This is a genomic window from Nonomuraea sp. NPDC003804 (assembly GCF_040610675.1).
In the GTDB taxonomy this organism is placed as follows: Bacteria; Actinomycetota; Actinomycetes; order Streptosporangiales; family Streptosporangiaceae; genus Nonomuraea.
This window is the reverse complement of sequence record NZ_JBEXMT010000009.1, coordinates 170,298-273,361: the sequence shown is the minus strand read 5'-3', so window position 1 is coordinate 273,361 and position 103,064 is coordinate 170,298. Positions and strand designations below refer to the sequence as shown.

94 protein-coding genes, 6 tRNA genes and 1 pseudogene are annotated in these 103,064 nt (G+C 70.1%); 53 read left to right on the top strand and 48 right to left on the bottom strand.

Annotated elements, in window-relative coordinates:
- Positions 1-88 precede the first annotated feature (88 nt).
- On the top strand, positions 89-1,300 hold the full coding sequence (locus tag ABZX22_RS15395; RefSeq protein WP_354908878.1) for a DUF6596 domain-containing protein: 1,212 nt from the start codon (positions 89-91) through the stop codon (positions 1,298-1,300).
- A 42-nt stretch (positions 1,301-1,342) separates the two neighbouring features.
- Here ABZX22_RS15395 and ABZX22_RS15390 read toward each other — a convergent pair whose 3' ends face one another.
- On the bottom strand, positions 1,343-1,627 hold the full coding sequence (locus ABZX22_RS15390) for a hypothetical protein (RefSeq protein ID WP_354908875.1): 285 nt from the start codon (positions 1,625-1,627) through the stop codon (positions 1,343-1,345).
- 124 nt (positions 1,628-1,751) lie between these two features.
- Entirely contained in the window at positions 1,752-2,174 is a 423-nt protein-coding gene (locus ABZX22_RS15385) for an isochorismatase family protein (protein ID WP_354908873.1), read from the bottom strand.
- Positions 2,175-2,232: 58 nt separating this feature from the next.
- Here ABZX22_RS15385 and ABZX22_RS15380 point away from each other — a divergent pair, with 58 nt between their 5' ends.
- From ABZX22_RS15380 to ABZX22_RS15355, 6 genes are all read left to right on the top strand, one after another.
- Positions 2,233-2,670, top strand: a complete 438-nt coding sequence (locus ABZX22_RS15380; RefSeq protein ID WP_354908870.1) for a MarR family transcriptional regulator — start codon at positions 2,233-2,235, stop codon at positions 2,668-2,670.
- Positions 2,667-3,332: a tetratricopeptide repeat protein gene (locus tag ABZX22_RS15375; RefSeq protein WP_354908868.1), complete on the top strand. Its 666-nt coding sequence runs from the start codon at positions 2,667-2,669 to the stop codon at positions 3,330-3,332. The genes ABZX22_RS15380 and ABZX22_RS15375 overlap by 4 nt, the downstream gene beginning before the upstream one ends.
- A 25-nt stretch (positions 3,333-3,357) precedes the next feature.
- Positions 3,358-3,528, top strand: coding sequence for a hypothetical protein (locus ABZX22_RS15370; protein WP_354908865.1), 171 nt, complete (start codon positions 3,358-3,360; stop codon positions 3,526-3,528).
- A gap of 73 nt (positions 3,529-3,601) precedes the next feature.
- Positions 3,602-4,249 (top strand): FMN-binding negative transcriptional regulator, encoded by a 648-nt coding sequence (locus ABZX22_RS15365; RefSeq protein ID WP_354908863.1) that lies wholly within the window; start codon positions 3,602-3,604, stop codon positions 4,247-4,249.
- Between the two features lie 43 nt (positions 4,250-4,292).
- Complete coding sequence (locus ABZX22_RS15360) at positions 4,293-4,583, top strand: hypothetical protein (RefSeq protein WP_354908861.1); 291 nt, start codon at positions 4,293-4,295, stop codon at positions 4,581-4,583.
- Positions 4,584-4,658: 75 nt separating this feature from the next.
- Positions 4,659-5,201 (top strand): GNAT family N-acetyltransferase, encoded by a 543-nt coding sequence (locus ABZX22_RS15355; RefSeq protein WP_354908858.1) that lies wholly within the window; start codon positions 4,659-4,661, stop codon positions 5,199-5,201.
- A gap of 155 nt (positions 5,202-5,356) precedes the next feature.
- On the opposite strand, the gene ABZX22_RS15350 is transcribed toward ABZX22_RS15355, so the two are convergent.
- Together ABZX22_RS15350 and ABZX22_RS15345 are read right to left on the bottom strand one after the other, a co-directional pair.
- Positions 5,357-6,403, bottom strand: coding sequence for a LacI family DNA-binding transcriptional regulator (locus tag ABZX22_RS15350; protein ID WP_354908856.1), 1,047 nt, complete (start codon positions 6,401-6,403; stop codon positions 5,357-5,359).
- Between the two features lie 154 nt (positions 6,404-6,557).
- A complete protein-coding gene (locus ABZX22_RS15345) occupies positions 6,558-7,724 on the bottom strand; it encodes an erythromycin esterase family protein (RefSeq protein ID WP_354908853.1) in 1,167 nt (388 codons plus the stop codon).
- Positions 7,725-7,814: 90 nt separating this feature from the next.
- Between ABZX22_RS15345 and ABZX22_RS15340 the strand changes: the two genes are divergently transcribed.
- Positions 7,815-8,498 carry a TioE family transcriptional regulator gene (locus ABZX22_RS15340; protein WP_354908850.1) on the top strand — a complete coding sequence of 228 codons (684 nt, stop codon included), beginning with the start codon at positions 7,815-7,817 and terminating at the stop codon, positions 8,496-8,498.
- 137 nt (positions 8,499-8,635) lie between these two features.
- Here ABZX22_RS15340 and ABZX22_RS15335 read toward each other — a convergent pair.
- The 4 genes from ABZX22_RS15335 to ABZX22_RS15320 form a co-directional block, all read right to left on the bottom strand.
- Positions 8,636-8,708, bottom strand: a tRNA-Cys gene (locus ABZX22_RS15335).
- 29 nt (positions 8,709-8,737) lie between these two features.
- Positions 8,738-8,818 (bottom strand) — tRNA-Tyr (locus tag ABZX22_RS15330).
- Between the two features lie 10 nt (positions 8,819-8,828).
- Positions 8,829-8,901, bottom strand: a tRNA-Leu gene (locus tag ABZX22_RS15325).
- Between the two features lie 5 nt (positions 8,902-8,906).
- A tRNA-Gly gene (locus ABZX22_RS15320) sits at positions 8,907-8,978 on the bottom strand.
- Between the two features lie 774 nt (positions 8,979-9,752).
- Here ABZX22_RS15320 and ABZX22_RS15315 point away from each other — a divergent pair.
- The 5 genes from ABZX22_RS15315 (at position 9,753) to ABZX22_RS15295 (ending at position 13,312) form a co-directional block, all read left to right on the top strand.
- On the top strand, positions 9,753-10,322 hold the full coding sequence (locus tag ABZX22_RS15315; RefSeq protein WP_354908848.1) for a TetR family transcriptional regulator: 570 nt from the start codon (positions 9,753-9,755) through the stop codon (positions 10,320-10,322).
- Between the two features lie 79 nt (positions 10,323-10,401).
- Entirely contained in the window at positions 10,402-11,556 is a 1,155-nt protein-coding gene (locus ABZX22_RS15310) for a ring-hydroxylating oxygenase subunit alpha (protein ID WP_354908846.1), read from the top strand.
- Positions 11,557-11,655: 99 nt separating this feature from the next.
- Positions 11,656-13,071, top strand: coding sequence for a hypothetical protein (locus tag ABZX22_RS15305; protein WP_354908844.1), 1,416 nt, complete (start codon positions 11,656-11,658; stop codon positions 13,069-13,071).
- An 84-nt stretch (positions 13,072-13,155) separates the two neighbouring features.
- Positions 13,156-13,228, top strand: a tRNA-OTHER gene (locus ABZX22_RS15300).
- A gap of 12 nt (positions 13,229-13,240) precedes the next feature.
- Positions 13,241-13,312 (top strand) — tRNA-Arg (locus tag ABZX22_RS15295).
- Positions 13,313-13,532: 220 nt separating this feature from the next.
- Here the strand turns inward: ABZX22_RS15295 and ABZX22_RS15290 are convergent.
- Both ABZX22_RS15290 and ABZX22_RS15285 read right to left on the bottom strand, forming a co-directional pair.
- Positions 13,533-15,134 carry a multicopper oxidase domain-containing protein gene (locus ABZX22_RS15290; RefSeq protein WP_354908842.1) on the bottom strand — a complete coding sequence of 534 codons (1,602 nt, stop codon included), beginning with the start codon at positions 15,132-15,134 and terminating at the stop codon, positions 13,533-13,535.
- Positions 15,127-15,534 carry a hypothetical protein gene (locus ABZX22_RS15285; protein WP_354908840.1) on the bottom strand — a complete coding sequence of 136 codons (408 nt, stop codon included), beginning with the start codon at positions 15,532-15,534 and terminating at the stop codon, positions 15,127-15,129. Before ABZX22_RS15285 ends, ABZX22_RS15290 begins: the two co-directional genes overlap by 8 nt.
- A 110-nt stretch (positions 15,535-15,644) precedes the next feature.
- Between ABZX22_RS15285 and ABZX22_RS15280 the strand changes: the two genes are divergently transcribed.
- The 12 genes from ABZX22_RS15280 (at position 15,645) to ABZX22_RS15225 (ending at position 26,556) form a co-directional block, all read left to right on the top strand.
- Positions 15,645-16,541: a LysR substrate-binding domain-containing protein gene (locus ABZX22_RS15280; RefSeq protein WP_354908837.1), complete on the top strand. Its 897-nt coding sequence runs from the start codon at positions 15,645-15,647 to the stop codon at positions 16,539-16,541.
- A gap of 167 nt (positions 16,542-16,708) precedes the next feature.
- The gene (locus tag ABZX22_RS15275) at positions 16,709-17,569 is read left to right on the top strand and encodes an SDR family NAD(P)-dependent oxidoreductase (RefSeq protein ID WP_354908835.1); all 861 of its coding nucleotides are present in this window, start codon (positions 16,709-16,711) and stop codon (positions 17,567-17,569) included.
- 10 nt (positions 17,570-17,579) lie between these two features.
- Positions 17,580-18,122: a MerR family transcriptional regulator gene (locus tag ABZX22_RS15270; RefSeq protein WP_354908833.1), complete on the top strand. Its 543-nt coding sequence runs from the start codon at positions 17,580-17,582 to the stop codon at positions 18,120-18,122.
- 142 nt (positions 18,123-18,264) lie between these two features.
- Positions 18,265-18,978 carry an ABC transporter ATP-binding protein gene (locus ABZX22_RS15265; protein ID WP_354908830.1) on the top strand — a complete coding sequence of 238 codons (714 nt, stop codon included), beginning with the start codon at positions 18,265-18,267 and terminating at the stop codon, positions 18,976-18,978.
- Positions 18,975-19,664, top strand: coding sequence for an ABC transporter permease (locus tag ABZX22_RS15260; RefSeq protein WP_354908828.1), 690 nt, complete (start codon positions 18,975-18,977; stop codon positions 19,662-19,664). Before ABZX22_RS15265 ends, ABZX22_RS15260 begins: the two co-directional genes overlap by 4 nt.
- Positions 19,665-19,668: 4 nt before the next feature.
- Positions 19,669-20,772 (top strand): sensor histidine kinase, encoded by a 1,104-nt coding sequence (locus tag ABZX22_RS15255; RefSeq protein ID WP_354908826.1) that lies wholly within the window; start codon positions 19,669-19,671, stop codon positions 20,770-20,772.
- Positions 20,772-21,368: a response regulator transcription factor gene (locus ABZX22_RS15250; RefSeq protein WP_354908825.1), complete on the top strand. Its 597-nt coding sequence runs from the start codon at positions 20,772-20,774 to the stop codon at positions 21,366-21,368. The genes ABZX22_RS15255 and ABZX22_RS15250 overlap by 1 nt, the downstream gene beginning before the upstream one ends.
- 350 nt (positions 21,369-21,718) lie before the next feature.
- On the top strand, positions 21,719-22,357 hold the full coding sequence (locus ABZX22_RS15245; protein WP_354908822.1) for an urease subunit gamma: 639 nt from the start codon (positions 21,719-21,721) through the stop codon (positions 22,355-22,357).
- On the top strand, positions 22,350-24,260 hold the full coding sequence (locus ABZX22_RS15240) for an urease subunit alpha (RefSeq protein ID WP_354908819.1): 1,911 nt from the start codon (positions 22,350-22,352) through the stop codon (positions 24,258-24,260). Before ABZX22_RS15245 ends, ABZX22_RS15240 begins: the two co-directional genes overlap by 8 nt.
- A gap of 76 nt (positions 24,261-24,336) precedes the next feature.
- Positions 24,337-25,011 carry an urease accessory UreF family protein gene (locus ABZX22_RS15235; protein ID WP_354908818.1) on the top strand — a complete coding sequence of 225 codons (675 nt, stop codon included), beginning with the start codon at positions 24,337-24,339 and terminating at the stop codon, positions 25,009-25,011.
- A gap of 25 nt (positions 25,012-25,036) precedes the next feature.
- On the top strand, positions 25,037-25,735 hold the full coding sequence (ureG, locus tag ABZX22_RS15230; protein WP_354908816.1) for an urease accessory protein UreG: 699 nt from the start codon (positions 25,037-25,039) through the stop codon (positions 25,733-25,735).
- A gap of 71 nt (positions 25,736-25,806) precedes the next feature.
- Positions 25,807-26,556, top strand: coding sequence for an urease accessory protein UreD (locus ABZX22_RS15225; RefSeq protein WP_354908813.1), 750 nt, complete (start codon positions 25,807-25,809; stop codon positions 26,554-26,556).
- Positions 26,557-26,613: 57 nt separating this feature from the next.
- On the opposite strand, the gene ABZX22_RS15220 is transcribed toward ABZX22_RS15225, so the two are convergent.
- Positions 26,614-27,378 (bottom strand): helix-turn-helix domain-containing protein, encoded by a 765-nt coding sequence (locus ABZX22_RS15220; RefSeq protein ID WP_354908811.1) that lies wholly within the window; start codon positions 27,376-27,378, stop codon positions 26,614-26,616.
- A gap of 346 nt (positions 27,379-27,724) precedes the next feature.
- Here ABZX22_RS15220 and ABZX22_RS15215 point away from each other — a divergent pair, with 346 nt between their 5' ends.
- Both ABZX22_RS15215 and ABZX22_RS15210 read left to right on the top strand, forming a co-directional pair.
- Positions 27,725-28,954 (top strand): serine hydrolase domain-containing protein, encoded by a 1,230-nt coding sequence (locus tag ABZX22_RS15215; protein ID WP_354908809.1) that lies wholly within the window; start codon positions 27,725-27,727, stop codon positions 28,952-28,954.
- Between the two features lie 97 nt (positions 28,955-29,051).
- Positions 29,052-29,459 carry a hypothetical protein gene (locus tag ABZX22_RS15210; protein WP_354908808.1) on the top strand — a complete coding sequence of 136 codons (408 nt, stop codon included), beginning with the start codon at positions 29,052-29,054 and terminating at the stop codon, positions 29,457-29,459.
- A 205-nt stretch (positions 29,460-29,664) separates the two neighbouring features.
- Here the strand turns inward: ABZX22_RS15210 and ABZX22_RS15205 are convergent, their stop codons facing one another.
- The 3 genes from ABZX22_RS15205 to ABZX22_RS15195 form a co-directional block, all read right to left on the bottom strand.
- Positions 29,665-30,939 (bottom strand): multicopper oxidase family protein, encoded by a 1,275-nt coding sequence (locus ABZX22_RS15205; RefSeq protein WP_354908806.1) that lies wholly within the window; start codon positions 30,937-30,939, stop codon positions 29,665-29,667.
- Between the two features lie 443 nt (positions 30,940-31,382).
- Positions 31,383-32,075, bottom strand: coding sequence for a TetR/AcrR family transcriptional regulator (locus tag ABZX22_RS15200; RefSeq protein WP_354908804.1), 693 nt, complete (start codon positions 32,073-32,075; stop codon positions 31,383-31,385).
- A 266-nt stretch (positions 32,076-32,341) separates the two neighbouring features.
- The gene (locus tag ABZX22_RS15195) at positions 32,342-32,947 is read right to left on the bottom strand and encodes an XRE family transcriptional regulator (protein ID WP_354908802.1); all 606 of its coding nucleotides are present in this window, start codon (positions 32,945-32,947) and stop codon (positions 32,342-32,344) included.
- A gap of 85 nt (positions 32,948-33,032) precedes the next feature.
- Here ABZX22_RS15195 and ABZX22_RS15190 point away from each other — a divergent pair, with 85 nt between their 5' ends.
- The 3 genes from ABZX22_RS15190 to ABZX22_RS15180 are packed head-to-tail and all read left to right on the top strand — an operon-like array spanning position 33,033 to position 35,263.
- Positions 33,033-33,659, top strand: coding sequence for a class I SAM-dependent methyltransferase (locus tag ABZX22_RS15190; protein ID WP_354908801.1), 627 nt, complete (start codon positions 33,033-33,035; stop codon positions 33,657-33,659).
- A 49-nt stretch (positions 33,660-33,708) separates the two neighbouring features.
- Positions 33,709-34,209 (top strand): DinB family protein, encoded by a 501-nt coding sequence (locus tag ABZX22_RS15185; RefSeq protein WP_354908799.1) that lies wholly within the window; start codon positions 33,709-33,711, stop codon positions 34,207-34,209.
- Between the two features lie 25 nt (positions 34,210-34,234).
- On the top strand, positions 34,235-35,263 hold the full coding sequence (locus ABZX22_RS15180; RefSeq protein WP_354908798.1) for an alpha/beta hydrolase: 1,029 nt from the start codon (positions 34,235-34,237) through the stop codon (positions 35,261-35,263).
- A gap of 635 nt (positions 35,264-35,898) precedes the next feature.
- On the opposite strand, the gene ABZX22_RS15175 is transcribed toward ABZX22_RS15180, so the two are convergent.
- Complete coding sequence (locus ABZX22_RS15175; protein ID WP_354908796.1) at positions 35,899-36,309, bottom strand: hypothetical protein; 411 nt, start codon at positions 36,307-36,309, stop codon at positions 35,899-35,901.
- Between the two features lie 64 nt (positions 36,310-36,373).
- Between ABZX22_RS15175 and ABZX22_RS15170 the strand changes: the two genes are divergently transcribed.
- Complete coding sequence (locus tag ABZX22_RS15170) at positions 36,374-36,988, top strand: TetR/AcrR family transcriptional regulator C-terminal domain-containing protein (RefSeq protein WP_354908794.1); 615 nt, start codon at positions 36,374-36,376, stop codon at positions 36,986-36,988.
- 435 nt (positions 36,989-37,423) lie between these two features.
- Here the strand turns inward: ABZX22_RS15170 and ABZX22_RS15165 are convergent, their stop codons facing one another.
- From ABZX22_RS15165 to ABZX22_RS15145, 5 genes are all read right to left on the bottom strand, one after another.
- On the bottom strand, positions 37,424-38,119 hold the full coding sequence (locus ABZX22_RS15165; protein ID WP_354908792.1) for an SRPBCC family protein: 696 nt from the start codon (positions 38,117-38,119) through the stop codon (positions 37,424-37,426).
- Positions 38,120-38,160: 41 nt separating this feature from the next.
- On the bottom strand, positions 38,161-38,505 hold the full coding sequence (locus ABZX22_RS15160) for a hypothetical protein (protein WP_354908791.1): 345 nt from the start codon (positions 38,503-38,505) through the stop codon (positions 38,161-38,163).
- A gap of 88 nt (positions 38,506-38,593) precedes the next feature.
- Entirely contained in the window at positions 38,594-39,793 is a 1,200-nt protein-coding gene (locus ABZX22_RS15155; protein WP_354908789.1) for an epoxide hydrolase, read from the bottom strand.
- Positions 39,794-39,853: 60 nt separating this feature from the next.
- Positions 39,854-40,744 (bottom strand): AraC family transcriptional regulator, encoded by an 891-nt coding sequence (locus ABZX22_RS15150; protein WP_354908786.1) that lies wholly within the window; start codon positions 40,742-40,744, stop codon positions 39,854-39,856.
- 74 nt (positions 40,745-40,818) lie between these two features.
- Positions 40,819-41,577, bottom strand: coding sequence for a DeoR/GlpR family DNA-binding transcription regulator (locus ABZX22_RS15145; RefSeq protein WP_354908784.1), 759 nt, complete (start codon positions 41,575-41,577; stop codon positions 40,819-40,821).
- 49 nt (positions 41,578-41,626) lie between these two features.
- Between ABZX22_RS15145 and ABZX22_RS15140 the strand changes: the two genes are divergently transcribed.
- Complete coding sequence (locus ABZX22_RS15140; protein WP_354908782.1) at positions 41,627-42,379, top strand: NUDIX domain-containing protein; 753 nt, start codon at positions 41,627-41,629, stop codon at positions 42,377-42,379.
- A 270-nt stretch (positions 42,380-42,649) separates the two neighbouring features.
- The gene (locus tag ABZX22_RS15135; RefSeq protein ID WP_354908780.1) at positions 42,650-43,762 is read left to right on the top strand and encodes an ABC transporter substrate-binding protein; all 1,113 of its coding nucleotides are present in this window, start codon (positions 42,650-42,652) and stop codon (positions 43,760-43,762) included.
- Between the two features lie 30 nt (positions 43,763-43,792).
- On the opposite strand, the gene ABZX22_RS15130 is transcribed toward ABZX22_RS15135, so the two are convergent.
- Positions 43,793-44,212, bottom strand: coding sequence for a hypothetical protein (locus tag ABZX22_RS15130; RefSeq protein ID WP_354908778.1), 420 nt, complete (start codon positions 44,210-44,212; stop codon positions 43,793-43,795).
- A gap of 73 nt (positions 44,213-44,285) precedes the next feature.
- On the opposite strand from ABZX22_RS15130, the gene ABZX22_RS15125 reads away from it, so the two are divergent.
- Positions 44,286-44,744 carry a MarR family transcriptional regulator gene (locus tag ABZX22_RS15125; protein WP_354908777.1) on the top strand — a complete coding sequence of 153 codons (459 nt, stop codon included), beginning with the start codon at positions 44,286-44,288 and terminating at the stop codon, positions 44,742-44,744.
- Positions 44,745-45,130: 386 nt separating this feature from the next.
- The gene (locus ABZX22_RS15120; protein WP_354908774.1) at positions 45,131-46,111 is read left to right on the top strand and encodes a hypothetical protein; all 981 of its coding nucleotides are present in this window, start codon (positions 45,131-45,133) and stop codon (positions 46,109-46,111) included.
- Between the two features lie 77 nt (positions 46,112-46,188).
- On the opposite strand, the gene ABZX22_RS15115 is transcribed toward ABZX22_RS15120, so the two are convergent.
- From ABZX22_RS15115 to ABZX22_RS15100, 4 genes are all read right to left on the bottom strand, one after another.
- Positions 46,189-46,368: a hypothetical protein gene (locus tag ABZX22_RS15115; protein ID WP_354908772.1), complete on the bottom strand. Its 180-nt coding sequence runs from the start codon at positions 46,366-46,368 to the stop codon at positions 46,189-46,191.
- Positions 46,369-46,409: 41 nt separating this feature from the next.
- The gene (locus ABZX22_RS15110) at positions 46,410-47,114 is read right to left on the bottom strand and encodes an alpha/beta hydrolase (RefSeq protein ID WP_354908769.1); all 705 of its coding nucleotides are present in this window, start codon (positions 47,112-47,114) and stop codon (positions 46,410-46,412) included.
- 157 nt (positions 47,115-47,271) lie between these two features.
- Complete coding sequence (locus tag ABZX22_RS15105; protein ID WP_354908768.1) at positions 47,272-47,910, bottom strand: response regulator transcription factor; 639 nt, start codon at positions 47,908-47,910, stop codon at positions 47,272-47,274.
- Positions 47,907-48,965, bottom strand: coding sequence for a histidine kinase (locus tag ABZX22_RS15100; protein ID WP_354908765.1), 1,059 nt, complete (start codon positions 48,963-48,965; stop codon positions 47,907-47,909). Before ABZX22_RS15100 ends, ABZX22_RS15105 begins: the two co-directional genes overlap by 4 nt.
- A 113-nt stretch (positions 48,966-49,078) precedes the next feature.
- Here ABZX22_RS15100 and ABZX22_RS15095 point away from each other — a divergent pair, with 113 nt between their 5' ends.
- From ABZX22_RS15095 to ABZX22_RS15085, 3 genes and pseudogenes are all read left to right on the top strand, one after another.
- Positions 49,079-50,446, top strand: coding sequence for an alpha/beta fold hydrolase (locus ABZX22_RS15095; RefSeq protein WP_354908762.1), 1,368 nt, complete (start codon positions 49,079-49,081; stop codon positions 50,444-50,446).
- Positions 50,437-51,189 (top strand): hypothetical protein, encoded by a 753-nt coding sequence (locus ABZX22_RS15090; protein WP_354908760.1) that lies wholly within the window; start codon positions 50,437-50,439, stop codon positions 51,187-51,189. Before ABZX22_RS15095 ends, ABZX22_RS15090 begins: the two co-directional genes overlap by 10 nt.
- A 64-nt stretch (positions 51,190-51,253) precedes the next feature.
- A pseudogene (locus ABZX22_RS15085) lies at positions 51,254-51,325 on the top strand (VOC family protein); the annotation flags it as partial.
- 387 nt (positions 51,326-51,712) lie between these two features.
- Here the strand turns inward: ABZX22_RS15085 and ABZX22_RS15080 are convergent.
- Positions 51,713-52,162 (bottom strand): hypothetical protein, encoded by a 450-nt coding sequence (locus tag ABZX22_RS15080; protein ID WP_354908757.1) that lies wholly within the window; start codon positions 52,160-52,162, stop codon positions 51,713-51,715.
- 526 nt (positions 52,163-52,688) lie between these two features.
- On the opposite strand from ABZX22_RS15080, the gene ABZX22_RS15075 reads away from it, so the two are divergent.
- Positions 52,689-53,843, top strand: coding sequence for a S8 family serine peptidase (locus tag ABZX22_RS15075; protein WP_354908754.1), 1,155 nt, complete (start codon positions 52,689-52,691; stop codon positions 53,841-53,843).
- A 62-nt stretch (positions 53,844-53,905) separates the two neighbouring features.
- The gene (locus ABZX22_RS15070) at positions 53,906-56,017 is read left to right on the top strand and encodes a hypothetical protein (RefSeq protein ID WP_354908751.1); all 2,112 of its coding nucleotides are present in this window, start codon (positions 53,906-53,908) and stop codon (positions 56,015-56,017) included.
- Positions 56,018-56,102: 85 nt separating this feature from the next.
- Here ABZX22_RS15070 and ABZX22_RS15065 read toward each other — a convergent pair whose 3' ends face one another.
- Genes ABZX22_RS15065 through eccCa form a run of 3 tightly spaced genes read right to left on the bottom strand, consistent with a single transcriptional unit; the run spans position 56,103 to position 61,582 of the window.
- Positions 56,103-57,317, bottom strand: a complete 1,215-nt coding sequence (locus ABZX22_RS15065; RefSeq protein WP_354908749.1) for a transglycosylase SLT domain-containing protein — start codon at positions 57,315-57,317, stop codon at positions 56,103-56,105.
- Positions 57,314-57,628 (bottom strand): hypothetical protein, encoded by a 315-nt coding sequence (locus tag ABZX22_RS15060; RefSeq protein WP_354908747.1) that lies wholly within the window; start codon positions 57,626-57,628, stop codon positions 57,314-57,316. The genes ABZX22_RS15065 and ABZX22_RS15060 overlap by 4 nt, the downstream gene beginning before the upstream one ends.
- Before the next feature lie 21 nt (positions 57,629-57,649).
- Entirely contained in the window at positions 57,650-61,582 is a 3,933-nt protein-coding gene (eccCa, locus tag ABZX22_RS15055) for a type VII secretion protein EccCa (protein ID WP_354908744.1), read from the bottom strand.
- A gap of 136 nt (positions 61,583-61,718) precedes the next feature.
- Between eccCa and eccD the strand changes: the two genes are divergently transcribed.
- The gene (gene eccD, locus ABZX22_RS15050) at positions 61,719-63,218 is read left to right on the top strand and encodes a type VII secretion integral membrane protein EccD (protein ID WP_354908741.1); all 1,500 of its coding nucleotides are present in this window, start codon (positions 61,719-61,721) and stop codon (positions 63,216-63,218) included.
- Positions 63,219-63,296: 78 nt separating this feature from the next.
- Here eccD and ABZX22_RS15045 read toward each other — a convergent pair whose 3' ends face one another.
- Positions 63,297-63,716 (bottom strand): hypothetical protein, encoded by a 420-nt coding sequence (locus ABZX22_RS15045; protein ID WP_354908739.1) that lies wholly within the window; start codon positions 63,714-63,716, stop codon positions 63,297-63,299.
- Positions 63,717-63,921: 205 nt separating this feature from the next.
- On the opposite strand from ABZX22_RS15045, the gene ABZX22_RS15040 reads away from it, so the two are divergent.
- The 6 genes from ABZX22_RS15040 (at position 63,922) to ABZX22_RS15015 (ending at position 68,359) form a co-directional block, all read left to right on the top strand.
- Positions 63,922-64,386 carry a WXG100 family type VII secretion target gene (locus ABZX22_RS15040; RefSeq protein ID WP_354908736.1) on the top strand — a complete coding sequence of 155 codons (465 nt, stop codon included), beginning with the start codon at positions 63,922-63,924 and terminating at the stop codon, positions 64,384-64,386.
- 20 nt (positions 64,387-64,406) lie between these two features.
- Positions 64,407-64,712 carry a WXG100 family type VII secretion target gene (locus ABZX22_RS15035; protein WP_354908732.1) on the top strand — a complete coding sequence of 102 codons (306 nt, stop codon included), beginning with the start codon at positions 64,407-64,409 and terminating at the stop codon, positions 64,710-64,712.
- A gap of 62 nt (positions 64,713-64,774) precedes the next feature.
- Positions 64,775-65,155: a hypothetical protein gene (locus ABZX22_RS15030; RefSeq protein ID WP_354908730.1), complete on the top strand. Its 381-nt coding sequence runs from the start codon at positions 64,775-64,777 to the stop codon at positions 65,153-65,155.
- Positions 65,156-65,157: 2 nt separating this feature from the next.
- On the top strand, positions 65,158-66,492 hold the full coding sequence (locus ABZX22_RS15025; RefSeq protein WP_354908728.1) for a hypothetical protein: 1,335 nt from the start codon (positions 65,158-65,160) through the stop codon (positions 66,490-66,492).
- Positions 66,493-66,620: 128 nt separating this feature from the next.
- The gene (locus ABZX22_RS15020) at positions 66,621-67,592 is read left to right on the top strand and encodes a hypothetical protein (RefSeq protein WP_354908726.1); all 972 of its coding nucleotides are present in this window, start codon (positions 66,621-66,623) and stop codon (positions 67,590-67,592) included.
- A complete protein-coding gene (locus tag ABZX22_RS15015) occupies positions 67,592-68,359 on the top strand; it encodes a WXG100 family type VII secretion target (protein WP_354908724.1) in 768 nt (255 codons plus the stop codon). Before ABZX22_RS15020 ends, ABZX22_RS15015 begins: the two co-directional genes overlap by 1 nt.
- Before the next feature lie 15 nt (positions 68,360-68,374).
- On the opposite strand, the gene eccB is transcribed toward ABZX22_RS15015, so the two are convergent.
- Complete coding sequence (gene eccB / locus ABZX22_RS15010; RefSeq protein ID WP_354908722.1) at positions 68,375-69,808, bottom strand: type VII secretion protein EccB; 1,434 nt, start codon at positions 69,806-69,808, stop codon at positions 68,375-68,377.
- Between the two features lie 113 nt (positions 69,809-69,921).
- Here eccB and ABZX22_RS15005 point away from each other — a divergent pair, with 113 nt between their 5' ends.
- Positions 69,922-70,338, top strand: coding sequence for a hypothetical protein (locus ABZX22_RS15005; RefSeq protein WP_354908720.1), 417 nt, complete (start codon positions 69,922-69,924; stop codon positions 70,336-70,338).
- 2 nt (positions 70,339-70,340) lie between these two features.
- Entirely contained in the window at positions 70,341-71,618 is a 1,278-nt protein-coding gene (locus tag ABZX22_RS15000) for a hypothetical protein (RefSeq protein WP_354908718.1), read from the top strand.
- Here the strand turns inward: ABZX22_RS15000 and ABZX22_RS14995 are convergent.
- The 7 genes from ABZX22_RS14995 to ABZX22_RS14965 form a co-directional block, all read right to left on the bottom strand.
- A complete protein-coding gene (locus ABZX22_RS14995; RefSeq protein WP_354908716.1) occupies positions 71,615-72,181 on the bottom strand; it encodes a hypothetical protein in 567 nt (188 codons plus the stop codon). The genes ABZX22_RS15000 and ABZX22_RS14995 overlap by 4 nt on opposite strands.
- Positions 72,178-72,639 (bottom strand): hypothetical protein, encoded by a 462-nt coding sequence (locus ABZX22_RS14990; protein WP_354908713.1) that lies wholly within the window; start codon positions 72,637-72,639, stop codon positions 72,178-72,180. The genes ABZX22_RS14995 and ABZX22_RS14990 overlap by 4 nt, the downstream gene beginning before the upstream one ends.
- 5 nt (positions 72,640-72,644) lie before the next feature.
- Positions 72,645-87,587: a hypothetical protein gene (locus tag ABZX22_RS14985; protein WP_354908711.1), complete on the bottom strand. Its 14,943-nt coding sequence runs from the start codon at positions 87,585-87,587 to the stop codon at positions 72,645-72,647.
- Positions 87,588-87,597: 10 nt separating this feature from the next.
- A complete protein-coding gene (locus ABZX22_RS14980; protein WP_354908709.1) occupies positions 87,598-87,942 on the bottom strand; it encodes a hypothetical protein in 345 nt (114 codons plus the stop codon).
- Complete coding sequence (locus ABZX22_RS14975) at positions 87,939-88,346, bottom strand: YbaB/EbfC family nucleoid-associated protein (protein WP_354908707.1); 408 nt, start codon at positions 88,344-88,346, stop codon at positions 87,939-87,941. The genes ABZX22_RS14980 and ABZX22_RS14975 overlap by 4 nt, the downstream gene beginning before the upstream one ends.
- 76 nt (positions 88,347-88,422) lie before the next feature.
- Positions 88,423-88,815: a hypothetical protein gene (locus ABZX22_RS14970; protein ID WP_354908704.1), complete on the bottom strand. Its 393-nt coding sequence runs from the start codon at positions 88,813-88,815 to the stop codon at positions 88,423-88,425.
- A complete protein-coding gene (locus ABZX22_RS14965) occupies positions 88,812-89,681 on the bottom strand; it encodes an SseB family protein (RefSeq protein ID WP_354908702.1) in 870 nt (289 codons plus the stop codon). The genes ABZX22_RS14970 and ABZX22_RS14965 overlap by 4 nt, the downstream gene beginning before the upstream one ends.
- 45 nt (positions 89,682-89,726) lie before the next feature.
- Here ABZX22_RS14965 and ABZX22_RS14960 point away from each other — a divergent pair, with 45 nt between their 5' ends.
- A complete protein-coding gene (locus ABZX22_RS14960; protein WP_354908699.1) occupies positions 89,727-90,245 on the top strand; it encodes a hypothetical protein in 519 nt (172 codons plus the stop codon).
- Positions 90,246-90,252: 7 nt separating this feature from the next.
- On the opposite strand, the gene ABZX22_RS14955 is transcribed toward ABZX22_RS14960, so the two are convergent.
- The 3 genes from ABZX22_RS14955 to ABZX22_RS14945 form a co-directional block, all read right to left on the bottom strand.
- A complete protein-coding gene (locus tag ABZX22_RS14955; protein ID WP_354908697.1) occupies positions 90,253-91,224 on the bottom strand; it encodes a helix-turn-helix domain-containing protein in 972 nt (323 codons plus the stop codon).
- A gap of 225 nt (positions 91,225-91,449) precedes the next feature.
- On the bottom strand, positions 91,450-92,010 hold the full coding sequence (locus ABZX22_RS14950) for a cysteine hydrolase (RefSeq protein WP_354908696.1): 561 nt from the start codon (positions 92,008-92,010) through the stop codon (positions 91,450-91,452).
- Positions 92,011-92,616: 606 nt separating this feature from the next.
- Complete coding sequence (locus ABZX22_RS14945) at positions 92,617-93,096, bottom strand: AAA family ATPase (protein ID WP_354908694.1); 480 nt, start codon at positions 93,094-93,096, stop codon at positions 92,617-92,619.
- Between the two features lie 142 nt (positions 93,097-93,238).
- Between ABZX22_RS14945 and ABZX22_RS14940 the strand changes: the two genes are divergently transcribed.
- Positions 93,239-93,631 carry a nuclear transport factor 2 family protein gene (locus ABZX22_RS14940; protein ID WP_354908692.1) on the top strand — a complete coding sequence of 131 codons (393 nt, stop codon included), beginning with the start codon at positions 93,239-93,241 and terminating at the stop codon, positions 93,629-93,631.
- Positions 93,632-94,149: 518 nt separating this feature from the next.
- Here the strand turns inward: ABZX22_RS14940 and ABZX22_RS14935 are convergent.
- The 3 genes from ABZX22_RS14935 to ABZX22_RS14925 all read right to left on the bottom strand — a co-directional run bounded on the left by ABZX22_RS14935 (position 94,150) and on the right by ABZX22_RS14925 (position 96,548).
- A complete protein-coding gene (locus tag ABZX22_RS14935) occupies positions 94,150-94,326 on the bottom strand; it encodes a hypothetical protein (RefSeq protein WP_354908689.1) in 177 nt (58 codons plus the stop codon).
- Positions 94,327-94,415: 89 nt separating this feature from the next.
- Positions 94,416-95,669, bottom strand: a complete 1,254-nt coding sequence (locus ABZX22_RS14930; protein WP_354908687.1) for an FAD-dependent monooxygenase — start codon at positions 95,667-95,669, stop codon at positions 94,416-94,418.
- A gap of 18 nt (positions 95,670-95,687) precedes the next feature.
- The gene (locus ABZX22_RS14925) at positions 95,688-96,548 is read right to left on the bottom strand and encodes an alpha/beta hydrolase (protein ID WP_354908685.1); all 861 of its coding nucleotides are present in this window, start codon (positions 96,546-96,548) and stop codon (positions 95,688-95,690) included.
- A 76-nt stretch (positions 96,549-96,624) separates the two neighbouring features.
- Here ABZX22_RS14925 and ABZX22_RS14920 point away from each other — a divergent pair, with 76 nt between their 5' ends.
- Entirely contained in the window at positions 96,625-97,512 is an 888-nt protein-coding gene (locus ABZX22_RS14920; protein ID WP_354908683.1) for a helix-turn-helix domain-containing protein, read from the top strand.
- 196 nt (positions 97,513-97,708) lie between these two features.
- Positions 97,709-98,026 (top strand): hypothetical protein, encoded by a 318-nt coding sequence (locus ABZX22_RS14915; RefSeq protein WP_354908682.1) that lies wholly within the window; start codon positions 97,709-97,711, stop codon positions 98,024-98,026.
- Between the two features lie 7 nt (positions 98,027-98,033).
- On the opposite strand, the gene ABZX22_RS14910 is transcribed toward ABZX22_RS14915, so the two are convergent.
- From ABZX22_RS14910 to ABZX22_RS14895, 4 genes are read right to left on the bottom strand one after another with little or no spacing between them, the layout of a single operon-like run.
- Entirely contained in the window at positions 98,034-98,663 is a 630-nt protein-coding gene (locus tag ABZX22_RS14910; RefSeq protein WP_354908680.1) for a hypothetical protein, read from the bottom strand.
- Complete coding sequence (locus tag ABZX22_RS14905) at positions 98,650-100,284, bottom strand: extracellular solute-binding protein (RefSeq protein ID WP_354908678.1); 1,635 nt, start codon at positions 100,282-100,284, stop codon at positions 98,650-98,652. The genes ABZX22_RS14910 and ABZX22_RS14905 overlap by 14 nt, the downstream gene beginning before the upstream one ends.
- A 38-nt stretch (positions 100,285-100,322) precedes the next feature.
- On the bottom strand, positions 100,323-101,489 hold the full coding sequence (locus ABZX22_RS14900) for a toxic anion resistance protein (protein WP_354908675.1): 1,167 nt from the start codon (positions 101,487-101,489) through the stop codon (positions 100,323-100,325).
- A 34-nt stretch (positions 101,490-101,523) separates the two neighbouring features.
- The gene (locus ABZX22_RS14895) at positions 101,524-102,642 is read right to left on the bottom strand and encodes a hypothetical protein (RefSeq protein ID WP_354908673.1); all 1,119 of its coding nucleotides are present in this window, start codon (positions 102,640-102,642) and stop codon (positions 101,524-101,526) included.
- Between the last annotated feature and the right edge of the window lie 422 nt (positions 102,643-103,064).

Below are 103,064 nucleotides of genomic sequence, written 5' to 3'. Positions count from 1 at the left end.
AGCTGGCGGCGCGGATCCCGGACGCCGCGATCGAGGGGCTGGGGATCGAGGTGCGCCAGGTGATGTTCGCTGACGGACACCTGGAGGCATGACGGCAGCAGCCGTCGAGGACCTGCTGCGTGAGCTCACGCCGCAGGTCCTCGACACGTTGGAACGCCGGCACGGCCAGTTCGAGGGGTGCGAGGACGCCGTGCAGGAGGCCGTCCTCGCCGCCACCGTGCAGTGGCCGGCCGGGGGAGTGCCGGACAACCCGCGCGGCTGGCTGGTGACCGTCGCCTCCCGGCGGCTCATCGACCAGATGCGCAGCGACCACGCGCGCCGCGAGCGGGAGTCGGCGACGGCCACCGAGGTGGTGCCCGAGGACGTACCGGACACCGACGACACGCTCGTCCTGCTGTTCCTGTGCTGCCATCCGACGCTGACCGCGGCCTCCCAGACCGCCCTGACGCTGCGGGCGGTCGGCGGCCTGACCACGGCCGAGATCGCCCGCGCGTTCCTGGTGCCGGAGGCCACGATGGCGGCCAGGATCAGCCGGGCCAAGCAGCGCATCAAGGCCGCCGGCAGCTCGTTCAGCCTGCCGGACGGCGCGGAGCGCGAGGAGCGGCTACGGGTCGTTCTGCACGTGCTCTACCTGATCTTCAACGAGGGCTACACCGCCTCCTCGGGCGGCGAGCTGCACCGCGCCGACCTCGCGCACGAGGCGATCCGGCTGGCCAGGATGGTGCACGCGCAGCTGCCCGAGGACGGCGAGGTGACCGGGCTGCTCGCGCTGATGTTGCTGACCCACGCCCGCCGGGAGGCACGGACGACGGCGGCCGGCGACCTGGTGCCGCTGGACGAGCAGGACCGTACGATGTGGGACCGCGGACTGATCGACGAGGGCATCGAGCTGGTCAAGGCGTCGCTGGCCGGCCCGGCGCTGGGGCCCTACCAGCTGCAGGCCGCCATCGCCGCCACGCACGCCGACGCGGCCACGGCCGAGGAGACCAACTGGCCGCAGGTGCACGCCCTGTACCTGATCCTGGAGCGGATCGCGCCCAACCCGATGGTGACCCTCAACCGGGCGATCGCGCTCGCCGAGACCGAGGGCCCGGCGGCCGGGCTGGCTCTGCTGTCCACATTGGACAGGGACGAGCGGATGGCCGGGCATCACCGGCTGCTGTCCGTTCGGGCGCATCTGCTGGAGAAGACCGGCGACACGGCCGGGGCGTACGAGCACTACCGGCGGGCCGCGAAGTCGACCGCCAGCATCGCCGAGCAACGCTACCTGGAGTCCCGGGCCGGCCGGGTGCGGCCGTAGATCATCCTCCCCGTCCGCGGCCCCGAAGGCCTGGAGTAGCCGCTACCCGGACGCCACGACCTCGCCGGCCGTGACCTGAGGAGCGTTCGGAAGCAGGGAGGCGAGATTCTCCCGCACGTAGTCCGCGGCCCTTCTGGTGGACTCTTCGGCTCCGGCTCGATCTTCGAAGACACTGGTGGAAAGCATCACCCCATCCCCGGCGTCGACCCAGTAGTAGGCCACGAACCCCGGGACCTGGCTGATGAGCGACACGAACTCCTCACTCACTCGGCGTCCCGCCTCGGCAGGATCGGTCACCCCTTCGTAGCGCCGTACCGTTGCGTACATGGCTTTCCTCCTCCCCGGGCACAAGATCGCCCCATGGGGGAGGACATACCCCCACCTTTCGTCCTGCGACGCCAAGGGTCCGTAAGGAAACGACACGATGTGGCGGAGGACGGCTGGGCCTGAGTCAACGCGGCGCGTCCTCGGTACGGCCGGCCAGCCCGCCACTCGCGTCGATCAGTACGCGCACTTCATAGCCGCCCGCCAGCGCGTCGAGTGCGGTGTGCAGGACGACGATCTCGGTGGTCACGCCGCACACGACCAGCGTCCTGCGGCCGCGGGCCTCGATCGCCGTGCGCCACGCCGGGTCGTCCCAGCAGCTGGGACCGGTGCGCACGAACGGCGGCGCTTCGGGCACCTCCGCGATGACGCCTGGACCGCCAGGCCTGGGCGCGACCGAGACGGTGAACGGGATGCCGAGCGCCGGCGCGACGCCGCCGACGACGCCCGCGGCCCGCCGGATGGCGGCGGGGCTGTTCGTGGCGCTGGCGTCCACGATGCCGTCCTGGAGGTCGGCGAACACGATCTGCACCTGACGATGATCCAGCATCGTTCCACTCCTTAATCGTTCACTTGCTGAATGATATCGGGACGCTAGCATAGCGATCGTGAACGATGTCAAGCTCACCTCCACCCTCGCCTTCCGGCTGGGCACGCTGGGGGCCATCGCCACCGACCGCTTCTCGGCGCGGCTGGCCCCGCACGATCTCAAGCCGAAACACGTCGGGCTGCTGTCCGTGCTGGCATCCGGCGCGGCCGCCTCCCAGCTCGACATCGCCAAGCTCATGGGAGTGGCGCCCAGCCTGGTGGTCTCCCTGGCCGACCACCTCGAGGCCATGGGCGCGGTGCGTCGCCTGCGCGACCCGGCCGACCGCCGCCGCCAGACGCTCACGCTCACGGACGAGGGGAGCGCGCTCCTGACCGAGTGCACCACGGCCGCCTGCGAGCTCGACACCGAGCTGACCGCCGGCCTGACCCCCACACAGCTGGATGCGCTGCACGAAGCGCTCGGCCACCTCGCCGCCGAACACGGCCTCCCCGCATGACCACCGACGACCGCATCGAGCGCGCCCGCTCGCTCTACGACCGGGCGGTGTTCGCCGGCGACACCCACGCCCTCGCGGCGGCCGAGCACGCGCTGAACGCCGTCGAGGCCGATCTCGCCCTGGCCCGCGGCCGCCTCGTCCACGCCCGGTTCCTGGACGGCGGTGCGGAAGACCCGCGCGAGCTGGAGCTGTTCGAGCGAGCCGCCGACCTCTACCGGACGCTCGGCGACACTCGCGGCGAAGCCGAGGCGCTGTTCTGGATCGGCGCCTTCCACCAGGTGGTCCGCGGCGACGACGGCGTCGCCGTACCGGCTCTCGAACGCTCGCGCGCCCTCGCCGCAGCGGCGGGCGACTCGCTCACGACGTCGTACGCGCTGCGCCACCTGGGCATCGCCGCGCACCACGCGGGACGCCTGGACACGGCCCGCACGCACCTCGAGGAGTCGGTACGGCTGCGCCGCGGGCTCGGCTTCCACGCCGGGGTCGCCGCCAACCTGGTCGGCCTGGCCTACATCACCGCGGCGGAAGGCGATCGCGACAAGGCGCTGGAACTGCTCGACGAGGCGACCTCACTGGCCCGCTCGGACGGCGCGCACAGCGTCATCGGCTGGATCGACGAGGCCCGCGCGCAACTGGCCACCGGGGGAGGGCCAGGCGGATGACGTCGTCGGCCGGGCGGTGTCCTCGGTGATCACGTTGACCGCGACCGTCCTGATGTTCCGCGGGCTCGGCTCCGAGAAGCCCGCCTACGCGCTGTCGGCCACCGCCGGGGTGCTGGACTCCATGGCGAACCTGCTGTTCCTGCTCGCCGGCCTGGGCGCCGCCGCCCTCGCGGTCAGCCTCCTCGCCCTCACCTGACCGGTCCCGCCGCCGTTCCGCCTTCCACTCCGCCGATCACGACCACTCCGCCGATCACGAAAGGGAGACCCGTATGTTCATCCAGCCCTGGGACGCGAGCCTGGACGAGGCCGAATGGCAGGCCTGGATCGCCGACGGCCACGACTTCGGGCAGCTGTGCGTCAACGGTCCGCCCGGCCGGCCGCCCGTCGTCGTCCCGACCCACTTCATCTGCGACGGGAACGACCTGCTGGTCCATCTCGCCCGGCCCAACCCGGTCTGGAAGGCGATCGAGCACGATCCGAACGTGACGTTCACCGTCATCGGCGACTACGCCTTCGTCCCCGGCCCCTGGCGCGCCACCCCGGGCACCCCACCCGAGGAAGGGGTTCCCACCAGCTACTACGCGGCCGTCCAGTTCACCTGCCGCGCCCACGTCATCGACGACCCCCACGGCAAGGCCGACCTGCTGACCCGCCAGCTCGCCCACTTCCAGCCCGACGGCGACCACGCCGAGGTCACCGTCGACCGGCCCCCGTACGGGCGGTTGCTGTCCGGCATCCGCGGCCTGCGTCTGGAGGTCACCGGCGTCCGCGGCAAGTTCAAATACGACGACCACAAGTCCGTCCAGCACCGCACCGCCGTCGCCGACCACCTCACCGCACGAGGCCGAGGCCTCGACGTCCCCGCGGCGGCCCAGCAGCGACGTCGCACCGACCGCATCGGTACCTGGAAGCCCTGATCCCACCAGCTTGCACCTGTCTACCAGCGAAGAAGTTCCTGTCATGACCGTCTTCCGTCTCAGCCCGGCCGTCGATGCCCTCGGCCGCCGCCTCGCCAAGAAGGGCGCCCTGCCACGCATCAACCCCACCGTGGACTCCTCCAACACCGTCTCGGTCACCCACGGCCTACAGTCGCTCGACCATGTCACCGGAGACGTCGACCGCCGGTACGCCGACGGCACCGAGACCTTGCTGAGGCTCGGCAGCACTCAGGTGGTCGCGGTGGGAGTATCCAGTGCTGTGATCGGAAACGTTCACCAGGTCGTAGGTCGAGCGAATGCACTGAGGTCGTGACGCGGGCCTGGGTGGACATCGACCACACCGAAAACCGTTGGACACGGCCCAGGGCGCTCCACGATCATCCGCGCTGTGACAGATGAGTTCGAACGCCGGCCCACCGCCGGCCTGAAGTCAGTGAGATTCGTTGATCTGACGAGCACGGCCATGACCGCCCTGCTGGACGACGACCTTGCCCGGGCCAGCGCCGAGGCAGGAGTCGAGCTGACGGAGTACTTCCTCAGCGATCAGGCGAAGTGGGTCTGGCGGTATCGGGTCGATCAGCTGGCTGCGGATCCGGATAGCGCGGGGTGGCTCACCCGAGCCGTGGTAGCCGAGCCCGAAGGCGTCGTGGTGGGGTATGCCGGGTTCCACGGGCCGCCGGACGAGGCGGGCATGGTGGAGATCGGTTATTCGGTGGCTCCCGGCTACCGTCGTCAGGGGTACGCCAGGACGATGCTGACCGAGCTGATGCGTCGGGCCGCGGCCGAATCCGGAGTCAGGACTGCGCGGGTGACGATCAGCCCTGATAACACCGCGTCCCTGGCCACGATTTCCGGATTCGGCTTCGTCGAGGTCGGAGAGCAGTGGGACGAGGTGGACGGCCTCGAGCTCATCTTTGAAGTCCCTGTCTGACTGAGCCGCTGCGCTGCAGGGTGTGGGCGGCCTGGCGCGGACCCGGCGTCGCGTCGTCGACGGTCAGGTCGGCTGCGCTTCGACAGCAGGCGCGGCAGGAACAACGACATCGACCGATGCACGTCTCAGCTCGGCCCGGTTCGCGGATGGCGTCGTCATGGGGGCGGGGCGGTGGTGGCGCGGACGACGAGTTCGTGCGGCAGCAGGGTGCGCTCGGGCGTGGGTTCCCCGGACAGCACCAGGCGGCCCGCCGTCCGTCCGGCGAGCCGGCTGTACTGGCGGATCGTGGTGAGCCCGGCCTCCTCGGCGCCGGCGTCGGAGAAGCCGACCACCGACAGCTCCTCCGGCACCTTCACCCCGGCCTCGGCCGCCGCGTCGAGCACACCGAGCGCCAGCACGTCGGTGTTGCACAGGATCGCCGTCGGCCGTGGTGAGCGCGCGAGCAGCGCCCGACCGGCCTCGCGACCGGACTCGCGTTCGTTGGCCGCCACCTCATAGACGGGCGTCCGCGCCCAGTCCAGCCCCTCGGCCTCCGCCGCGGCACGGTAGCCGAGCACGCGGTTGCGCATGGCGCGGAAGACCGCGGCTTCCTGCCGGTCGGGGTCGGCCCAGCCGTGCCGGCCCTCGTGTCCCAGGCCGACCACGGCCAGCCCGAGGCGCCGGTGCCCGAGGTCCAGCACGTGCCGGACGGCGGCGCCGGCGGCGGCCAGTTCGTCGATGCCGAGGTGCGGCACGCCCTCCACGATCGGCTCGTCGACCAGGAGCGTGGGCAGGCGCCGGGCGAGGACGGCGTCGAGCGCCGCGTGCCCGTCGGGCAGGCAGAAGACGACGAAGGCATCGACCACGGCGTTCCGCACGAGTTCGGGGCGTTCGACGCCACGCGGCTGCTGCAGGAGCAGCAGCCCGACGGCCGCCTCCTCGGCGGCCACGGCCAGCCCCTGCAGAAAGCCGATGGCGTAGGGGTCGCCGAGGGCATAGGGCAGCGTCTCGGTGAAGATCAGTCCGAGCACCCCGGCCCGCCCGAGGCGCAGGGAACGCGCGGTGGGGTTGGGGCCGGCGTAGCCGAGCTCGTCCGCCATGCGCAGGATGCGCGCGCGCAGTTCCGCGCTGAGCTGGTCGGGCCGGGAGAAGGCGTAGGAGACGGTGGCGCGAGAGACGCCGACGCGGTCCGCGATCGTCTGCAGGGTCACTCGCTCGGCCATCCCCCAACCCTAGCGCGCCGCTCCTTAATCACTTAAGCGCTCAAGCGGGGGACAGGGGTGCCTGCGTCACCTGCTCGGATCCGGGCTCGGACCCCGCTCGCCCATGGGCAGGCGAGGCGCGGGTGTCAGCACAGCCTGGCAGCGTACTCGCCTGTCAACCCAGCCTGACAGCCTGCTTGAGGAAGACGACGCCGTCGATCATGTCGAGCTGCTCCGGGTTCAGCGGGAAATAGGCGAAATCGTGGGAGGTGCGCGAGGTGGGCTTCGTGACGGCCTCGGCCATGCGGCGGGCGTCGATGAGAGAGTGGTCCCACGGGAGTGTGGACAGGATGCCCTCGACGGTGTCCGGGGGCGGAGTGTCGTCGCCGACCGTGCCGAGGGCTGAGGCCAGGAAGGCGTACCGGTCGCCGAGGTGCGTCGCGGTGATCGCTCCAGCGCTCCACCACTCCAGCACCTGGTCGCCGAACGCCATGAGGCTCTTGTTCCGCTGCAGGTGGAGGTTGCTGGCGAAGACCAGGGCCGGGCCGTGGTCGGCGACGGCACGCAGGTTGGCGGCCATCATCGCGTCTCGCAGGGCCGACAGCCGCGTCCACCGTGCCGGGGACGCGTCGGCCATCCAGTAGTGGTAGCGGAGCAGGCCGGTGGCGGTGCGCCCGTACAGTGCCGCCCGCTCCCTGTCGGCCGCGCTCAGCTGCGGCGCCTGCGTGTCGAGCAGCGCCACCAGGTCGTCGGTGATCAGCCGCAGCCGCTGGGCGTCGGCGGACTGGCCGATCGACTGGGACGGGTCCATGGCCGTCGCCTCGTTCGACCACCGGTCGTCCGGGCCCAGCAGCGTGTCGAGGGTCTCCCTGGTCACCACAGTGCAGAGGAGCGGGCCGTCGAGGAGGTCGTAGAGGGCGGTGAGCGCCTGGCGCGGGCTCGCCGCCCAATACTCCAGAGGGCCGTCGAACCCGAAGAACCGGAGCTTTTCGTCATGCTTCTCGTTGTACGCCCGCATCCAGCGTACGAGGTCGCGGTTGGCCGGTGCGGCGCCGAAGCCGTGGCTGAAGCCGCGTTCCATGACGTCGTCGAGCGTGCCCGCGCCTGTCGTGATGTAGTCGTCCACCAGGAGGCCCATGAGACAGTCGCTCTCGATGGCGAACGACCGGTAGCCCTCGTGGTCGACCAGATGCCGGAAGATCTCGTTGCGCAACTCGCCCAGCTCCCCGACGAAATGCCTGGCCTCGCCCAGGCCGAGAAGCAGGGGCTCGGCGGGAAGCGACCGCAGGAACGCCGAGATGCCCGCGCCGTCGAGCTGCCGGGCCGTGTCCTTGATATCCATACCTTCAACGGTATCGTTGAACCTTCGGTGTAAACTTTGACGTGGAAACCCCCGCGCTTATCGCGATGACCTTCAAACGGTGATGCATCCATGAGACCAGTGGACCTGGCGCGCGAGCACGGCCTGTCCACCCAGGCGATCAGGAACTACGAGGAGGCCGGCATCCTGCCCGCCGCCGAACGCACCGTCCACGGCTACCGCACCTACACGCCGCTGCACGCGCAAGCCCTGCGCGCGTTCCTCGCCCTCGTGCACGGGCACGGCCACCAGACGGCCACGTCGATCATGCAGGCGGTCAACGGGGACGCGACCGAGGACGCGCTGCGGCTCATCGACGAAAGCCACGCCCAGCTCCTCGACGACCGCCGCACCCTCCAGGCCGTCGAAGCCGCGCTCCGCGACCTGGCACCCGTACCGCAGGAACGCGGCGACGCCTTCATCGGCCCCCTGGCCAGAAGGCTCGGCATCCGCCCTGCCACCCTGCGCAAATGGGAGAACGCCGGACTGGTCCAGCCGCACCGCGACCCGCAGACGGGCTACCGGGTCTACAGCGCGGCCGATATACGCGACGCCCGGCTGGCCCACCAGCTCAGACGGGGTGGATACCTGCTGGAGCAGATCGCCCCGCTGATCGCCCAGGTCCGCTCCGCGGGAGGCGTCGCACCGCTGGAGCAGACCTTGCGCGACTGGCGGACCCGCCTGTCCGCCCGGGGCCGCGCCATGCTCAAGGGCGCCGCCGACCTGGACGTGTACCTCCGCGCCCGCGAACCTTGAGGTCGAGTCACATCCACCACAGGAACGGCATGGCCATGGAAGGACGGGGCCATTTCGCTTGATCAAGAGCAGCACGTTGCCCCGACCCCCCGCCGTATTCGGGAGGACCGTCAAGCCGCTCCGCGGCGGAACACACATGGAGACGCAGGCGAGAGTCGAACTCGCTCGTACGGGCTTTGCAGGCCCGTCTCCGCACCGGCGAACTGCGCCAAGGCCGCCCTTTTCGCCTGGGCGGATCGTGCGCAAGGACGGAGTCGAACCGCCACAGCCGAAGCGTCCGGTCTACCGCCGGGTGGGCTCCCCAGCTGCCCGGCTCGCGCATCAGCGGCGTACGTCCGGCGGGATTCGAACCCGCACCGTCCGGCTCCTAAGGCCGGCGCCTCTTCCATTGGGCTACGGACGCCAGAGAGCCGCAGCGGGGACTCGAACCCCGTCCTGCTGGGTGGAAGCCGGCTGCCTTACCAGTTCGGCCTCTGCGGCAATGTGGACTGACGGGATCTCGAAACCCTTACAGTCCTTGTGTTCCGCTGTGGAGTTGTCCAAATACCGGTCCCGGATTCCGGGCAGGGGAAAGAGAAAAGGCCGCCTGGTGTACACCTGGCGGCCTCCGAAAGTCCTTCGCGGATTATCCGGAAGCCTGCCTGAGCAGGGCGCAGCCGAGCGCCGCACAACGCCGACAGCGGCACCGTCCCGGTCCGTGCGCGGTGGCTGCGATGGTCATGGCCGGCCTTTCCTGATGTTTCCGTGGCGGCTCTCCGCCCGTGTTCCGTCGTGTCGACAGTAATGGCCGGCACGGCGGCCGTGCCACTTGTTTATTCAGACGCACGGCGGCGCAATATGATTTCAGCCATTGGATAGGCAAAACCTCTGCTCGCGGGCTCATGGGTCTTGGTCGTCAGCCTGCCGTGCGAGCGACCCAGCGCATGATCGGCCGGTTCGTCCGGCTGCTCGGGACCGCTCGGTCGGTCTCCGGCCAGTCCCAGCCGAGCTGGAGGAACATGCCGAGGCGGTCGCCGACCGCGCGGATCTCGGTGATCTTCTCGTCGGCCAGGGTGAAGATGCGGGCGGACCCAGGTGGTCGCCCAGTTCCACACAGACAGGCCTGCCTGTTCAGTGGAGGAGCGGCTCGTCGTCGGGGCGTTCTGGCGGCGTCGCGCCTTGAGGGCGTGAGGAAGGTGCTGACGCGGGAAGGCGGACGTGACCAGCCCATCCACTACTAAGGTTGTGGATGTGAGTCCGAGGTCCGTGGGCGCGATGGACGCCGATGAGAAAGTCGACCGGCAGGCGCGGATCCTCGAGGCGGTGCTTCGGCTCTTGTCCTTGCAGGGCATATCCGGCGTCAGCATGCGTGCCGTCGCGCGTGAGGCCGGGGTCTCGTTGGGGCTGGTGAACTACTACTACGAGGACAAGACGAGCCTGATCCGTGCGGCCCTGCACCGCATCGAGGAGCAGGACGTCGCGATCGTCGAGCCGGACCTCACCCTGGAGCCTGAAGAGCGGCTGCGCGCTGCGCTGAAGCGGGTGGCCGACCCGGAGTTCCTGACGACGGAATACCTGTCCCTGCGACTTCAGCTCTGGGCGCTCGCCCAGGCCCACGAGGACTTCGAGCGCATCAACACGGTGGCCCAGAAACGCTACCGCGCCGGGCTCGCCGCCCTCATCCGTGCCGCCCGCCCCGAGCTGTCGCGCGGCGAGTGCAGCAAGCGGGCCACCGACATCGACGTCATCCAGAACGGCTTGTGGCTCACGGCCCTGCTGGGGCTCGACCGCGCCTCGATCGGCAGGAGCGTCACTCGTTGCGAGGAAATCGCACTCGCCGACTGACTGGTCGCCCGACGGCAAATCTGAACGAACGTCCAGAAAGCGCATTGAACGATCGTTCAAACACTCGTATGCTCCCCCCATGACACCAGTGACCATGGGCGACGTACGCCGCGTCGGCACCGGGTTCCACCAGGACCCCGGACGATCGATGTCGCTGCGGTCGGAGGCGTACACGGACCCACTGTGGCTCGAGGTCGACGTCCGGGCGATCTTCGCGCGCACCTGGCAATGGATCTGCCACGCCGAGAAGCTCGAGTCGCCGGGCAGCTACGTATCGGCAACCGTGGCGGGCATGCCGATCGCGATCGTCCGCGATCGTGACGGGGCGCTGCGCGCGTTCTACAACGTCTGCAAGCACCGTGCCCATGAGCTGCTCACGGGCTCCGGCACCACGCGCAACATCGTCTGCCCCTACCACGCGTGGACCTACGGCCTCGACGGGCAGCTGAAGGCGGCTCGTCGCGCCGACAAGATGGCGACCTTCGACAAGCGCGAGATCCGTCTCGACCAGGTGCGGGTGGAGGAGTTCGGTGGATTCGTCTACGTGAACCTGGACCAGGGCGCCGCTCCGTTGGGCGAGCAGGCCGGGGATCTGGCGGCCGACATCGCCAGGTGGGCTCCCGACGTGGCAGGACTGACCCACGCGAAGCGGTTGACCTACGACGTCGCCAGCAACTGGAAGAACGTCATCGACAACTTCCTGGAGTGCTACCACTGTCACATCGCCCACAAGGAGTTCGTCGACCTCGTCGACATGGACACCTACGAGGTGAAGACCCACGGCATCTGGTCGAGCCACTTCGCCGAGGCCGGCAAGCACGAGAACGCCGCGTACGACGTGTCGGGTGCGTCAGTCACGCAGCACGCGGTGTGGTGGCTGTGGCCCAACACCTGTCTGCTGCGATACCCCGGTCGGGGTAACTTCATGGTCTTCCAGGTCGTACCGGCCGGACCGGACCGGACCCTGGAGACCTGGGACTTCTACTTCGAGACGGCCGAGCTCGAGGACGCCGAGGCGCAGTCGGTGCGGTACATCGACGAGGTGTTGCAGCAGCAGGACATCGCGCTGGTGGAGAGCGTCCAGCGGGGCATGCGCACCCCGGCCTTCGACCAGGGCCGCATCGTGTACGACCCCTCCGGCTCAGGGCTGTCCGAGCACGGCGTGCATCACTTCCACGGCCTCGTCCTCGACGCCTATCGGTCGTGGGTGGAAGGGGCCGCCGAACGCCGGTAGCCCTCGCCTTCCGAGCCGCGTCGCGGGGCAGAAGCTAAGCGAAGGAAACGGAAGAAATCCGGTCGCAGTCGCCGGCGATCGGCGGCGATGATGGCCGCCATGAAGTTCCGCAAGGACCGAGACCGCTCGCCCCGCGAGATCCTGCTCGAGCTGTACGACTCGCTGGACCGACGCCATCGGCCCGAGGATGTCGCCGATCTGGTGCTGCAGGCGCTGGAGGGGAGCCTGTCCAGGCGCGAGCGGGTGGTGCTCCAGCGCGCGGCCAAGCACTCCTCGCGCAACGCGGCATGGTTCTCCTCGATGTCCACGGACTACGCCCGGCCGGTCGGCGGCGCGCGGCAGGTCGCGGCGGCGACCCGGCTGTTCGAGCGTTCCGTGGAGGTCGACCCCGACGACCCAGAATCGCTGCTGGAGTTCGCGACGACCATGGGGAGCGACATCCGGTGGGCGCCGGACCGTACCGACTTCCTGGCCGACCGGCTCAACCGGGAGTCCCGGGACGCGGCCGGGATGGAGCTGTCCAAGCGACAGTACAACCGGCGCTTCCGCATGCTGCGCAGGCTCGCGGCCAAGGCGGGCACCCTGGGCGTCGAGCAGGACAAGCGGCGGCTGCTCATGCTGGGCACGACAGGGTTCGGCGCTGACATCCCGCGCGAGCGTTTCCTCGCCGACGTCGATGCCGCCTGCTTCGTCGCCTACTACACCGCGCGGCGCAAGCTGCGCCGGGAGTTCACCCTGTCGGGGCGGGACAACCCGTTCGACGAGATCGCCTCCGTCCTGCTCGATCGGTGCACGGACTCCAGCGACTGGTGGCTGATCGCCCAGGTGCGGGCGGCGCCAGACATCCTGGAGCGCCTGACCGAGGAGGAGCGGGGACGCCTTCTCGGCCAGTGGTCGGCGGTCATGCGGCACAGCGCAGGCATGCTCCGCGACCGCTGGAATCCCGGCACCGACCGCATCTCGATGATCGTGCGGCCGGGCGACGACTCCACCACGTGGAACAATCTGGCGGTCGCCTACAACGCCGCCCGAGCGGGGTGGCTGGCCTGCCTGGCCTCGCTGGACGCGCTGTGCCTGCTGGACGTGGCCTGCCCCGGCAAGGCCATGCGGCTGATGGCGGCCGACCTGGTGGCCTGGCACCGCGGCGCCGGGGGCGGCGTCGACCCCGACACCGCGGTGTGGGCCGCGTTGCCGCCGCCCTGGGAGGTCCTCGACGGGAGCAGCGCCTGCACCCGCGCCGACGTCGAGGCCGCCTGCCGTACGGCCGGGCTCGACCCGGAGGGCTCCGGTTGGACGGCGCCCGCCGTCCGGCGCGGTGTGGCCGTGTTCCGGCCGACGCCCGAGCTGGTGCACGGCGTGAGCATCGCCGACCCGGTCTGGGCGTCCCTGCTGCGGCGGGCGGGAGCGTTCAGCGGCAAGCACGTCAAACCCGAACTCGCCGCCGCCGCCGGTCACGGGCTGGCCTCCGGGGTCGTGGTGAGCGAACTGCCCACGGCAGGCCGTCCCGCGGAGTAGGGCAGTGGTGTCGCTCTCGCGGCGGGAAACGCCTACCGATAACCGGTGGCGCTGCCGGGGAGGGACCGAGCAGACTGGTCCAGGCCCGCTGTAGTTCAGTGGTAGAACGCCTGGCTCTTCTTCCAGGTGGTCGCCGGTTCGAGCCCGGTCGGCGGTGCCTGGAAGTGGTCTCGTTGTAGCTCAGAGGTAGAGCGCCCGGCTCCGGACCGGGTGGACGCCGGTTCGAGCCCGGCCGGCGAGGCCCTTCCAGATCTGCCGTGCGCGACGTCTGATCGTGAGGGCAGACGGCCGGTCCGCCCTCGTGTCCGGCCGGCCGCGCCATCGGCGCTCGCCCCCAGCCGCTCTTTCGGCAACCGCCGCATGGCGATCGTCAGGCCGGCGGGAGCGGCCGACCCTGCTCCTGCCGACGTCGGCCAAGCCCTCAGAGCCGTCGAAGCGCCCCCTGATCCGCCGGCTCGCGATCAGATGATCTCGAGGTTGGCCATCATCCCCATGTCCTCGTGCTCGGCGTTGTGGCAGTGGAAGAGGTAACGGCCGCGGTAGCCGTCGAAGCGGGTGATGATCTCCACGGCTTCGCCGGGTCGTAGCGAGACGGTGTCCTTGAGCCCCGTGTCGTGGGCCAGGGGCGCCCTGCCGCTGCGCGAGAGCACGCGGAAACCGACCAGGTGCAGGTGGACGGGATGGTGGACGTCGGCGACGAGCCGCCAGACCTCGACGTCGCCGAGCCGGGTCGTGACATCGGCGCGGGCGGGGTCGAACGGCAGGCCGTCGATGAGCCAGCCGTGACCTGTGTGCATCTGCCCGGCGCGGAAGGCGAACTCGCGCACCCTGACGGCGTCCGAACGCCGCCAGTCCGGCAGGTCGGTGGACAGCGTGCGGGGGACGCGGCTGTCGTCGGCGGCTCTGCGGGCGACGCGGAAGGCCATCACGTCGCGGGTACGGCCGGAGCCGAGCCGGTTGATCACCTTGACGAGGCTGCCGGTCGGGACGCCGGAGAAGTCGACGACCACGTCGTAGCGTTCGGCGGGTGCGATCGGCAGCAGCCGGTGGGTGACCGGGGCGGCGAGCAGTCCCTGGTCGGCCCCGATCTGGACGAGGTCGAGGCGGCGCCCGTCGTCGGTGACCGCTTCGAGTTCGTAGTGGCGGGCGTTGGAGGCGTTGAGGATGCGCAGCCGGTAGCGGGCCGCGTCGACCTCGTGCACGGGCCAGGGGGCGCCGTTGACCAGGATCACGTCGCCGAGGACCCCGGCGAGATACGGCTCGCGGACGCCGGGCCGTACGCGCAGGGTGGGGTCGAGGGAGGGGTAGGCCAGGCTGCCGTCAGCGGCGAAGGCCCGGTCGGCGATCATGAGGGGCAGTTCGCGTGGTCCGGCGGGCAGGCCGAGGGCGTCCTCGGCGTCGTCGCGGATGATGTGCAGCCCGGCCAGGCCCCGCCAGATCGCGGGGGCGGTGAAGTCCATCCGGTGGTCGTGGTACCACAGCAGCGTGGGCCGCTGGTCAAGCGGGAAGGCGTAGTCCCTGGTCAGCTCGGTCACCACGGCCCTCGGGTCGTGCATGCCGTGTTCGGAACCGTGCCCCGTCTGCAGGGAGTGCTCCTGCCAACCCTCGGGCAGGACGAGGTCGGTCGGATACCCGTCGGAAGCCGCCGGGGTCCGTCCGCCGTGCAGGTGCACGACGGTCGGCACGGGCAGCTCGTTGCGGTGCGACACGGTGATCGGCCGGCCGCGGCGCGACTCGATCGTCGGCCCAGGGAAGGTGCCCTCATACGTCCACAGCGGTGTCCTGACACCGGAAAGGATCTCCGCGCTCGCTTCGCGCTGGGTGATCTCGTAACGGTCGACTCCGCCCGAGGTGCTGACCGGCGCCAGCACGGAGGGAATCGGCAGTGGCACGCGGAAGGGCGGCGGTAGCGGTACGGCACTGCGCAACTCGGCGCCGGTGATCGACGGCCTGCGAGCCAGCGCCGCCGAGGCCGACAGCCCGGTGGCCGCCATCAGTCCGAGCGCCCCGCCGATGCCCAGCGCCCGCCGCCGGGTCAGGCCCCGGGGATCATGCTCACGCATGGTGAACCTCCCGCCGCGGCAAGGGCCGGCGCCAGACGGCGATGAACAGCACGACGAGCGCGGCGACGGTCATCACACCCAACGGGATGTGCAACCACAGCGCGCCGTCCAACCCGGCGAAGTACTGCACCGTCTCGGCCGCCACCACGGTCATCGTGGCCGCGAACGGCCAGATCTGACGCAGCCGGATCCACACCACGATCGCCACGATCACCTGCACGTAGCCCATGGAGGTGACCACGTCGGCGCCGATCGCGTGCCAGCGCAGGCTGTCGAAGTCACCGGTCAGATACACCCCGGCGAACACCGGCTGGCCGACGATCGCCACCACATGCGCGCTGACGACGGCCCGCAGTGTCCACCCCGTCGCTGTCGTCCGCTGCGCGGCCATGGTGAGCATGCGATATCCCTCCTCACTTCGTCGTCGCTTTCGCGGACGGCATCGACGCTATGGCTCACGGGTTATCTTGTCTAAGATCAATATTGCTATGGTGCTATGTAGTGGGAGGCATGATGGAGCTGAACACGCTCAGGCAGTTCCTGGTGGTGGCGCGGCTCGAACACCTCAGCCGTGCGGCCGACGAACTGCGCGTCGCCCAGCCTTCGCTGAGCCGTACCATCGCCCGCTTGGAGAACGAACTGGGCACACCGCTGTTCGAGCGCAGCGGCCGGCTCCGGCTGAACGACACGGGCAAGCTCTTCCGCGGTCACGTCGAACGCGCTCTCGGTGAGCTCGATGCGGGCCGGCGAGCCGTCGCCGAGGCCACCAGTGAGGGGGTGGGCACGGTTCGACTGGCGTCGGAGACGTTCCTCACCCTCACCGGGCCGCTGGCGGCCTACAAGCGCGCTCATCCCTCCATCGAGGTCGAACTCCGCTGGGCGGCGGCCGAGGACATGGCCCGCCACCTGCGGGCTCAAGAGGTCGACCTGTGTGTCGCCTCGCAGCCGATCCACGCCGAGGGCTTGGAGGCGGTTCAGCTGGTGGACGAGGCGGTGTGGGCGGCCACGTCACTCGATCATCCGCTGGCGGGCCGTACCTCGGTGAGCATCGACGAACTCGCCGATCAGCCCTTCGTCACCGCCCGCAAGGGGCACTGGCAGCGCAGGCTCCTCGACCGGCTCTTCGCCGCCAGAGGCCTCACACCGAAGATCGTCTGCGAAGTCGACGAGCTCAGCGCCATCGCCGACCTGATCGGCGCGGGGCTCGGCATCGGCCTCGTCCCTTCCATGGCCCGGCGGACCTCCATCCGTGCCCCCATCGCCGCGATCACCGTTGACAGCCCCGACTGCCGTCGCGCGCTCACGCTGTACTGGGGCGCCGACAGCCACCTGTCGACCGCCGCCCGCCTGATGCGCACGGCGATCACCACCTGGAACTGGGCCACCAGCGAACCAGGCGCGCGTTGACCGTACGCTCCAGGATCGCCACGCCGTGCCACTGCCGACCCCGGCGGACGCGAAGCCGGCGGAGCTGTGCAGCAGGACGACGGCCTGATCGACGATGTTCGCCCAGCAGGGGAGAGGAGCACGCAAGGTTTGCGTTTGAGCGCGCTCGAAGCCGTAGCGTCGCCGCCATGACGACACAGACCTGGATCATCACCGGCGCGTCCCGCGGTTTCGGGCGCGCATTGGCGGAGTCGGCGCTCGCGGCGGGAGACCGCGTGGTGGCGGCGGTGCGCCGGCCCGAGAGCATGGCCGACCTGGAGGCCGAGTACCCGGACAACTGCCTGATCGCGAAGTTCGACGCCCGAGACGTCGCTGCTGCCGCGGACCTCGTGCGGGACACCCTCGACCGCTTCGGTCAACTCGACGTGCTCGTCAACAACGCGGGCCGGGCCGTGGTCGGAGCGGTCGAGGAGGTCAGCGACGCGCACCTGCGTGAACTGATGGATCTGCACCTGTTCGGGCCTGCCGCGCTCGTCCGTGCGGCGCTGCCGGCGATGCGCGCGCGGGGCGCCGGGACGATCGTGCAGATGAGCAGCCAGGGTGGGCGGATGTCGTTCCCCGGCGTGTCGACGTACTCCGCGTCGAAGTTCGCCCTCGAAGGCTGGTCCGAGGCCCTGGCCGGGGAAGTCGCGCCGTTCGGGATCCGCGTGATGATCGTTGAGCCCAGCCGCTTCCGGACCGACTTCAACGCGGGGGACGTGCTCGAGTTCGCCGAGGCGTCCGATACCTACAGTGACGTGCTCGCCGCCGTCCGCGCGGACATGGCCGGAGCCGACGGTCTCCAGGAAGGCGACCCGGCGCGGGCGGCGGACATCATCGTGTCCCTCGCGCACAGTGACGAGGTGCCGCTGCGGCTGCCGCTCGGGCGCGAGGCGGTCGAGCGTATCTCGGGTGCGTACCGGCGTGGCCTGGACGAGGTCGACCGGTGGGCCGAGATCGCCCGCAGCGCCGACTTCGAGGACGTCCCGGCGTCGGTCCGGCCGATTTAGGCTGGCTGTCATGGCCACCGACGATCTGATGACCAGGGCGCTCGAAACGCTCGGGGACGACGGCCCGCTGTCGGTTGAGGCGATCCACCGCCTCACCGACCTGGCCGAGGTGCCCGAGTCGATGACAATCGCCGAGGTCGCCGACCTCCTCGACCTCTCTCCTCACACGCTGCGCTACTACGAGCGGGCCGGGCTGGTCGAGGTGGCCCGTGACAGCAACGGTCACCGGGTCTACGACGCAGAGGCGGTGCGGCGCCTGGTGTTCCTCACCAGGATGCGGCTGTCCGGCATGCCGATGCGCGACCTGCAGCACTACATCTCGCTTGTCGACGCCGGGGAGCACACCGTGCCCGAGCGGCTCGACATGCTGGTCGAACATCGCGACACCACCCGCCGCCGGATCCGTGAGCTGACCCTTTCCCTCATGGCGATCGAGTACAAGATCGCCACGTACGGAGGCTCGACCGGGCAGGACGTCGCGGCCCTCGACACCGCCACCGGCGCCGACCGCACGTTCCGAACCGCGCTTGTTCACGCCCGCTCCGCCTCGTGATGGTGTAGGCGAGGAGCGGCGGCAGCTGCGGGTTTGTGCTGGGCGCCAGGCGGAGAGCCTCGCCCGGCATCCCTCGTATGGAGGATGCCGGGCGACGAGATGGGCGATGCCGCCCGTCCCGACACGACGGGAACCTTGAGGCATGGAAGCCATCGAGGTGACAGACCTGCGCAAGACGTACGGGGGCACGAACGTCGTGGACGGCGTCACGTTCACGGTCCACGCCGGCGAGACCTTCGGCATCGCCGGCCACAACGGGGCGGGCAAGACCACCACCGTCGAATGCCTCATCGGGCTGCGGCGGGCCGACGGAGGCAGCGTGCGGGTCCTGGGGGAGGACCCGGCACGCCGGCGCCGGATCCTGGCCCAGCGCATCGGCGCCCAGCTCCAGGACAGCGCGCTACCGGAGCGGATGAAGGTCGCCGAGGCGCTGCACGCCTTCGCCTGCTTCTACCTCCGCCCCGCCGACTGGCGGGAGGTCATGGAGCGCTGGGGCCTGACCCCGCTGGCTCGCAAGGCGTACGGTGACCTGTCCGGCGGGCAGAAGCAGCGGCTGATGCTCGCCCTGGCCCTGGTCGGCGACCCCGAGGTGGTCGTGCTGGACGAACTGACCACCGGCCTGGACCCGATCGCCCGCCGGGAGACCTGGCGGCTGGTGCGCGAGCTGAAGACCTCCGGCACCACCGTGGTGCTGGTCAGCCACTACTTCGACGAGACCGAGGCCCTGTGCGACCGCCTGGCGGTCCTGGCCCGCGGCCGTATCCGGGCCATGGGCACCCCGGACGAGATCATCGCCCGGACCGGCACCGCGAGCCTGGAAGAGGCGTACTTCGCCCTGGAAGGAGCGGACCGATGAAGGCGTTCGCCGCTTTGACGGCCACCGAGCTGAGGCTGCTGCTGCGTGATCCTGCCTCGGTGTTCTTCATGCTGGCCTTCCCGCTGATGCTGCTGGTGCTCAAGCGCGGCGACACCGGCGCGGTCCCGGGGTACGTCGCGATGATCGCGGCCATCGGTGGCATGGGCGCGCTGCCCGGCATCGTGGCCGCCTACCGCGAGCGCAAGGTGCTCAAGCGGCTGGCGACCACGCCGATCTCTCCCGTGCTGCTGCTGGCCGCGCAGTTGGTGGCGCAGGTCGCCGCGGCCCTGGCGGGCTCGGTGCTGCTGATCGCCGCCGCGATCGTCGTGTTCGGCACGCGGCCGCCCGCGAACGTGCCCCTGCTGGCGGTGGCGTTCCTGCTGTGCTCGGTGGCGGTCTGCGCGATCGGCTTCGTGATCGCCGCGATCGTGCGCAACACCAGGGGCGCCGGCCTGATCGGCATGCTGGTCATGTTCCCGATGATCTTCCTGGCGGGGGCGGCCGTGCCCAGGAAGTCCCTGCCCGGCTCGCTGCGGCAGATCGGCGACTTCCTGCCCCTGACCCCGGGCGTGGACGCGCTGACCAGTGCCTGGAGCGGCACCGCCGCGCTCTTCCCGATGCTGATCCTGATCGGGATAATCGTTGCGGGCACGACCCTGGCCGGCGCGCTGTTCCGATGGGAGTGACGAGGTGAACGTCTGGGAGGCGCGCTGGCTGCGCGCCTTCCACATGCTGTTCTACGCCTGCCTGGCGCTCGGCCTGGTGCTGTCGTTCGGCGAGGACGCCGGGCCCGGCCCGGTGAGCCTGGGCCTGCTCGCGCTACTGGCCGGCTGGCACTGGTTCTTCGTCCTGCGCCGCCCGCACCTGCTCGGCCGGCTCCACCCCATGGCGTTCCACCTGGCCGTGCTGTGCGCACTGTACGTCGCGCTGGTGCTCACGGACCGCTCGTTCGATGTGGTGATCTTCGGGCTGATGCCCCAGCCGTACCTGATGCTCTCCACCCCCTGGTCGTACGCGGGGGCGGTGGCGACGATCCTGTGCACCTTCGCCGCCAGGGGCTACCTGGACGACCCCGACGCCCTGTGGCGGCTCGCCGGGAGCTGCGGCCTGGTGGTGGCGATCGGCCTGTTCGTGGCCTACGTGTTGCGGCAGAGCGCGCAGAACAAGACGGTCGGCGTGCTGGAGGAGCGGGCGAGGTTGGCCAGGGAGATCCACGACACCCTCGCCCAGGGCCTGAGCGGGATCATCACCCAGTTGGAGGCGGCCGAGCAGGCCATGCCCGACGAGCAGGGCAGGCCCGACCTGCCCGCCGTACGCAGGAGGATCGCGCTGGCCAAGGAACTGGCCCGCGACAACCTCCAGGAGGCCAGGCGCTCGGTGGACGCGCTGCGGCCTGGCCCGCTGCAGGAAGCGCACCTGGACGCGGCGCTCGCGCAGGTCGCCGAGCGGTGGTCGCGCACATCCGAGGTGAGCGCCACCGTGACGGTGGAGGGCACGTCCCGGCCGCTGACGGCCGAGGTGGGCGCCACGCTGCTGCGCGCGGCGCAGGAGGGGCTGTCCAACGCGGCCAAGCACGCGCGGGCGGACCGGGTGGCCATCACACTGACCTACATGGACGACGAGGTGACGCTGGACGTGTTCGACGACGGCACGGGCTTCGACCCGGGCGCGCAGGGTTCCGGTTACGGGCTGGCGGCCATGCGCGAGCGCGCCCGCGGCGTGGGCGGCACGCTGACGGTCGAGTCGGCGCCGGGAGAGGGGACGGCACTGTGCCTGCGCATCCCCTCAAACTGATGATCGTCGACGACCATCCGGTGGTCCGCGACGGGCTGCGCGGCATGTTCGACAACGTGGACGACATCGAGGTGGTGGCCGAGGCGTCCGACGGGTTCGAGGCGCTGGCCATGGCCAGGCGGGCGGGCCCGGACGTCGTGCTCATGGACCTGCGCATGCCCGGCCTCGACGGCGTCGGCGCGATCCAGCGGCTGCGGGTCGACCACCCGGAGATCAAGGTGATCGTGCTGACCACCTACGACACCGACGCCGACGTGACGCGGGCCATGGCGGCCGGGGTCGCGGGCTACCTGCTCAAGGACGCGCCCCGCGAGGAGTTGCACCGGGCCGTGCGAACGGCCGCGGCGGGCGGCGCCGTACTGGCCCCGTCGGTCGCCTCCGCGCTCATCGGCCGGCCCGCGGGCCAGGAGCCGAGCCTGCGCGAGCTGGAGGTGCTACGCCTGGTGGCCAGGGGGGCGGCCAACAAGGAGATCGCCAGGACCCTGCTGATCAGCGAGACGACCGTGAAGACGCACCTCAAGCACGTCTTCGCCAAGCTCGGCGTCGAGACCCGGGCCGCGGCGGTCGTCGTGGCCATGGAGCGCGGGCTCCTGTAGTGCCGGCGATCGGACAGATGCGGAACAGCGCAGGCGGAGCCGCTGAGCAGGGTCTCCAGCCGGGCGGCCGGTCTGGGCGGATGCGGTTCACAGCTCTGCCGGTGTGACAGGTCATCCTGCGTCACTGGTGACACACGCTTCACTCCTCCGTCATATCACTCAGAGCGTTCATCGGACTACTTTCGGTCGCAGCGGGTGGTGACCGCCGAAGCCCAGCGCAACGGCGAAGGGATCACCTCTCGGCTGAAGAGCGGACGGCGGCATGACCGAACACCGGTCATGCCCCGCGATCTGCACCGTTGGCCGCCCGGGGACGACGCCTCGGGGCAGAGCGAAGGCGAGGTGGCAGAGTGCATCTGACTCCGCACGAACAGGAACGCCTGATGATCCATGTGGCCGCGGACGTGGCCCGGAGGCGTAGAGAACGGGGGGTTCTCCTCAACTACCCGGAGGCGGTCGCGCTGATCACGGCACATGTGCTGGAGGCGGCGCGGGACGGCAAGTCCGTCCATGAGCTCATGTCCGCCGAGGAGAAGATCCTCTCCCGTGACGAAGTCATGGAGGGTGTCCCGGAGATGATCTCCGACATTCAGATCGAGGCGACGTTCCGCGACGGCACCAAGCTGGTCACCATCCGCGACGCCTTCGCCGAAACGGGAACGGAGGCGCTGGTTCATCCGGGGAAGATCGACCATCCTGAGGGCGCTGAGCCGGTGGCCTTCAACGAGGGCCGCGAGATCACGATCGTGTCCGTCACCAACAGTGACGACCGCCCCATCCAGGTGGGTTCTCACTACCACTTCTACGAGGCCAACCCCCGCCTCAGCTTCGACCGTTCCGCCGCCTACGGCAAGCGCCTGCACATTCCCGCCGGCAGTTCTGTCCGGTTCGAGCCTCGGTGCACCAGGACGGTCACGCTCGTGCCCATCGAGGGCAGGCGCATCGTCGCCGGCCTGCGCGGCGAGGTCGGGGGGCAGCTCGATGGATGAGCCCCTGACAGACGCGGCGGCGGACGCGCCCGACGAGCCGGCGGCAGGGGCGTCGTCGCGGGATGGCGTGCCAGGCCCGGAGATCCTGCCGATCGATCAGCCGCTGACCCGGGTCCAGTACGCCGACCGGTTCGGGCCGACGGTCGGCGACCGCATCCGGCTGGCCGACACCAACCTGCGGATCGAGATCAGCGAGGACTGGTCGGGTGGTCCGGGGCGCAGCGGCAACGAGGTCATCTTCGGCGGCGGCAAGGTGATCCGTGAATCGATGGGGCAGTCCTGCGCGCCGCGCGACTCGGCGAGATTCGGCGCCCCGCAGCCGCCCGACACGGTCATCACCGGCGCGGTCGTCCTGGACCATTGGGGCGTGATCAAGGCCGACGTGGCCATCCGTGACGGCCGGATCGTCGCGCTCGGCAAGGCCTACAACGACGAGACCATGGACCGGCTGCACGACGGGCACCAGCGGGCCACGGACTTCCTGATCGGTCCCGAGACCGAGGTCATCGCGGGCAACGGCAAGATCCTCACCGCGGGCGGCATCGACACCCACGTGCACTTCATCTGCCCCGAGCAGGTGACCGAGGCACTCGCCGCGGGCGTCACCACCCTGATCGGCGGCGGTACGGGGCCGGCCGAAGGCAGCACCGCCACCACCGTCACGCCCGGCGCCTGGCACATCGCCCGCCTGTTCGAGGCGCTGGACGCCTTCCCGGTCAACATCGGGCTGCTCGGCAAGGGCAACACCATGTCCACCGAGTCCCTCTACAACCAGGTGGAAGGGGGAATCCTCGGTTTCAAGATCCACGAGGACTGGGGTGCCACCCCGGCCGTCCTGCGCCGGTGCCTGGAGGTGTGCCGGGCGACCGGCGTCCAGCTGGCCCTGCACGCCGACTCGCTGAACGAGGCGGGCGCGGTCGCCGACACCATCGACGCCATCGGCGACCACCCCATCCACGTCTTCCACATCGAGGGCGCCGGCGGCGGCCACGCCCCCGACATGATCACGATGGCGAGCCTGCCGAACGTGCTGCCCGCCTCCACCAACCCCACCCGCCCCTTCACCGTCAACACGGTCAAGGAGCACATCGACATGGTGATGGTCTGCCACCACCTCAACCCGCTGGTGCCGGAGGACCTGGCCTTCGCCGAGTCGCGGATCCGGCCTTCCACGATGGCCGCCGAGGACATCCTGCACGACCTCGGCGCCATCTCGATCATGTCATCGGACGCCCAGGCGATGGGACGCATCGGCGAGATGATCATACGGACGTGGCAGACCGCGCACGTGATGAAGGCCCGGCGCGGCCCGTTGGACGGCGACCAGGCCGGCGACGACGGGGCCGACAACCACCGCGCCCGCCGCTACGTCGCCAAATACACCATCAACCCGGCCATCGCGCACGGCATCGATCACGAGGTCGGCTCGGTCGAGGTGGGCAAGATGGCCGACCTGGTGCTGTGGGAGCCGAAGTTCTTCGGCGTCAAGCCGCACCGGGTGATCAAGGGCGGCCAGATCGCCTACGCGCAGGTGGGTGACGCCAACGCCTCCATCACCACCCCGCAGCCGATCCTGCCCCGCCCCATGTGGGGGGCCAGCGGCCGGGCACCTGCCGCCAACGCGGTCAACTTCGTCACCGAACACGCCATCAAGTCCGGCCTGCCCGAACGGCTCACGGTGGGCAAGGAGTTCAAGGCCATCCGCGACACCCGCAAGGTGTTCAAGGCCGACATGCGGGAGAACAACGCCTGCCCCGACATCCGCATCGATCCCGACACCTTCGAGGTCGTGATCGGCGGAGCGGAGGCCAAGGACGTCAAGACGGAGATCGACGACCAGCTGGTCGACGGCACCCGGTTCGCCGACACGCTGCCCATGGCCCAGCGCTACTTCCTGTTCTGACCACCGCCCCGGAACGGCCCGCCGTGCGTGCAGCCCGAGGGCACGCTCCATGTCAGCGAAAGGTGAGTCACGCACCATGAACCGTGCCGCCCTGCTCGTCCTGGCCGACGGTCGATTCCCCGCCGGAGGGCATGCCCACTCCGGCGGGGCCGAGGCGGCGGTCACGGCGGGACGGGTGCGTGACGTGGCGAGCCTGCAGGAGTTCTGCCGCGGCCGGCTGTACACCAGTGGCCTGGCCGCGGCGGGCCTGGCCGCCGCGGCCGCCGCCGGGTACGACCCGCTGCTGCTGGAAGAGGCGGCCGACGCCCGCACCGCCGCCCCCGCCCTGCGGCACACCGCGCGCAGGCTCGGCCGGCAGCTGCTGCGGGCCGCCCGAGTCGCCTGGCCCTGCTCGGAGCTCGACTCCCTCGCCGCGGCGCTGCCTCGGGGCGCTCATCACCCTGTGGTGCTCGGCCTGGCCGCCCGCTCCGCCGGGCTGACCCCGCTGGACGCCGCGTACGTGGCGGCCTATGAGAGCGTCGGCGGCCCGGTCAGCGCGACCGTGCGCCTGCTCAGACTGGACCCCTTCGACGCCACCGCCGTCCTGGCCCGCCTGGCCGCCGACATCGACCACGTCGCGGCCCGGGCGGCCGAAGCCGCACAGCGCGTCCACACCGACGGACCGGCCGCGCTGCCGGCCGTCTCCGCGCCGCTGCTCGACATCACCGCCGAACAGCACGCCGCCCGCCCCACCCGCCTGTTCGCCTCCTGAGCACCCCTTCACCCCCGGAGCAGCCATGCACCTCCACCACAGCGACACCTTCCCCGAAGCCCACGCCCACGGCCCCGGCGGTTCCTCCTCCCGTCCTGACGGCCGTCGCCGCGCCCTGCGCATCGGCCTGGGCGGGCCGGTCGGCTCCGGCAAGACCGCCACCGTCGCCGCCCTGTGCCGCGCGCTGCGCGAGGAGCTGTCCATCGCCGTCGTGACCAACGACATCTACACCCGCGAGGACGCCGAGTTCCTGCTGCGCGAGGCCGTCCTGCCCGCTGAGCGCATCACCGCGGTCCAGACCGGCGCCTGCCCGCACACCGCCATCCGCGACGACATCTCCGCCAACCTCGAAGCCGTCGAAGACCTGGAAGAACACCTGGGCCCGCTCGATCTGATCCTCGTCGAATCAGGCGGTGACAACCTCACCGCGACCTTCTCCACAGGCCTGGCCGACGCGCAGATCTTCGTCATCGACGTCGCCGGCGGCGACGACATCCCCCGCAAGGGCGGCCCCGGCGTCACCTCCTCCGACCTGCTGGTCATCAACAAGACCGACCTCGCCCCCTACGTCGGTGCCGACCTGGAAGCCATGGCACGCGACGCCGAGACCCAGCGCGGCCACCGTCCCACCGTCTTGACCGCGGTCAAGACCGACGGCGGCATCACACCTGTGGCCGACTGGATCCGCCGGCGCCTGGCCGCCTGGACCGCGGGCCCCGCATGACACGCGCGCCCTCTGCACCCACACCAGCACCCACACCAGCACCCACACCGGCCGGGCGGTCCGCGCCGGGTGTGCATGCCACCGCCCGCATTCGGGCGACCCACGCCGGCGACACCACCGCCCTCCCGCTCCTCGCCGGTGACGGCCCTTTCGACCTGCGCCGCGGCCGCTCGCACGGCAACCAGGCGCGGGTGTGCGTCCTCGCCGCCATGAGCGCCCCCCTGGGCGGCGATCGGCTGCGCATCGAGGCCACCGCCGAGCACGACGCACACCTGCACATCACCTCCGCCGCCGCCACCATCGCCCTGCGCGGCCCCACCACCGAGCACGCCACCTACGACGTGCACCTGACCGTGGCCGAGCGGGCAAGCCTGCACTGGCTGCCCCAGCCGCTGATCTCCGCCGCCCGCAGCAACCTGCGGCAGAGCTGCACCATCGACCTCGCCCCGACCGCACGACTCCTCCTGCGTGAAGAAATCGTCCTCGGCCGCGCCGGCGAGCCGCCGGGCCGGCTGGCCACCCGCCTCACCGTCCGGCGCGACGGTCGCCCCCTGCTGGACCAGCAGGCGATGTACGGCCCCGGCGCACCCGGCTGGGACGGCCCCGCCGTCCTGGCCGGCCACCGCGCCGTCGGCCAGATCCTCATCATCGATCCGGTCCTGCAGCAGCAACCGCCCCACGTCCGGCTGCTCGGCGACGACCCGGAAGCCGGCCAGGCCGTGCTGGCCCCCCTGGCCGGCCCCGCCATCCTGATCACCGCCCTGGCCCCGGACACCCTGTACCTACGCCGCCTGCTGGATGCGGCGCACCCCACCACGTGAACACCTCACCGCATCGCCCCAACCTGGTGCCGCCGGCTGCCCACGTGTCTTTCCGGTTCAGTACGCGAGTTCGTCCTGTGTGGTCAGCGAGTCCGGGTCAGGGTGCTGGGCGCTCCGGGCCGCCAGGCTCTGCCGCCACTGCTCCATGGCCTTCCCGAGGGACTCGGTCACGAGGTGAAGGAATTCGGCGGAGGACTTGAAGCGGACGCCCGCCGGGGTTGCGACCCCGAGAATCTCGGCTCCGCGCTGCGACGCGGCCTCCAGGGCGTCGTTCGCCTGCACAGCCGCAAGGGTGGACCGGAGCCAGATCTCATCGTCGATGAGATAGCGTTCGCGGCGCCCGCCGGGAACCCGCTCCCGCGTGAGCAGTCCCTGCTGTTCGAGGAAGGTGACGGCGTGCGAGATCGACGCCGGGCTGACGCGAAGCCGCTGGACCAGCTCGGCGGCGGTGAGGGCGCCGGAGTCGGTGATGTACAGGCAGGCCAGCACCCTGGCCGTCATCTGGGGGAGCCCCTGCTGAACGAGGAGATCGGTGAAGGACTCGGTGAAGTCCTGAACCGCTCGGGGGTCACGCCCGTGGTCGCCGTGGGGGACCGGCGGCGCCGGAGGCTGAGCCTGCTTGCGTCGGCGCGCACGATGGCGTGTGGCCTCGTGCGCCCGGTCCGCCCCGTAGCCGTCGGGGCCGCCGTTGCGGGTGACCTCCCGCATGATGGTCGAGGCGGGCCGACCGAGAAGCCGACCGATCTCTGCGTATCCGAGTCCCTCGGCCAGCCCCGTAGCGATGCGCTGCCGGTCCTCATTGGTGAGTCTGCCTCCGGGCATCGGTGCTTGTTTCCTCTCGCTCGACATGCGCGAAGCTCGGCGCCCGCGCACCCCGCTGCACAGTATGCATTCACGCGCAGTCCATTGCAATCCTGACCCTGATCATCCATTGCGTTCAGCATCACAATCATTGCAATGCCGGCCTTTCAATCCGCAAGACCAGGGGCAATGCTCCTCTTTTCTTGTTGACTGATGTGTAAACGCAATGTAGTGTCGCAGACGTTCAGGGATTCCCGAACACATGCGGCGCCGGTGGCGCATGACCGAGCCCCAGCTCGCCGAGGCCATGGGTGCCACGCCGGGACGGGCTCGCAGAGATCGAACATTTGAGGCAGGGAGCTACGTGATGGACACAAGCAACAGCGGCTTCTCCGCGTCAGGGTTGCGCAGGCTGCGCGAGGTGCTGACGCGGCATGTCGAGTCCGGGAAGATTCCCGGGCTGGTCGCCCTGCTCAGCCGGGGCGGTGAGACGCACGTCGAGGCGATCGGGACGATGCGTCATGACGGTGGCCCGCCGATGAGCCGGGACACGATCTTCCGGATGGCCTCGACGTCGAAGCCGGTTTCGATGGCGGCCGCGATGGTGTTGCTGGATGAGTGCAGGCTGCGGCTGGATGACCCGGTCGATGCGTGGCTGCCGGAACTGGCCGACCGGCGGGTGCTGAAGCGGATCGACGGCCCGCTGGACGACACCGTGCCGGCGCGGCGGCCGATCACCGTGCGGGACGTGCTGACCTCCACGTTCGGGCTCGGCATGGACATGACGTCGCTGGGCTCCCCGATCATGAACGCGATCTTCGAGCAGGGGCTCACGCCCAATCTTCCGGTGCCGATGCCCGGGCCGGATGAGTGGATGCGCCGCCTGGGCACGCTCCCGCTGATGCACCAGCCCGGACACCGCTGGCAGTACCACATCAGCAACGATCTGCTCGGCGTGCTGGTGGCCAGGGTCACCGGCCAGTCGTTCGAGACGTTCCTGCGCGAACGCGTCTTCGATCCGCTGGGGATGAAGGACACCGGGTTCCACGTGCCCGCCGACAAGATCGACCGGCTGCCGACCCTGTACGCCCCCGACCCGCAGACCGGACAGTTCCTCGTGTGGGACGAGGCCAAGGGGGGACGCCACAGCCGGCCTCCGGCGTTCCAGGGCGGTGGCGGCGGGCTGGTCTCCACCGTCGACGACTACCACGCCTACTTCCGGATGCTGCTCAACGGCGGGATGCACGGCAGCGAGCGGATCCTGTCCAGGCCCGCCGTCGAGCTGATGACCACCAACCGCCTGACGCCCGAGCAGAACGCCGCCCGCAACGCCATGGCCCTCGACAACGTCCACATCTCGCACGGCCAGGGGCAGCACGGCGGCTGGGGCTTCGGGATGGCGGTGCGCACCTACCGCGGCGACTACGCCCCCGTCGGCCAGTTCGGCTGGGACGGTGGGAGCGGCACCGCGACCTACGCCGACCCGGCCAACCAGCTCACCGGAATCCTGCTCACGCAGGTCGGGGCGTCCACCCCGGATTCGACGCGGCTGATCCACGACTTCTGGACCACGCTCTACCAGGCGATCGACGACTGATCCCGCGCCCTCGCCCGGTAGGCCGGCCCCTCACCCCGCATTCCACCATCCGCCCGTTCCATCGAATTTCCTGACAGCTTTGAAGGAGCACACCACCATGTCCATCACCCTGACCGACCAGGACAAGTCCACCCTGCGCACCGCCGCCTACGGCGCCGTCTCGCTGCTGGCCGCCGCCGATGCCACCGGCAAGCCCCACAAGGTCGCCACCGAGGGCTCCGTCGCCCTGGTTTCCGCGACCGGCCTGGTCGGCCACGTGCTCGCCGAGAAGACCAGGGACATCACCCTGGACGGCAAGTCCGTGGCCGCGATCGCCGACCACGTACTGCCGGCCCTGACGGCCGCCATGGGCCTGCTCAAGAAGCAGGATCCGGCAGAGGCCGACAACTTCCGCAGCACCGTCCTGGTCGCCGTCGAAGCAGCTGCCCGCACCCACCAGGGCGAGCCCAGCCCCACCCTGGCCGAGATGATCCGCAAGATCACCGCGGCCCTCGACGCCGCTTGATGGGATGTCCAGGGGCCTCCGGCCACCTGGACGCGGCGGCGTGCCGGGGCAGGGAGGGGGCGAGCCCCGCCAAGGCGGCCACGCCGTCTCGCTCGCCCCTTGCCGACGCCCGCCGGCAGGGACGTTGCGGAGTCAGCTCGCCGTCCAGGAACACGGTGTCACCCGGCAGGGTGTCCGCCGCTGTGCGGGAATGCTCCCGCCGCGCCTAACGGGTGATCTCCATCTGGGCCATCATCCCCATCTGGGAGTGTTCGAGCAGGTGGCAGTGGTAGAGGAAGCGCCCGGTGTAGTCGCCGAAGGTGGCCTGCACCCGAACCGACTCCCCGGGCCGGATGTGCACGGTGTCCTTGCGGCCCGTCTCGCCCGGTAGCGGCGGGTTGCCGTCGCGGTCCAGCACCCGGAACTGCACCAGGTGGGTGTGGAAGTTGTGCGGCACCTGGTACTCGACGTCGCCGTTGGTGATGCGCCAGATCTCGGTGGTGCCCAGCTTGATCTTCGCGTCGATGCGGTCCGGGTCGAACGGCCGGCCGTTGATCAGGCCCATCGGCACGTCGCCGACGAACCCGAATCCGAGCACGACCTCGCGGGTGGCGGTCGCCTCCGGCAGGGGAGGCAGCTCGCGCAACCGGTCGGGTACGCGGCTGTTGTCGCGGGCCCGCCGTACGACGTCGAAGCGGAGCACCGGCCCGGTCGTGTCGGCCAGCACCAGCTGGGTGCCCAAGGGATGGCGGGAGAAGTCGACCACGATCTCGATGCGCTCGCCGGGGCTGAGCAGCAGCGTGCTCCGCGGCACCGGGGCGGGCAGCAGGCCGCCGTCGGTGGCGATCTGCGTCATCTCGGCTCCGCCCAGGCTGAGGGTGAAGTCGCGGTGGGTGGAGACGTTGAGCAGGCGCAGGCGGTACTTGCGTGCCGCGACCGGGAAGTACGGCGAGGGCTTGCCGTTGGCCAGGAGGGTGGTGCGGTACTCGGGCTCGGCGAAGACGAGGGCCCCGGACTCGTCGAAGGCGGCGTCGCGCAGCAGGATCGGGATGTCGTACTCGCCGCCGGGCAGCCCGAGATGCCGCTCGCTGTCATCTTCCAGCAGGTAGGCGCCGTGCAGGCCGCGGAAGACGTGCTCGGCCTCGGTGTGGTGGCTGTGATCGTGGTACCACAACGTCGCGCCCTGCTGCCGGTTGGGATAGTTGTAGAGCTTGGCGCCCCCGGGCTGGATGAGGTCCATGGGGTGGCCGTCGCTGACGGCCGGCACGTGCCCACCGTGCAGGTGCACGTTGGAGGGCGCCTCCAGGCGGTTGCGGAAGGTGATCAGGGTACGGCGCGCACTCTTGGCGCGGATGGTCGGACCGACGAACTGGTTGCCGTAGGAGAGCACGGGAGTCCGGACGCCGGGCAGGATCTCCGCCTCGATCTGGCGGATGGCCAGCTCATAGACATCGGCTTCGGGCAGCTGGGCGATCGGCCGCAGCACCTGCGGCACGGGCATGCGCGCAGAGAAGGGGGCGACCGGCGCCCGGGTGGAGACAACGGTTTTGGGGGAGGTCGAATGGTGCGTGTGGCCGGGGGCGGGCGGGGTTTCCTGGGTCACGGCCGATGATTCCAGCGCCTTGGGCAACAAGACCGCCGCCCCTGCGACTCCGCCGAGCGTGAATAACTTCCTGCGACTCAGCATTTCCACCTCAATCACTGCAGAAGCTGGAGAGCCATATCTTGCGCGCGGCGACCCCGCGTTTCGGCGATCTCGCAAGACCTCTTGCAGCATTCGTGGGTGTGGCGGCGGCAGCAGACGGGTGTCCGGCCGGCCGTTCTCTGGTCGAGCCCGCCAGGCCGGGAGTGACACGTCGCATGGGCTGCACCCGCCCGGCCGGGCGCCAACCTGCCCACCGAGGGGGCCGGTCAACACCTGGCGGGCCAGGTCGCAGGCGAGGCTCAGGCCGGTGAGGCGGACGGGCCCCCAGGCACCCCCAGCAGCGGCAGCCACACCTCGTCCACGATCTCGACGATCGACTCCTCCGATACCGCGCGCATGGTCATGAACATGTCGTGGCGCAACAGGTCCAGCGGCAGGTTCACCACACGGGACGAACGCGGCACGTCCGGCAGTTCGCCCCGCTCGACCGCGCGGGCGACGATCATCTCGAAGGCGGTCGGCCGGCCCGGCGGCAGGAGGGTGTCGCGAAGCTGGCCGAGGCTGCTGCCGGTGTCGCGGAAGTAGTCCGCCAGCTGCACGCTCATCAGCGTGATCATGCCTGCGCGGTCAGCGTCGGCGTTGCGCAGGAAGCCGATCGCGTCATCGCGGAGGCTGCCGGTGTCGGGCACCGCGATCGGCTGCCAGAACTTGGCGAGAGTGGCCAGTAGCAGGTCGTCGCGCTGCGGCCAGCGCCGGTAGAGCACAGGACGACTCGTGCCGGCGCGGGCGGCGACCGCTTCGTAGGTGAAGCCGTGATATCCGTGCTCGACCAGCACGTCCCACGCGGCGTCGAGGATCGCGTCCTGGAGTTTGGGGCCGCGTCGACGGGATGCGCCGCCGTCGCGGGTCGTGCCGGCGTCTGCACGACGTTCCGCCGTCTGCGCGCTGATCGCCTCATGCTCAGCCGCGGTCCGCTCCCGCTTACGGTCCACTTGCGCATCTTATCGCGGCGACTTACGGCGCCTGCCACAACCGTGGCCTCGTCGAACGCCGCGAGGACCGAGGAATACCGGCCCCCGCTCCCGGTTCTTCACTGCCACGCCACCCCCGACGGCCGGGTATGTGGCCGGGACCTCGCGACGGGGCGGGACGGATCAGCTTGCCGTGTCCACCGGCGTTCGACCTGGTCGGTCTCTGCGGGGCGCGAGGTTGTCGACCGCGGCTCGCTGCTGACGCGAACACCGAATGTGCGCCGAGTTCACCGCCGGCTCTCGCCGTGAGATGACCGATGAGGGGCGGCGCGTACGTGCAGACGCACCCCTTGCAGGCCGAACAGGATGAGAAGCTCGACCGCGCCGCCATCGGCGCTGCCCAGCCAGTGCGGCAAGGACGTGTCGAATTCGGCTGCCTCACCGGGCGGCAACGTCAGGTCGCGCTCACCGAGGACGAGCCGCAGGCGACCGCTGAGCACGTACAGCCATTCGAAGCCTTCATGGGTCTGCGGGGTCGGTTCGAGCGGTTTCGGCTGGGCAGGGATGATCATCTTGAACGCATGCACTCCGCCCGGTCGCCGCGACAGGGGCACGAAGGTCATCCCGAACCGTTTGATCGGCTTGAGGTGCATCCGGGGGTCGCCGGTGCGCGGGGCGCCGACGAGATCGTCCAGCGGAACGTCGTAGGTACGAGCCAGCGGCAGCAGCAACTCCAGGGTTGCCCGACGTTGCCCGCTCTCCAGCCGGGACAGGGTGCTCTCCGACACGCCGGTCGTCGCCGCGAGGGCAGCGAGGGTGATGCCGCGGTCACGACGCAGTGCGCGAAGTCGCGGCCCCACCGCGTCAAGGACGTCGTCCGTTTCGGGATCCATGAGGCCATCTTGCCGGAACCGCAAGTTTCTGTGCCAGATCGGGCCCGCCTGGCAAGACTGAGCGCTCCCGACAGAAGGAGCCCTGATGAGCACCACCGATGCGGTCACGTTCTGGGACGGCCTGCACGCGGCCCGACCGGCGGCCATTGACCCGCAGCCGAATGCGCGCCTCACCGAGACGATCACGAGCCTGCCGCCCGGCGACGCGTTGGACCTCGGATGCGGCGACGGCGGCGACGCGCTGTGGCTCGCCGGCCAGGGATGGCACGTCACCGCCGCCGACATCTCGGCCGTGGCGGTCGAGCGGCTCGCCGTCCTCGCCCGCTCACGCGGCCTGGGCGACCGTGTCATCACCGTGCGCCACGACTTGCACAAGTCGTTCCCGCAGGGTGGATTCGACCTGATCTGTGCCCACTACCTGCACACCCCCTTCGACCTGGACAGGGCAACCGTCCTGCGCTCAGCCGCGCGCGCACTGCGCCTGGGCGGGCGGCTGCTGGTCGTCGACCACGGCTCGGCCGCGCCATGGTCGTGGAACCAGGATCCCGACGTCCGGTACCCGAGCCCGCGGGAGGTCGCCGCGGGAATCGATCTGGACCCGGCGACTTGGACGGTCGAGCGGGCCGACACACCCCGCCGGATCGCGACCGGACCGGGCGGGCGCACCGCCGAGATCACCGACCACGTCCTACTCATCCGACGTACCGCCTGACACGGCACCAGAGCGCTCCCGGCGAAAGAGCGAAAGAAAGGAAGCCACTGTGCCCAGCACCACGCGCCGCGACCGCCGCGGCGACACCCCGCCGCCCCGGACCGGAAGCAGCGAGACCGAGATCCTGCGCGAATTCCTCGACTACCTCCGGACCTCGATCGCCGCGAAAGTCGAGGGTGCCCCCGAACCTCAGGCGCGAACAGCCGTGGTGCCGTCGGGCACGAACCTGCTCGGCCTGCTCAACCACCTGACTTTCGTCGAACGCTCGATGTTCCTCGGGGACGACGTCACCGACTGGCAGGCGACGTTCCAGGCTGCGCCGGCCGACAGCGTGGCCGACGTCGTCGCCCGCTACCGAGAAACGGTCAGGCGCGCGAACGAACTGCTCGACGGGTGCACCGATCTCGGCGCGCCGATTCCTCGACCGCGACCGGAACGTCCCGCTCCCAGCATCCGGTGGGCACTCACCCACATGATCGAGGAGACCGGCCGTCACGCGGGCCACGCGGACATCCTCCGCGAACTGATCGACGGCGCGACCGGGCGCTGATCCACCTTCTCCAGGACAGGACCACATGATCACCGCAACACGCCTGTTGTCGCGCCGCTTCTTCCGATCCGCGCGCACGGTGGCGACCGTCACGCTCACCCTCCTGCTCGCGATCGGCACCGCAGCCTGTTCCACGCCGACAGCCGGCGACGTTCCCCCCTACGCCGTCGCAACCCAGGACGACCCCCAGTTCAAGAACACCTTCCGACACGAGTTCTCCGACGTCGACGGCGTCCGTATGCACTACGTGACCGGCGGCAGCGGCACGCCGGTAGTGCTGATACACGGTTGGCCGCAGACCTGGTACGGCTGGTGGCCGATCATGCCGGCGCTCGCCAAGAACCACACCGTCTACGCTGTCGATCTTCCCGGACTGGGCGACAGCACCGGCTCACCGACCGGCTACGACAAGGCCACTCTGGCGCGGTACGTCCACACGCTGATCGCCGACCGGCTCGGGATACGTGACGCCCGCGTCGTCGGGCACGATTTCGGCGCCGCGGTAGCCTTCCAGTACGCCAGCCAATTCCCCGACGACACCGCCCGCCTCGGCTACTTCGACCTGCCGCTACCCGGGCCCAGGATCGATGCGTCCACGTACCGCTCACTGAGCTGGCACATCGCCTTTCACTCCCAGCGACGGGTCCCCGAGGCGGTCGTACGCGACGACGTCCGCGAGTACCTGGCACTGTTCTATCCCCAGGTCTCGTTCGGCGGCACGGCGTTCGGCGGCACCTCTGATCGGTCCCCGTTCTCCGACACCGAGATCAACGAGTACGCACGGACCTACAGCCGGCCAGAGGTCCTGTCGGGCGGCTTCGAGCTCTACCGCGCCCTCGACAAAGACGTCCGCGACACCGCGGCGGCGGCACCGGTACGTGTCCCGACCCTGCTCATGACCGCCCAGGGGCAGCTCGACGCGATCCGGGCCACAGTGGCCCCGCGCATGACCAAGATCGTGCGCGCGGTGGACGTGCCGCACGCGGGGCACTGGCTCGTCGAGGAGAACCCCCAGTTCGTCACGGCGGAGCTGGTGCGCTTCCTCGACGGATGAGCCCGGTTCCCGCTCGTGGTCGGCGGCCCCTATGGTAATCACCGACGCGAGGGATGCCCCGTGCGGAACGAACGTGGACCAGGCGTCGGCGCGGCTACGGGTCCGTGCCCGTGTACAAACTGATCCCCGGGCCCGCTGCGTGGGCGATGAATGGGCGAAATGGCGACGTAGCGCGAATCGTCGACGACGTGGAGCGACCTTCCGGTAGTAACAGCGGCTATCCAAGCCCCGTCACCAACCGGAAGGTCTGCCGCCGTCGTACGCCACCGCTCCTGCCGCTGTCCCCCTCAACGAAGAAACCGCCTGCTCATGTGTGGCCCGCCGCTATGGCCACGGAGCGCGGCGCCCGGCCCGGACGCGCTGCTACACCACCGACATGACCGACGCCGAACGGCAGGCCATCGAGCCTCTCATGCCTCAACCGGCCTGCTTACATGGCAACGGCGGGCGCCCCGAGAAGTGTGGAGGGGACGCTGTCGTGGATCTCCCGGCGCAGGCGCTGCGTCCGCGACTACGAGCGCTGATCCGAGCACCACGAAGCGATGGTGCTGTGGTCGTTGATCATCTGATGGGGCGTCGAGTCGTCCGTGCTGCCGGCCGACCGCCTCCCACAAGGGGCGCGCCCTTGGATACCGCTATGCGTCCTTCGCGGACCGCACCATCTTCAGCAGGTAGCTGATGTCCTTGTCGAAGGTGATCTCGCGCAGGATGGTGGTCGGCTGTCCCTCGTCCATCCGCCAGATGAAGGTATACAGTGCCGGCACGTCGTTTTCGACCCGCCGCATGATGATCGCCGCGTGGTCGCCGAAGTCGGTAGTGGCCGGGAAGGTGATGTCGTCTATGGACTCACCCACCGACTGGCCTTGTTCGCGCAGCGCGCGGAAGCGCGCCATGAACTGGGCCTTGGTCAGGGTGATCGTCTGGCCGGACTCATCCACCCGCACGTTTTCGAATTCCGGGTCATACAGCTGATCCAGTTGGTCCACGTCCATGGCCAGTCCGGCCTGGAGGTAGGTCCGCATGCTGTCCACGAGTGCCTGGTTCAAGATCTACACCTCGCGCTATAACGACGTTATAGAACCAATGTAACACAGTTATACAATGGGTGCCGTGGATGCCGAGACGATCGTGAAGCAAGCCCTGACGCTGCTGAAACAGGAAGGTCTGACCGGGGTGACCTTCCGCAGGCTCACCACCAGCCTGCAGGTCAAAGCCCCCGCCATCTACTGGCGCTTCAACGACAAGCAGGAACTCCTGGAGGCGATGGCCGAAGCCATCTTGCAAGAACAATTCGCCGAGCTCGCGCCACTGCCTTCAGGCCAGTCCTGGCGGCCATGGCTGGCCGCCATCTTCCACCGCCTGCGCCAGGCAATGCTGGCCTACCCCGACGGCGCCCGAGTCGTGGCCGGCGCCCGACCACCCGGCACACCCACCCTCGCCCGCATCGCCGAACACGCACTCCGCACACTCGAAGACCGCGACCTGCCCCTGGCTGAGGCGGCGAACATCGTCTTCACCGGCACCCACTACACCCTCGGCCACGTCATCGAAGAGCAGGACTCCGCAGGCGCCCACACCATGGACGCCCGGACCGCCGAACAGTTCGCGCAGACATTCCCCACCATCGCCCGTGCCCTGGCGGAAGGCCGCCGCGCCGGACTTACCCCCGACGACATCTTCAATGCGGGCGTATCCCTGATCATCGGAGACCGCGACATGCGGTAGCCCAGGATGTGTCCACCGTCCCTCGGTCCATGGCCAGAAGTTCGGAACAGGCACTCAACGATCAGTTTGTTCACGGAGCCTCAGGGATGCCCGCTGGCGGCCGACGATGTCGCGCGCCTGCCACCGTTCCAGCGCCAGCACGTCCATGTGATCGGAATACCCCTCCCGACCTCGCCCCGCTGGCATGCGCCGGCTACCCAATCCTGATGAACCCGACCGGGATTGATCGGGCCGGCGGCCTTGGCCGGGCTCGGCCCGTGACTTGGATGAGCAAACGCACTTCCTGGCGCCGGGAGTCGCTGCGGAGGCGCGGATTGAGGCGCGCCCCAGATGGTGATGCAGCTTGGCGAGGGCGCGGTCGATGGGGAGTTCGGGGTCGCGTAGCGCCAGCGCGCCAGCGGCGTCCCCCAGTTGTAGGAGCCTGCTGACAAAGGCTTAAGCGCTCGTGCGTGCTTCGGCGGTGTTCTTGAGGTCTTTCAGCCAGGACTCAAGACCTCTTCCGAGGAAGTCGGTGGCGAGTGGCACGTTGGTTTCGATCTGGTCGCCCGCATGGGTCTCCTCGGTGCGTACGAGGACGCCGCCCTTGACCTTGGTGAAGGTCCAGACGTGGACGCCCCGGTCGATGCGCAGTCCTTCGCCGATCGCCGGCCCGGTCCAGCGGATGCACGCATGGTGCCGAAGCTGGCGGACGGTGGAGGTGATGACCAGCGTGGTGGGCGCGCTGACGGGAGTGGCGGGCACCGGGGTGGTCCACCGGAAGCGCGAGTTCTTGCGGAGCGGGCCAGGGTCGAGGCGCTTCATGCTGGTCACGGGCTTCTGCCAGGCGGGCCAGCCTTCCACATCGGTCTGCAGTTTCCAGATGGTGCTCAGCGGCGCCTTGATCAAGGTCTCGGTGCGGTACCGGATCTTCGCGGTGGAGTCGACACCTTTCCCGCGGCACTGGAGTCCACCACCGTGGTGAGCGGCGGCGTGGTGGATGGCCGGGGGCTCCGCGGTGACGGCCTGCGCGGCGGAGATGTCGCCTGCGAATACGCCGGTCGCGGCGAGCGAGATCGTGAGCGCGGTGATGCGCGCGCGGGTCGGGAATCGCTGCTCGGAGGAGTTCGGCAGGTTGTTGCTGGACATGGTCATCGAGCTTCCTGATGAGTATTGAGGAAAGGGGGCACGCTGCTTCAGCGCCGGGCTCGACGGATGGCCACGATGAGTGCGGCGGAGGCGGCGACGATCAAAGCGACGAACGCGGGGTGAATGTCCTTGGACAGGCTCGGCGCGCCGTCGGGCCGCGTCCGCCAGACGACGAGCGGGATCGCGTACGTGACGGCGAGGAGCGCGGCCGCCCGGCGAACCGTCCGATCGCGGACGCGGCGGAGAGCGCCGACCAGCGCGATCGTGACCGGGACGCCCGCCAGCAGGGCGAACTGGCCGAGCACCATCACGGGGACCGCCCAGGAGGAGATGGTCACCGCCGGCGGGATGCGCCGGTCGGTGCGGGCGGGTGGCGTGGACACGGCCGTCATGATGTTTCCGTTCGGGTGGGAAAGCGGCGGGTCATCGCGGGGACCGAGGCGAACCTGGCCGCCGGTGGAAGGGAGGGGTGAGAAACCTTCACCGTGTGAGATCGCCGGGACGGTGACGTAGGTGATGGAATGCGGTCCTGAGTTCGGAGACCAGAAGATCTGGCTGTTCCAGACCGGGGAAGTGGCCGCCGCGGTCCAGCTCGTGCCATGACCGGAGGTCGTGGTAGCGGCGCTCGGCCCAGCGCCGGGCGGTCGGCCACGGCTCGGCGGGGAAGAGCGAACAGGCGGTGGGCACCGTCACCGGTTGTTCGTTCTCTTCTTCGGCGCTGCGTGGTACCCACCGCATGGCCTCCCAGTACCAGCGAGCGCTGGAGGCGCCGGTCCCGGTCAGCCAGTACAGGGCGATGTTGTCCACTTGTTGCGACGGGCTCACCCCGCCGCCGGCCTCCGGTCGGGTGTCGGAGTAGGCGGCGAACTTCTCACCGAGCCACGCCGCCAGGCCGGCAGGCGAGTCGAGCAGGGAGTAGCCGAGCGTCTGCGGGCGCGTGCTCATGATCATCCCGAAGCCGTATCCGTCCGCGAGATGAGTGTCGCGCCGCTCCAGCATGCGTTGTTCCGCCGGGTCCGGCGAGATCCTGTCGTCCGGCAGGGGAGAGGCGATCGGCATCGTCAGGTGCAGGCCGGCGACTCGCTCGGGCACCACGCGTGCCAGTTCGGTGCTGACGAACGCGCCCCAGTCTCCGCCGTGCGTGCCGAACCGCTCGTAGCCGAGCACGGTCATCAGTTCGGCCCACGCCCGCGCCGTGCGGGCGGGGTGCCAGCCGCGCTCGCGTGGACGATCGCTGAACCCGAACCCTGGCAGGGCCGGGACGACGACGTGGAAGGCGTCACTCGCGGAACCGCCATGGGCGACCGGATCGCTGAGCGGCCCGAGGACGTTCTCGAATTCGAGGACGGAGCCCGGCCAGCCGTGGGTCAGCAACAGGGGGAGCGCTGTGGGCTCGGGCGAGCGTACGTGCCAGAACGCGATCCGCAGGCCGTCGAGGCGCACGCGGTAATGCGGAATCGTGTTCCACTGCTCTTCCCTGGCCCGCCAGTCGTGCTGTCGCCAGGTGTCCAGCAGCGTGCTCAGCCGGTCCAACCCGATACCCTGCGTGGCGTCCGGCACCGTTTCCGGCTCGGGAAGCCGAACCCCGTCAAGACGAGCCCGCAGGTCCGCCAGGTCGCGGTCAGGAATGCGCATGGGGAAAGGCTCGATCTCCGGCGTTGTCGCCGCGTTTTCAGACATGGACGAAACCCTAGAAACCGGTCACCCCCGGGTCCATGCGTGAGATTGCCGGGAGAGCGGTCAGGAATTGCGATATGCCGAGGGACGGGTGCCGGTGTGCCGCAGGAAGGCCGTCGACAGAGCACCGGGACTGGCGAACCCGCAGAGCGGCGCGATCTGGGCGACCGCGAGGTCGGTATCCCGCAGCAGGCGTTGCGCCTTCTCGATCCGCAAGCGAATGAGGAACCGGTGGGGCGTTTCTCCTGTTGCTCGGTTGAACACGCGAACAAGGTGATAGACGCTGAGATACACCTCGTCCGCGATGTCCGCCAGGGTGAGCGGTTCGGCCAGCCGGTCACGCATGACGGCGATCGCCGCGCGGACGCGTGCGTCCTCCCGTACCGGCGTCCGTTGACCAGGTAACCGGGAATGGCGGGTGAGCAGGTGCGCGGCCAGGAAGGCGGCCGCGGACTCGGCGTACAGGTCACCGGTCTCGTCCGCGGAGCCGACGGCGCGGACAGCCTCCTCGATCAGCGGATCGCCGGCGGCCACGGACGCCGCCATGCTCGCGTAGTCCACCGCGCGGCCACCCAGCTGCTCGGCGGTCCGTTCGACGGTGCCGCGCGGGATATGGACCTGCACGCTGCGCAACGGGCCGTCCGCGCGATAGCGGCGGACGGCGGGCCGGTCCGGGATGCCCAGTTCGAGCCGCCCCGGTACCCAGGTGTGGCGGCTCCATCGACCATCGGTCCGCGTCTCCATCACGGTCCGGCCCCCTACGGGCAGTATCAGGTGCACGTCCGCCGCGGCCGGCAACTCCATGTCCTCGACCAGCGGGACGTGGTCGAACCGTTGCGCAAGCAAGGACTGCCAGCCGAGGTCCTCCCAGCTGCAGTGCGTCCGCCGAACGTATCGATCCATGTCGAAACCGGCATAGGACTGGAGATCGAAATGAACGGAGTCGAACACCATACGGCCGAGGCTAGTCAGTTCCTGTGGCCGGCTGAACCGCTACCTCCTGCGCTCCCATGTTCGGCGCGTGGCTTTCAGCCGGCTGCCAGAACCTCCACGCCGCGTGCCGTGAGCTGCTCGACGACTGCGTGGCCGGGATCGGCGTCGGTGATCAGTCCGCTGATCTCCTCCCAGGGCAGGACGCGGAACCGTGAAGCCGTGCCGATCTTCTCCGACGAGGCGAGGATGTAGGTGTCGGCGGCCCGTGCGGCCAGGGCGCGCTTCATCGCGGCCTCCTCGGCGTCGCCGGTGGTCAGTCCCGCCTCGGGATGGACGCCGGTGACGCCGAGCAGGCAGAGGTCAGCCGAGACGTTCTGGGCCGCCTCCACCGCGGCGGCACCGCAGGCGACCGCCGAGTGTTTGAAGATGCGGCCGCCGAGCAGGAAGACCTCGGCCTGCGGATGCTCCAGCAGCGCGGCGGCGATGGTCGGGCTGTGGGTGATCACGGTGCAGGCCAGGTCCGGTGGAAGCGTGTGGGCGACGGCCAGGGCGGTGGTGCCGCCGTCCAGGATCACGGCGCTGCCCGGCCGTACCAGCGCCGCGGCCGCCGCGGCGACCTTCCGTTTGCCGTCGGGGGTGACGGTCTTGCGGGCGGTGTAGTCCGCCACGGCAGGGGAGACGGGTAGCGCTCCGCCGTAGACGCGGTGGCAGAGGCCCTCGGCGGCCAGGTCGCGGAGGCCGCGCCGCACGCTGTCCTCGGAGATGCCCAGGTCCGCGGCGACGTCCTTGGCGACGATCTTGCCTTCGCGGGCGAGCAGGGCCAGCAGGTGGTCACGCCGTTCAGCAGCCAGCATGCACGTTCTCTCCAGTTCTTGCACGTTTCTGCATGTATCGTAGCGCGTCATGACCGACAAGCCGATGCTCATCCTGATCGCCGGGCCCTACCGCTCCGGCACCGACGGCGACCCGCAGGCCATGGCCGCCACCCGACCCGGCATCGACGTCCCCGACCACCGCGGCCGCACCGGCCTCGACCGCGTCGGGCGCGATCTGGACCGCAACTCCGACGTCGTGGTCCGCGACGTGGAGCTCACCTCCCAGGGCTGGCACGTCCTGCGCCGCACCACCTTCGACTACCGGCGCCGCGACGGACGCTGGGTCACCCAGCAGCGCGAGACCTATGACCGCGGCAACGGCGCGGTCATCCTGCCCTATGACACCGACCGCGGGCGCGTGCTGCTCACCCGCCAGTTCCGCTACCCGGCCTACGTCAACGACCACCCCGACGGCATGCTCATCGAAGCCGCGGCCGGACTGCTCGACGGCGACGACCCGATCGCCGCCATCCGGCGCGAGGCCGCCGAGGAACTCGGCATCACGCTCGGCCCGCTCACCCACGTCCTCGACGCCTACATGAGCCCAGGCTCGGTCACCGAGCGCCTGCACTTCTACGCCGCCCCCTACACGCCGGCCGACCGCACCGCACACGGCGGCGGGCTGGAGGAGGACGGCGAGGACATCGAAGTGCTCGAACTGCCCTTCACCGACGCCCTCGCCATGGTCCGCGACGCACGCATCACCGACGGCAAAACCATCCTGCTGCTGCAATGGGCCGCCCTGGACGGCCCCTTCGCCCCCGCCGTGAGCACCGACTGACACCACCGCACCCCGCCCAACCCTGCTCCAGAAAGAGGATCAAGAGGCGGATGAGGGGGTGCCTCAGGCCCGCCCGGATCGATCTGCTGGTCCAGCCCCTCCGGGTGTGAGTGGTTGAGGAACAGGCGAGGTGATGGGGCGGCCGGGGTCGGGCAACAGGTCGCGGGGGGCGCCCGCCACGGCGAGATGAGATGAACGCGTACTATCTGGCCTTGCCGCTCTGTGATCAGGGCAGACTGCGACCGAACCGTCACACGGGAGACGCCACGCATGAACACGCCACCATCACCGCCTGCAGTGGAGCGGACTGACGGATCATCCGTCCAGATCGGCGCTCTCGTTCCGTTGACTCGGCCTGGCTGGGTCGAGGCAGGCCAACATTTGCTCGCCGGACTCGAGCTGGCCGTTCGCGACGTCAATGACGCCGGCGGGATCGTCGGAAGACCGCTCGAACTGGTGGTCCGGGACACCGCGGCTGATCCGCAGCGGGCCGCGGCGGCCGTGGATGAATTGGCTCGCCTGGGCGTGGCCGCCTTGGCGGGGGAGTATCACAGCGTGGTCGCTCGCACCGCTGCGGCCAGGGCCGACGCCCTCGGCCTGCCGTACCTCTGCTCTTCAGCGGTTCTCGACACGCTCACCGAACAGCCGACGGAATGGGTCGCGCGCGTCGCCCCGGCGCAGTCCCACGGCTGGCAGATCTACGCGGACTTCCTCCTCGGCGCGGGCCACAGGCGGATCGCCGTAGCTGCCCAGCCGAGTGTCTACTGGGCATCCGGGGCCCGCATTCTGCGGGACTACCTCGCTCCGCACGGCGGCACCGTCATCGAACTCGACATGGGCGCGCTCGCCCCTACGGCCGTGTGCGACGAACTCGTCGGCAATCGCGCGACGGCCCTCCTTCTTCTGGTCGGCCACCCGGAGCCGGCCGTGTCGATCGTCAAATCTGTCCGCCGTGACCCGCGCCTGGCCGAGATCATGATCGGTGCTCCGGCCGGGCAGCCGGAGTTCGCCGAATGGGCGAGGTTGCTGAGCGACGACGGCGCCGCGATCCCGTTCTTGCGCTACCTGCCCGAGAGCCTCAGCCCACTCGGGGCGCGAGTCGAGAAGGTCCTGCGCGAACGGCTGGCCGCGGCGCCCTCCTTCGTCGCCTTCGAGGGCTACGACACGGTCACCGTCCTCGCTGATGTGCTGCGGTCTGGCGGCGTGGACCGGGCGAGCACTGCCGAAGCCTGGTCGCGCGTTGCAGTCGAAGGCACCCGCGGGAAGATCCAGTTCTCCCGCACGCCAGGCATCAGCGTTTGGCAGTGGGTTTGGGCGCCGGTCCAGGTGGTCGACCGAGATCCGGCGGCACCCGATCGCTTGCGGATCCTTCACACCGGCTGAGAGAGCACAGCCGTCCGACTGCCCAGAAAGTCAATGCGGGGCGTGTCGACCGCCTCTGACGCTGACCGAGGTGCTCCAGACGAGGTAGACCGACAGCGCGACGATGCAGGTCAGATCGACCACCGTGCTGAAGGGCGCGAGGTCGGCACGCAGGTCGGGGTTCGGCAGGATCAGCAGGAGGAAGGTCGACTTGCCCGCCACCGCGGCGATCGCGGCAGCCCGCCGCGCCGGCGGGAAGAAGGCCGCCCAGATCAGGGCCGCGCCCAGCAGCAGTTGGAGCATGCCCCGGTGCTGAAGCAGTGCCAGCGTCATCGGTTCGGGGGCGATCACCCCGTAGGTCCATTCCAGCGCGTACGAGGTGACCAGTGCGAGGGCGGGGAGGGTGGTGACCAGCCCCATCGCCACGAGGGCGACGCGAAGCGCGGTCTCACGAGTGGCAACTGAGCTCATGGCACACTCCGATCATCAGCGGTGCTGACGATCATAGTAACTGATGATCGGTGCTATGACGTATGTTGCCCTCATGAGAGAACCGACCCCGGCCGCGCAGCTGGTCACCTCGGCGACCAGCCACATGATGCTCCGTCTCGGCGACGCCGCCCGCGCAGTGATCGGTAACGCGCTGGACAGCTGGTCTCTCACCGGTCGTGACCTGCGCGTCCTGAGCGTCGCCCACGGTGAGGGGCTGTCCCAGCGCGAACTGGGCCGGCTCACCGGCATGGACCGGACGACCATGGTGGCGGTCGTGGACAAGCTGGAGCGGCTGGGTTACGCGCACCGTGAACGCGACCTCGCTGATCGAAGGAAGTACCTGGTCAGGCTGACCGATGCCGGCACGAAGGTGGTGGACGAGGCGCTCGATCAGTTGTCCAAGGCGGAGGCGGAGTTCCTGTCGCCGCTCAACGCAGCCGAACAACGGCAGCTCAATCGTCTGCTCGCCCGGCTCTATGAGAAACACGATCCCGCCTGCGATCCGTTGTGAGCGGCGGTGGGCTAAGACGCTGACCGCGATTTGCTGACGAACCAGGGCATCGAGCAGACTCGGCCAAGATCTGCCGGTGCGCTCTCCGCCGTGGTGCCTCCATCGATCCCAAGACTGCGGCGTCGAACACGTCAAGATCTGAGGGGAGGAAGCGGCCGATGGTCCATCGAGGCGGCTGGGTGCGGAAATCAGCGGTAGCGACCTGTGGCTTCTGCGCCTGTCAGTGGTCGGTGATGAGGATCTTCCGCTCGGCCCGGTACCGCGTTGACCGCGGTAGAGAGCTTGACGTTCCATTCCGGATGGCCCCTGTATCCCCCTCCTGAGTAGGGGCTACTCATGTGCCGGGGATCTTGGGTGGCCACACTCGGTGGGAACGGAGGTGGCTCATGCGGTATCGGCTTGACCCGGCGGCCGAGGCCGAGGCGGCGCGCGGCAACCTGCTCGGCGGCCTCTACACCGGCGGCATGGCCTCGCTCGTCTTCGCCTACATGAGCGGCCGGGTTCCTGCGGTGACCGTCGGCGTGCGGATCCCCCGCGACTTCGAGCTCTTCCCCTGGCTGGCCGGCGGCACCGGCCTGGCCTCCGCACTGTTCACCGTCGCGCTGGTCGTGCGCGTGGTCCGCTGGCAAATCGCGCTGTCGCAGCAACGGCGGGCGCGCGATCCGGCCAAGGCGCTGCTGCTGCCGCCCTCGGCCGAGCACGGCGCCGCCCTGCGGCAGTCGCGGCCCGGCCGTACCACGCTGGGCAACGTCTTGATTGACTTCGTCAAAGGGGCCTTTCGCCGCTGCGGGTACGTGCACCTGCTGCGCAGCGCCGCCTCCGTGCGCCACTCCGAGCTGGCGCGGATGCGGCGCGCCGGGACGCTCGGGGAGCTGTTCATCGCCTCCGACCGACGCATGCTCCGCGAGCTCGACGCGCGGCCCTTCGAGCCGCTGCCCAGCGGTTTCCGCACCATCAGGGGCACCGGCGGCAAAGGTGTGCGCGTCTGGGACCGCAAAGGCAGCTACCCCATGTCCGCCTACCTGTGCCACGGCGCCTACTGGAAACGCGCCGTCGACACCTTGCTGGGTCTCGCCGACCTCGTCGTCATCGACCTGTCGGGCTTCCAGAAGGAGAACATCGGCACCGGCTACGAACTTCAGCGCGTCATCGACCGCTACCCCGTCCACCGCGTCGTCGTTCTCGCCGACACCGGCAGCGACACCTGCTATCTGGCCACGCACATCAGGCACGCCTGGTCGAGGATGGCGCCCGACTCGCCCAACGCCGGCGACGGCACCAGAAGCCTGCTGGTCAGCCAGATCGCCGTCGGCGGACAGGCGGCCACCCACCACTTACTGGCCCACGCGCACAAACGACTGAGGTGATCGACGGTGTCCGCCCCGCGTGCCGAGCTGTCCACGCCGCCCGCCCCCGGCAACGACCTGGCTCCGGTGATCGAGCTCTACAAGATCGCGGTGGAGATGGCCGACCGGATCTCGGCCCGGCGCACCCTGGCCAACGCCTTCTTCCTGTCCATCCAGAGCACGCTGCTGTCGGTCGCAGCGCTGCCGCTGTTCACCAGCGCGCGATCGTGGCCGGTTTCGGTGGTGTTCGCGCTGGTCGGGGTGGTGCTGTCGGGCACGTGGTGGGTGCAGTTGCGCCAAAGCGGCCGCGGCGCCGGACCTACCCGCCTGCCACCGCGTCGAGCAGGATCCGCGCGAGCTCGCGTGGCTGGGAGAACATCGGCCAGTGGCCGGTGTCCATCTCGACCAGCCGCCAGTGCTCGCTGGTCAGCAGCTCGACCACGTCGTCGCTCGGCTTGTCGCCGTCGAGCAGGCATTTGACGTACGTCGCCGGAAGCCGGCCGAGCGGGCCCGCCAGTACGGCCGGCTCGGTCAGCGTGGCCCCCGGGTGTGGTGTCGAGCCGCGCACGATCCGGGCGATCTGCTCTCCGGTGAGGCCCTGACCGTCGTAGTCGCCCGCGACCAGCGGCGACCAGAAGCCCCCGTTCTCGGCGATCGAGGCCTCCACCATGGTCCGGCCGTGAACCGACCAGCGGGACACGAACGACTCGCCGTCGGCGGGAACGTTGGAGTCGACGAAGACCACGCGGGCCAGCCGGTCGCCGATCCGCTCGGCGGCCTGACCGACCGGGATGCCCGAGTAACTGTGCCCGACCAGGATGACGTCGCGCAGATCGTGGCGTCCGACCTCGTCGACGATGTCCTGGACGTGAGTCTGCTGCCCAGCTGGCAGGCCGCGCCTGTCGGCGAGGCCGGACAGCGTCAACGGGTGGGCGCCGTGGCCGGCCGCACGCAGCTCCGGCACCACCTCGTCCCACGCCCACGATCCGAACCACGCGCCCGCGACCAGTACGAATTCCGCCATGGTGGAAAGGTAGCGGAACGGTCCGACAACCTCGCTGCCGATCGCTGCGCCGGGCTTCACACAGGCGCATCGCAGCAGACCGATCCCACCGGCGCCGATGCCCTGTCCGTCCTCCTGCTGGTTTCCGAGCTTCCGGGGGCTTGGCAGCGTTTCTGCATCAGGTGGGGAATGGCGCATCACGTAGCAGCAGGGCCGCTTGCACCCGGTTGGTGCAGTTCAGTTTGGCGAGGATGCGGCTGACGTAGGTCTTGACGCTGGCCTCGGTCATGTGGACGCGCCGCGCCACCTGGGCGTTGGACAGGCCCTGTGCCACCAGGGCGAGGATGTCGGCTTCGCGCGCGGTGAGGGCGGCCAGCCGGCGGGCGGCGTCGCGTCCGCGCTCGTCGTCGCCCGGCGCCGCCATGTCGAGCACCTGGCGGGTCACAGCCGGCGACAGGTACGCCTGCCCGGCATGCGCGGCACGGACCGCGCGGATCAGCTCGTCCGGGGTACACGTCTTCAGGACGAACCCGGACACGCCTTGCCGCACCGCCCGCCGTACGTTGTCCTCGTCGCCGAAAGCGGTGAGCAGCACCACACGCGTCCCGACGAGTTCGGCGGCGGCGTCCGGGCCGTCCATCACTGGCATCGCGATATCCAGGAGCGCGACGTCAATCTGGTGCCGGCGGGCGGCCTGCACCGCTTCGCGTCCGTCGCGCGCGGTGGCCACCACCTCGATGTCCCCTGCCGATTCCAGGACAGTGCGGATGCCGGTGGCGATGAGGGGCTCGTCATCGGCGATCAGCGTCTTGATCATGAGGTGGCCCCCGCGAGGACCGGCACCAGAGGGAGCATCGCGACGAGCCGGAATTCGCGCGGTCCTGGGTGGACGCGCAGCAGGCCACCTGCCGCGGCGACGCGTTCGGTCAGCCCGTGCAGGCCGCTGCCGCCGCCGACGGAGGAGAGAGGACGGCGGGGCATCGGGTTGGCCACCGCGATCAGGAGCGCGTCGGGTTGCCAGTCGAGTGACACGGTGATCGACGTGCTGGACGCGTGCTTGACCGCGTTGGTCAGCCCTTCCTGGACGACCCGATAGGCGGCGTGGGACGCCCTCGGGTCGGTGAGCGGGACGGCCTCGCCGGACGTCTCGATCGTCACCGTGGCACCTGCGGCCCGGGACCGGGCGACGAGGTCGTCGATGTCGTCCAGGCCAGGGGCGTCATGGTCGCGCAGCGCGTTGACCACCTCGTGGAGTTCGGTCGCGGCGGCACGGGCGGTGTCCGCCAGGCCGCCCACTGCCCGCTGCTGGTCGGGGGGCAATGGGCCCACCTGCAGCGCGGCGGCCTGCACGGACACCAAGCTGAGCAGGTGGCCGAGCGAGTCGTGCATGTCGTGGGCGATGCGCAGCCGCTCGCGTAGCCGTTCCTGCTCGGCGATCAGAGCCCTTTCCCGGCGCATGTGCTCACGCTGCTGGGCCACGTACCGGCCGGCGAGCAGCGGCAGCGCGGTCAGGATGACAACGCGGGCCAAGCTGATCCACGGTTCCTCAGCGCCGGGGGATCGCTGCACGGCCAGCAGCAGGACGCACACATATGCACTGAGGGCGCATGCCGCCACCACCACATCTCTCCGTGCGGAGATGCGGTGCCCGGCCTGGAAGCCGGTGCAGACCAGCAGGGCCAGCGAACCGCCGGTGAGCACCGCCAGCGCCAGCGCCGAGAAGAAGGCCGCGAACGGCAGGCGGTTCATCGCCGCCATGGTGAGCGCCACCGCCACGGCGTACGCGGCGAGCGTCCAACCCTGCGTCCGGTCCAACCACAACAGCGCCGTGTCCGCGACCACGACCGCAGCGATGAGCGCATACCTGGACATAGGCCTCACCTTACTCATCGCACCTCGTGGCACTCATAGTCAACTTTGGTAAACAGTCATCGATGACCTTCGGGGGCAGACCCCCGCTGTCCGCGACTCCTAACGTTCTGCGCATGCTCAAGACACTCCTGGGGCTGGCCCTCCTCACGACACCGGTCAGCGCCCCGACGCCGCAGCCGTCCCTGCAGTGGAGCGCCTGCCCCATCGCGAACGCGCCCGAGCTCCAGTGCGCGGACCTGCCCGTCGCCCTGTCGCCCAACAGCGACCGGAAGATCACCCTGAAGGTCGCCCGCCTGCCCGCCACCGGCACCAAGAAAGGATCCGTGCTGGTCAACTTCGGCGGCCCGCAGGGATACCAGATCGCCTCGCTGGGCTCACGCACCCAGATCTTCGACAAGATCCGTACGTCGATGGACGTCGTGACGTGGGACCCTCGCGGCTATCCCGGGCTCAGCGGCGCGGTGCTGCAGTGCGACTGGGGTTTCGTGCGAACCCCGGCGTTCCCTGCCGACCAGGCCGAGTTCGACCGGCTCGCCGCGGCGAACAGGACCAGGGGCGACAAGTGCCGCAACACCGACCCTGAGCTCTTCGACCACATGGACTCGGCCTCCGACGCCCGCGACGCCGACGCCGTCCGCCAAGCGCTCGGCGAGGACAAGATGAACTTCCTGGGTCTGTCGTACGGCGGAACGATCGCACAGTCCTACGCCCGTCTGTTCCCCCACCGCGTGCGTACGATGTACATCGACGGCACCAGAAACCACAGCCTCCGCAACTGGGAACGGGAACTCGACACCGTGGCCCGTGAGACCGAGCGCTTCATGGACCGGTTCTTCGCCTGGGCCCCCGCCGGGACGGAGAAACGCTGGCGGGCACTGATCGCCAAGGCCGACCGTGAGCCGATCCCCGCCCCGAAAGCCGACGCCCGCTTCGACGGCACACAGTTGCAGGCGATCGCGTTCCTCAAGCTCCGACCTGGCCCCGCAAGCTGGGGCACCTTCATGGCAGCCATCACGGCCGCCGAGGCCGGCGACGCCTCGGGCTTCGCGCTGTCGAGCCGCCAGCCCTACCCGGGCGCCCCGGGCGGAGGCTACAAGGAGTGCCTGGACCTCCCCCGCCCCGCCGACCAGCGCGACGTCGCGCGCACGACCAAGCGGCTGCGCGCCATCGCGCCCAACACCGGCGCCTCTTTCGCTCTCGCCTGGCACCTGCCACTCAGCTGCGCCGGTTGGCCGACTCCGGTGACCAACCCACCCACGCCGATGCCTCGTACGCTGCCGCCGATGCTGGGCGCTGGCACCTGGCAGGACTATGAGTCCACCCGCCGAGTGGTTGAGCAGATCCCCGGCAGTCGCACGATCGAGCACGACGGCCCCGGACACAACCTCTTCGGCGCGATGGCCAACCCCTGTGTCATCGACCACGTCAGCAGATACGTCACCGAGCGTCGGCTGCCGGCCCGGGGGGCCACATGCCCGTGATCCGGCGGGAGCCAAGCCGCCGGAAATGCTGGTGGATCGCGGGCACGGTCACCGCGGTCCTCCTCACCACCGCGGTGGTGCTGACCGCGATCGCTTTCCCGTCTGTCGCGGCCACCATCTGCCCCGGTTGTTACGGCCTGGAGCGGCTCCAGCCTGGCGTGTACGCCGAACCCGGCCTGTCGCCGGCCGAGCGCCGGCAGGTGACCGAGGTCATCGGGCAGGCGAACAAGCGGGTACGTGACTTCTTCGGAGGACGGAAAAGCTCTCCGGACATCCTCGTGTGCCTGTCTGACGACTGCTACCGCAGGATCGGCGGCGGTCGCGAACGCGGCATCGCCGTGCTCAACCGGTCGGTGATGCTGTCCCCACGCGGCGTTGATCCTGTGATCGCCTCGCACGAACTGACCCACGTGGAACTTCACGCCCGTCTCAATGGAGCCGAAGTCCCACAGTGGTTCGACGAGGGCCTGGCCGTCCTGGTCAGCGACGACCCCCGATACCTCGCCCCGACCGGCGACCGCTGCCTGCTCGACTCCCGCCGGCCCCTGCCGGCCACGCTCGACGACTGGCTGCGCGCGGCATCAGCGGACCCCCAGTTGTACGCCAAAGCCGTCTGTCAGGTGAGTCGTTGGGCAGGGACGAACGGCGGGAAAGAGGAGGTACGAACCCTCATCGAACGGCTGTCAACCGGACAGGCCTTCCCGGACATCCAGCTGCCAGCCGCAGCCGCAACCACAGCGTGATCGCCAAGGCGGAGGAGATCGGCCCCCGTTGATCCCTCGCCCTCGTCGTCACCGGCCCACGCGGGTTGGGCCAGGTGACGTCCCGTGGACGGTCCTCGCCGACCCGGCGGGCAACGAGTTCTGCGTCCTCCCTCCGCCTCACTCCGCGCTGACGCGGAGCCTCTTCATCTGCGGGTCGTGCAACGGCTCCTCGGCGGCGTCGTCGCCACCGCCGTCGAAGGAGGTTCGCCCCAAGCGTCCGTGGACGGCCAGGCCGTCGCCGGGAGGCGGGACGGCACCACCGCATACGGCTACCAGTGGGCCGACGACCGGAGCGACATCGACCGCAAGCACCGTTCTCCGCGGGTTCGGGTGGTCTGCCGGCCCGGCGCGCGGAAGCTCACGGACCTGAAGAAGGTCGCGATCTCCCTGGAGACCCTCACGGGCAGTGTGGAGGCCGCGAAGATCGCCGGACGCGAGGTGCTCACCAAGGTCGGCGACGATGCCCTCGGTGCCGGGGTGTCTCGGTCCGCAAGAAGGTGTCTCAAGGCCCCTCCGCTGCTCTGGCCGTCGCGGCGGCGTGCTCATCAGCGGTCATGCCGCGGTCGGGGAAGCGCTGGTTGAGGTCGTACTGATCGTCAGCCCACTGCTGGTAGTCCCGCCGGACGGCGAGCTCGTCGGAGTCGGCGATGCGGGCGATATCGGCCCAGGTCACCCCAGCCAGCAGCGCGTGGTGGACGTTGGAGGGATGGCGCACGGTGCGCGCGATGCTCTCCGCCAATGCCAGCAGTTCGATGTGTTCGGCCACGGTGAGCGGAGGCCGGTCATCGGCTCCATGCCGGGCGGGGTCATAGATCCCTCGTTCCACCAGCTCAATCCGGGCACGAGCCGATGCGTTCCTGGCGGCTAGCTCGTTGTAGCGCTCCAGTTGCCGACTGACGGGCATGTCGTAGCGAGCGTCGTGCCAGGTCGTGCTGTGCTCGGGCATGGTCATTGACGACTTCTCCAGGGCGGTCGGGTGTTGGTTTCAAGGGGGTCCTGGTAGGTGGTCCGGCCGGGACTCGAGAGCGTTGTGTGAAGATCACGAGAGGGTACCGGAGCGCGTTGACGGGCCCACTGGTCGGCCCCGGCGGGGTCGCCTGGCCGGGGCCGGATGATCTGCGCTCTCGGCCAAGATATCTTGCGCTCTCCGCTAACGACACGGGATGACCGGCGTCGCAGGATTGCCTCTCGAACGAATGCGACTTGATCGGGGCAGGTGCGCGGGGGCGCGGATGCCAGGGCCAGGACGCCCGCGTTGCTCGTTGCCCTGCTGGTCGTGTTGACCGCCGGATCCGGCGGTCAGCCGCGGTTCGACCTGGATGGCTGAGATGACCCTGGTAGAGCGGTGGAGCGGCCGGTGTCGCACGAGCGCGAGCCGCGCCTCCGTGCCGGCGGGAAGCCGTGATGGTCCTGCGCAGTCGGGGCCGATCTCTCGGATATATCTAAACAAAGTGGGGCGTTCGGCCGTGATCGGTCGCGTGCTTCTGGCGACCGTGCCGGCTCTCGGCCTCGTCGTCGCTCCAGCGGTCGCGACCCCGGCGACCGCCACGTCGGCGCGTGAGGAGTGCAACCCCGCAGCGGGCGTGGTGAAGCTGCCCGGTGGAGAGCCCTGGGCGCAGAAGCGGCTGGACATCAAGACGGCGTGGCGGCTGAGCACCGGCGCCGGCGTACGGGTGGCGGTCATCGACAGCGGCCTCGACGTCAAGCACCCGCAACTGCCCTGGCTCTCCACCTTCGTCGACTTCACCGGAACCGGCTACACCGACTGCGTCGGTCACGGCACCGCCGTCACCGGAATCATCGCCGGCCGCGTCTATCCAGGCGTCGCCTTCCACGGCGTGGCTCCGCGGGCGACCGTCATAGAGCTCAAACAGAGCAACCAGGCCGAGGGCCACGTCGCCAACCTGGCGGCGGCCATCGACAAGGCGGTCCGGCTCAACGCCGACGTCATCAACATCTCGATCAAGGCGGCCGACAATCCCACACTCAAGGCGGCCGTCCAGAACGCCCTGGCCAGAGACGTCGTGATCGTCGCCGCCGCGGGCAACATCACCGACAAGAAGGAGGACCTGCCCGCCTACCCGGGCTCCTATGAGGGAGTGCTGGCCGTCGGCTCGGCCACTGCCGACGGGCGGCGCGCCGACTCCTCCAACACGGCCACACCCGTCGGCGTCCTGGGGCCGGGCGTCGGCATCATCGCCCCGTGGCCGCACGGCACGTACAAGCTGGATCTCGAGGGCTCCAGCTTCGGCGCCGCCTACGTGTCAGGGACCGCCGCGCTGGTGCGCGCCCGGTTCCCGCATCTCAACCAGGAGCAGGTACGGCGGCGCATCATCGCCACGGCCGACGGCTCCGTCGGCAAGGGCACCGGGGCGGGCATGGTCAATCCGGTGCAGGCGGTCAGCGCCGTCCTGCCCTTCGAGCCCGCGGGCCGGCCGCTGGTGGCCGCGCCTCCGCCCGCTCCCATCGCGGCGGACGCGATCGCCAAACTCCCACCGGAGGATGCCGGAGCCAGGAACATCTCGCTGGCCGTGACCGCGGGGGCGCTGATCCTCACCGCCGCGGCCGGCGCGCTCGCCCGGGTGCTGCCGCTCGGCAGAAGCCGTGGATGGCGGGCGGGCCCACCGACCTGATGACCCCATGTGACTGCTGATGCAGGCGCTGCGCCGCGGCGCTTGATGAAGGGAAACCTACGATGGACCCATTACAGCCGGACGATCCGATGAGGCTGGGCGACCACGACCTGTTGGAACGCCTGCCGGAGGGGCCGCGCGGGACGGCCTTCCTGGGCCGGGAGTCGGAGGACGCGCCTCTCCGGGTGATCAAGTTGTTCACCGGCAAGCCGGACCCGGAAGGCGTCGCACGCTTCGCCAGGGTCCGGCGCCTTTCCAGCTCGTCCATCGCGCGAACGGTGGACGTCGGTCTGCACGAGGGCCACCTCTACGTCGTGCGCGAACACGTCGAGGGGCGCAGTCTCGCCGAGCTTGTCGCAGCCGATGGGCCGCTCGACGCCGAGGCCGTGGAGCGGGTGGCCGTCGGCACGCTGACCGCGCTGACCGCCGCGCACCTGGCGGGCATCACCCACCGGGGACTGACCCCCAGCAACGTCATCATGGGCGCCGACGGCCTCCGGGTGACCGACCTGGACCTCGGCGAGCCAGCCGGTGAGATCGGCTACCGTTCGCCCGAGCAACTGAGAGGCGAGCCGTACGGTTCCTCCGCGGACCTGTTCGCCTGGGCGGCCACGGTGGTCTTCGCGGCCACCGGCAAGGCGCCGTTCGGTCAGGACGCCGACGCGGTGCTGACCGGGGTGCCCGCGCTGGGCACGCTGGCGGAGCCGCTGCTGGGCGTGGTGTCCGCGGCGCTGGCGAAGGACGCCGGGCAGCGGCCGACCACGTACACGGCCCTGTTGCGCCTGCTCGGCGGCCCGTCGGCGGAGCCGGAGGTCACGGCTGAGCCGCCGCCGGCGGGGGCGGTGACCCAGCCTCCGGCGCTCGGTCTCCCCGCCCTGCCGCCGGCGGCGGACGGCGCGCCGCTCGAAGGCGTGCCGGTCCAGCCCCCGCAGCAGGTGTGGGAGCAGCCCAAGCCGCAACAGGCGTGGGAGCCGCCCAAGCCGCAGCAGCCCATGTGGGAGTCGCCGCAGCGGCCCCAGGTGTTGCAGGCGTCGGTCGTGGAACCGTCTTCGCCACGCCGGAGGTTCCCGGTCGGCCTGGCCGCCTCGGTGGCCGCGCTCATGGTGCTGTCAGGCGTGGGCATCTGGGGAGCCAGTCGTTACACGGACACCCAGCGGATCAACTCGATCGGCGTCTCGGCCGACGGCAAGGTCGCCGGCGGAGCCACCGGATCGGCCGACGCGGGAGAGAAGGGGACGGCCGACTCCGGTGACGGGGCGGTCGCGCAGCCGGGCGAGCCGGGCGCCGACCAGCCGCAGCCCGAGGTGACCGTGCCGTGGGCCACGGCGTCCGAGGCCGACCCGTACGGCGTGGGCCCGCTCGTCCTGCCCACCGAGGAGCCGTCGGGCCTCCCGACCGCGCCCGCGTACAGCATGGTGCCGACGCCCTCGCCGCCGCCGACCCAGCCGGTTGCCACGGCTCAGCCGACGACCCCGCCGCCGACCAAGCAGCCGACCACGCAGCCGACGACGCAGCCGACGACCCCGCAGACGACGCCTGCACAGCCGAAGAGCCCGCGGGTGACCAAGACGGTCACGGCGACGCCGACGCCCAAGGACACGACGCCCAGGAACACCAGGACGCCGGAGCAGTCCCAGGAGCCGACCCCGACTCCTGAGAAGACGACCGAGCCCCCGACCCCGACGCCCAGGAAGAGCACCGAGCCTCCGTCCCCGACGCCGGCTCCTGTCAAGAGCACGCAACAGGCGCCGGCCCCGCCGCCTACGACAGAGGCCCCCGCGCCCCCGCCGGAGGCCAAGAGCGCGGCCCCGCCGCCCGCGCAGCCGCAGCCGCAGCCGCAGCCGGAGCCGAAGAACCCCTACACGCCGGTCCAGGTGTGCGGGTCCGGCTTCTACGTGCAGCGCTCGCAGGCGTTCAACGGTGGTGAGACCTTCCAGCTGTACAACAGCGGCACCAAGCAGAACTGCGTGGTGACGATGAAGTACGCGGGCGTGGGCAGGGAGAGCCCGGTCAGCGCGACGCTCGACGTCCAGGGCGGGGGCAGCGCGACCGACAGCGGCAACTACAAGTACTACGCCGGGCCGGTCAAGCTGGTCGCCCCGGGCAGGTGCGTGAAGTTCTCCGGCAGCGTCGATGCGGGAAGCACCGCCGCGGGCTGGGCGAACTGCGGCTGATCCAGCGACCGACGGCCCCCCGAGTTTTCCGGGTGGGGCCGTCGTCGTCGCCCGCGATCCGGACGAGCGGCGGCTGCCACGACCGTCAGTAGGGCTTGTAGCCGCCGCCTCGTTCGAGGGACTGGATGCCGGGGTGGCCGCCGAGGTTGCCGTAGCGGCTGTAGGTGTACAGGACTCCCGCGATGATGTTGTCGACCGGATCCAGGATCTTGCCGTGGCCGGGCAGGGCGTGCGCGTTGAACGTCGGCGGGATGGTCTGCATCAGTCCCTGGGACGGAATGCCGTTCTTGGCGTTGATGTCCCAGGTGTTGACGGCGCCGGGGTTGCCGCCGGACTCGTGGTAGATGATCGTCCAGATGCGCTGGACGTCCTGGGGGTCGTTCGGGTCCAGGTCATTGACGTCGATGCCGCGTTCGCGCATGACGTCCGCCATCTCGGGCGACTTGATGACGGTGAGCGCCTGCTTGATCCACTCGACGACCTCGGCCTTGGGCGCGGGTGTGGTGCCCGCCGGCGAGACCCCGCCGCCTGACCCGGAGCCGCCGCCTGCTCCCGCGCCGCCGCCGGACTTCGAGCCGTCACCGCCCGACAGCCGCGTGTCCCCCTGAGAGGATGTCGTCCGCTTCCAGATGACCTTCTTGTCGCCCGGGTCGAAGTCCGCCCCTCCGGGATACGGGATGTCGGAGAAGAAGCCGAACCGCGAGTTCTCCCCGGTCCCGCTCGCCTGGACGCGGCCGGCCAGCGTGTTCTTGGCGGCCGTGACGGCCTCCTCGGCGGCCTTGACATGTCCCTTGGCCAGCTCGATCTTGGTGTTCACCAGAGTGGTGAAGTCCCGGTCCTCGGGCAGCGCGCGCATGGCGTCGACCTGATCCTTGTCGCGGTGGCTGACAAGGTAATTCCCGATGAAATTTTGCGCACCGCCGACCGTTTCATCGCAAAGCTTGCGGATTTCCGCGGAAGCCTTCTCCAGTGCCGTGGCGGTTTGGTCGAGCGCTGTCGCGCAGGCGGTGACGGCGGTGTTGAATTCGCCGCCCGCTTTGGGATAGAGACGCATGTGGCGGTCGAAGGCGTCCGCGGAATCGCCTTCCCACTTCAGGTCGACCTCGTTGATGTTCCTGATGAGCGCGGAGGTGACGTCCGCGGCCTGGTGGGAGCATGATCGCCAGGTCGAGGCGAGGGACCTGATTCCCTGAGGATTGCCCGTCACCTTGTCGAGCATGGCCTGTAACTCTGCCCCGCGGGGGACCTCGGTGATGTCCGGCGCGGTGACGGTGATGATGATGGTGCTGTCGGTGCTCATGCGCCCGAGTCCTTCTCCGCCGCGCGAAGGTTGGCCTCCGCATCGTTGAGCGCCCGCTCGACGCTCTCCAGCTTGAGCTGCGCGCTGTCGAGTTCGACGCGGATTCCGGACCAGGCGGCGTCCATCTTGGCGGCCAGTTCGTGCGCGCCGTCCAGCTTGCCGAACAGCTTGGCGTCCGTCAGCTCGGCGGGAGGCTTCGACTTGGTTTTCTTGAGGATTTCGTCGAGATCGAACTCCTTGGCCGCGATGTTGATCCGCGTCCTGCACTCGTCGAATGCCTTGTAGGAAACATCAACGAAGCCTGCGCTCATGAAAGTCGAGCATAGTGGAGATCATTGAGGTTGGTGAGTCCCGTTTTCCTCCACTTCCACGGAAGCTGTCTGGATCAGCCGGTCTCCGAACCTTCTGTCCACATAAAAGGCCCGGCCGGGCGGGAGGGGCTGCGGTCGCACCTTGCCGAACAGCACACCTTCCTCCCGGTTGCCCGACATGATCAGCGCCGGGCTGGCCATCTCCTTGAGCCGCTGCACCGCCTGGTCGTACATGGCACGGTTGGCGCCGCCCATCTGACGGGCGAGGATCAGGTGCAGTCCGATGTCCCGCGCCTGCGGCAGCAGCTCGGCCAGCGGTTGCAGGGGATTGTTCGAGGTGGCCACCAGGTCGTAGTCGTCCACCACGACGTAGAGGTCCGAGCCCTTCCACCAGCTGCGCTCGCGAAGCTGGTCGGGCGTCAGGTCGACGGGCGGCAGGCGCTTGAGCAGGGCGAAGCGCACCTCCTGCACCAGCTCCGCCGCCGCCGCGCTGGACACCGCGTAACCGATGCGGTGCTCGGTGGCCGCGGTGTCGAGGAGCGACCGGCGGTAGTCGATCACGACCAGCCTGGCTTCCTTGGGCGTCTTGCGCGCGACCAGACCTTCCATGATCAGCTTCAGCACGTTCGACTTGCCGCACCCGGTGTCGCCGAAGACGACGACGTGCGGATCGGCCTCGAAGTCGAGGGCGACCGGCGAGAGCGTCGCCTCGTCGATGCCGATCGCGATGCGGTTCTTGCCGGTCTCCTCGGGGCCCGGCATGGCGGTCGCGGGGAGCAGGGACGGCAGCAGCCGCACGGGACGCGCGGCCGGGCCCTCCCACGAGTCTTTGACGATCTCCACGAGGGCGCGCAGCCCGTCGGCGAGGTCGTCGGTGCCGCGCAGCCCGTCGATGCGGGGAAGAGCGGTCAGGAAGTGCATGCCGTCCTTGGTGAGCCCGCGTCCCGGCGCGCCTTCGGGCACCGCCAGCGCCGCGCTGCGGCTGACCTCCGACTCGTAGGCGTCGCCGAGCTTGAGCTCGATCTTGGTGCCGAACAGGTCGCGGATGCCCGGCCGGAACTCCGACCACTTGTTGGTGGTCACCATGACGTGGATGCCGTAGCCGAGCCCGCGCGCGGCGAGGTCGGTGATCACCTGCTCCAGGCTCTCGTACTCCTGCCGGATCGTCAGCCAGCCGTCCACGACCAGGAACACGTCGCCCCAGCCGTCGCCCTCGATGCTGCCGTCGGCCAGCCGCCTGCGGTACGTGGCGATCGAATCGATGCCGTGCTCGGTGAAGTCCCGCTCGCGCTGCTGGAGGACGGTCGAGATCTCGGCGACCGTACGGCGGACCCTGTCGGCGTTCTGCCGGTTGGCCACGCCGCCCACGTGCGGGAGGCCCTCCAGCGCCGACAACGTGCCGCCGCCGAAGTCCAGGCAGTAGAACTGCACCTCCTGAGGCGTGTGCGTGAGCGCCATGCTGGCGATCAGCGCGCGCAGCACGGTGCTCTTGCCGCTCTGCGTGCCACCCGCGACGCCGACGTGCCCGGCCGCGCCGGACAGGTTCAGCCAGTACGGGTCGCGACGCTGGTCGAAGGGTCGGTCGATGATGCCGATGACGGCGTGCAGGCGTCCCCTGCCGTCCCAGCCCGGCGTGGACAGCCCGAGCTCCGGAGTCACCGACAACGAGGGGAGCAGGTGGGCCAGGGTCGGCGGCTCGGCCAGCGGCGGAAGCCAGATGCGGTGCGCCGCGGGGCCACGTCCCGCCAGCCGGCCGACCACGATGTCGAGCAGGCTCGACTGGGGGCCGCCCTCCTCCGCCTCGGCCGGCGCCTCCTTCGGCGGGGTCTCGACGACGGGCAGCGGCGCGAAGGCGCGGCCGTACTCGATGACCTCGCGGGCCGCGGGCTGCCCGCTGTCCGTCACGTGCCTGGGGTCGGGCTGGTAGGCGGCGGAGACGTAGGCGGCCTTGAACCTGGTCATGCCGGTGGTCTCGAACTTGAGGTAGCCGTTGCCCGGCGCCGAGGGCAGCTCGTACGCGTCGGCCACGCCCAGCACGGCCCGGCTCTCCATGGCCGAGAACGTGCGCAGACCGATCCGGTACGACAGGTGCGTGTCGAGCCCCCGTAGCCTGCCCTCGTCCAGGCGCTGGGAGGCCAGCAGCAGATGCACGCCGAGCGAGCGGCCGAGCCGGCCGATCATCACGAACAGGTCGATGAACTCGGGCTTCGTGGACAGCAGCTCGCTGAACTCGTCGAGCACGACGAAGAGCGTGGGCAGCGGCAACAGGTCGGCGCCCTGCTCGCGGGCCCGCTCGTAGTCGCGGAGCGAGGCGTAGTTGCCGGTCGCCCGCAGGAGCTCCTGCCTGCGCACCATCTCGCCGTGCAGGGCGTCGTGCATGCGGTCGACCAGCGGGAGCTCGTCCTCCAGGTTGGTGATGACGGCCGAGACGTGCGGGAGCGAGTCGAGGCCGAGGAAGGTCGCGCCGCCCTTGAAGTCGACCAGGACGAAGTTGAGGATCTCCGACGAGTGCGTGACCGCGAGCCCGAGCACCAGCGTGCGCAGCAGCTCCGACTTGCCGGAGCCGGTGGCTCCGATCAGCAGGCCGTGCGGGCCCATGCCGCCCTGCGCCGACTCCTTGATGTCGAGCTCCACCACGCGGCCGTCGGCGCCGAGCCCGATCGGCACGCGCAGCCTGTTACGGCCGGCCCGTGGCCGCCAGGTGACCGCCGGGTCCAGGCTGCGCGGGTCGCTGATCCCCAGCAGGTCGGTGAGCGTCGTGTTGATCGACAACATGTCCTCGCCGTCGCCGCCGCTCCTCGACGAGGCCCGAAGCGGGGACAGCTGTCTGGCCAGCCCTTCCATCCACACGAAGGAGAGCTTGTCCGGCGCGCCCAGCCGCGTCTTGCGTTCCTTGCCCGCGTGGTCGAGCTTCACCATGTGCAGGTTGTCCGGCTGGACTTCCATCCGCAGCGTGTTGCCCTCCTCGACGGCGCCGGTGGAGCCGGTCAGGTCGATGACGCTCACGCCCAGGATGGCGTCGCTGCCGAGCTGGGAGTCGTGCGGCACGTGCCCGCCGTCCACGATCACCACGTGGTACGGCAGCTCGTCGGCCGGTGCGCCCGGCTGGAACCTGGGCCGCTCCTTGAGGTCGCCGCCGACGAGCCGATCCAGCTCGCCGATGTTCTCGGCCATCAGGCGGACCGGCCCGGACGCGTCGACCACGTCGGGGTGGAGGGCGTGCGGGAGCCACTTGACCCACTCCCAGTGGGGCATGCGCTCCTGGTCGGCGCAGACCATGATCCGTATGTCGTCGGGGGAGTGGAAGACGACGATCTGGCCGATCACGGCGCGTACGAGATCCCGCATCGCCGCGAGGTCGCCGGTGAGCCGGATCCGGGCGAACGAGGCGAGGGCGACGGCCACGGGCAGCCGGGAGAGCGTGGAGTGCGCGCGCATGAATCTCCGCAGCGCGCCGGACGAGAGCGCGTCCAGGTCCTCCACGGGTTTGGAGTCCGGCGGGAAGAGCTGGATGGCCAGCTTCTGCACGCCGGTGCCGAGGCGGATCGTGCCGAAGTCCTCGTCGCGGGGGCGGCGCTCCCATAAGCGGGGTCCCATCGCGATCCACCACAACGAGTCAGGCTCGGGCCCGCTCCACTCCAGGGCCTCGCGCTGCTGCTTGGCGGCGCGCCTGGCCTTCCTGCGGATCTGACCGAGGTAGCGGAAGTAGTCGCGGCGGGCGCCGTTCAGCCGGTGCTTGCGCTCGCCCGCCTGGCGCCCCATCTGGCCGATGGTCATGCCGACCATGGAGACCGCGAACAGGCCGCTGGCCACGTACATGATCGGGTTGGAGTTGCCGCCCGCGGTGAACATCAGGGCCATCGCCGCGGCGCCCGCCACCATGGGCAGGTAGGCGAGCACCAGCATGAACCCCTGGCCCTGGACCTCGGGGATCTCCGGCGGGGACTCCAGCATGACTTCCCCGCGAGGTGGCTTGGGGCCGGGGCGGCGCTCAGGACGCCGGACAACCACTTTGCTCACGCGACGTTCTTACCAGAAGCGACCCGCTATGTTCTGTGCTGTCCGTGATGCTTCTGGGACGGAGTGCACCGTGGGATCGAAGGTTCAGAAGCCGCCGCCGCCGGAGTCTCAGCCTCCTGCGGAGGGAGCCGACAGGTCCACGCCGACGCAGTCGGGGCCGATCCAGCAGGGTGCCCTCGCGCAACTGCCGTTGCCGCTGCCGGTGTTGTGCAACGTCACGATCGTGGGGCCGAGCCGCAAGGCCGACCTGACGCTGCCCGCCGACATCCCGCTGCCGCACGTGCTGCCGGGGCTGCTGCGCATGCTCGGCGAGGTGGGCGGTGACGCCACGTCGTCGCCGGGATGGACGTTGCAGCGGCTCGGCGGCGCCCCGCTCGACCTGGAGCAGAGCCTCGGCACGCTCGGCGTGCTCGACGCCGAGGTCCTCTATCTCCGCCCGCGCGAGTCGATCATGCCTGCCGCGATCTTCGATGACGTGGCCGACGTCGTCGCCACCGGCGTGCGCAACGGACCGGGCAAGTGGACGGCGGCGCACAGCAGGGCCCTCGGCGCGGCCGGCGCCACGGGACTGCTGGTCCTCGGCGCCGTCGGCCTGGCCCTGGCGGGCCTGCCGCCGCTGGTCGGCACGGTCGTCTTCGGAGTGCTCGCGCTGCTGCTGATCGCCGCGGGGACCGTGCTGTCGCGGGCCATGGGCGACTCAACGGCCGGTGCGCTGATCGGCCACGCGGCGCTGCCGTACGGCTTCCTGGCCGGGCTGTTCACCCCCGCGGGCAGCGGGAGCATGGCCGAGGTCGGCGCTCCCCACGTGCTCGCCGCGTTCGCCTGTACGGCGCTCGCCGCCGCCGTCGCCGGGATGACGATCTCGCACGGCATTCCCGGCTTCCTCGGCACGGCCGTCGCCGCGACGTGCGGTGCGGTCTGCGCGGCGGTGGTCATGGTGTCGGGGGCCGCCCCCGCGGGAGTGGCGGCCGTGGCCATCGCCGTGTTGCTGGCGCTGAGCCCGCTGGTGCCGACGCTCTCGTTCCGGCTGGCGCGGGTGCCGCTGCCGGCCATGCCCACCACGGCAGAAGAGCTGCGCGCCGACAACCAGCGGCTCGACGCGGCGGCGATCCAGGAGCGCACCGTGATCGCCCAGCACTACGCCACGGGGCTGATCACCGCTGTCGGGCTGGCCGCGCTGGTCGCCGAGGCGCTGCTGGTACTGCACGACGGGTTGGTCGCCGACATCATGGCGGTCGCGCTCTCCCTGACGCTCGTCATGCGCGCCCGCGTGTTCTCCGGCGTCGGCCAGCGGATCTGGCTGGTCGGCTCCGGCCTGGCGGGGCTGGCCATGGTGGCCTTCGCGCTCAGCTCCAAGGGAGGGGTCATCGGCGCGCTGGCCGTGGCGGTCTGCGTGTTGTGGGTGGCCCTGCTGGCGGTGGGCATCGGGAGGACCCTGTCGTCGGGGAAGCCCTCGCCGTTCTGGGGGCGGGCCGGGGACATCCTGGACGTGTTGCTCGTCGTCGAACTCTTCCCGCTCGCGGCCGGCGTGCTCGAGATCTACACCTGGGTGCGCGGATTGTCAGGCTGACATTCTGCTGCGACCCAAGCGGAGCGAGGGCTGCGCAGGAGGGGGTCCCCGGGCGCCCGGCGCCCGGGGACGAGGTCGTCAGCTGATGCGCTCGTATCCGCCACCGGAGTCGGTGGCCTTGGTGCCGCCGGAGAACTTCACCCAGGAGCCGGTCGGCGCGGCGTGGTAGACGGGCACGGTGTGCAGAGGGGTGATCTCCTCGTTCTTCACCACGCCCGCTCCCTTCACGTCCACCGCGGACCAGACGAAGGTGCGCGTGCCCACGTCCTTGGTCTTGAACGTCACCGCGCAGGCGTTCTGCTTGCCGGCGTTGTAGAGCAGGTAGGCGACGCCGCCGGTGAACGAGGCCTGGCGCTCGACCGCGTAGCCGGGGCCGCAGACCGTGGCGGGCGTCTCGGTCGTCCGGCCGGAGGCCGAAGCGGTGGTGGCGGTGAAGACCGCCGTCGTGCCGAGCGCGGCCACGATGACCGCGCCGATCGTCCTCTTCTTCAACCTCAAGATCTTCATCTCCATATCGCGGGGTTTGACCGTCGGGCCGGCTGATCCGCCCGACGGTGGCGGTTCTGCGAGCGTTCAGGCCCCATCCGGGCCGCGCCGCATTCGCCGAGGGGCAATCTTGCGACGCCGCATTCTTCGCGTCGTTAGCGCAGAGCGCAGAAAAGGTTGGCGCTAAGCGCAGAGTTTTTCCCGTTTGCGAGACTTTGTGATCAGTGTGGCAAGTGGTGGTTACCATGCGAATCGATGTTGTTTCGCGGAGGTTGTCCGCCCTATTCGCGTCGACCAACCGCCGTACGAGACAAGGAAATGTCCACTTGGAGGTCCAGTGGCACTGTACGGAGCAAGTCCGACGCAGTTGACCAATGCTGCCGGGTATTGCCAGGACACCGCGCAGTACATCGAAGGCATGCGTCAGCGGGTTCAGACGATCAAGGGCGACCTGACCACCCAGGGTTGGCGGGGTGGCGCGGCCCAGAAGTTCAGCCACGCGCTCGACGAGTGGGACGTCGAGTTCAAGGCTGTGATCAAGATCCTCGAGGACATCCACGACCGGCTCAACATCGGTGCCGGCGTCTACCGGAACGCCGCCGACCAGAACATGGAGCTGTCCGGGTCGCTGACCAGGGACGGCTTCATGGGCCGGATCGACAACGTCGTCAACGACAACTAGCCGAGGCAACGGAGAGCCCAGTGACCGTCCCCGATGATCACACATTCGTCAAGTTCGGCAGCATGGAGCAGGCGTACGAGGAGCTCAAGAAGATCGTGACCGAGCTCGACAAGGCCACGGACGATCTGTTCTCCGACATCAAGAAGGAGCTCGCAGCCAGCTGGGAAGGCGAGGCCGAGCAGTTCTTCAACACCAAGAAGGACCAGTGGAACGCCCACGAGCAGGCGATGGCCAAGCAACTGTTCCAGGCGGCCGGCGCCGTCAACATCGCCAAGGGCAACTACGAGAGCGCCGAGCGGCGCAACATCGCCATCTGGACGGACTGACGCGCCTCCTCGGTCACCGTGGCGACGCGGTGACCGAGATCTCGCATCTGCAGGGGTAAGCGATGGGCAAGCAGGAACCCGAACCGCCAACCGATCCGCTCAGCGTCGAGCCGCACACGGCCGAGAAGTTCCAGGGCGACGGGAGGGTGCACGAGCCCTCCATGATGCGCTCGATCGCCGAGGCTCTGTCGAAGAACCTCGCGACCCTGGAGAGGCCGGGGATCAGCGGGAGGGCGCTGATCGACGTCCAGCCCGGCGCCACCCAGTTCGGGGAATGGGCGGACGCCAAGACCTTCGGCGCGACCGCGGGCAAGGACAGCGCGGGACAGAAGCTCGGCCAGGTCCACGCCGAGTTCATCAAGGCGTACAAGAACGTCATCGCGGCCATCGAGGCGAGCGCGGGCAACCACGCCGAGGCGGACACGCGGAACGAGAGCGCCTGACCATGGCCGACAGCGGTTCGAAGCGCGAGACGCTCGTCATCTGGAGCGACAGGGTGCCCACCGGTGAGGGCGAGCCCCATCCGAAGGCGGAGATCCTGCGCCTGCTGGGGACGTGCCAGCCGGATCAGGTCAAAGGGGCCGGATCCACCTACATCAGCGCGGCCGAGGCGGTCATCAACGCGGTCGTCGGGATCGAGGACCACGCCGGCAAGATCCTCACCATCTGGAAGGGGCCGGACGCCGACAGGGCCCGCACCGCGCTTGAACTCATGTACGCCACAGGGCAGGAACTGGCGAGGAAGCTCGCGGAGATGGGCCGGAGCCTGGAGGCCTACGCAGGGTACATCCCCGCGGCCATCGCCGAGGTCCAGGGCATCAAGGTGGACAAGACCGACCCGCAGGTCCAGGAGATGGTCAGGGTCCAGAAGTTGTTGCTCAAGGTCGACCTGGAGGGCGACGACGAGACCAACGCCATCGCCGCGGTCGAGGACCTCAGGGCGCAGGAGGCGCTGCAGAGGCTCAACGAGAAGATCCGCGACCTGCACCTCACCTCGGTCCCCTACAACATCACCTACGAGCTGCCCGCCGTGACGATCCCGGCCGGGCCCGGTGGTGACCTGACGAGCGTCCAATACGGGGGGACGAGCGGGAGCCAGGGGCCCACGTTCGGCGACGGCGATCCCGGCGCCGACGGTGCGAGCGTCAGCGGCTCGGGCGGCGAGACCGCCACGCGGGTCGCGGCGGACGGCCACCAGAACGACGTCCGCCCAGGTGGCGAGGACGGCGCCGTCCCGGGGACGCAACCCGCAGAGCAAACCGGCCAGGAGCAGCCCGGCGACGGGCAGCGACCAGGCGGTGGGGACGGATCCGGGCAACAGTCCGGCGGCCCGAGCACAAGCGCGGGCACGGAGGACGGCACCGCCCCCCCGGTCATCGGCGCCCAGGACAGGACCGACCTCGACGACGCCACTCCCGAGGCCGACCCCACCCGGACCGAGACCTCGGCCTACCAGCCCCCGACCACCACGCCGACCACGATCGGCAACCATCCTCCGCGTACGGCGATCCCCGCCACGACCCCGACGCCGACCGGCACGACCCCGGGCGTCCCGTCGGTGATCGGCTCCCCGAACAGCGCGTACACACCCGGCGGGCGCCTCGGGGCGATGCGCGGCGGGAGCCCGGCGGGCCTGTCCGGCACGCCGTTCCTACCCATGATGGGGACCGGAGGCCCGATGGGTGACGAGGGCGGCGACCTGGAGCGCGCCACCTACCTGTCGGAGGACAGGTCGGCCTGGACCAGCAGCCACGACGTGACGGACCCGGTGATCGGATGAGCGACCAGCAACCAAGCGGCACGGGCCAGCAGCCAAGCGGCACGGGCCGGCAACCGACCGGTCAACAGCAGGGCGGTACGGGCCAGCAGCCCTACGGTGGCTATGGTGCCTTCCCGACGAGCATCCAGATGCCGCAGCGCTCGTCGGGCATCTCCTTCAAGGTAGGAGAACTCGACGCGGCCAGCGGCAAGATCAACGGCCAGGCGGCACTCATCGACGGGCTGCGGGCCAAGTCCAGCCACATGGGTGTCCCGTTTCCCAGCTTCGGGACGATCGGCATCGGGATCACCAGAGCCCACGACAAGGCGATCGCGGCCCAGTCCGCAGCCCTGGAAAGAGGCAAGAAGGCGCTGCAGAGCTGGCAGACCGCGCTGAAGAAGGCCGACGCCAACTACCACGAGGCCGAGTCGTCGGACTACGGCATGTGGCGCAACGAGGAGGAGACCGACTCGGGCGCCGGAGGTGTCCCGACCCCGAAGATGCCCACCGTGCCGGACCCGAACCTGCCGGGCGGCGACGTGCCCGGCGGCGACCTGCCGGACACGGATCTCCCCGGTACGGACCTGCCCGGCACGGACCGTCCGGGCGGCGACCTGCCGGGCGGCGACCTGCCGAGCACCGACCGGCCCACGACCGACGTGCCGGGCGCCGATCTGCCCGGGGTCGACCGGCCGGATTCCGGCCTGCCCGGCGGCAACGACCCGAACATGAAGGTCCCCGACATCGACTCGGCGCTCAACGAGCCGCAGGACAAGACCGGCCTGTCCTCGTTCGATCCCAGGACGCAGCAGCTCAACGGGGTACCGAACCCGAACCTGACCGATCTGAGCACGCGCCAGGGAACCACATTCGGCTCGCCGACCGGCAGCGGCGCGGGCTCCGACGGTGGCGCCGGCGCCGGCGCCGGTCTGCGGGGGCAGGGGGGCCTGGGCACACCCGGCGGCCTGGGCAGCGGCATGCCGATGGCGCCCATGATGCCGATGAGCGGCGCGAGCAGCGACGAGCGCGACCGGGAGCAGGGCTCGCTGTTGTCGGAGGACGAAGGCGTGTGGGGTGACGACGAGGACATCGCCCCCGAGATCATCGGCAAGGAGAAGTAGTGAGCTACGGGGACGGCAAGGACCTCTACTACACGGCGGTCGCCACCGCATCGTTCGCGGCACTCCTGATCAGGCGTACCTGGGCCACCTACGTGGTCCTGATGATCGGCCTCATGGTCTCCGACCCGGGACGGATGTCCTCGTCGGCCAAGAACTGGCGCACCACCGACCACGGCGGGCTGACCTCCGAACTGACCGCGCTCGAAGGGCAGCTCAAGGAGTTGCAGGCCACGCTCAGCGGCCCGGGAGTCAAGTGGGAGGGCGCGGCCCGCGAGCAGTTCGACCAGGCGTACAACGACTTCACCCAGTCTCTCGCCACGCTCAAGTCAACGCGGAACGCCACGGGTGAAGCCGTTGACCAGAGCGCGAAGTTGTACAACGTGGGGGCGCGCATATGCGTCGCCATCGCCGGATACATGTCGCTCCACGCCATGGCACTGCTGGTTCTCCGCCACAGCGTCTACGGCAACTTCGTCGCCCATGCGCTCGATCTCAAGGTCAGCAGGGTCGCCGTCAGTTCGGTGAAGAAGGTGCTGCTCAAGCACGGCATCGCGGTCGGCCTCCTCACCACCCTGCTCTACCAGGCCGTCCAGCTGTCCGAGGCCAGCGGGAAGGCCTTCCCCACGATGAAGGGCATCCCGAACCAGCTCACCAACCTGAAGTCCGGCGCCATGCCGGAGTTCAGCAGTTCCGCGCTCGACTACGACGTGGAGGGCGGCACGCTGACCCCCAAGCTGGACACGAAGGGTGGCCTCGGCGGCCTCTGAGCCGGGCCGACGGGCTCAGGAGCGGCCGGCGAGCCGCCCGGCCGACGTCTCCGCGACGGGTTCGCGCGCTGCGGCGCGGTCCAGGAGCGGCCCCTCGGGAATGAGCCGGAGCAGATGCGCGGGCACCGGCGCCACCTGGGCGGCGTCGTAGCCCAGCGTGCCCACGAGGTCGGCGGAGGCCAGCCGGAACCGCTTGCCCTCGTCGGTGATGAGGGAGTACTCGTGGATCGCGCCCGCCTGTCCCTCTCCGGAGAGCCGGCCGGCCAGTGCGGCACCGCCGGGAGGCAGCAGCACCTGGTCGACGCGGTCGGGGTTGCCGCTGCTCGGCGGCTTGGGGATGGTCAGCGTCGCGCCGGTCGTCAGCTGCGCCCGGACCGAGCCTCGGGCCGTGTCGGCGTACACCGCGCACAAGGGCGCGGAGGCCGTCGGTGTACGGAAGCGGGGCATGGTGACCGGCAGCCCGTCGCCCATGACGCGCCGGGCCGAGATCTTGGCGGCGTTGACGGTGGCGGCGTCGACGGCGATCGGGCGTACCCTGCCCCTGCCGTAGGCGATCTTGGTGTCCGGGTCCTGGAGCAGGAGCGTCGCCTGCGTGTGGCTGACGGGGGCGAGGCCGTCGGCGAGCAGCACGTACCAGCGCTCCTGGACGCCCGGAACGGCGGCCAGGGTGAAGATCTGCCCCACTCGCGCGGGCGAGCCGCCGGGCCCCGTCACCCGCCTGCCGCGCTCCGGGATCTGGAGCGCGACGAAGTCCGGACCGGCGGGAATGGCGTTCACCCAGGTGATCGGCACTCTGCGCGGCGCCTGGTCGGTGAGCCGGCGCGGGTTCTTGACGAGCATGCGGTAGTTGTTCCACAACACCCAGTTTTGCTGCCCGTCGGTGACGAGCAGCGCGTCGGCGCCCACCGGGGTGCCGCCGACGTCGATGCCGCCCAGGAGTGTGACGTACGGACGGCGCACTCCTGTCGCGTCCGGCTGCTCGACCACGCAGACGGTCCACGGTGATGTGACCATCCTCTCGGGCTTGGGCAGCGAGTCGGGCGCGCCGGAGATGCCGATCTTGCGCCCCCTGGCGAAGCCGGCCAGCGACTCGGCCGACACCGTACGGACCTTGATCTCCTGGCTGTCCAGCAGGAGCCTGGCGGAGACGTAGTTGTCCACCGGCTGGAGCTTGCCTTCGCTCTGGTTGTAGACGAAGGAGGCGCCGGTCTCCTCCTCGATGAGCAGCTGGCCCGCTTCCTTGAGCTTGGTGGCTCCTCCGGGGCTGAGCATGCCCCAGATCCCGAATCCGGCCGTGATCAGCACGAGGAGGAGAATGCCGGCGAACGTCGCCACGTTGTATCGCCGCATGGGCGACTCGGGCAGATCGGGCTCACCCTGAAGTAGTGCCAATCCCAGGCGCTGGGTCATCAGTTTGTGCGCCTGGTAGAGATCCTTTCGGGTCTGCATGACGGACAATATTACGCAGGTCGCGAAAGTTGTTTAATGAGGATGGATATCACACTTTTATAAGGCATGGCGGGCGAGTAGGCTCCTTGATCAACCGCATGCGGGAGGCTTTCATGGCATCAACCGACAATGGTTGGTATTTGGAGCAGAGCTGGCCGGGTCTGGTGGCCGACAGGGACGGCGTCGAATACAGTCCCATGGAGCTCGAAAAGGTCGCCAACGCTCTGTGGGCGAAGCTGCCTGAGGTCTACGGCAGCGATCCGACGGGGCAGCAGGCCGCCACGACCAGCGGTCCGGGCTCCTACCCTGACGTGGAGCAGCACGGACCGGCGCTGGACTTCTTCGCCGATCACCTTGAGGGCGTGAAGAACTGGGAGGGCGGCAGGAGCTTCGCCACGGCGCTGCGGCAGAGCCACGAGGAGTTGGCCAAGGTCTACAAGGAGGTCAACGAGAAGCTCGTGATCGCGTTCGCGCTCATCGACGTCGGCGCGGGCAACTACAAGCGCGCGAACGCGGCGAACGGGGTCTAGAGATGGCTGAGAACGTGACGGCGGACCACCCGATCCGCTTCAAAGGGAGCGTGCCCTTCTCCGTCAACGACGACGGCCGGAGCGTGGCGGGGATCAAGAACCTCATCATGATGCTCGACCCGGCGACCATCCAGCGTACGGCGGCGTCCTACCTGGCGGCCGCCGACAGGCTCACCTCGATGAACGAGGCCCTGGTGTCGGGGGCGACCGCGATGGCCAAGGTCTGGGAGGGGCCCTCGTCAGTGGAGTCGCAGCAGTCGCTGCGCACCCTGCACGCCACCATCCGCGAGCTGGCGGCGAAGTTCAAGGCGGTGGGCCTGCCGCTGGAGGCGCTCGGCAGGCGGCTGCTGGAGCACAAGGAGTTCGTGGAGAACAAGTCCGAGGCGTGGAGCGACAACGACCACACCTGGGACGACAGCATCCCCGGCTGGTACCACACGATGGACTCGTCGGGGTACGAGTGGGGCTCGTCGGACGAGCTGGCCGGCCAGCATCTGCGGCTGCTCAACAACGACCTGCGCAAGGTCTACGAGGAGTGGCCGTTCAACGTCCACAAGGTCGTGCCCGACCTCAAGCCTCCTACGCTTCCCGGCCCCCCGGTGGACACGACCGAGGACCCCGGGGACCATCACGTCGATACGAGCTCCTTCACCCCTCCGGGCGGCGACCTCGAGGGCCCCGGCCCCGACGGCATCGACGAGACCTCGGCCGGCGACACGGCCGTGCCCGACCTTCCCGGCGACACCCTCAGCGGCGACGGGGGCTACCCGGGCTCCGGGACAGACTGGGACGGCTCCGGCACTGACGGCCGCTACCCGGACGGGACCGACCCCGACGCCGGCGACCCGGGCGGCAAGGGGCCGAACGGCGCCGACCGGAGCGGCGCGAACACCAACGGCGCCGGCCCAGACGCCGGCGCCGGGACGCCGGACACCGGCGGCCTGCCGAACACCCGCGGGACGAACACCACCCTGGAGGACTTCCAGCGCCCGGCCGGCTGGGCTCCGGACCCCTCCTCCTTCCCGAACGGCCCCACTCCCTACCCCTCCACGGGCAACGGCCCCGGTGTCGGTGTCGGCGGCAACGTGCTGACCGGCCCGGGCGCTCTCCCCCTCAACGCCAGGTCCGCCTCCGCGACCGGCGGCGGCATGCCGTTCATGCCGACGGCCGGGGCGGGGGCCAACGAGTCGGAGGACAAGGAGAACAGCACCTGGCTCCACGAGGACGACGACGTCTGGGGCGACGACACGGACGGCGCCGTCTCCGGCAGGATCGGTTAGCCGGAAGAGGACCGGCGCAGCTCCCGCAGCGTCCGTTCGGCGGTGGCCTGGTCCACCGCCGGGCACCGGAAGCCCTGCGCGACGATGTGCGCGCAGAGCTCCTCATCCGGCCGGATGCCGTGCTCCTCCAGGTAGTAGGTGACCGTGTCCGTCCAGACCCAGGTGCCGTCGGTCCGGAAGCTGAGCGGCACCACCGCGCCGCGCGCCGGGTCGAGCCGATCGAGGTCGAGACTCGTCGTCGAGAGGATGGCGGCGCCGGCCTTCAGGTAGTCGGCCAGCCGCGGGTCCTGCTCCCGTGGGTGATCGGGCAGGAAGTACGGCACGCCGTCCCTGACCCCGTCGAAGACCCTGGCCACCGAGATCGTCGGAACGATCTCCACGTAGCCGTTGCTCCAGCCGCGCAGCAGGTCGAAGGCCTCGGCCAGGGTCCACCCTCGAGCGTCGGCCATCGTCTCGATCATCGACCGGACGTCGGCCGAACTGTACTCCAGCCGGTCCCCGTCCCGCGTCAGCGTGCCGATGACCGTGTCGGAGCTGATGACGACCACCTTGAGCGTGCTCATGCTGCGCTCACCCGGACCAGGCCCGCCTGTCCGAGGCTCGACAGCAGGGAGAGGTCGTCCGTGGGGTCGATCCAGACGATCTCCCCGATGGGTCTCGGCGCCGGGCAACGCGTGGTGACGAGCACCAGCGGCACGGCCGCGCTCCAGTGCCCGACGTGCGGCGGTCGCGCGCGGTCGGCCAGGAGCACCGCCTGCTCCGTGTCGGTGCAGTCGTCGAAGCGCCCCTCGGCCGCCAGCCCGGCCTGCAGCCGCGCCGCGGCGGCGAGCGCGTAGCGTTCCCGGTCCGCCAGGGTGCCCGAATAGCCGGGGATCAGTTCCGCGATCAGTTCGGCGGGCTCGTCGCCGTAGAAGCGCCACCAGCCGTCGATGACCTCATAGGTGTACGGCGTGCCGTCGGCCCGTACCGGGGGAGGCGGGGGCGCCTCAGCCGCTGATGTGTTCCTGACGCGTACGCTCATCTCGCTCACCATCGTCCGTCGTCCGAAGCCGGCTGCCACTGGGTGATCGCGAACAGGGCGGTCAGCTGTTCCTTGTCGACCTGGCGGGTGAACAGGGTGTTCACCATGTCGATGAAGGAGGCCGCCTCCTGTCGCGGGCTCCAGTCGTATTCAAGGTGGGTGCCCAGCACCTCCCGCGCGGGCAGGCGCTCCTCGCCGTTGCGGGCGTAGTCCACGATGCCGGTGACGAGCTTGATCCGTGCCTGGATGATCGAGGGGTCCAGATGCCCGTCGTTGTGACGGAACTCGACGTGATCGTTCTCCGTGCCGACGACGTTGGACAGGTTGAGGGCCGAGGCGCGGGCGCCGGGCGCCCGGAACCCCGCGGGCGTACGCTCGGTGACGGTGAGGACGTCGTTGGGCATGCACGCCCGGTAGGGCCGGTGCATGCCGAAAGGCTCCCTGGGATCCTGCCCCAGCCGGAAGAGGATGTCCTCGTAGCCGTGGTAGAGCGTGAACAGCCGACGCAGCGCCCTCACGTCGGTGCCGAGGTTGGGGGCGCCGACATGGATGTGCCCGCCGGCGGCCGTGGTGATCTCGCCGCCGTAGGACCGGATGATCTCGGTGATCCGGGGCAGGTCCGCCCATGTCCCCTCGGTGTCCCGGAGGATGCCGGAGACGAACTCGCCGGCGAGGCGCTGCCGGTTCGCCTCCCACTCCATGTGCGGCAGGCCGTTCATCGAGTCAGGGGCGCCGTGGTGCCCGAACACTTCCGGGCTCGCGATGAGCCCCTCCTGGTACAGCTCACGGGCCATCAGGCGCACGTCGCTCTCCCAGAAGCCCGCGGTGCCGTCCGTGTGGGCGAACTCCAGCTCGAGCCCGAAGGCCACGTCCACGTGCATCGCGTCGCGTGTCATGTAGGGCACGACGGACGCGACGTCCTCGCCGGCCGCCAGCCGCCGGGTGACGTCCTCGACGACCTCGTTGTGGGCGTCGAAGTCCCAGCCGAAGTGGCGCTGGACCCGCGTGGGTGCGGGCGCCGCCGGGGCTATCAGCGAGATCTCGCCCTTGGCGTGCATCCCGATGTGGTACAGCCGGTCCAGCGCCAGGTCGTAGGCGTCCAGGAAGTTGTACTTCTCATAGTAAGGACGCAGCGACATCATGATGTCCGTGAGGACGTCCACGTCCTGCAGGGTCAGCGGATTGTCTATCCACACGTCACTTACGTACTGTCTGGACGAGACGAAGTTGCCGAAGAGGTATTCGCCCTCGAACACGTAAGGCATGCTCACGCTGAGGGCAAGCCCATGGTCGATGCCCGCGAGGCCGTCGGCCGTGAGCAAGAGGTTTTTCCGGTGCCGGTCGTTGTTGTTGATCACCAGGTCGAGCAGTTCGATCAGGATCGCGCCACGTCTGTTGTTCACGTTCGCCTCTTCCCCCGGGTGCTCGCCGTGGATGTACTCCATGAAGATCACTGTCGGGTCCGTCGGGTGCTCGACGACGATGGGGACGTTGGCGCCAAAGCGCTGGCCTACCAGCGCACTGAGGATCTCGGCCCTGGCTTTGGGGGCGGGCATCTCCTTCCGTACGACTTTGGTGCCGTCCTCCAGGGTGAGGTGTGCCACGATGCCCTCGTTGCCCTGCTGTCCGAACAACTCCCATTCGTTCGGATCGGCGGCCAGCGCGGCATCGACGAGGCCCTGCGGCAGGCCGCGCCGGGGAGCGGCCTGCGTTCCCGGAACGGGGAGGGGCCTCGGGGGGGTCACCGCCGTGGCCGAGTGGGCCTGCAGCCACTGGCCGTTGTCGTCGCGCGGGAAGATCGGCCGCCCGTCCGAGCCGTAGCTCTGCACGGCCGCGGTGTGCGGGCGTCGGTCGGCGCCGATGTAGACGATCTTGTTGCCGGCGAGGATCGACCGGCCGGTGATGTCGGCCAGTTCCTGGAGCACCGCCTGGTTGCGGGCCGTCTCGCAGCCCAGGATGCGGATCCAGGCGTCGGGCTGCGCGATCACGCGCGGGTCGTGGGCGAGCATGGTGGCCAGGTCGGCCGCGCTGAGCCGTTCGTCGCCGATGAGGAAACCGGTGCCGTCGCCGGCGATCGCGACGTCGATGACGCCGGGGGAACGCCGCAGCAGGCGTGGATCGGCCGTGGGCATGACGGCGGAGTTCTCGTCGCGGTACCAGATGCCCGCGGAGACTTCGCGGCGATGCTGGAAGATCAGGTCTCGGTGGCGGCTGCTCAGCGGCGGTGCGGAGACGGGGCTGGACGCTTGGCCGGGCCTGACGTCGGCGAGGAGCGGGGGCTGGACGTGTCGCCCGGGTGGCGTGGGCGTTGTGTGACCGGTCTGCGGGGCCCTCGGCAGCGCCGCGAGCGCGGGACCGAGCCAGGTCCCGAGCTGCTCCGCGACTGTGTCCGAGCTGTCGGCGGGCAGGAAGATCCGGAACTGTCCGCCGTCCCCGACGCGTAGGTTGCCCAGCGTCGTGATCTCCACGCCACCGTCCGCGGCCAGCACGACCCGGCCCGTGTACCAGGCGAGCTCCTGCGCGAACGTCGTCGTCCCGTCATGGGGGCCGACGAGCACGATCGGGGCGTCCTGCGGCAGGCCGGGGGAGCACAGCAGCGTCGCCGCGACCACCTCGGACCGGAGGAGCCGCCTGCCGACCATCATGCCGCGTTCCGAGTAGCGGCCCTCCACCACGAAGGCGTCCTTGACGGGGCGGGGCATGTGCCGCTCGGCGTCGTCGTCCACGCCGCTGGGGAAGCGTACTCCCGCCGGGGTCTTACGGAGCGCGTTGTGGACATGCGCCGCCAGATCCAGTGCCAGCTCGCCGGTGAGCTCGATTCTCGGCGCGACCACCGGGCCGGTTCGCGACCGGGCGGGCTGCTGGGTGAGGAAGTAGTGCACCTCACCGTCGTCGGTGGTCAGCCTCGCCGTCACCTCGAACCGGGCGCCGGCCCTGAACAGAGCCTGGTGCGGCTTGCCCGACAGGTCTCCGACCGGCACGTAGTCGGACGCCAGGATGGTCACCCGCGTGCCATGGGGACTCTCGCCCACCTGGTCGGCGTTGTCGACGCCGTCGAGAAGGGTATCCACGGTGAACTCCTCGCCGGGCCGGATGTCCTTGGGGACGAGGCCGGCGGGGACCCGGGCGAACACGTACCCCTTCGTGCTCGGCCGTGCCACCAGCTCGGCGTCGGCCCGGGAGAGCACGTCGGTCTGGTTCCGCGCGTTCACCTGCGCCAGTCGATCCCCCTGCAGGAGCTCGCCCAGGACGGGACCCGGTCCCGGCCGCCACGCGGGCGCGCGGTACTCGACGGTCGTCGGGTGCTCGGAGAAGGCCAGCGGGATCAGCCTGGCGTCGTCGAAGCCGGCGAACTCGTTCAGCATGCTCAGCAACCGCTCGTACCGGTCGCCGAGATGGAGCATGCCGAAGGAGTCGCTCAGCGCCTTGAACGCGGCGGTGAGGCGGGCGACGTCCTGGGCGGACAGGACCGGAGCGCCGGCCCGGAACTCCCAGTCGCCGGCCTCGCCGAACCGGACGAGGAGCGGGTTGGCGTCGAGCAGCCGTCGAAGCGTCGCGTGGTCCAACGGCCGGCCGTGGCTCAGGAACGTGTACAGCGCTCGGGTGGCCAGGCGGGCCTCGGACTCGGCGGTGGGTTCCGGTGGGTTGACGATCTCTTCGTACAGGATGTAGGGGGTGGCACGATGGGTGCCGGGCAGGTCGCCCCGTGCCTCGCGCGCCTCCTCCAGCCTGGCCTCGTGCTCGTCCGCCGCCGCGGGGGTCAGGAAGTCATGGCGCAGGGCCCGCCGGCCGTCGCCGAAGACCGCCTCGGTCGTGCGCCCGCCCGACCCGGGCACGTCGATCACCTCGGAGACGCCGGTGGCGAGGCTCGCCCGCAACGCGTCGTTGCCGAACGTACGCCACACGTACCCGTCCTCGTCGAGCTCGACGGCCGGGCCGGCGAGGCCGAACACCTGCCTGAGCAGTGCCCGGACGAGGATCTCCTTGCCCTCGAAGATGGGGACGCTGAGCGCCTGGGACCCGTCGGCGAATGTGACCACGCCGCCCAGGGGCGACTCCCGCTCCGACACGACCCCGCGCTTGATGTTGCTGTGCAGGCGGCGAGCCGCGTTGATGGCCTGGCCCTCGGCGGCCGGATCCAGGTCCGCCCCCGTGGCGGACGAGCCCTCGTCCATGGCCCTGAGCGGGCCGATTCCGAAGAGGGGCAGCTGGCGCCCCGGCGCGGCGGCCACCACGCTCTCCAGGCCGACCGCGTTCCTGGCGAGCGGGCCACCGGCGAGGGCCCAGTGCCTCTCCAGGATCCGCTCGAACTCGGACGGCAGGCCCATCTGCTCGAACTCCGGGCGGGCGGTCTCCAGCATGGCCGCCAGCGCCCGCACGTCCGACGGGGACAGCGGGTTGCTTCCCCAGTCGCGCACGCCGGAGGCGTCCTCGCGCAGGAACAACTCCAGCAGCGGCGTGCCGCTCGGCATCACGTGCAGAGCCGGTCTGCCGACGACCGGCGTCATGTCGGCCAGGGCGACGAGGTATCCGGCGAGCACCGCTTCACGCGTGCCGAAGATGCCGGCCGCGGTGCCGGTGGGCGTCCAGTCGATGAGGATGTGCCGGTCACCGGCCGCCCTGGGCGGCCCGATCAGCCCCAGGCGGTGGGCCAGCCGGGTCACCAGCAGTTGCCGGTTCCTCCCCTGGACGGTGCTCTCCTCCAGGAGCAGCGCGGAAGAGCCGTCGTCCAGCGTCACCTTGGAGACGCTCGCACCGAGGGGCTCCGGTTCGCCCCGGACGCCCAGGGCCGCCAGCTCCCCGTCGTCCGTGAAGTTGATCAGGTCATCGATGGACTGCGACGGGCGGGTGCGCGCGGCCAGGTCGCCCTGCACCGCGGCGATCTCGCCCGCCAGGTCCTCCGCGGCCGCGGTGTCGCCGGCCACCAGGGCCGCCCGCTGCTTGCGCTCCAGGAAACGAAGCTCGTTGCCGCGGGCGGTGACGCATTCGTCGCGGGTGGACTCCCCGGGCGCGTGCGTGTGCGCGTGCCCGTGCTCGGCCGCGTTCCGGTGCTGGAGCACGTCGCTGATCTCGTGCAGGACGAGCCTGGCGACCTGGTCGCGGGCGACACGCGGAGCCAGGGTCACCACATGCGGATCCCCCTCCGTGCCCGCGACGTTCACCGCCGTCGTCTTGCCGAGGTATCCACCCTCGACCGGTCCCACCTGGACCCGGAAGTGCAGCCGCCCGAAGGTGTCGGACTCCAGCGTGAGGGTGCCGCCTTCGTTCCAGGCGATCCGCCAGCTGTCGTCGGCGCCCTCGAAGTCCTCCGGCAGCACCTCGTCGTTGAACGACCCTCTGGCCTCGTCGACGGTGAGGTCGTCCTCCGTGGCGGGCCGGCCGTCCGCGACGAAACGGGAGCCGGGGATCGGCGAGCCGTGGGTGAAGCCGTGCGCGCCGTCCGTCCCCTGCTCGGTGTCGTCGGGTGCGGTCTTGATCGGCCAGGCCGGCGCCGGTGCCGGGGGCTGGGGCAGGGCACGCCTGGTCAGTTCGCGCCGCAACTGCTCGGCGAGGCTCGTGTCCCCGTCCGCGCTGGTCCGCTCGTGCAGCGCGTGCAGGTCGATCCCGTACTGCTCGGCCGCCGCGATCAGAGCGGACGGCATGCCGGAGAAGCGGCGTCCGAATCCTCCGTCGATCTCTTCCGCCGCCAGCCGGCCGTCGGGGGTGGCGAGGTAGGTCCTGGGCGGGCCGCCCGGGAGGTGAACGGTGACCCTGACCTCCGCGTTCAGCTCGCGGGCGGCCAGTTGCGCCTGCCTGAGCTGCCCGTACGGGGGAGCGGCCACGTCGGCGTCGAGATGGACGGGGCCCGGCCGCCCGGCGAGCTCGGCGGCCAGCCCGTGATGGTCGTCGACGCCCAGGTCGGCGAGGGACACGGGCGGGCCGGGCACGTGCCGCGCCGGTCGATCCGCGGGAGGGACGGCCGCCCGCGGGTTCTCCGCCTGCGCCGCGAGCGCCCGCAACACGTGGTCGTGGACGACCGTGTCGACGTCGCCCGTCGCGATGCGCCGCTCCACGATGGTCCGCGACGGCCGCTGGTCGGTGGCCGGATTCGACCAGACCTCGAAGCGCACGTCGTAGTCGACCCGGAACCGGACCGAACTGCTGCGGGCCTTCTCGAAGACGCTGGTCTCGTCCCGGTTGCCGCCGCTGACCGACGAGCCGTCACCGGCCTGGTCCCGGTAGCCGGCGCTCATGCCGATGTCGGGATCGCCGGGAACCCAGGTGTTCTGGTCGTTGCTGCCGACGGTGATCCCGAGCGGGAGCGGCCGGGCTCGGTTCGAGCTCGCCGAGGTGCTCCACTGCCTGCGGTCGACCTGGCCGACTTCGTGGTTCACGTGACCTTGGGCCATCACCACGGGTTCGGACAATACCGCTCCGACGCGGACGCGCACCATCCTGCCGCCCGGCATCGGCAGTTCGAGCACCATGAACCCGTCCTTGGCCGTCATGCGCTCGAAAAGGGCGTTCCTGCCGTTGCCGGACAGGAGCCGGGCGAGCGCCTTGGAGCCCTCGCGGGTGAGCTCCAGGCCCAGCGCGGCCTTCAGGCGCTGCTCGACGGCCTGGGCGAGTCCTGGCGCCCGCGTGCTCTCGACGGCGAAGTTCTCCGGCACGGGGAAGGACCGGGGATCGGCCACGGCGGGTGCCGGCGCGGTGGCCGCGCCCGCGTGCGTGACCATGCCGGGCGGGATGATCCGGTCGATGGTGCCGGACAACTGTCTGTGGGCGGCCCGGCGCGGGGCTTCGCCCTTGCCCACCCGCCGCACCTCGACGACGAGCCTGATGCCCTGGCGCACCTCCGCCCTCGTGCCATCGAAGGCCGCCACCCGCTGGATCCGGGTCTGCTGCATGTTGCTCGCGCCCGTGTTGCCGTGCCCGAGGTCGGTGCCCGCGGCGCCCGCCTCGGTGCTCTCCGACCCCTTGAATCCGGCGCTGCCGGTCAACGCTGCCGACTCGGAGGCGTTGTCCTCCAGCATGGTGTAGAGCTGGAGGATCTGCCCGTAGTCGGAGACCTCACCCCGATACTGCGCGTCCTCACCGAGCTCGGCCCGTACGGTGATCTCGAGCGCTTCCGCGTCCCTGCCGACCCTGACGGTGTAGTCGGCGGGGGGCGAGTCCGGGTCGAGCATGCTGTCGATCTTCCCGAGCCAGGTGTTGCCGGAGAAGTCGTTCGTCAGCGCGCGCCACAGGGCGGTGTCCTGGTCGAGCGTGCCCGGAGCCACCTCCTCGACCGCCGCCACGATCTCGTCCAGCAGCTCCACCTCGGTGCCCGGCCTGTCCGCCGGATGGAGGCTCACCCCCTTGACGGTGCTCATGCCGATGGCGTCCTGGTAGGTCGGCGCGAGCGCGGCGGCCACCTCGCCGTTCTCCAGCCGCAGGGCGGCGGCTCGCAGGTTGTCCAGAACGTGGGGATGGAACTCCGTCCGGCTCAGCATGCGCTCGATGGTCTCGGAGTCCGTTTCGCTGCGCCGTCCAGGAGGCACCCCGGGCGGCATCAGGTCGACCAGCCTGTCGGCTGGGAACAGGTCGAGCAGCGCGGCGAGCGCCCTGCCCATGCTGTGCTCCGAGGTGAGCGGGACACCGGGCACGGCGGTGAGGCCCGGCGACTCGGCCCTGGCCTGCGCCAGGTCCTGCAGGTACCGGTCCATGAACCTGACCGCGACCCGGCGGCTGAGCTTCAGGTTGCCGTTCATCAGCCGTTCGGCCGCGTCGGCGACCTGGTGCAGGGGCAGCCGCACCTCGCCGCTCGCGTACAGGTCGAGCGCGTCACGTTCGGCGAGCAGGTAGACGACGGTGCCCTTGCGCGGTTCTGTCGTCCTCGCGTCGGCGCCGGAGCCCACGGTCAGCTCGGGGGTGACGTCCATCACGAAGGCGTACTGCTTGCCCGTGTCGATGCCCAGCCGCTCGGGACCGGCGATGATCTTCTGCTCGAGTGCGGTCGTCCGTCCCCATGAGACCCCCGCGCCCTCGTCGGTGCCCCCCTTCGTGGTGACCGGCACGTTCAGGCCGCCCCCTGCGCTGCGCGGCCTGGACTGCCGGCCGGAGCTGCTGTGGGAGCCGAGCGTGAGGTTGATGTCGCCGACCAGCACGTCCGTGGCGGACAGGAATCGGGACTCGCCCCGCCTCAGGTGGAGGGAGACCGGCTGGTGCCGGGCCGCCCCGGCCAACGTCCGGGTGTCCACCCCGGTCCGGTGACCGGTGGAGAACACCTCGCGGTGGCTGATCAGCCCGCGTACGTTGAAGAACGCCGCGAGGTGCTGGAACTCGGGGGAGTCGCGGTCGAGCCGCCCGGCGAGCTCGTTCGCGGCGGCCGTCGCGATGTCGCCGACGTCGAGGTGGACGACCGTGGCCAGCCGGAACGCCCGCTCCGAGGTGGGATGACGCGGGCTCTCCGGCCTGGGGTGCCCGTCCGCGGACGGCGCGAGAGGGAGCAGGTCGGCGGGAAGCAGGACCCGCGCGTCGCCGGCCTGTCCCTCCGCCACGGGCTGCACGAGGTTCGGGCCGGTCAGCCGATCGACGCGGACGGTGTGCGGGACGCGGAAGACCGCGGTCTGCCCGAGGCCCTCCATGAGCTTCACCTGGTTGACGGTGCTGCCCGTGGTGTGCTCCCCGAACCCGCCCCGGCCGGCGTCGACGCCGCCGCTGTACCCTCCGAATCCGCCGGGCGCGTTCTTCAGCCCGGCTTCGCCGTGGATCCCGAGCCCGGCCGACGTGCCCTGGTTCCGGGTCGAGGTGTAGGTGTCCGAGCCGATGTCCAGCGTCACCACGCGCTCGGCGGTCGACACCCCCTCGTAGACGGCGTTGTCGAAGTCCTGCTCCAACTTGATGCGCAGGGTGTAGTGCTCAGCCGTGAGGCCGGTCCTGTGGTGCACCAGGTTGATGAGCAGGCCATCCGCCTGGGCGGCCTGGTCATAACCGGTCTCCAGGCGTTCCGCGGAGAACTGCTCGGCGACGAGCTGCTCGTTGGCCATCTGGCTCGCCCTGAGCCACGGGTCCATGGAGTAGTCGGGGATGCCGTTCTTGAGCTTGGGCAACACGCCCTTGTCGCGCAGATAGTCCTCGACCTGGGCCCGGACCTCGTGCATGCCGGTGACCTGCTGAACCAGTGCCGGGCCCGCGCCCCGGGTCTGTCCCGGATCGCTGCCGAGCCAGGTGGGCAGCACGCCGGTTCTCCCGGGCGGGGCGACCTTGACGGGGTCGCCGCGGAGCACGATGGATCCGTCCGCGTTCCGCCCGATCTCCGCCGCGGCGTCAACCGGCAGTCCGTAACGGTAGGCATCCGGTTCGGTCATGCGGAACAGTCCGGTGCTCGGGTCGGAGACGAGAGTGATCGGTGGCTGCCCGTCCACCTGGATCGTCACCGTGTGCACCATGTTCAGCAGATAGCTCTGGGTTTGGCCATCCCATGCCTGCACGCCCGGATGGAGGGACGCCGCGGTCTCGCTGGTGCTCGTGGAACCCGCCCGGTCCAGGTTGCCGCCGAAGGTGCCCTTCACGACGAGCTCGGGGGTCGCTTGCTGCTCGTGCGACTTCGTGGTGGCGCCCACGTCCGCTCCGAGGCCCTTGTCGTGGCTGTTGGAACGGCTCTGGCCCGCGATGGAGGATCCGGTCCGATGCCGCTCCTGGCGTTGCCTCACGGTGCCGCCGACGAGGGTGCCCCCGGGAAGCACGGCGGTGCGTACGGTCACCGTGGCCCTGGCCCGGCCGTGCACGGTGATGGTCCGGCGGAGCCCCGACGGATTGTTGACGGCCTCGCCAAGGTAACTGGGCAGATCCTCGGTGAACGTCGTGAGGACCTGGCTCCGGGCGACAGGGCTGAGCCTGAGCCCGGCCTCCTCGATCGCCCTGACCGCGTCGTCGGCCAGCTTGATCAGGCCGGTCATGCCGGTGACGACGTGTTCGGGCAAGGGAGTCCGCTGCCGTTCCTCCTTCGGGAGCTGGAGGACGGGCTTCGGAGGGTCGGTGAGGTAGGCGTGCGCGATCCACACGTTCTGCCGCGCGGACTCGCTGTCGGCGGGCAGCTCACGCATCACCGAGTGGCCGGACGCCGTGCGCAGCTCCACCTCCCAACTCGCCCTGGCGCTGAACATGGCGGCCATGCCGCGGTTGTCCTCGACGTTGCCGCCCACCCAGTTGTCCTGGGCCGAGGTGTTGACGGAGCGACCGTCGCCCCAGCCGAGCCTGAACCTCAGTACGCCGTGTTCCGCGATCTGACGGGCGGTTTCGAACGGCAGGAACCGCAGCACCCCCCTGACGGCATCCATCAGGTCCCGGTCGAAGTCGAGCCCGCGAGGCATCCGACCGGTCACGGACGATCTGCCGCCGCCCTGCCTCAGCCGGCCGTACATGGTCTCGGAGTGCGTGCCGCCGGGCCTGGCCACCTCCATGAGGTCGTCCAGCGTCAGTTTGATCCGCAGCTCCGTGCCGGTGGCCACGTTCAGGCGCAGGAGCAGGCCGTCCTCCGAGACCACGCCGCGGAAGGCCTGGCGGATCGCGTACCTCAGCTCCTCCTGGGTGAGCTGTGTGGCCACCCCCTCCTGCCTGAGCATGTCGTTGACCAGCTCGGTCAGCACGGGCAGGTTGGCGACCGGCCCCGCCGCGAAGCTCGCCAGCAGAGCGTGCGCCGACGGCAGCACCGCCCGGCTCGCCGATTCGTAGGCGTCCCTCCGGCTCCTCAACTCGTACATGGCGGACTCGACCTGCAGCGTTTTGGGCTTGTCCGGCCTGTTCACCCTGTTCAGGGCGGCGAGCGTGGCATAAGCGGCTTCGAGCGCGTGGTCGGCGGCCGCGGCGGCGGCCTCGTACCGCTCGGCCATGCGGGTGTGGTGCTGGGCGATCGACGACGCGGTCATGGCGTCCAGCTCAGCCCGGCGAGTGCGTTCGGGCGCGCTGTCGTCCAGGGTCCGGCCGTGAAGGGCCGCCTTGTGCAAGGCCTCGAAAGCCTCCTCCCGCGCGATCCAGGCGTTGCGCCGGTGCTGGAGGCCGAGCTCGAGGTTGTGCCGGCGGGCGACCTCCAGCGCCCTCTCCTCCTCGTGGATCTCCCTCCTGAGCTGCGCCAGCGGGCTGGACGGCGACTGTGACAGCCGGGGGAGAGCGGGCGGTGTCGCGGGCGGCAGCGCGGCGACGGCCTCCTGATACGTCCTCAGGGCCGCGGTGGCCGCGTCCGCGTGGGCCGCCAGCGTGACGTGGTCGACGCGAACTCCCGTGATCATGTCGTCCAGCAGGCCGTTGAGCTCCCGGAGAGCGTTGCGCGCGGCGATCGCCAGCCGCTCGGCCCCCTCGTGCAGCTCGCCGATCCGGCCGAGGTCCGCCGCGGTGGCCTGCCACGTCCGCGCGCGGTCCAGGTCGCTCCTGGCCAGGGCGTCCGCGGCGAGGGCGTACGCCCCGCCCGCCGACTCGTTGTAGGCACGTACCGTCGCGCGCTGAGCGGCGACGACCCCGCCGAGCGCCTCGACGGTGGCGCGCAGCGTCAGGGCGGTGGCCTGGCGGGCGGTCAGATGTCCGCGGAGGTCGGCGTGCAGCGCGAGGATGTCCTGGGCGCCGCGGGCGCTGGCCAGTTGCTCCTGCGCCGCGACCCGGCGGTAGTGCTGCTCGTAGGTGGCGCCCAGGCGGCGCAACTGCGCGGCGAGCACCTCCGGCGGGCCGATCGCGATGCGGCGCGCCCGAACCGTCTCGTCGAGGAGCAACTGGTAGACCTCGGCGGCGTGCACCGCCGAGGCCGCCGCGGCCTGCCGCTCGGCCGCCGTGCCCGGCGACCGCGACGCCGGGCCGGTGAGCTCGGCGGCGGCGGCGCGCAGCGCGGCGATCTGCCGGCGGAGCAGGTCCGGCTCCGGCGCCGCGCCGGTGAGCGCGGGAACCACGCTGACCTGGTCGGCCTGCTCCTCGTACCGCTGATGGAGCTGGTTGGCCGCATACAGCGCCCTGGCGAACTCGGTGACGCGCGTGTTGGGGGTGCTCGCGGTGTGCACGAGCGCCTGGGCGCTCTCGTAGGCGGCTCTCGCCTGGGAGACCGCCTCCAGCAACGGGTCGGTGCTCATGCTGCCGGCCACCGTCATCGCCTGGAGCCGGAGGTTCATCTCGACGACCAGGAGCCGGTCGATCTGCTGCGCCAGCGCCTGGTCGAGATCCCGTACGAGCGGATCGACGGCGTGGTCGTGCTCGCGTAACCGGCCGACCAGGTCGGCCACCGACGGCGGGGCGGCCGGGGCCGACCAGGAAGGCGCCGTCCTCAGGCCGTGCGCCTCCAGGATCCGGCGTACGGCGTTCCGCTCCGCCACGAGGTCGGCCCGCTGGTCCTCGCTCACCTCGCCGATCCGGCGGGTCAGGAACTCCTCCTCGCGCTGCCGCGCCGTCAGGCACTCGTCGCGGCCCTCCGGCCGGGTGACCAGGCGGCGGAGCAGGTTCTGGCGAGGGTGGTTCCTGGCGTGCAGGGTGTCGACGATCTCGTGCAGCACCAGCCTGGCCACCTGGTCGGGCGCCACGCCCGGAGCCAGCCGCACCTCGTTGACATTGCCCGGGTTCACCACGGTACGGCCGAGCCGCCCGCGTGAGACGCGGCCCACCTCGAAGGTGAACGTCTGGTCGGGGAGGCCGCTGAGCTCGACCACCAGCGTGTCGGGCGCGGTCCAGCGCAGGCCGGTGACCGTTTCGCCGAGGTCGGCGGCGAGCACCTCGGCCTCGAACGCCGCCCTGGCCTCCGCCACCGTGAGCCGGGGCACGCCGCTCTCGCGGCCGTCGGCGACGAACCTGGTGTTCCTGATGGGACGGCCGCTCACGAGCGCGTGGGCGTCCCTGGTCCGGCGCGCGGTCCTGATCAGCCGGGTGACCAGGCCCGGTGCGGGGTCCGCGGGCTGCTGGGCCGGCGCGGGGGCGGCGGCGGGCCCCGTGTCGGCCTGCGGTGTCGTGCCGGAGACGGTCACCGTCTCGGTGGTGGTGACGGTGCCGGGCGTGCCGACGTCTTGCGGGCTGCCGCTGGGGTCGGGCGTTCGAGGGGCGCCCTCCGGGGTGCCGGTCGGGTCCGGAGCGGCGGCCGTCTCCGGAGCACTCGCCGTCTGCGGAGCGCCGGCCGCGTCGGGGGCGCTCGCCGACTCCGCGGCGCCCATCGGATGCGGAGTGCCGGTCGTATCAGGGGTGTTCGCCGGTTCCGGGGTGTTCGCCGGTTCCGGGGTGTTCGCCGGTTCCGGGGTGTTCGCCGGATCCGCGGTGCCGGTCGGGTCAGGGGTGACGGTGGAGTCCCGCGGGCCGTCGGGCGCGGCCGACGGTTCGGCCGGGGCCTGCTCCGCCGTGGGCGCGGGCCGCTGGTCGGGGGCGGGGGCGGCGTCCTGCGCGGCAGGCCGGGTCGCCGGTCGCGAGTCCTGGTCCCGTGGCTGGTCCTGGTTGTCCTCGGGCTGGTCCTGGGACTGGTCCTGGACGTTCGGGTTCTGCGCGGCGGCGGTGTCCTGTCGCGTCTTCGCGTCGTTGCCGTGCTGCGACCTGTTCGTCTGGTGCGCGTCCTGGCCGGCGACGTCAGGTCCCGGTACGGACCGCGTCCCCTTCTGCGCGGGCTGCGGCCCGGCCGGTTCGGCGACCGGAGCGCCGCGGTCACGTCGGGGCCCGCCGGACAGGTCGCCGCCTGGCTGCTGCGGTGTCACCACCGGCACGGCTGTGCCGTCGGACGAGCCGGGACGGGGTCCGGCCGGCGAGGTGAAGTCCCCCGCGGTGAGGCCTGCCGTACCGGGCGGGTTCTGCTGGGCCGCCATCGCTTCGTTGATCACGCCGCTCAGCGTGGAGATCGGGGAGACGATGGCGCTCACGACGTTATGGCTGGTCGGGCCGAAGGTGTTCGTACGGCCCGCGCCGCCGAGGAAACCGCCGTAGAAGCCTTCCGCGCCGGGCAGCGCGAACTGGTCGTACACGGCGTAGTTGGCGACGACGCTGCCGGCCGGTGAGGCGACCATGTTGTTCAGACCGGTGTTCAGCGCACGTCCGGGGAAACGCAGGAAGGCGTTGCCGACGCCGCGGTTGTCGCCCGCCATCCTGTTCAGCCGCGAGATGCCGGGCAGATCGTTGGCGAAGCGCGACATCGGACCGCCGAGTTTGGTGCCCGCGATCGCGCCGGTGCCCGCGCCGATCGCCGCCGCCTTGATCTTCTTCCAGTCCCACGAGTCGCGGGTGCCCATCTTGATCTGCTGGTACTGGGAGAGGACGTCGATGGAGAGCTCTTCGGTGATCTCCTCGAACAGTTCGGCGGCCAGCGCCGCGTTGAAGAACCTGCTGCCCGCGCCGGCTCCGGCGAGCCTGGTGACCTGGCCGCTCGCGGCGACCGTGCCCGACCTCGACGCCACCAGCGCCAGGCGCTCCATGATCAGGGCGATCCTGCTCGCCCCCGCCGTCCCGACGCTGCGCAGGAGCATGCTCGCGAGCGGGAAGAAACCCGCGGCGATCAGGGCGATGAACGCGGCGATCACCGCGATCCAGAACGCGATGTTGATCGAGAACTTGGTGTACTGGGTCTCGCGGGCGAAGTTGTCGACCATCTTCGCGTAGGAGAAGGACTCCTGCGCCTTGGCGACCACGCCGGCCTTGTCGTCGTAGAGCTTGGCCAGCCGTTTGAAGATGGCCGGCTTGGCGGGCGACTGGAGGCTGCCGTTCAGGGTCTGCACCGTGGTGGAGGTCGGGTCGAGCGTGCTGATGAGCAGGTTCATCAGCTTGACGTACTCGACGCGCAGTTCCCAGAGCTTGCTCTCGCTTCCCTCGGGCCAGCTCTGGCCCGCTGTGAGCAGCGGGATCAGGTGGTGGACCACCCAGCCGGGCAACGCCTCGGTCCGCCAGACCGGCTCCACGTCCTTGGTGGCGATCCCGCCGTCGAACGCGCCGGTGCCGCCTGCCGGCTTCCGGGCGTCGTTGTTGACATCGCCCTTGCCCGCCATCATGTGCCCGCCATCATGCCTGGCGGTAGGTCGTCGACAGGCCCAGGTCGATCGCCTGCTCGGTGGTGAGCGTGTTGGAGACCGTCGCGCGCAGCAGGGGCCCGGAACCGGAGATCTCCTTGATAAGATCGTCGGTGTCCCGCAGGAATCGCTCGGGGCCGCCACCGGCCAGGTATCGCGAACTGAAGGACTGGCCGTCCGGCCCGTCGCCCTGAGGGCGGGCGGCGTTCAGCGCCCGGATCCGCGCCGCGATGGCCGGCCAGGCGGTGCTCAGGTTGTTCGCCATGGCGTCCCACTGGTTCAGGCTGTTGCTGATCGGTTCGCGGATGTGCACGTCCGCCCGGTCGTCGGCGGTCATCGACGGCGTCTCTCCCCGGGCATCGGGCCGGAGAGCTGATCGAGCACCGCCTCCAGATCGCCCTCCAGATGAGCGCGTAACTGCTCGGGCGGCACCACCGGCTGGAAGACCTCGAGCAGCTCGTCCATGGCCTTGGCGGCGGCCCGCCGCACGGTGTCGGTGATCGCGTCCGCCAGCCCTCTGGCGTCGGGGCGGCGGAACACCCGGGGGTCGAGGTCCAGCCTGATCAGCTCGCCACGGACGCTCACCGTGGCCGAGACGAGCCCGTCGGCGGACTTCTCGGTGACCCGGATCGCCTGCGCCCGGGCGTTGAGATCGGTCGCCTCGCGCTGCATGCGCATGAAGGTTGCGCGTAATTCGTCGGCGTAGGCCTGGAGCCCGACTACGTCGGCGTCCTCGATCAAGGCCCCACCCCCTAACTGGGGCGAATATAACAACAACATCATCGGGCGTGAAAGAGAACATGAGCCATGTTGTTCATCAACGGCTGACGATCTTTACGAGCTTCTCGCTGAGCGCCGACACCTCCTCTCGCTTCACCCAGATGCGGTACACGCCGCGCTCGATCCGTTCCAGACCGAGCCCCGCGGCGTGCAGGGCGTCCCCGCCGGTGTACTCGATGAGCAGCTCGGCCTCCCGTGCCGTGTGCACCAGGAACGGGGCGCCGTGCCACTCGCAGACGGTCGTCACGTGCCAGACCGCCGAGCAGTCCGCGGCGGGAACCGCGCGCACGAACCGGCCGGGCGCCACCTTCTCGAAGCCGTCGGCGGGCGCCGAGCCGTACAGGCGCAGGTGAAGCCGGCCGTCGACGAGGTCCGCCGACGCCTCGTAGTCGGTCCCGGCCCAGCGGGCGCGGTACGGCTCGCGGCTCACGCGTCCGCCACCATGAGCCAGCGGCCGTGGTCGGCGTCGTACCTCGCCTGCGTACGTTCCTTCCCATCGGCGGCCAGCTCCACGATCTCGGCGCCGTGCGGCAGGCCGATGCCGTCGATCTTGTACTCCCTGATGGTCTCGGTCGCGTTCGGCACCAGGCCCATACCGGCGAACGGCGGCTCCTCGATCACCCAGCCTGCCATCGCCAGGCGGCCCCCCTCGTCGGTGCCGCCGTACGGCGTGCGGTAGAGCTCCAGTCCGATCGCCGGCCAGCGCAACAGGTTGACCGCGCCCTCCGCGGTGAGCGCGTCCTCCTGAAGCAGCGCGTCGGCGAGCACGGAGGGGGTCGCGATGTGCGCGACGTCCAGGGCGTGATGGCAGTAGCCGGAGATCCGCGGCTGCTCGCCGGCCAGCAGCTCCTGAAGCTGCGCCACCTCGAGCAGCTTCTGCACGATCGGGATGCCGCTGTCCGGCTCCGCGGCCAGGTCCTGCTCCAGCGTGGGCACCGCCAGCCTCGCGACCGTGCCGGGTTCGAGCAGGAACGACGGCTCCAGCCCCGGGTTGACCGCCAGGCCCCAGCGGGGATCGGGCCAGCCGGCCGCCAGCTCGACCAGCGACAACACCCGGAAATGCCGGACGGCGTCGCCGGTGGCCTCCCGCATCGCCTCCGCCGAGGTGTACACCACCACCCACACCCGATCCGCCCCAAGGAACGTCGGCCAGGCGATCCGCTCGTCACCCCTGGCGGCGGCGTCGGTGACCGGGCAGGCGAAGTCCGCGTACCGCAACAGTGTGAGACAGGTGGTCAGGTCCTGCCGGCCGTGCGCCTCCTGGAGTCGCTTCTCGAACGCGCTCGGTGCCTGCATGGCGACACCCTAGTAGGTTCGCTCGCACCCCTGTAGGTTGCGGGTGTGACGGATCGGCCGGTTGCCCGCACCCGCGACGAGGCACTCGTGTACCTCGACCTGAACCCGTGCGAGTGCGGCTCCGTGGAGACCGAGTGGGACAGCGGCGTGGTCAGCGTCGAAGGTTCGCTGGTCACGTGCTACTCGGGCGTCTGCGAAGGTTGCGGTGCGGAGCGGGAGCACCTGTTCTCGCTGCCGCGGCGCGAGACCATGCCGGTCGGCTGGCCGGCTTTCGGCGGGACGGAACCGTCGGAGTTGCTCGATGCCGGGGAGTGGATGTGGCTCGCCGACCTCACGGCCGGCAACGTCCCCGCCGACCCGGAGAACGCTCGCCGGACGTTGTCCATGGCGCGCGCGGCCGTGGAGGAAGTGCTCAAGTTCATCCCCGAGGGGCAGGACGACGTCCCCGCGGAGGCGTTCTGGACCGCGCGCGGACGGGAGGTGCGTGCCGCCGAGCCCCCTCGCTTCCGCCGCGACCGCCTGCAGGTCGTCAGGGACACCTACCGCGACCTCGCCGGCCGTTGACCGCGGATCAGTCCCGGTCCTGGTGTCCGTTGAGCGCCTGGCGGCGGTGCTCCCTCGGGCTGATGCCGTAGGCGGCGCGGAAGGCGCGGCTGAACTCCGCGCCGTTCCTGAAGCCCCAGCGGATGCCGATCTCACCGATCGGATGCTCCGCCAGCCGGGGGTCGGCCAGGTCGCTGTGGCAGCGTTCGAGCCGGCGCCGCCGAATCGTGGCGCTGACGGTCTCCGGTTGTTGCTCGAACAGCGCGTGCAGGGTGCGCACGGAGATGTGGTGGTGCGCGGCGACGCTCGACGGCCCCAGCTCGGGGTCACCGAGATGGTGGTTGATGAAGGCGTCGATGTGCGTGACCAGAGTCCGGTGGCGGCTCTCGGCCGGCAGCCGGTGGTCGGCGTCGAGGCGACCGGCGACGAACGCGGCGGCCAGGTCCAGGCCGATGCTGCCGAGCCTTGGCAGGTCAGCGGGGTGGCAGTCGCCGGCGTGCTCGCGCAGACCGGTGAGATAGTGGGCCAGCAGCGCTCCCGAGCCGGTCCGGGCGGGGAGCCTGGCGGCCAGCAGGCGTTCCACCTGGCTCCGTGGCAGGGGCAGCGCGTCGCGCGGCAGGAACAGGATCGTCAACCGGGTCAGCCCGCCGACGTCGAGGAATTCGGTGGTGTAGGGGGAGGAGGTGTCGAACAGCGACATGTCGCCGGCCTGTAACAAGGAGTCGTTGCGCTGCTGCCGCAGCCGTACCGGGTTGTCGTGGACGAGGAAGAGCTGGTAGCCCTCGGGGTCGTGCTGCCTGATGTGGGTGGGGGTGCGCCGGCCCGCCAGCGGCGACATCGTGAACTCGCCCACGCGCACGCGCGACAGGTCGATGGAGTGCACCCGGCCGTAGAAGTCGTCGGCGTGCTCGCTGGACAGCGACGTGGGCGCGATCTCGTGCGCGGCCATGTGCGCCCACCACTCCAGGCGATCCTTCTTCGGGATCGGGTCGGTGGACACGGAGACCACCGGGCTCGGTCTGACGGTGCGGTGAATCCAGGAACTCCGGAACTGGTGATCGCACACCGCATCCACGCTGTCGGCCACCGTCCAAGGGTCCACAACCCGGGCCCCGGCCGCAAGACCGGCGGCACAACGGCCGCCGGAAGATCAGCGGCCCGCGACCGCCCCGCTCCCGGCGCCCGCGAGCTGTCTCATCGCGGGATCTTTACTGCTGACGGCTGGTCACAGGCGGGCGATCCACTCGTGACTCGTGAGGACGTCAACACCCCTGGCTGGGAACACGCGATTGATCAGAAAGTCGTGCACGTCCGGTTCCGCGTCGGCACAGGCGTCGCTGAGCACTGTCACGCCGTAGTCGCGGTCGGCGGCGTCGTAGAGCGTAGCGGCGACCATCGCCCCGGTCGCGACACCGGTCAGCACGACCGAGTCGATGCGCTGGGCGCGCAGGAGCCGATCGAGGTCGGTCGCCGCGAACGCGCTGGCGCGGCGCTTGAGGACGACGGCCTCGCCCGGCAACGGCTCGATGCGCGGGTGCACGAGCGTTTCGGGTGATTCCTCGTGGAACAGCGTCCCCGCCCCTTGCAAGGCGCTGATCAACTGGTTTCCCGCTGCCACATCAAGGCCTGAGGCCCTGAGCCCGAAACGCACGAAGATCACCGGGATTCCGGCGGCTCTGGCCGCGGGAAGAACCCGCTCCACGGCGGGAAGCACGGCGGCGGCGAAAGGGTAGTTGTCCACGATGCCCGCCTGCAGGTCGCCGACGATGAGCGCGGTGGTGGTCATACGGGTTCCTTGTCTGTACGGCGCGCCATCGGCCATCCTCACGACGTACCTTGGCGTTGTTGTCATCGATCTCGTACTGACCTCGTACTGATCTAGTACGACGATAGTGGGACAGATCCGCTTATGATCCATTGGCCGCGGCGCAGGCGGCTTGGGTCGTAGACCGCACTATCGGCTCCATGTCCACCACAACCAGCCCCTGACTGAGGTGGGCGATCGTGACCTTGACGAGGATCGGACAGGCGCCCTCGGGCGGCTCGGCGAGAGCAGGCTGCCAGCCGCACCATGCGCGGCGCGGTGGAGCTGCGATCCACGGCTCGAGAAATCCGCACCGACAACGGGCGCGGCGCGTTCCCGGATGAGCTGAGCCGGCGGCGTCAGCACCGCGAACGTGAGGGTGGCCACGGCCCCGGGAGGTGCGGCGATCGGCAGGTGCGGGATCCGCGTCGCGTTGGCCGCGTTGGGGATGCTGGGGCTGGGGCTTGGGTTGCTGTCCGCGGTCGCGGTGCTCGCCGGAAGCGACTGGACACCCGGTTGAACGCCTCGCAAGGCTCCTGGCGGCCTGCGCTTGAACCTAGAAGCGGTGGATGTTCCTGCAGCCCCTGGTCACGGTGTGGTTCGCGCCAGTTCTTCAAGCTGCTGGACAACCTTGTCGATCGGCGCAGAAGCGTCGATCTCGACAGTGGAGGTGGCCCTGAGCAGCGGCTCCACGTTGGCCAGGTCGCGCAGGATGGCCGCACGTTCCTCAGGGCGCTTGCCGAAGGGGTTGTTGGTTCGCGTCGCGATGCGGGCAAGCATGATCTCAGCGGGAGCGCTGAGCAGGACGACGTGGTCGAATCGCGGGTAGAACCGACCCTGATTGGACTTGCAGCCGGCCACGAAGAGGGCGCCCTCACGGTGGTCGGCGAGCAGGTCGCTGATGGCCGACTCCCGCCACACCCAATCAGCGGATCCGTCCGGCAGAGTCACCCAGTGGCTCCACTGGTCGGTGTCAGTGTCGACGGCGTGATGACCCCGGGCCGCCAGCACCGCCAACGCCGTGGACTTGCCGGTGCCCGACATGCCGGTGACCAGGATCTTCGCCATCGGCCGAGACTACCGGACCGCCCTGATCTCGGTCGGCTTCGGATGACCTGGATTGGCGATCCGACGCTCGCAGGCACCCGGATGAACGCGCCCCTGAGGCCGGCTTGACCTTGTCACCAGCGTCAACGTTTACCGTCGCGACATGAACAGCTTGGATCGGGTCACCCTCCTCAAGTACGACCAGAGCTTCTTCGACGCCCTCGTGGCAAGCGATCTCGCCGTTCTGGAGGAACTGCTGGCGGACGACTTCGTCCTGGTCGGGGTCGAGGACGGGGCCGTCGCCGACAGGGGGATCCTGCTCGACCTGGTGGCCTCCGGCTCCCTCCGGTTTCCGCGGATCCACTCGTTCCCGGACGAGGCGATCGTCCGGGTCATCGGCACCGTAGGCATCGTCGTCGGGCGTACCGGCATGAACTTCACCACCTCCGACGGCGCCACGTTCAGCGCCGGAAGCCGCTACACCCACGTCTACGCCGCCGACGCCCACGGCACCTGGCGCCTCGTCTCCGCCCAGGGCACCGCGATCAAGGCTTGATCCAGGCCGGGACAGCGGACAGGGGAAAGCGGCCCCTGTCGCTCGGTGAGGCGTCAGGGGCCACGGTGTGCGTCGGTCGTGCCCGTGCCCAGCCGGTGGAGGAGCGCGGTCCGCCACGCGCCCCTCTCCGGTGGGACGTGGGAGCGGCCTGCGCAGCCGGGCTGCTCAACGCCGTTCAGCAACTCAGCCTCGCCATCGCGTTCATGATCGGTGGACGGCTCCGAGACGCTGATCAGGCGGCGGAAGAACTTCAGCAGGCGCCTCGACTGGCCGCCCACGATGCGTGATCGCTTCGGAACCCTGTCCGCATGACGGGTTGCTTGCGAACACCGCTCGACGTCGGGCCTGGGCCGGTCTGCGGTCTGGGCGCCGTCGGCGGCCCGTGTTCGTCGGCCCCCTCGGCGAGCCGGCCGCGCTGCTGTAGGGCGCGAGTGGTTCCCAGGTTGGGCGACCGCGCCCGCGCGTGAGGGCCCAGGGCGTCCGCATCGCGAACGTCATCGCCGGATCGCGGCGTGACCTCAGCTCAGGTCGAAGATCGACTTCCTTTCCCAGAACGGCAACACGTAGTTGCACAGCTTGCAGATCATGAGCGCCACCGGGTTGGGGAAGTAGCCGTTCTTGTTGTCGATGCGGCCGTCCTGCCGCGTGAATTCGGTGCTGTGGCACAGCGGGCAGGTGAGCTGGGGTGTGGTCACTCTCGCGCAACGAGCGGGTGGTCATCCGAGTTCCACTACCTGTCAGAGCGCTGCTCCACTCGCGATCAGGGCAGGGCGGCGAACACTCCTCAGTCCACCCCGAGTCCGCCCCCGAGGCCGATCAAGCCTCGTGATGCGGCGGGCGACGGCGGGTAGTCGTCGACGGTCATGGAGTTGTAGAGGCGTGCGCTCTTGGTGGCGAGGCGGAGGAGGGCGCGGCTGGGCCCGGCGGGCAGGGCGGAGATCAGGCGGGCACCCTGGGCCAGCCCCCACACCCCGAGGCGGGACGTGGGGACCAGGGTCTTCGCCGCGCTCAGCGCGACCGCGCGGCTGCCGCGCACGTGCTCGGCCATCGCCCGCTCGTAGGCGGGGAAGGCGCGCTCGTGGTCACCGCCCGCCCGCGCCAGCTCCCCGGCGAGGACGTACGCGCCGACGACGGCCAAGCTGGTGCTGCCGCCGACGGCCGGGCCGGGGCAGTAGCCCGCGTCGCCGACGAGCGTCACCCTTCCCCGCGACCAGGTGTCCATGCGGAGCTGTGTGATCGAGTCGAAGTAGAACGCCGGGGCGCGGTCCAGTTCGTCCAGCCAGCGGTCCACGTCGGCGTTCATGCCCTCGAACGCGCCGCGCAGCAGCTCCCTCTGCCGGGGCACGTCGCGGTGGTGGTAGTCGAGCTCGCGCTCGCTCCGGAACAGGAACAACGCCCGCGCGTCACCGAGGTGCCGCGCGCCGTACATGCCGGCAGTGCGGCCGACGCCGACGTGCATGTGGAGCTCGCCGTCGAGGCCGGAGACGTTGGGCAGGGTCAGCACCCCGAGGTAGGCCCCGATGAAGTCGCTGAAGCGGGACTCCGCGCCGAAGACAAGGCGGCGCACGTTGGAGTGCAGCCCGTCCGCGCCGACGACGAGGTCGAAACGGCGCGGCGCGGCGTTCTCGAACCGCACCTCTCCTTCGGGTGAGATCGCGCTGATCGAGTCGCCGAAGACGTACTCGACGTCGTCGCGCGTGGCGTCGTAGTAGATCTCGCTCAGGTCGTCGCGCATGATCTCGACGTGCCGGTCGGAGGTAGCGCTGAAGATCTTGGAGAGGTCCACCCGGACGGGCCGCCGTGCGCCCTCCGGGTGGACGGTCATCCGGTTGGTGCCGGTGGCCCGCTCCTCGACGCGGGGGAGCACGCCCATCCTCTCCGAGATGTTCATCGCGGGCCGGAACAGGTCGACCGCGTGCCCGCCCGTCTTGCGCAGCACGGGGGCCCGTTCCACGACGGTGACCTCGAAGCCGTATCTCGTGAGCCAGTAGGCCAGCACCGGACCGGCGACGCTGGCACCGGAGACGAGAATCCGCATGGCACCTCTCCTTGTCATTCAGTCCACCCGTACGGCGTGGATCGCGGTGAAGGCCAGCAGGGGAGTGGCGGTCCGCGACGGATCCTCGAGCAGGGGCGAGTGCCCGAGACCGGGCAGCAACTCGACCTTCGCGCCCGGAACGGCGCGGTAGTCGGAGGCGGATGAGGATCGCCATCTGCGGTCGTCCTCACCGAAGATCACCAGTAGCGGCTTGCCCAGGACTGCCAGCCGATCCGGGAGCGCCCGCTGCTCCATGTAATGGCGGGTGGCCTGCATCGTCGTGGTGAGCGTGTGGTAGGTCATGGCGCGCGCGTCGTCCAGGAGCTCTTGTGGGATCTGGTAGCCCGCACGGCTGAAACCGGTGCTCGCGAACCGGCGGAGCTGCTCGTCGGTCGGCGGCCACTGCGAGGGTGCGAATGCGGCGGACTCCGGTGCGATGAAGGCGTCCAGGCTGGGGCCGGTGTTGATGAGCGCGAGCGCGGTCACCAGGTCGGGCCGTTGTTCGGCGAGGGCGGTGGCGACCGCGCCGCCGCTGGAATGGCCGACGACCACGGTGTGCTCGACGCCGAGCAGGTCCAGGGCCGCGCCGACCCTGCGTGCCTGGTCCGGGAGGGCGTAGCTGCGGTCGGCCGGTTTGGCCGACCGGCCGTGCCCGAGCAGGTCGATCCGGATGACGCGGTGAGATCCGGTCAGCAGCGGAACCATCGAGTCCCACGATCGGGTCGAGGAGGCGGACCCGTGGATGAGCAGGAGTGCGGGGGCGTCGCGGGGGCCGTCCTGGCACACGTGGATGTCGCCGTCGTCCAGCGGCAGGGACGAGAACTGGGTGGTGGCCTCGGCGCCGCCGGTCACGTACGGTCCGCCGTCAGAAACAGTCATGAATCCACTGTCGCCGCCGGTGCGCGCCGGAGGATTGGACAAATGTTCCCCTCCGTCGGCTCGCTAGCATGGGACGGTGCGGACGTTCGTACACGATGCGGCTGTGTGGGGCGTCGCGTGCCCGCGGCGGCCCAGCCGGGTGGCCGGTGTCAGCATGGCCGGGTTCCGTGTCCGTGACCTGGACGCGCTCCGGCTGGTCCCGCACCCGGCCGTGACGCTGCTGGTGGAGTTCGGCGCCGGTTCGCCCGTCGTGGACGATACGGCCGGGCGGCAGCAGCGGGGAAGTGTCGTGGCCGGGCCCGGGGTCGGGTCCGGAGGCGCGGTCTGGGCGCGGGGCGAGAACGTCGAGTGCGTGCAGGTGCGCCTGTCCCCGGTGATCGCACGCGCGGTGCTGGGCGTCTCCCCCGCCGACCTCGACGGCACCGTGGTGGCCCTCGAGGACCTGTGGGGCCGGGAGGTGTCCCGGATCCGTGAGCGACTGGGCGATGTCTCGTCGTGGCAGGATCGCTTCGCGTTGATGGACGCGCTGCTCGCCCGACGGCATGAGGCGGGGCCGCCGGTGGACCCGGAGGCGGCCTGGGCCTGGCACCGGATCGTCGGCAGCCGTGGCCTGGCCCGGGTCGACGGACTCGCGGCCGAGGTCGGGTGGAGCCGTAAGCGGCTGTGGTCCCGGTTCCGGTCACAGCTCGGCCTGCCGCCCAAGCGCGCCGTGAAGCTGGTCCGCTTCGACCATGCCGCCCACCGCCTGGTCGCGGGTGAAGCCGCGGCCCAAGTCGCGGCCGACACCGGCTACGCCGACCAGTCCCACCTGCATCGGGACGTCATGGCGTTCACCGGGGCAACCCCCGCGACCGTGGCCGGCGAGCCGTTTCTCGCCGTTGACGACATCGCATGGCCCAGCCGCGGAACACCCGACAGCCTCACCTCTCCAGGGGTCTCGGGCTCGGTCGCCGGCCGGAGATGAGACGTAGACCAGCTGTCGCGCATGGTCAAGGACCGGCGGCGGGACTCGGCATGGCCGGCACCCCGCATCCGGCCTTGATCGGTCCCACCGGGACGACTAGCCTGAGCGCCGTGCTGCCGGAAGGCGCGGCCGAGGCGATCGCGTCCCGCGGAAAGGACCCCGACCACGCCGCCATGGAGTTGGGGACTGACTGACGATGAGCGCGGAAGAGGATTTCCAGCAGGTCGGCGCCGAGCTGGCCGACCTGGGTGTACGGATCTCCAGGATGATGGGGAGTCCCGCGCTCAAAGATCAGGCGGGGAAGGTGTTCGCGAGCCTGCAGCGCGACGGCGCGATGGTGTTCCGGCTGGTCAGGGACACCCCCGAACACACAGCCGCGCTCCAGCTGGCCGGGGCGTCCCTGTTCGACCCCTCGGGGCGGGGCAGGGTGGTGAAGGACTGGGTCGTCGTGCCCCACTCCTCGGCCGAGAAATGGACGGATCTGGCCGAGGCCGCCCTCAGCCGCCCACGCTGACGGGGGGTCAGAGATCCAGGTCGGAGCCGCCGAAGCGGTCTTCGAGGAACCTGCCCTGGTCGCGCAGAGCCTGCTCGTCACCCCGGTACACCGACTCGGCGACCTTGCGGAGCTGGGCGTCCAGCAGGTCGAGTTGGGCCAGCAACTCCTCGTGGGCGCTGCGCTGCCGCTCGCCGCGCCGCGCGAGCGCGTACGAGCGGGGCAGGTTGGCGTAGGCCTCCAGGCTTGACGGCAGGTAGTCCCTGATCGTCTGCGACACGATGTGCAGGTGGTCGGGGGAGGAGGTGAGCGCGTCCGCGCGGCGCAGGATGTCACGCAGTACCTCGGCGAGCCCGGCGACCTTGGTCGCCACGTCGTCGGGGAAACGGTTCCGGCCGACCTTGGCCAGCAGCGTGTCCAGGTCGGCGAACAGCTGCCGGCTCTCCACCTCCGCGTGCGAGATCGTCAGCTTCACCCGGTCCGCCGGGGCGAGCAACGCCCCGACGCCGTACAGCCCGGCCACCACCACCGGCCAGTACGCCCCGGCCACCCCGAGGAACACCAGCACCACGCCGATCAGCGCCAGAGCGCATCCGGCGATGTTCTTCGTGGATCCGGCATAGGCGAGGACCCGGGCGGCCGGGCTACTGGTAGCCACGGATCTCCTTGAAGGCCGCCGTCAGCGATCCCGAGCGGGCGTCGAATGTCGCACCACCCGTGAGCTGCGCGACCTGATTCATCTCCGCCACGTCGCTGTCGCCGAAGAGCACGACGAAGGCAGGGAACTTCACCTGCAGAGAGCGGTAGTAGGAGGCGAAGTCGTCGTAGGAGCTGCCGTCCGTGTTCTCGCCGTCTGTCATCAGCACGATCGAGGTGAAGTCCGCGGACGGCGACGACCTCGCCTGCTCGTAGGCGGCGCGCAGACTGTCGAAGATCGCCGTACCGCCCGTGGTCCGCAGCGCCTCGCCGTACGAGCGGATCTGTCGGAGCACGGGGTCGGCGTTCCGCTCGGGCAGCGTGAACGTGCGCGGCTCCCCGGGCGTCGAGTTGAACGGGATCATCGTGACCGTCTCGCGGTTGCGGAAACGTGAGAACGTCCCGCTCACGGAGGTGTCGGCTCCGGCCAGCGCGGTCAGCGCCTGCTTCAGCGCATCGAGGCGATCACCCTCCATCGATCCGGAGGTGTCCAGCACGAAGAGGGTCCTTGAGGGCCTGCGCACCTGGTTGAGGTAGACGCCGATGAGCTCGTCGGCGGCGCTGCGCCGGTTGGGGAACGGCAGCTCCACCAAGGACGCCGATCCGAAGCGCTGGTCGGGCCGCACCTCCGGCACGATCGGCCGCCGGTAGGTCGTCGTCATGATCTCGCGCTGGATCTCGGGCTTGCGCAGCCACGCGGCGAGCTTCCCGTACAGCGCCTTCTTCTCCGCTCCGGCCGAGTTCAGCAGCGTGAGCGGGTAGTCGGCCGTCACGACGCCGTCGGTCGGGTAGATCAGCGTGAGCGGCTCCTTGAGCTTGCCCGAGGCGTTGAGACCGAGAAGCACGGACTCGTAGTTCACCAGCCCGTCCACCGTGCCCTGTTTGATGTACGCGTCGGCGAGCCAGCCGGAGGAGCCCGCGGTGAGCGTCTGCGCCGAGAAGAACTCCGTCAGCTTCGGCGTCGCCGCGTCGATCTGCGCCTGGTCCAGGGCCTCCCCGGCATCCGCGAGTGCGGCGGTCACACCGACCAGCGCGGAGAATCCGGAGTTGGAGGCGGCCGGGCTGGTCATGCCGAAGGTGAACTTGTGGGCGCGAGCGGCGGCGGCGATGTCGTTCCAGGTCACGGGTTTGGTGTCCCAGCCGAGCTCGCGGGCCTTCGACTGCTTCAGGCCGAGCAGGACCGGCGAGGCCATGACCTTGGTCTGGGTCGACAGCCGCGCGGTCGCCCCTTCGATGAGCGACAGGTAGCGGTTGGAGGAGAACCAGGTCGCGTCGAACGTGCCGTCCGCGCCGCCGCTCCCCACCTGCTCCGCTCCGTCGACGGTCCCGGAGTACGACAGCGCGACCCGCACGCCGACGGCCTCCTGCGCCCGTGCGAGCAGCGGCTCGAGGTCCTTGATCTCGCTGCCTGCGAGGACGCGGAGCACGTCGGGGCCGTTCACGGGCTCGGAGGGGGAGCCGGAACCGCCGCAGGCCGCCGACACGACGAGCAGGGCGATCACGGCAAGCGCCCGCCCGGCCGGTCGCATCGTGAGGACTCGGGAGGCGGTGGCACGCGTGGCGGCGTCGGCCGGCCTTCGCACCCGGGGAGCCCCTGAACCTGCGCCGGGGGTCTGCTTTCTCATCTGGGAAGGGCCTGTTCGTCGCCGCGCTGGGAGCGCTCCAGGTATGTACGGGCGTGGTCGAGTTCGACGGTCAGGTTGTTGACCGTGATCGCCATGTTCTCCACGGCCTGCGCCTTGAACGTGTCGATCGTGTCCATGGTGGCGTAGATGTTGTCGAACGCCTTGCGCAGCGCGTCCATGCCGACCGTGGTGGAGGCCGCCTGCGTCTGGATGTCCGCGGCCTGGGTGCGCAGCATTTCGCTGGTCGCCACGATCAGATCCGACGTGGTCGTGTTGAGGGCGGCGATCTGGTCGAGCACCAGCTTCTGGTTGGCCAGCGCCTGCGCGACGGTCACCGCGGTGCGCAGCGCGGCGATCGTCGTCGTGGTCGCGCGGTCCACACCCTTGATCAGCTCGTGGTTGTTCTTGCGGATCAGGTCGAGGGCGAGGTAACCCTGAGCGGAGACCGCGAGCTGGGTCAGCAGGTCCTGGTGCTTCTGCCGGATGCCGAAGAGCGCGTCCGAGCGCAGCGCGGTCGCCTTCTCCGAGTCGGCCGTCTCCACCCGCATGATCTGTGCTTCGACCGCGGAGTCGAGGGCGGCGGCGAGCAGGGCGTACTCCTGGAGCTTGGTCATCGACTCCCAGAGGTTGGCCTTCTCGCCCTCGATGGCCGCGTTGTCCTTCAGAAGCTCGTCCTGCCCGGACTTCAGGGCACGGATGATGTCGTCGATGTGCTGTTGAGCCGACTGATACTTCGCGAAATAGTCGCGCAGCCTGTCGCCGAACGGAATCATGCCCAGCAGCTTCCTGCCGGGGCCCGACGCCTGCTTGGGGTCGAGCTCGACGATCGTGCGGCGCAGCGCGAGCAGCTGGCCCGCCACCGCCACCTGCGCGTCGTTGCCCTCACCCCTGGCTGACGCGAGCGCCGCCACGGGACGTCGCAGCATGCGGTTGGCGACCTGGGACGACGCCCGGATCTCCGAGTCGCCCATCGAGGTGATGTCGTGCACCTTGCGGGTGAACTCGGGGGAGCGTGGGTCCAGCTCGCTGAGCTCCTCGGCGAAGCCCTTGGCCTTCTCGGCCAGCTCGTCGCCGCGTCCCTCGGATATGGGCAGCATGGTAGCCGCCTTCTCCACGGGCACCTTGGCCACGGGTTCGGGCGGGCTGAGAACGAGATCGCTCACGTGGTGTCTCCTGCGGGCAGTAGTGAAGGCGGGGTCACGGGGTGGGGGAGGGGGCCGCGCCGGACCGGTACAGCTTCTCGACCTCGGTGATCATGCTCTCCAGTCGCTCGTAGGCGGGAGGCTCGACCACGTCGATCAAGCTGGACGGCAGCGGTGCCCTGGTCTTGGCCACCATGTCGCCGAACGCCTTGGGGGCGGCGGTGCGGAAGCCGTAGGCCGCGGCGAGGCGCCCGAGTTCCGGATCCTCCTGCAGCAGGCGGCCCACCTCGGTGCCCTGGGCGCTGAGCGGGACGAGAGTGTGCTTGCTCAGGACCGTCGGCGAGGGGTACAGCAGCCGCATGTCAGGGCGGATCGAACCGTCACCGGCGAAGAGACGGGAGGCGTACTGCGCTTCGTAGATCATGACCATGGGCGTCTTGCCGATGCCCTGGGACAGGTAGTCCTCGAACGGCGCCTCGCTGGAGGTCTCGGAGTAGCCCTGGTCGAGGAAGAGCGGCGCGACTTCCTCGACCACCTCGGAGACCTGCGCGTTGGAGCTCACCACGTCGTCGCCGTTGGCCACGTAGCCGGCTATGGAGAGATACATCGCCGCGGAGTTCGACGTGCGGATGTCGGTGGTGGTGAGCAGCACCCGCTTGCGCGCGGGGTAGGCGGTGTTGCCAGGGAGCCTGTCCCACCGGGTCCCCTTCGCCACCAGGTCAAGATATTTCTTGATATCGAGGATCTGGTATCCCTGACCGGAATCCCGGACGACTCCCGCCTTGGCGAGGACGTCCACGATCGGCTCGAAGGTGGCGACCGCCATCGGAGAGGAGAACGGCGCGAACGTGCGGGCGGCGCCGTGGTCGCGTTTGATCTTCTCGGCGGCCGGCACGCTCGACGGGAACGCGAAGCCGTACTTCTTCGGGTCCACCGAGGCCGCGATCTGGCGCGATCCGGCGGTGTCGACCTCGACCCGCAGGCCGTGCCCGGCGAAGACGGCCTGTACCCGCCGGTCGTCGAAGAAGGGCTTCTTCTCCGACCCGATCACCCCGCGGACAAGGACGAGGTCTTCCTTCTCGGCGCCGTCTCCGCTGCGGTCGCCCACCACGATCGCCACCACCACGGCGGCACCGAGGAGCAGCGCCAGCCCGACGCCGATCCATCGCTTCATTTGGTTCCCCAATAACTCACCCCGTATCGCCGCATACCGGCGCTCCCTATCGGATTATGTGAGATACCAGGGTTGTTGGCAGCGACTTACGTATAACGCGTTGACAATTAAGCTCCTGTTCACGGAAAGGTCACTAGGTGATTGACTGAACGGTTCGCTAAACGGCCATACTCCATGAAATGGGATGATTGACGCGATGGCGGGCGGGTACTCGATCGGTCGCCATCGATTCCCCGAAAATCCGTGTCGGTGAATTCGCTGGCGCGTCGACTTCTTGAGCTGGATGGCCTCGACAATGCGCGCCCCCAAACTGGACGAATTGCCCTTTATTGGACATAAAGGTCCAACGCTTCCCTTGTGGGCATCCCGCCAGCGTTATGATCTTCCTTTTCCTCGGTCAGGCTGAACAGCCCGGCCGGGGT

Coding starts and splice junctions, on each gene's coding strand:
- ABZX22_RS15125 (WP_354908777.1), top strand. CDS start 44,286: ATGAGAGAACCGACCCCGGCCGCGCAGCTGGTCACCTCGGCGACCAGC.
- eccCa (WP_354908744.1), bottom strand. CDS start 61,582: ATGCTGGAGTCCCCGCCGGAGATCCCCGAGGTCCAGGGCCAGGGGTTC.
- ABZX22_RS15070 (WP_354908751.1), top strand. CDS start 53,906: ATGGACCCATTACAGCCGGACGATCCGATGAGGCTGGGCGACCACGAC.
- ABZX22_RS15210 (WP_354908808.1), top strand. CDS start 29,052: ATGTCCATCACCCTGACCGACCAGGACAAGTCCACCCTGCGCACCGCC.
- ABZX22_RS15280 (WP_354908837.1), top strand. CDS start 15,645: ATGATGGAGCTGAACACGCTCAGGCAGTTCCTGGTGGTGGCGCGGCTC.
- ABZX22_RS15120 (WP_354908774.1), top strand. CDS start 45,131: ATGCGGTATCGGCTTGACCCGGCGGCCGAGGCCGAGGCGGCGCGCGGC.
- ureG (WP_354908816.1), top strand. CDS start 25,037: ATGCACCTCCACCACAGCGACACCTTCCCCGAAGCCCACGCCCACGGC.
- ABZX22_RS15350 (WP_354908856.1), bottom strand. CDS start 6,403: ATGGCCGAGCGAGTGACCCTGCAGACGATCGCGGACCGCGTCGGCGTC.
- ABZX22_RS15270 (WP_354908833.1), top strand. CDS start 17,580: ATGGCCACCGACGATCTGATGACCAGGGCGCTCGAAACGCTCGGGGAC.
- ABZX22_RS15165 (WP_354908792.1), bottom strand. CDS start 38,119: ATGACCATGTCCAGCAACAACCTGCCGAACTCCTCCGAGCAGCGATTC.
- ABZX22_RS15095 (WP_354908762.1), top strand. CDS start 49,079: ATGCTCAAGACACTCCTGGGGCTGGCCCTCCTCACGACACCGGTCAGC.
- ABZX22_RS14895 (WP_354908673.1), bottom strand. CDS start 102,642: ATGAAGCGATGGATCGGCGTCGGGCTGGCGCTGCTCCTCGGTGCCGCC.
- ABZX22_RS15250 (WP_354908825.1), top strand. CDS start 20,772: ATGATCGTCGACGACCATCCGGTGGTCCGCGACGGGCTGCGCGGCATG.
- ABZX22_RS15100 (WP_354908765.1), bottom strand. CDS start 48,965: ATGTCCAGGTATGCGCTCATCGCTGCGGTCGTGGTCGCGGACACGGCG.
- ABZX22_RS15110 (WP_354908769.1), bottom strand. CDS start 47,114: ATGGCGGAATTCGTACTGGTCGCGGGCGCGTGGTTCGGATCGTGGGCG.
- ABZX22_RS15275 (WP_354908835.1), top strand. CDS start 16,709: ATGACGACACAGACCTGGATCATCACCGGCGCGTCCCGCGGTTTCGGG.
- ABZX22_RS14980 (WP_354908709.1), bottom strand. CDS start 87,942: ATGACCGCCGACGACCGGGCGGACGTGCACATCCGCGAACCGATCAGC.
- ABZX22_RS14915 (WP_354908682.1), top strand. CDS start 97,709: ATGAGCGCGGAAGAGGATTTCCAGCAGGTCGGCGCCGAGCTGGCCGAC.
- ABZX22_RS14925 (WP_354908685.1), bottom strand. CDS start 96,548: ATGACTGTTTCTGACGGCGGACCGTACGTGACCGGCGGCGCCGAGGCC.
- ABZX22_RS15215 (WP_354908809.1), top strand. CDS start 27,725: ATGGACACAAGCAACAGCGGCTTCTCCGCGTCAGGGTTGCGCAGGCTG.
- ABZX22_RS15285 (WP_354908840.1), bottom strand. CDS start 15,534: ATGCTCACCATGGCCGCGCAGCGGACGACAGCGACGGGGTGGACACTG.
- ABZX22_RS15205 (WP_354908806.1), bottom strand. CDS start 30,939: ATGCCCGTGCCGCAGGTGCTGCGGCCGATCGCCCAGCTGCCCGAAGCC.
- ABZX22_RS15135 (WP_354908780.1), top strand. CDS start 42,650: ATGAACACGCCACCATCACCGCCTGCAGTGGAGCGGACTGACGGATCA.
- ABZX22_RS15160 (WP_354908791.1), bottom strand. CDS start 38,505: ATGACGGCCGTGTCCACGCCACCCGCCCGCACCGACCGGCGCATCCCG.
- ABZX22_RS15340 (WP_354908850.1), top strand. CDS start 7,815: ATGAGACCAGTGGACCTGGCGCGCGAGCACGGCCTGTCCACCCAGGCG.
- ABZX22_RS15390 (WP_354908875.1), bottom strand. CDS start 1,627: ATGTACGCAACGGTACGGCGCTACGAAGGGGTGACCGATCCTGCCGAG.
- ABZX22_RS15090 (WP_354908760.1), top strand. CDS start 50,437: ATGCCCGTGATCCGGCGGGAGCCAAGCCGCCGGAAATGCTGGTGGATC.
- ABZX22_RS15235 (WP_354908818.1), top strand. CDS start 24,337: ATGAACCGTGCCGCCCTGCTCGTCCTGGCCGACGGTCGATTCCCCGCC.
- ABZX22_RS14940 (WP_354908692.1), top strand. CDS start 93,239: ATGAACAGCTTGGATCGGGTCACCCTCCTCAAGTACGACCAGAGCTTC.
- ABZX22_RS15000 (WP_354908718.1), top strand. CDS start 70,341: ATGGCTGAGAACGTGACGGCGGACCACCCGATCCGCTTCAAAGGGAGC.
- ABZX22_RS15190 (WP_354908801.1), top strand. CDS start 33,033: ATGAGCACCACCGATGCGGTCACGTTCTGGGACGGCCTGCACGCGGCC.
- eccB (WP_354908722.1), bottom strand. CDS start 69,808: ATGCAGACCCGAAAGGATCTCTACCAGGCGCACAAACTGATGACCCAG.
- ABZX22_RS15060 (WP_354908747.1), bottom strand. CDS start 57,628: ATGAGCGCAGGCTTCGTTGATGTTTCCTACAAGGCATTCGACGAGTGC.
- ABZX22_RS15140 (WP_354908782.1), top strand. CDS start 41,627: ATGACCGACAAGCCGATGCTCATCCTGATCGCCGGGCCCTACCGCTCC.
- ABZX22_RS15020 (WP_354908726.1), top strand. CDS start 66,621: ATGCCGCAGCGCTCGTCGGGCATCTCCTTCAAGGTAGGAGAACTCGAC.
- ABZX22_RS15310 (WP_354908846.1), top strand. CDS start 10,402: ATGACACCAGTGACCATGGGCGACGTACGCCGCGTCGGCACCGGGTTC.
- ABZX22_RS15005 (WP_354908720.1), top strand. CDS start 69,922: ATGGCATCAACCGACAATGGTTGGTATTTGGAGCAGAGCTGGCCGGGT.
- ABZX22_RS15220 (WP_354908811.1), bottom strand. CDS start 27,378: ATGCCCGGAGGCAGACTCACCAATGAGGACCGGCAGCGCATCGCTACG.
- ABZX22_RS15365 (WP_354908863.1), top strand. CDS start 3,602: ATGTTCATCCAGCCCTGGGACGCGAGCCTGGACGAGGCCGAATGGCAG.
- ABZX22_RS14930 (WP_354908687.1), bottom strand. CDS start 95,669: ATGCGGATTCTCGTCTCCGGTGCCAGCGTCGCCGGTCCGGTGCTGGCC.
- ABZX22_RS15240 (WP_354908819.1), top strand. CDS start 22,350: ATGGATGAGCCCCTGACAGACGCGGCGGCGGACGCGCCCGACGAGCCG.
- ABZX22_RS14995 (WP_354908716.1), bottom strand. CDS start 72,181: ATGAGCACGCTCAAGGTGGTCGTCATCAGCTCCGACACGGTCATCGGC.
- ABZX22_RS15265 (WP_354908830.1), top strand. CDS start 18,265: ATGGAAGCCATCGAGGTGACAGACCTGCGCAAGACGTACGGGGGCACG.
- ABZX22_RS15150 (WP_354908786.1), bottom strand. CDS start 40,744: ATGGTGTTCGACTCCGTTCATTTCGATCTCCAGTCCTATGCCGGTTTC.
- ABZX22_RS14945 (WP_354908694.1), bottom strand. CDS start 93,096: ATGGCGAAGATCCTGGTCACCGGCATGTCGGGCACCGGCAAGTCCACG.
- ABZX22_RS15155 (WP_354908789.1), bottom strand. CDS start 39,793: ATGTCTGAAAACGCGGCGACAACGCCGGAGATCGAGCCTTTCCCCATG.
- ABZX22_RS15195 (WP_354908802.1), bottom strand. CDS start 32,947: ATGGATCCCGAAACGGACGACGTCCTTGACGCGGTGGGGCCGCGACTT.
- ABZX22_RS15105 (WP_354908768.1), bottom strand. CDS start 47,910: ATGATCAAGACGCTGATCGCCGATGACGAGCCCCTCATCGCCACCGGC.
- ABZX22_RS14965 (WP_354908702.1), bottom strand. CDS start 89,681: ATGCAGGCACCGAGCGCGTTCGAGAAGCGACTCCAGGAGGCGCACGGC.
- ABZX22_RS15315 (WP_354908848.1), top strand. CDS start 9,753: ATGGACGCCGATGAGAAAGTCGACCGGCAGGCGCGGATCCTCGAGGCG.
- ABZX22_RS15375 (WP_354908868.1), top strand. CDS start 2,667: ATGACCACCGACGACCGCATCGAGCGCGCCCGCTCGCTCTACGACCGG.
- ABZX22_RS15030 (WP_354908730.1), top strand. CDS start 64,775: ATGGGCAAGCAGGAACCCGAACCGCCAACCGATCCGCTCAGCGTCGAG.
- ABZX22_RS15305 (WP_354908844.1), top strand. CDS start 11,656: ATGAAGTTCCGCAAGGACCGAGACCGCTCGCCCCGCGAGATCCTGCTC.
- ABZX22_RS15130 (WP_354908778.1), bottom strand. CDS start 44,212: ATGAGCTCAGTTGCCACTCGTGAGACCGCGCTTCGCGTCGCCCTCGTG.
- ABZX22_RS15260 (WP_354908828.1), top strand. CDS start 18,975: ATGAAGGCGTTCGCCGCTTTGACGGCCACCGAGCTGAGGCTGCTGCTG.
- ABZX22_RS15345 (WP_354908853.1), bottom strand. CDS start 7,724: ATGGATATCAAGGACACGGCCCGGCAGCTCGACGGCGCGGGCATCTCG.
- ABZX22_RS15080 (WP_354908757.1), bottom strand. CDS start 52,162: ATGACCATGCCCGAGCACAGCACGACCTGGCACGACGCTCGCTACGAC.
- ABZX22_RS15290 (WP_354908842.1), bottom strand. CDS start 15,134: ATGCGTGAGCATGATCCCCGGGGCCTGACCCGGCGGCGGGCGCTGGGC.
- ABZX22_RS14990 (WP_354908713.1), bottom strand. CDS start 72,639: ATGAGCGTACGCGTCAGGAACACATCAGCGGCTGAGGCGCCCCCGCCT.
- ABZX22_RS14985 (WP_354908711.1), bottom strand. CDS start 87,587: ATGATGGCGGGCAAGGGCGATGTCAACAACGACGCCCGGAAGCCGGCA.
- ABZX22_RS15025 (WP_354908728.1), top strand. CDS start 65,158: ATGGCCGACAGCGGTTCGAAGCGCGAGACGCTCGTCATCTGGAGCGAC.
- ABZX22_RS15395 (WP_354908878.1), top strand. CDS start 89: ATGACGGCAGCAGCCGTCGAGGACCTGCTGCGTGAGCTCACGCCGCAG.
- ABZX22_RS15360 (WP_354908861.1), top strand. CDS start 4,293: ATGACCGTCTTCCGTCTCAGCCCGGCCGTCGATGCCCTCGGCCGCCGC.
- ABZX22_RS15180 (WP_354908798.1), top strand. CDS start 34,235: ATGATCACCGCAACACGCCTGTTGTCGCGCCGCTTCTTCCGATCCGCG.
- ABZX22_RS15145 (WP_354908784.1), bottom strand. CDS start 41,577: ATGCTGGCTGCTGAACGGCGTGACCACCTGCTGGCCCTGCTCGCCCGC.
- ABZX22_RS14950 (WP_354908696.1), bottom strand. CDS start 92,010: ATGACCACCACCGCGCTCATCGTCGGCGACCTGCAGGCGGGCATCGTG.
- ABZX22_RS15385 (WP_354908873.1), bottom strand. CDS start 2,174: ATGCTGGATCATCGTCAGGTGCAGATCGTGTTCGCCGACCTCCAGGAC.
- ABZX22_RS15065 (WP_354908749.1), bottom strand. CDS start 57,317: ATGAGCACCGACAGCACCATCATCATCACCGTCACCGCGCCGGACATC.